Annotated in this window: 83 protein-coding genes, 2 tRNA genes and 1 pseudogene (2 of these 86 only partly in view); 47 read left to right on the top strand and 39 right to left on the bottom strand. The window is 70.6% G+C overall.

The features are described 5' to 3' along the window. The 15 genes from QQM67_RS17165 to QQM67_RS17095 form a co-directional block, all read left to right on the top strand. On the top strand, positions 1 to 1,872 hold the 3' portion of the coding sequence (locus tag QQM67_RS17165; RefSeq protein ID WP_314174763.1) for a CHAT domain-containing protein. It extends 999 nt beyond the left edge of the window; 1,872 of the gene's 2,871 nt are visible here — the last part of the coding sequence; the start codon falls outside the window, past its left edge; the stop codon is at positions 1,870 to 1,872. Beyond that, positions 1,856 to 2,731 carry a TIR domain-containing protein gene (locus QQM67_RS17160; protein WP_314174762.1) on the top strand — a complete coding sequence of 292 codons (876 nt, stop codon included), beginning with the start codon at positions 1,856 to 1,858 and terminating at the stop codon, positions 2,729 to 2,731. The genes QQM67_RS17165 and QQM67_RS17160 overlap by 17 nt, the downstream gene beginning before the upstream one ends. A 342-nt stretch (positions 2,732 to 3,073) precedes the next feature. Continuing rightward, positions 3,074 to 3,820: a Crp/Fnr family transcriptional regulator gene (locus QQM67_RS17155; protein WP_314174761.1), complete on the top strand. Its 747-nt coding sequence runs from the start codon at positions 3,074 to 3,076 to the stop codon at positions 3,818 to 3,820. Between the two features lie 76 nt (positions 3,821 to 3,896). Further along, the gene (locus tag QQM67_RS17150) at positions 3,897 to 4,700 is read left to right on the top strand and encodes a hypothetical protein (protein ID WP_314174760.1); all 804 of its coding nucleotides are present in this window, start codon (positions 3,897 to 3,899) and stop codon (positions 4,698 to 4,700) included. Position 4,701: 1 nt separating this feature from the next. Then, the gene (locus tag QQM67_RS17145; protein ID WP_314174759.1) at positions 4,702 to 6,996 is read left to right on the top strand and encodes a hypothetical protein; all 2,295 of its coding nucleotides are present in this window, start codon (positions 4,702 to 4,704) and stop codon (positions 6,994 to 6,996) included. Further along, complete coding sequence (locus QQM67_RS17140; RefSeq protein WP_314174758.1) at positions 6,993 to 8,318, top strand: hypothetical protein; 1,326 nt, start codon at positions 6,993 to 6,995, stop codon at positions 8,316 to 8,318. Before QQM67_RS17145 ends, QQM67_RS17140 begins: the two co-directional genes overlap by 4 nt. Positions 8,319 to 8,324: 6 nt before the next feature. After that, the gene (locus QQM67_RS17135) at positions 8,325 to 8,927 is read left to right on the top strand and encodes a Pycsar system effector family protein (protein ID WP_314174757.1); all 603 of its coding nucleotides are present in this window, start codon (positions 8,325 to 8,327) and stop codon (positions 8,925 to 8,927) included. A 107-nt stretch (positions 8,928 to 9,034) separates the two neighbouring features. Further along, positions 9,035 to 11,467, top strand: a complete 2,433-nt coding sequence (locus tag QQM67_RS17130) for a vWA domain-containing protein (protein ID WP_314174756.1) — start codon at positions 9,035 to 9,037, stop codon at positions 11,465 to 11,467. A 51-nt stretch (positions 11,468 to 11,518) separates the two neighbouring features. Next, on the top strand, positions 11,519 to 14,878 hold the full coding sequence (locus QQM67_RS17125; RefSeq protein WP_314174755.1) for a tubulin-like doman-containing protein: 3,360 nt from the start codon (positions 11,519 to 11,521) through the stop codon (positions 14,876 to 14,878). Then, positions 14,875 to 17,532: a hypothetical protein gene (locus tag QQM67_RS17120; protein WP_314174754.1), complete on the top strand. Its 2,658-nt coding sequence runs from the start codon at positions 14,875 to 14,877 to the stop codon at positions 17,530 to 17,532. Before QQM67_RS17125 ends, QQM67_RS17120 begins: the two co-directional genes overlap by 4 nt. Beyond that, complete coding sequence (locus QQM67_RS17115) at positions 17,529 to 18,557, top strand: protein kinase family protein (protein WP_314174753.1); 1,029 nt, start codon at positions 17,529 to 17,531, stop codon at positions 18,555 to 18,557. Before QQM67_RS17120 ends, QQM67_RS17115 begins: the two co-directional genes overlap by 4 nt. Continuing rightward, positions 18,554 to 19,651, top strand: coding sequence for a hypothetical protein (locus tag QQM67_RS17110; protein WP_314174752.1), 1,098 nt, complete (start codon positions 18,554 to 18,556; stop codon positions 19,649 to 19,651). The genes QQM67_RS17115 and QQM67_RS17110 overlap by 4 nt, the downstream gene beginning before the upstream one ends. Then, positions 19,651 to 21,126, top strand: coding sequence for a hypothetical protein (locus QQM67_RS17105; RefSeq protein ID WP_314174751.1), 1,476 nt, complete (start codon positions 19,651 to 19,653; stop codon positions 21,124 to 21,126). The genes QQM67_RS17110 and QQM67_RS17105 overlap by 1 nt, the downstream gene beginning before the upstream one ends. Positions 21,127 to 21,425: 299 nt before the next feature. Beyond that, positions 21,426 to 23,963, top strand: coding sequence for a hypothetical protein (locus QQM67_RS17100; protein ID WP_314174750.1), 2,538 nt, complete (start codon positions 21,426 to 21,428; stop codon positions 23,961 to 23,963). A 407-nt stretch (positions 23,964 to 24,370) separates the two neighbouring features. After that, positions 24,371 to 24,799 (top strand): (deoxy)nucleoside triphosphate pyrophosphohydrolase, encoded by a 429-nt coding sequence (locus QQM67_RS17095; protein WP_314174749.1) that lies wholly within the window; start codon positions 24,371 to 24,373, stop codon positions 24,797 to 24,799. Positions 24,800 to 24,912: 113 nt separating this feature from the next. Here the strand turns inward: QQM67_RS17095 and QQM67_RS17090 are convergent, their stop codons facing one another. From QQM67_RS17090 to QQM67_RS17060, 7 genes are all read right to left on the bottom strand, one after another. Continuing rightward, positions 24,913 to 28,053, bottom strand: a complete 3,141-nt coding sequence (locus QQM67_RS17090; protein WP_314174748.1) for a DUF3427 domain-containing protein — start codon at positions 28,051 to 28,053, stop codon at positions 24,913 to 24,915. A gap of 363 nt (positions 28,054 to 28,416) precedes the next feature. Beyond that, positions 28,417 to 30,990: a glucosidase family protein gene (locus QQM67_RS17085; RefSeq protein ID WP_314174747.1), complete on the bottom strand. Its 2,574-nt coding sequence runs from the start codon at positions 30,988 to 30,990 to the stop codon at positions 28,417 to 28,419. Positions 30,991 to 31,981: 991 nt separating this feature from the next. Continuing rightward, the gene (locus tag QQM67_RS17080; RefSeq protein ID WP_314174746.1) at positions 31,982 to 33,127 is read right to left on the bottom strand and encodes a DNA-methyltransferase; all 1,146 of its coding nucleotides are present in this window, start codon (positions 33,125 to 33,127) and stop codon (positions 31,982 to 31,984) included. Positions 33,128 to 33,595: 468 nt separating this feature from the next. Further along, entirely contained in the window at positions 33,596 to 35,362 is a 1,767-nt protein-coding gene (locus QQM67_RS17075; RefSeq protein ID WP_314174745.1) for a hypothetical protein, read from the bottom strand. Positions 35,363 to 35,742: 380 nt separating this feature from the next. After that, positions 35,743 to 37,623, bottom strand: coding sequence for an AAA family ATPase (locus QQM67_RS17070; protein WP_314174744.1), 1,881 nt, complete (start codon positions 37,621 to 37,623; stop codon positions 35,743 to 35,745). Positions 37,624 to 37,948: 325 nt separating this feature from the next. After that, positions 37,949 to 38,980 carry an IS4 family transposase gene (locus tag QQM67_RS17065; RefSeq protein WP_314174743.1) on the bottom strand — a complete coding sequence of 344 codons (1,032 nt, stop codon included), beginning with the start codon at positions 38,978 to 38,980 and terminating at the stop codon, positions 37,949 to 37,951. Positions 38,981 to 39,037: 57 nt separating this feature from the next. Next, positions 39,038 to 39,331, bottom strand: a complete 294-nt coding sequence (locus QQM67_RS17060; protein WP_314174742.1) for a transposase domain-containing protein — start codon at positions 39,329 to 39,331, stop codon at positions 39,038 to 39,040. Between the two features lie 511 nt (positions 39,332 to 39,842). Between QQM67_RS17060 and QQM67_RS17055 the strand changes: the two genes are divergently transcribed. Both QQM67_RS17055 and QQM67_RS17050 read left to right on the top strand, forming a co-directional pair. Continuing rightward, positions 39,843 to 41,237 carry a GTP pyrophosphokinase gene (locus QQM67_RS17055; RefSeq protein WP_314174741.1) on the top strand — a complete coding sequence of 465 codons (1,395 nt, stop codon included), beginning with the start codon at positions 39,843 to 39,845 and terminating at the stop codon, positions 41,235 to 41,237. Positions 41,238 to 41,493: 256 nt separating this feature from the next. Next, positions 41,494 to 41,781: pseudogene (locus QQM67_RS17050) on the top strand (tyrosine-type recombinase/integrase); the annotation flags it as partial. 72 nt (positions 41,782 to 41,853) lie between these two features. Here QQM67_RS17050 and QQM67_RS17045 read toward each other — a convergent pair. The 8 genes from QQM67_RS17045 to QQM67_RS17010 all read right to left on the bottom strand — a co-directional run bounded on the left by QQM67_RS17045 (position 41,854) and on the right by QQM67_RS17010 (position 48,743). Next, positions 41,854 to 41,929: transfer RNA gene (locus QQM67_RS17045), tRNA-Arg, on the bottom strand. A gap of 257 nt (positions 41,930 to 42,186) precedes the next feature. After that, the gene (locus QQM67_RS17040; protein ID WP_314174740.1) at positions 42,187 to 43,104 is read right to left on the bottom strand and encodes a cobalamin-binding protein; all 918 of its coding nucleotides are present in this window, start codon (positions 43,102 to 43,104) and stop codon (positions 42,187 to 42,189) included. A gap of 119 nt (positions 43,105 to 43,223) precedes the next feature. Then, positions 43,224 to 43,625: an aconitase X swivel domain-containing protein gene (locus QQM67_RS17035; protein ID WP_314174739.1), complete on the bottom strand. Its 402-nt coding sequence runs from the start codon at positions 43,623 to 43,625 to the stop codon at positions 43,224 to 43,226. A 34-nt stretch (positions 43,626 to 43,659) separates the two neighbouring features. Then, the gene (locus tag QQM67_RS17030) at positions 43,660 to 44,931 is read right to left on the bottom strand and encodes an aconitase X catalytic domain-containing protein (protein WP_314174738.1); all 1,272 of its coding nucleotides are present in this window, start codon (positions 44,929 to 44,931) and stop codon (positions 43,660 to 43,662) included. Between the two features lie 161 nt (positions 44,932 to 45,092). After that, positions 45,093 to 45,995 carry a universal stress protein gene (locus QQM67_RS17025; protein ID WP_314174737.1) on the bottom strand — a complete coding sequence of 301 codons (903 nt, stop codon included), beginning with the start codon at positions 45,993 to 45,995 and terminating at the stop codon, positions 45,093 to 45,095. 55 nt (positions 45,996 to 46,050) lie between these two features. Continuing rightward, positions 46,051 to 46,347, bottom strand: coding sequence for a DUF1876 domain-containing protein (locus QQM67_RS17020; protein ID WP_314174736.1), 297 nt, complete (start codon positions 46,345 to 46,347; stop codon positions 46,051 to 46,053). A 37-nt stretch (positions 46,348 to 46,384) separates the two neighbouring features. Beyond that, positions 46,385 to 47,728 carry a nicotinate phosphoribosyltransferase gene (locus QQM67_RS17015; RefSeq protein WP_314174735.1) on the bottom strand — a complete coding sequence of 448 codons (1,344 nt, stop codon included), beginning with the start codon at positions 47,726 to 47,728 and terminating at the stop codon, positions 46,385 to 46,387. Positions 47,729 to 47,786: 58 nt separating this feature from the next. Beyond that, positions 47,787 to 48,743, bottom strand: a complete 957-nt coding sequence (locus tag QQM67_RS17010; protein ID WP_314174734.1) for a universal stress protein — start codon at positions 48,741 to 48,743, stop codon at positions 47,787 to 47,789. Between the two features lie 407 nt (positions 48,744 to 49,150). Here QQM67_RS17010 and QQM67_RS17005 point away from each other — a divergent pair, with 407 nt between their 5' ends. Then, a complete protein-coding gene (locus tag QQM67_RS17005) occupies positions 49,151 to 50,251 on the top strand; it encodes an alcohol dehydrogenase catalytic domain-containing protein (RefSeq protein WP_314174733.1) in 1,101 nt (366 codons plus the stop codon). A gap of 75 nt (positions 50,252 to 50,326) precedes the next feature. On the opposite strand, the gene QQM67_RS17000 is transcribed toward QQM67_RS17005, so the two are convergent. After that, positions 50,327 to 50,791, bottom strand: a complete 465-nt coding sequence (locus QQM67_RS17000) for a cyclic nucleotide-binding domain-containing protein (RefSeq protein ID WP_314174732.1) — start codon at positions 50,789 to 50,791, stop codon at positions 50,327 to 50,329. A gap of 59 nt (positions 50,792 to 50,850) precedes the next feature. Then, a complete protein-coding gene (gene ctaD, locus QQM67_RS16995; RefSeq protein ID WP_314174731.1) occupies positions 50,851 to 52,518 on the bottom strand; it encodes an aa3-type cytochrome oxidase subunit I in 1,668 nt (555 codons plus the stop codon). A gap of 350 nt (positions 52,519 to 52,868) precedes the next feature. On the opposite strand from ctaD, the gene QQM67_RS16990 reads away from it, so the two are divergent. After that, positions 52,869 to 54,107, top strand: a complete 1,239-nt coding sequence (locus QQM67_RS16990) for an FUSC family protein (RefSeq protein ID WP_314174730.1) — start codon at positions 52,869 to 52,871, stop codon at positions 54,105 to 54,107. Positions 54,108 to 54,241: 134 nt separating this feature from the next. Then, on the top strand, positions 54,242 to 54,673 hold the full coding sequence (locus tag QQM67_RS16985) for a DUF2267 domain-containing protein (protein ID WP_314174729.1): 432 nt from the start codon (positions 54,242 to 54,244) through the stop codon (positions 54,671 to 54,673). A gap of 56 nt (positions 54,674 to 54,729) precedes the next feature. On the opposite strand, the gene QQM67_RS16980 is transcribed toward QQM67_RS16985, so the two are convergent. Continuing rightward, on the bottom strand, positions 54,730 to 55,434 hold the full coding sequence (locus tag QQM67_RS16980; protein WP_314174728.1) for a CBS domain-containing protein: 705 nt from the start codon (positions 55,432 to 55,434) through the stop codon (positions 54,730 to 54,732). 244 nt (positions 55,435 to 55,678) lie between these two features. Between QQM67_RS16980 and QQM67_RS16975 the strand changes: the two genes are divergently transcribed. Continuing rightward, a complete protein-coding gene (locus QQM67_RS16975) occupies positions 55,679 to 57,427 on the top strand; it encodes a sensor histidine kinase (RefSeq protein WP_314174727.1) in 1,749 nt (582 codons plus the stop codon). Between the two features lie 880 nt (positions 57,428 to 58,307). Here the strand turns inward: QQM67_RS16975 and QQM67_RS16970 are convergent. After that, positions 58,308 to 59,015, bottom strand: a complete 708-nt coding sequence (locus QQM67_RS16970; RefSeq protein ID WP_314174726.1) for a response regulator transcription factor — start codon at positions 59,013 to 59,015, stop codon at positions 58,308 to 58,310. 202 nt (positions 59,016 to 59,217) lie between these two features. Here QQM67_RS16970 and QQM67_RS16965 point away from each other — a divergent pair, with 202 nt between their 5' ends. After that, positions 59,218 to 59,784, top strand: coding sequence for an Rv1733c family protein (locus tag QQM67_RS16965; protein WP_314174725.1), 567 nt, complete (start codon positions 59,218 to 59,220; stop codon positions 59,782 to 59,784). Between the two features lie 57 nt (positions 59,785 to 59,841). Here QQM67_RS16965 and QQM67_RS16960 read toward each other — a convergent pair whose 3' ends face one another. Then, entirely contained in the window at positions 59,842 to 60,840 is a 999-nt protein-coding gene (locus QQM67_RS16960) for an Acg family FMN-binding oxidoreductase (protein ID WP_314174724.1), read from the bottom strand. A gap of 344 nt (positions 60,841 to 61,184) precedes the next feature. After that, complete coding sequence (locus QQM67_RS16955; RefSeq protein ID WP_314174723.1) at positions 61,185 to 63,014, bottom strand: glycoside hydrolase family 3 protein; 1,830 nt, start codon at positions 63,012 to 63,014, stop codon at positions 61,185 to 61,187. 481 nt (positions 63,015 to 63,495) lie between these two features. On the opposite strand from QQM67_RS16955, the gene QQM67_RS16950 reads away from it, so the two are divergent. The 6 genes from QQM67_RS16950 (at position 63,496) to QQM67_RS16925 (ending at position 72,116) form a co-directional block, all read left to right on the top strand. Continuing rightward, entirely contained in the window at positions 63,496 to 64,200 is a 705-nt protein-coding gene (locus QQM67_RS16950) for a TetR/AcrR family transcriptional regulator (protein ID WP_314175121.1), read from the top strand. 286 nt (positions 64,201 to 64,486) lie between these two features. Beyond that, a complete protein-coding gene (locus tag QQM67_RS16945; protein WP_314174722.1) occupies positions 64,487 to 66,151 on the top strand; it encodes an MFS transporter in 1,665 nt (554 codons plus the stop codon). A 625-nt stretch (positions 66,152 to 66,776) separates the two neighbouring features. After that, a complete protein-coding gene (locus QQM67_RS16940) occupies positions 66,777 to 67,793 on the top strand; it encodes a sigma-70 family RNA polymerase sigma factor (RefSeq protein WP_314174721.1) in 1,017 nt (338 codons plus the stop codon). A 419-nt stretch (positions 67,794 to 68,212) separates the two neighbouring features. Beyond that, positions 68,213 to 68,974, top strand: a complete 762-nt coding sequence (locus tag QQM67_RS16935) for a DeoR/GlpR family DNA-binding transcription regulator (protein ID WP_314174720.1) — start codon at positions 68,213 to 68,215, stop codon at positions 68,972 to 68,974. After that, positions 68,971 to 70,035, top strand: a complete 1,065-nt coding sequence (pfkB, locus tag QQM67_RS16930) for a 1-phosphofructokinase (RefSeq protein ID WP_314174719.1) — start codon at positions 68,971 to 68,973, stop codon at positions 70,033 to 70,035. The genes QQM67_RS16935 and pfkB overlap by 4 nt, the downstream gene beginning before the upstream one ends. After that, positions 70,032 to 72,116: a PTS fructose transporter subunit IIABC gene (locus tag QQM67_RS16925; protein WP_314174718.1), complete on the top strand. Its 2,085-nt coding sequence runs from the start codon at positions 70,032 to 70,034 to the stop codon at positions 72,114 to 72,116. The genes pfkB and QQM67_RS16925 overlap by 4 nt, the downstream gene beginning before the upstream one ends. Positions 72,117 to 72,178: 62 nt before the next feature. Here the strand turns inward: QQM67_RS16925 and QQM67_RS16920 are convergent, their stop codons facing one another. Then, positions 72,179 to 73,252, bottom strand: a complete 1,074-nt coding sequence (locus QQM67_RS16920; RefSeq protein ID WP_314174717.1) for a P1 family peptidase — start codon at positions 73,250 to 73,252, stop codon at positions 72,179 to 72,181. 44 nt (positions 73,253 to 73,296) lie between these two features. Here QQM67_RS16920 and QQM67_RS16915 point away from each other — a divergent pair, with 44 nt between their 5' ends. Then, complete coding sequence (locus QQM67_RS16915; protein ID WP_314174716.1) at positions 73,297 to 73,497, top strand: hypothetical protein; 201 nt, start codon at positions 73,297 to 73,299, stop codon at positions 73,495 to 73,497. A gap of 7 nt (positions 73,498 to 73,504) precedes the next feature. On the opposite strand, the gene mscL is transcribed toward QQM67_RS16915, so the two are convergent. The 6 genes from mscL to QQM67_RS16885 form a co-directional block, all read right to left on the bottom strand. Next, positions 73,505 to 74,065: a large conductance mechanosensitive channel protein MscL gene (gene mscL / locus QQM67_RS16910; RefSeq protein WP_314175120.1), complete on the bottom strand. Its 561-nt coding sequence runs from the start codon at positions 74,063 to 74,065 to the stop codon at positions 73,505 to 73,507. Between the two features lie 81 nt (positions 74,066 to 74,146). Beyond that, complete coding sequence (locus QQM67_RS16905; protein WP_314174715.1) at positions 74,147 to 74,623, bottom strand: hypothetical protein; 477 nt, start codon at positions 74,621 to 74,623, stop codon at positions 74,147 to 74,149. A gap of 469 nt (positions 74,624 to 75,092) precedes the next feature. Next, positions 75,093 to 75,938, bottom strand: coding sequence for an S-methyl-5'-thioadenosine phosphorylase (locus QQM67_RS16900; RefSeq protein WP_314174714.1), 846 nt, complete (start codon positions 75,936 to 75,938; stop codon positions 75,093 to 75,095). Positions 75,939 to 76,037: 99 nt separating this feature from the next. Further along, a complete protein-coding gene (locus QQM67_RS16895) occupies positions 76,038 to 76,448 on the bottom strand; it encodes an FmdB family zinc ribbon protein (RefSeq protein WP_314174713.1) in 411 nt (136 codons plus the stop codon). 66 nt (positions 76,449 to 76,514) lie between these two features. Beyond that, the gene (locus tag QQM67_RS16890) at positions 76,515 to 77,888 is read right to left on the bottom strand and encodes an MFS transporter (RefSeq protein ID WP_314174712.1); all 1,374 of its coding nucleotides are present in this window, start codon (positions 77,886 to 77,888) and stop codon (positions 76,515 to 76,517) included. A gap of 200 nt (positions 77,889 to 78,088) precedes the next feature. After that, positions 78,089 to 79,615 carry a potassium/proton antiporter gene (locus tag QQM67_RS16885; protein WP_314175118.1) on the bottom strand — a complete coding sequence of 509 codons (1,527 nt, stop codon included), beginning with the start codon at positions 79,613 to 79,615 and terminating at the stop codon, positions 78,089 to 78,091. A 214-nt stretch (positions 79,616 to 79,829) separates the two neighbouring features. Between QQM67_RS16885 and QQM67_RS16880 the strand changes: the two genes are divergently transcribed. Beyond that, the gene (locus tag QQM67_RS16880) at positions 79,830 to 82,529 is read left to right on the top strand and encodes a penicillin acylase family protein (protein WP_314174711.1); all 2,700 of its coding nucleotides are present in this window, start codon (positions 79,830 to 79,832) and stop codon (positions 82,527 to 82,529) included. A gap of 60 nt (positions 82,530 to 82,589) precedes the next feature. Here QQM67_RS16880 and QQM67_RS16875 read toward each other — a convergent pair whose 3' ends face one another. Next, positions 82,590 to 83,204 carry a 5-formyltetrahydrofolate cyclo-ligase gene (locus tag QQM67_RS16875; RefSeq protein WP_314174710.1) on the bottom strand — a complete coding sequence of 205 codons (615 nt, stop codon included), beginning with the start codon at positions 83,202 to 83,204 and terminating at the stop codon, positions 82,590 to 82,592. A 103-nt stretch (positions 83,205 to 83,307) separates the two neighbouring features. Between QQM67_RS16875 and galU the strand changes: the two genes are divergently transcribed. From galU to QQM67_RS16805, 14 genes are all read left to right on the top strand, one after another. Beyond that, complete coding sequence (gene galU / locus QQM67_RS16870; protein ID WP_314174709.1) at positions 83,308 to 84,210, top strand: UTP--glucose-1-phosphate uridylyltransferase GalU; 903 nt, start codon at positions 83,308 to 83,310, stop codon at positions 84,208 to 84,210. Between the two features lie 3 nt (positions 84,211 to 84,213). Next, positions 84,214 to 85,521 carry a molybdotransferase-like divisome protein Glp gene (gene glp / locus QQM67_RS16865; RefSeq protein ID WP_314174708.1) on the top strand — a complete coding sequence of 436 codons (1,308 nt, stop codon included), beginning with the start codon at positions 84,214 to 84,216 and terminating at the stop codon, positions 85,519 to 85,521. A gap of 128 nt (positions 85,522 to 85,649) precedes the next feature. Then, positions 85,650 to 86,207 (top strand): cyclic pyranopterin monophosphate synthase MoaC, encoded by a 558-nt coding sequence (gene moaC, locus QQM67_RS16860; protein ID WP_314174707.1) that lies wholly within the window; start codon positions 85,650 to 85,652, stop codon positions 86,205 to 86,207. Continuing rightward, positions 86,204 to 86,713 carry a MogA/MoaB family molybdenum cofactor biosynthesis protein gene (locus QQM67_RS16855; protein WP_314174706.1) on the top strand — a complete coding sequence of 170 codons (510 nt, stop codon included), beginning with the start codon at positions 86,204 to 86,206 and terminating at the stop codon, positions 86,711 to 86,713. The genes moaC and QQM67_RS16855 overlap by 4 nt, the downstream gene beginning before the upstream one ends. A gap of 16 nt (positions 86,714 to 86,729) precedes the next feature. Next, positions 86,730 to 87,353: a GNAT family N-acetyltransferase gene (locus tag QQM67_RS16850; RefSeq protein ID WP_314175117.1), complete on the top strand. Its 624-nt coding sequence runs from the start codon at positions 86,730 to 86,732 to the stop codon at positions 87,351 to 87,353. A 176-nt stretch (positions 87,354 to 87,529) separates the two neighbouring features. Next, positions 87,530 to 88,822 carry a divisome protein SepX/GlpR gene (gene sepX, locus QQM67_RS16845; protein WP_314174705.1) on the top strand — a complete coding sequence of 431 codons (1,293 nt, stop codon included), beginning with the start codon at positions 87,530 to 87,532 and terminating at the stop codon, positions 88,820 to 88,822. Positions 88,823 to 88,946: 124 nt separating this feature from the next. Continuing rightward, positions 88,947 to 89,020, top strand: a tRNA-Ala gene (locus QQM67_RS16840). Between the two features lie 279 nt (positions 89,021 to 89,299). Further along, positions 89,300 to 91,465 (top strand): WD40 repeat domain-containing serine/threonine protein kinase, encoded by a 2,166-nt coding sequence (locus tag QQM67_RS16835; RefSeq protein WP_399066939.1) that lies wholly within the window; start codon positions 89,300 to 89,302, stop codon positions 91,463 to 91,465. Between the two features lie 178 nt (positions 91,466 to 91,643). Next, positions 91,644 to 93,176: an FG-GAP repeat protein gene (locus QQM67_RS16830; RefSeq protein WP_314174703.1), complete on the top strand. Its 1,533-nt coding sequence runs from the start codon at positions 91,644 to 91,646 to the stop codon at positions 93,174 to 93,176. 255 nt (positions 93,177 to 93,431) lie between these two features. Next, a complete protein-coding gene (locus tag QQM67_RS16825; RefSeq protein ID WP_314174702.1) occupies positions 93,432 to 94,490 on the top strand; it encodes a LacI family DNA-binding transcriptional regulator in 1,059 nt (352 codons plus the stop codon). Between the two features lie 148 nt (positions 94,491 to 94,638). Next, positions 94,639 to 95,595, top strand: a complete 957-nt coding sequence (locus QQM67_RS16820; RefSeq protein WP_314174701.1) for an ABC transporter substrate-binding protein — start codon at positions 94,639 to 94,641, stop codon at positions 95,593 to 95,595. A gap of 88 nt (positions 95,596 to 95,683) precedes the next feature. Beyond that, entirely contained in the window at positions 95,684 to 97,210 is a 1,527-nt protein-coding gene (locus QQM67_RS16815; protein WP_314174700.1) for a sugar ABC transporter ATP-binding protein, read from the top strand. Continuing rightward, positions 97,207 to 98,283, top strand: a complete 1,077-nt coding sequence (locus QQM67_RS16810) for an ABC transporter permease subunit (RefSeq protein ID WP_314174699.1) — start codon at positions 97,207 to 97,209, stop codon at positions 98,281 to 98,283. Before QQM67_RS16815 ends, QQM67_RS16810 begins: the two co-directional genes overlap by 4 nt. 47 nt (positions 98,284 to 98,330) lie before the next feature. Further along, positions 98,331 to 99,686 carry a hypothetical protein gene (locus QQM67_RS16805; RefSeq protein ID WP_314174698.1) on the top strand — a complete coding sequence of 452 codons (1,356 nt, stop codon included), beginning with the start codon at positions 98,331 to 98,333 and terminating at the stop codon, positions 99,684 to 99,686. Between the two features lie 25 nt (positions 99,687 to 99,711). On the opposite strand, the gene QQM67_RS16800 is transcribed toward QQM67_RS16805, so the two are convergent. From QQM67_RS16800 to QQM67_RS16755, 10 genes are all read right to left on the bottom strand, one after another. Beyond that, entirely contained in the window at positions 99,712 to 100,590 is an 879-nt protein-coding gene (locus QQM67_RS16800; protein WP_314174697.1) for a GNAT family N-acetyltransferase, read from the bottom strand. Positions 100,591 to 100,658: 68 nt separating this feature from the next. Beyond that, a complete protein-coding gene (locus tag QQM67_RS16795) occupies positions 100,659 to 101,705 on the bottom strand; it encodes a LacI family DNA-binding transcriptional regulator (RefSeq protein ID WP_314174696.1) in 1,047 nt (348 codons plus the stop codon). A gap of 41 nt (positions 101,706 to 101,746) precedes the next feature. After that, positions 101,747 to 102,598, bottom strand: a complete 852-nt coding sequence (locus tag QQM67_RS16790; RefSeq protein WP_314174695.1) for an ROK family protein — start codon at positions 102,596 to 102,598, stop codon at positions 101,747 to 101,749. Beyond that, the gene (locus QQM67_RS16785; RefSeq protein WP_314174694.1) at positions 102,595 to 104,313 is read right to left on the bottom strand and encodes a hypothetical protein; all 1,719 of its coding nucleotides are present in this window, start codon (positions 104,311 to 104,313) and stop codon (positions 102,595 to 102,597) included. The genes QQM67_RS16790 and QQM67_RS16785 overlap by 4 nt, the downstream gene beginning before the upstream one ends. 48 nt (positions 104,314 to 104,361) lie before the next feature. Continuing rightward, positions 104,362 to 107,562, bottom strand: a complete 3,201-nt coding sequence (locus tag QQM67_RS16780; RefSeq protein WP_314174692.1) for a glycoside hydrolase family 38 N-terminal domain-containing protein — start codon at positions 107,560 to 107,562, stop codon at positions 104,362 to 104,364. A 13-nt stretch (positions 107,563 to 107,575) separates the two neighbouring features. Then, complete coding sequence (locus QQM67_RS16775) at positions 107,576 to 108,388, bottom strand: carbohydrate ABC transporter permease (protein ID WP_314174691.1); 813 nt, start codon at positions 108,386 to 108,388, stop codon at positions 107,576 to 107,578. Between the two features lie 13 nt (positions 108,389 to 108,401). Next, on the bottom strand, positions 108,402 to 109,364 hold the full coding sequence (locus QQM67_RS16770; RefSeq protein WP_314174690.1) for a carbohydrate ABC transporter permease: 963 nt from the start codon (positions 109,362 to 109,364) through the stop codon (positions 108,402 to 108,404). Next, the gene (locus QQM67_RS16765; protein WP_314174689.1) at positions 109,361 to 110,674 is read right to left on the bottom strand and encodes an ABC transporter substrate-binding protein; all 1,314 of its coding nucleotides are present in this window, start codon (positions 110,672 to 110,674) and stop codon (positions 109,361 to 109,363) included. Before QQM67_RS16765 ends, QQM67_RS16770 begins: the two co-directional genes overlap by 4 nt. Before the next feature lie 400 nt (positions 110,675 to 111,074). Further along, a complete protein-coding gene (locus QQM67_RS16760; RefSeq protein ID WP_314174688.1) occupies positions 111,075 to 111,818 on the bottom strand; it encodes a GAF and ANTAR domain-containing protein in 744 nt (247 codons plus the stop codon). A gap of 37 nt (positions 111,819 to 111,855) precedes the next feature. Continuing rightward, positions 111,856 to 112,650, bottom strand: a complete 795-nt coding sequence (locus QQM67_RS16755; protein WP_314174687.1) for a GAF and ANTAR domain-containing protein — start codon at positions 112,648 to 112,650, stop codon at positions 111,856 to 111,858. A gap of 403 nt (positions 112,651 to 113,053) precedes the next feature. Here QQM67_RS16755 and QQM67_RS16750 point away from each other — a divergent pair, with 403 nt between their 5' ends. The 3 genes from QQM67_RS16750 to QQM67_RS16740 form a co-directional block, all read left to right on the top strand. After that, entirely contained in the window at positions 113,054 to 113,818 is a 765-nt protein-coding gene (locus tag QQM67_RS16750) for a GAF and ANTAR domain-containing protein (RefSeq protein ID WP_314174686.1), read from the top strand. Between the two features lie 37 nt (positions 113,819 to 113,855). Next, positions 113,856 to 114,599 (top strand): GAF domain-containing protein, encoded by a 744-nt coding sequence (locus tag QQM67_RS16745; RefSeq protein ID WP_314174685.1) that lies wholly within the window; start codon positions 113,856 to 113,858, stop codon positions 114,597 to 114,599. Positions 114,600 to 114,672: 73 nt separating this feature from the next. Next, a protein-coding gene (locus QQM67_RS16740) for an FkbM family methyltransferase (RefSeq protein ID WP_314174684.1) crosses the window boundary here: on the top strand, positions 114,673 to 115,343 show its 5' portion. It continues 223 nt past the right edge of the window; only the first 671 of its 894 coding nucleotides appear in the window; it begins with the start codon at positions 114,673 to 114,675; its stop codon lies off the right edge, out of view.

Raw genomic sequence — 115,343 nt, 5'->3', positions numbered from 1 at the left:
TCCGAGCACGAGTGCGCGGTGTGGCATCTGGCCGCCGGAGAGCTGGAGTTGAAGCTCGCACAGGCGGACCGGGACGGCCCGGACGGCCCGGACGACCGGGACGGCCGGGGAGGCGAGGCCGCCGGGGTCAGGGACGCGATGGTCCATCTGGAGCTGGCGATCGACCGGGCGGAGCGGTGTTCGCGCATCGAAGTCCGCGTCCAGGCACTGAGGTTGCTCGGCCGCGCGTACTACCACCGCAGCTCCAGGCCGGCGGACGGCTCCACGTCGGAGGCCCGGTCCACCTCGGCGGACGGCTCGCTGTCGGGCGGCAACTCCACCTCGGCCGACGGTTCCACGCCGGACGGCGACCTCTCGCGGGCGCGCGAGTGCTGGAACGAGGCGCGCCGCCTGGAAGAGGGGATCACCGCGCTCCAGGAGACCGACAAGGTGCGCCGGGAGATGTCGCTCACCATCGCCGACACCACCGACGAGTGGATCGCCTCCGCGGTCGCGGCGGGCCGGCACCTCTCCGGAGCGAACGCGACGGCGGCGCTGCTCGTGGCGATGGAGGCCGCGCGCGGGGCGTCGATCCTGGCGGAGATCCTTCCCGGTGCCTCCGGCTCCGTCCGTGCCCTGCCGCGGCCGGGCGACCACGACGGCGCCCGCGCATGGGCGGGGGAGATCGCGCTGCGGCTGCCGCACTCCCGGACGGGCTCCCAGGCGGTCTGGCTGATGCATGCGGGGACGGACCACATCCACCATGCGGTGCTCTCCTGGGACGAGTGCTTCCGGGTGAGCGTGCCCTGCCGGAGGGACCTGCTGAAGAAGGCGATCGACGAGTTCGCGGGCTGCTGGAGCAGCGAGGAGATCCTGGAACTGAGCCTGGAGAACGACGACTTCGGCCAGAGCCTCGACACCGTCGCCCGGCTCATGGGCGTGGCGCAGGTGCTGGGCAGGCTGCCGGAACACGTACGGCGGATCGCCGTCGTCGCGGGCGGGATGCTCGCGGAGGTGCCGCTGGGCGCCGTCGCGACCGAGGGCGGCGAGCCGCTGGGCATCCGGTACGCGCTCTCCGACCTGCCGTGCCTGTCGGCGCTGGCGCCGCTTCGCCGACGCGGCCACCGCACAAGGGGGTTCAGCCGCTTGGTGGTCAGCCCGCGTCCGGAGGGCACGGCCCGTCCCGCCCGGGTGTCCCCGTGGGAGAAGGTCGTCGACGAGGCCCGCCCGCCCGAGGCGGCGAGCAAGGCCGTCCGCCGCCCGCGCCGCCGGCTGATGCTGCTCGACCGGCACGCGACCCCGGAGGCCCTGGGCGCCGCTCTCTCCCGGCGCCGTCATCGCCTCGTCCGCATCTACTCGCACGGCAAGCACCACCACACCGACTCCGGCCGCTCGAAGCTTCAACTCGCCCCCGAGGGGCCCGACGGGGCCGTACTGACGGACGAGTTGCAGCAGATGGATCTGCGCCGCTGCGGCACGCTGGTGCTCGGCGCCTGCGAGTCGGGCATGGCGCAGCTCGTCGGGGGCGACGAGCGCACCGGCTTCGTACGGGCCGCGTTCGTCGCGGGCGCGGCCTCCGCCGTCGCGGCCCGCTGGGTGGCGCCCGCGCACGTCGCCGCCGAGTTGCTCGACCGCTTCGAGTCGTACGCGCGCCACCAGCCGCGCGACGTCGCGCTCCAACTCGCCCAGCGTGACGTCTACTCGGGCGCGGCCGGCGAGGGCGTGCTCGGAACCCGTGGGCAGGACCCGCGCCGCACGCACTTCGCGAACTGGGCCTGCTGGACCCTCTACGGGGACTCCGGGTTCCAGACCAGGGCGGATCCCGTCACCCGTCGACTGCGCAGCGCGCTGCGCGAGTTCACCACCAGGAGGCGCCATGCAGGGCCACGTTGAAGGGAGGAGCCCGCGGGTCTTCCTGTGCTTCGCCGCGGCCGACCACGCCGAGGCCGAACGGCTGGGCCGCGACCTGCGGGCCCGCGGCGTCGGCACCGTCGACCACGGCTACCAGATCGGGCCGGGCGCCAACATCGTGCTCGCCGCCGACCGGGCCATGACGGAGTCGGACTACTTCGTGCTCCTGTGGTCCGAGGCCGCCCGGGACCAGCCGTGGATCGACGAGCAGTGGTCCGCCGCGTTCGTGCGCGACATGCGCGAGAAGCACCGCCGGTTCTTCTTCGTCGTACGGCTCGACGAGACGCCGCTGAGGTCGACGATCCTGGCGGCCCGCCCGCATGTGGACGCGTGCCGCGACTGGGACGCCGCGGTCGCCGAACTGGTCGCCACCTGGGCATACGAGGGGGCCCTCGAACACCCGGCACTGCCCGCGCCGAACCCCCCGCTGCGCGCACCGGAGCTGACGGTCTATGTCCGCAACACGTCTTTGAACGTCTACCTCAAGCTGGAGCACGTCCCGGCGGACGCGACGGGCGGGCAGCTCCAGGACGAGATCCGCGCCGAGCTCCAACTGCCCCCCGAAGTCTCGAAGTTCGGCGGCAAGGTCGGGCTGCGCTTCTCGTACCGCTTCCTGTACGGCGGCGAGCCGCTGCCGGAGGACAAGCCGCTCGCCTCGCTCGGACTGGGCCACCGCAGCTGGGTGGAGCTGGAGGTCGGGATCGAGCCGTTCGGGCCGGACGGCGGCTCCGCGTCGGGCACGTTCCTCAGCGACGACGAGCCGGGAGAGCTGAACCCGGCGCTGCTGCGAATGCTCGTGGACTCGGCGTTCGCGCACCTCAGGCCCGGGAATCTTCCGTGAATGCAGAATTCCGGCCAAGCGGCCGGTTAGTTGTCAGAGTCGTTCGGCGGCCTTTTTATAGGGGGAGTCAGTAATTCCTTGATCGAAGAGCCGGCACCCGCCGTTCGTGAATGAATGGTGTTCGCCGCGCAGAAGCCGTGTCCGCGGTGCTTTCCGTGTGATAGCGGAACTCTGTTTCCGCTGCTCGTGTCCGGATTGGACCCGGGTTTCGATCGTTTTGCGGGAAGGCGGTAGTTCGGTTTATTGTCTTCGCCTCGCCCAGGCGTCACCGCAGTTGGAGGGGGTGCGATGACCCATGATCAATTTTCCCGGAGGGACCCGTAGGCGCGGAATTAATTACCGATGAGTTTGTTCGGGCAGGGGCGGACTTTCCTTGCCGCGCTCCCGTCGCAAGATCGCAGGGCATTGTTTTCCAGGGGTACGCCACACGCATATGCGCCCGGTGAGACAGTGGTGCGGGAGGGGGAGTCCACGACATTTGTGGTGCTCATTCTCTCCGGCTGGTCGGTGGTATCCGTGGAGACCGAAAGAGGCACGCGGCTCATTCTCGCCCTGCGCGGAGCGGGCGAAGTGGTCGGCGATCTGGCGGCCGTGGACCAGCGTCCGCGCAGCGCCACGGTGACGGCGCTCGGGCGGCTGGAGACGGTCGTGGTCCCCGGCCGGCAGTTCCGCGGCTTCCTGGCCTCCCGCCCGGCGGCCACCTCGCTGATCATGCGGCAGCTCAGCTCCCGGCTGCGCAGCGCCGACGTCGAGCGCCGCTCGCTCGCCTCCGGGACGGTGTTGCAGCGGCTGGCCGCCCGGCTGCTCGAACTCGCGGAACGCACGGGGCGGCAGGACGGCGAGGGCATCGCCCTGAACCTGCCGCTGCCGCAGCACGAACTCGCCGCTGCGGTCGGCGCGACCCGGGAGGCGGTCGCCAAGGCCCTGCGGCTGCTGCGGGAGGAGGAGGTCGTGCGGACGGGCAACCGGCGGCTGGTGGTCACCAACGTCCAGCTGCTCCGGCTGCTGGCCGCTGGCCAGTCCCAGCCGCAGCAGCCGCCGAGGAGGCCCGGGCCCGGGGATTCAGGCGAATCCCCGCCGGATGTGTAAACGGCTACAGCCAGGGGGGTTGACACGCGGTCACGCTTCATCCGTCCAGGGCGAGAAGCAGTACGGAGGGGGACGAGTGAGCAGTCCGGAAGCCGTGAACCGGCTGGTGGTCTTCGCGGACACCTGCGGTTCCGGGCAGATGAACATCGCCGCCAAGCGCCGGACGCGCGAGGGGATGTACGAGGCGTTCGCGAAGGCGTTCGCCTCGGTCGGCGTGAACGAGGGCGAGATGCACCAGGAGGACCGGGGCGACGGCATCCTCGCCGCCCTCGACCCCGGCGTGCCGTCCTCGCTGATGGTCGGCAGATGGCTCAGCACGCTGTACGAGAGCCTGCGCGAGCACAACACCGTCAGCGCCACGCGGCTGCGCATGCGCGTCGCGATGCACATGGGACCTGTGGTCGACGACGGCAAGGGGCTCGTCGGCAGGGCGGTGGACGTCACGTGCCGGCTGTGCGACAGCGAGGAGGCGAAGGCGACCATCGCCCGGGCCGACGGCTCCGACCTGCTGCATGTCGTCTCGGACTGGCTGTACGCCAACGTCGTCGCGGAGGGCGGCCGTTACATCGAGCCGGACCACTACCGGCAGGTGCGCGTCGAGAACAAGGAGGCCGACGAGCTGGCCTGGTTCCGCGTACCGGGGCTGCCCGGGCCCCCGATGACCGTCCCGCCGCCGGCGCGCCGTGCGGGGGGCGGTGTGCCGGCGGCGGGACCTGGACCGCTGGAGCCGGCGGCACAGCACGGGCCGGGGCACCAAGTCCCAGGCACCAAGAACCAGTTCAACGTCGCGGGCGACAGCCTGTACTTCGAAGGCGGCCGGTTCGAGAACTTCACCGGCATCCGCAAGGACCGCCCGCAGACCGGCGGTTCGGAGGCCTGACGTGAGCGAGCCGAACGAGGGGGCGGGGGCGTCCCCGGAGGAACCGCAGCCCGAGGAGCGCGCGGACGACGGCGCCGGGGCAGGGGGCGCCGGCGCCGAACAGCCGCAGGAACGCGACCCGTTTGAGGAGGCGGGACGGGGCCCACTCGGCGGCGCGGGCGGCACCGGCGGCTCCCGGGCCGCCCGGGACGCGCGCCGGAACTGGGCGGGCGCCGAGCGGATCTACGAGATCCGGGGCGACAGCCAGTACTACGAGGGCAACGTCTTCCTCAACCAGCAGTTCCTCGGCGGCGGCGCCGCTGTCGTCGACGGGCCCGTGCCGGCGGAGGAGCTGCGCCGCCTCCGCCAGGTCTATCTGGAGGCTCCGGGATACGGGCGGATGAAGAGGCTGCTGCGCAGCCGCCGGCTGCTGGTCCTGAGCGGCGAGCCGGGCAGCGGGCGCACCGCGACCGCGCTGGCCCTGCTGGACGAGGTGGCGGGGGACGAGCGCGTCGTCCGGCTCGATCCGCAGGAGACCGAGCTGCGGACGGTGCCCAGGGAGTCCATCAAGCCGGGCCACGGGCACGTCCTCGAACTGGTCCGTACGGACGGCCAGTTGAGCGACGACCAGGAGATGCCCACCGAGCTCCACCTCGACCGCCTCAGCGCCCTGCTCACCGGGGCCGATGCCTACGGCGTGGTCATCGTGGCGAGCGGCGACCTCTCCGACCGTCTGCTGCGCGGCCGTTACGGCATGCGCTGCACGCCGCCGGACACGGACGACGTGCTGGACGGGCATCTGCGCGCCCTGCTCAAGGACGCCGACGCCGCCGAAGTCTCCGGGGCCGCCGGGGCCCCAGAAGACGGAGCCCTCGCGCGAGCGTGCGAGCTCGCGCGCAGCGCCCTTGTCCGGGACGCCCTCGCGCTGGAGGAGCTGCGCCCCGCCGAGGCCGCTCGGCTCGCCGGGCACCTCGCCGACCGGCAGCGCGGCCAACTCACCGACGCCCAGCTCCTCGACGCCTGCGCCCGGTTCGTCCCCGCCCAGGCCCGCGAGTGGTTCGCGGGGGCCGACGCCCCCGGCGCCGTGCCGGCCGCGCTGCCCGCTCTGGGCACGGCCGCGTTCCGGATGGCGGTGGCGGTCTTCAACGGCTCCGCCTACAGCCTCACCGCCGAGGCCGCCGAGCAGCTCGCGTGGGAGTTCTCCCTCACCCTCGACCCCGAACGCGCCCCGGGCAGGCGGCTGTTCGGCACGCACGCGGCCAACCGTCCCGCCGCGGCCCGCTCCGTCCTCTACGACGACGAGCTGGACCTCGGCACCGATCAGGTGCCCGTACGAGCGATCCGCTTCCAGGGCACGGGACTTGCCACCGCCGTCCTGCACGAGGTGTGGCACGGCTACCACAACGCCCGAGGCCCCGTCTCGCGCTGGCTGCGCGCGCTGTGCGACGACCCGCGCCCGCAGGTGTGGGTCCGCGCGTCGCTCGCCGCCGGGGTGCTCTGCGCGTGGGACTGGATTCACGGATACGACGAACTCGTCGCCCCCATGGCGGGAGCCGACTCCCCGTTGCAGCAGATGGCCGCGGCCACCGCGCTCGCCCAGGCGTCCAGGGAGCCGTCCGTACGGCCCGTCGTGAAGAGCCTGTTGAGCGAGTGGGCCGACCAGCGGACGGGCAGGGGTGAGCATCTGCGTACGACGGCGATCCTCACGCACGGCTACGGGCTGGCCGCCGGATCGGTCTCCGCCTCGCTCGACGAACTGGGGAAGCTGGCGCGCCGGGGCGGCACGGCCGTCCTGCCCGATGTGTCGCACAGCGTGCTGAGGCTGCTGGCCGGTGCCGGCCCCGGCACCGTCGTGGGGCGGCTCGGCGACTGGCTGCGCGACGGGCGCCGCGAGTACCGCGACCTGGTGCTGCTGACCGTCGTGGGCGCGCTGCGCACGAAGACCACGTTCCTGTGGGGGCTGGAGGACGCACCCGAGCTGGAGGCGCACGGCTCGTGGCCCTGTGCGGCCACGCTGGCCGCGACCCGCCCGCAGCAGTCGCAGCGCATCGCCGACCTGGTGCGGCACGCCCTGACCTCGGCGCGCTCCGGAAGCGCGGCGCTGGCGGGGATGGAGAGCTGGATGCGCCAAGCGGCAGGTGACGAGGAGCAGTTGAGAGCCCTGTGCGACTTCCTGCCGCGGCTCGTGGACGACGTCCTGGACGCGGACCGGCTGCGGCACCTGCTGAAGCGGCTGGTGGAGGACGTGGACGAGCCGCTGGACAAGGGGGCGGCGCGGCGGATGTGGGACGCGGTGGAGAGCGAGATGGAGCAGTGAACGGGCAGTACGCAGACGAGGGTCGGGGCGCTCAGCCCCGTGGGGATCTCCCCGGGCCCGCCGGGGCCGAGGGTGGGGGTCTCCCCAGGCCCGTCGGGGCCGAGGGTGGGGGCGTCCACGGCGTCCAGGGGTACGGCGGGCCGGGCCCCGTCCGCGGGCCGCTGCTGCGGCAGTGCCCGCTGCCCTACCGGCGGCACGGCAGCGGGCATGTCGCCGCGGTCCAGATGTACGACAACGGCGGGCACACCGTGCTGTGGCCCGACCGTCCCCGCGAGGACGTGAACAGGCCGTGGCTGCGTCAGCCGGTGCGGGTGTTCGAGGTGGCTCTCGGGCGGCATGTGGCCAGGTTCGGGCTGCCGCTGCCGGCCGCGGGCGACGCGGAGTTCTTCCAGGCCGAGGCCGCCGTGCACTGGCAGGTCGAGGACCCGGTGCTGGTCGTGCGCCACCAGGTATGGGACGTCGCCGAGCTGGTCCACGACGACCTCGTCGACCAACTCCGGTACGTCTCCCGGCGGTTCCGGCTCAACGAGGCCCAGCTGGCCGACGAGGCAGTACGGGCGGAGCTCGACTCGGAGCGTTTCGGGCTGGGTTCGGACCTGGGGCTGCGCACCAAGGTGCACGCCCGCATCGATCTGAGCGAGCGGGTGGTCGAGCGCGTCCGGGAGGGGACGGGCCTGGACCACGAACTGGACCTCACCGAGCGGCAGCACCGGATCGACCGCCGCAAGCAGCAGCACCGGGGAGAGCTCGTCCAGGCGCGCGCCCGTGAGCTTCAGGCCGCCATGGCGGACGGGGACGACGCCAAGATCGCCCACTTCATGGCCCTGGAACCCGGCAGTGAGCTGGACATCGCGCGGCTCTTCGCGCGGGAGAGCCAGCAGTACAAGGCGGACAGGCTGGCGTTCCTCACCAAGATGCTCGACACGGGTGTCGTGGAGCGGCACCAGGTCAGCGAGCTCACGTCCGAGGCGCTGAAGGCTCTCAAGGAGCAGTCCGGCCGCGTCCTCGGCGAGTCGGTGGGCAGAGCGCTGCCCCAAGAGACCGACTACCGGCGGGAGTTGGACGCCGGATCTCTGCCGCGCCGCCGCCGTCCCTTCTGGGAGACGGGCGGGGACGACGACACCGGCCGGGACGACGACACCGGCCCGGAGCTCGAAGAGGCCCCCGGCGAGGGGGACTCGGCCGGGCCTTCGGGCGTCCATGAGCCCAGCAGTGTCGAGTCCGCAGAGGAGCGCGCCGAACGGACCCGCGGCGCCGACGACTTGGCCGCGCCGCGACGTCGCGGCCGTGCCAGCGACCGGTTCGACGACTGGGGGGACTGAGGACCGATGAGCGATCCCGAGCAGTGGCCCGGCACGTCGCCCGCCACCGGGTCGGCGACCGGGCCCGGCGCCACGGCACCGGCCGCGCCCACCTCGTCGGCCACCAGGCCGGCTCCCGATTCCGCCCGGGCCGATTCCGACGTCCGCTACGTCGCCGAGCGGCTGCTGGCCGCCGTACGCGAGGACCTGGGCCGTGCCGATTCCAAGGCCGCGATCCTGCTCTCGGGAGCCATGGCCCTGGTCGCGGTGCTGTTCTCCGCGCGGCGCGGGCCCGTCGCGGACGCCGGAGCGGGGTCGGGCGTCCAGGTCGCCCTGATGCTCGTCGCGGGGCTGCTGTGGGCGGGCGGCGTGGTGGCGCTCGTGGCCGTGCTCATGCCGCGTACGCGCGTCGCCGCGGACCTCACGTTCATCCGCGAGGTGACGTCGGGTGTCTCTGCGACGGAGCTGATGCCGAGGCTCACCGAGTCCGGCGAGGACGTCGTCCGCTGGACGCTCGACCAGTCGTGCGCGCTGGGTGCGGTGCTGGCGCGGAAGTACAGGTGGCTGCGCGTGGGGATCTGCTGTCTGGCTCTCGGTGCGATTTCCGCTCTCTTCAGCGAGATGTGGTGAAAGGCGATGTCTTTTCCGGTTGATCACCGGCCAAGTTGTGGATGCAGAACGGGTGTTGAGCGCACGACGGCGTGCGGCTCGCTCCCGAAGCGAATGGGAGGAAGTCCGTGATTCAGCAGACGACCGGGCGCGGGGCGGAAGTCCGTGCCGCCCGGCGTACGGCCCGGCGGGCGGCGGCGACAGCCGTACTGCTCGTGGGCGCTCTCCTGACACCGCTGTTCGCCGGCGCGGGGGCCGTTGCCGAGGAGCGGGCGGGAGCACGCGCGGGAGCGGCGGCCGGGGAGAGCGGCGACAAGGGGCCCGACCCGATCGACTTCGCAGTGGTCGTCGACCAGTCGAAGAGCCTCAGCAAGAAGGACCTCCAGCGCGAGGTGGAGGCCGCGGCGCTCATCAGCCAGGGGGAGATCTCCGACCGGTCCCGCGCCATGGTGATGGGCTTCGGCAGCGCCGAGAAGGAAGGGCAGTCGGCCGTCGACGAGGTGTGCGAGCTGACCGTCGCCGACGCCCCGGGACGGCAGGAACTCAGCGACTGCGTACAGGAGCTGGCCCGCTCAAGCCATAAGAAGACCGGTCCCGGGACCGACTTCCCCGCCGCCCTGTCGCAGGCCAGGGACCGCCTCACCGAGGACTCCGAGCCGGGCAGGCCCAAGGTGGTCTTCCTCCTCACCGACGGCAAGCTCGACGTGCGCGACAGCTCCGGCTACGGCAAGGAGGACGACCCCGCCGCCCGCCAGAAGAACGGCGAGAAGGCCCTCAAGGGCGAGTTCGAGAAGGCCCGCAAGGAGCAGATCCAGCTGTGGCCCCTCGGCTTCGGCGCCGTCGACAAGGGCGCCCTCGGCGAGATGGCCGCCGGCGGCTACCGCGGAGCCTGCGCCGAACTGCCCGGCGCCAAGCCCCGGATGCGCGTCGTCGAGGAGTCGGCACAGCTGGAGAAGGCGTTGCAGGAGACCTTCGCGGACGCCCGCTGCGCGCGCGTCGAGGAGGGCACGAAGGGCAAACCGCCCACCGATCTGCACGTCACCATCCCGCCGATCGCCACCGACGGCTCGATCACCGTCACCAAGCGCGATCCGGAGGTGCGGGCCACGTACTACGACCCGAAGGGCAACGAAGTCCCCCGGAACGGAAGGAAGTTCGGCTCCAGCTTCGAGTTGAGCGGCGAGGAGGGGCCCGTCGAGGCGCTTCGGGTGAAGGACCCGGAGCCGGGCAAGTGGAAGGTCCACCTGGACGCGCCGGAGGACCACCGCGAGCAGACGGCCTCCGTCAGCGCCATCTGGCAGGGCAGGCTGCGCTCTCTGGTCACGCTCGACCCGACCTCGCCGAAGCCGGGCGAGAAGGCCGAGATCGAGGCCAGGCTCCAGACCAGGGACGACGTGGTCGTCGACGACAGCGACCAGCTCGGCGGCGTCCACGCCACGGCCACGCTGAAGGGCGACGGCTTCGACCCGGTGAAGGTGCCGCTGCGCGACGACGGCGAGGGCGGGGACGAGGAGCGCGGCGACGCGCACTTCTCCGGCAGCGTCGAGATCCCCGGCTCCGCCACCGGCGCCCTGAGCCTCACCAGTGAGATGGCCGCGCCCGGCGTCACCGGCGACAAGCGCCCTTACCACACCGTGATCACCGCGGGCTCCGCCCCGATGACGGCCCACGCCTCGGTCGACGGCCATTCCGTCCACCCCGGCGGCAAGGTCGAGGGCACGCTCAACGCCCGTAACGACAGCGGCAGTACGCACACGCTGCGGCTCCGCCTCGCCGACAGGCGGGGCGATTCGGTGAGCGTCAGGCCCTCCGGGGTGCGGGTCCCGGCCGGGAAGACCAGGACCGTCCACTACCGGCTCGCGTTCGACGGGCACACGCCGATCGGCGAGGCGGGCGGACGGATCGAGGTCGTCGACACGACGGACGGGGGCCGCGTGGTCGACGAGACCCCGCTGGCGGTCTCGGTCACGGCGCCGCCCTCGTGGTGGGACATATGGTGGTGGGCCGTCGTCGGGGGAGCGGCGCTGGCGCTGTTCGCCGCCGTGGTCGCCAAGCTGCGCATCGCCGCGGGCCGCAGGACCCGCGATGTGGCCGGTCTGACGCTGGAGTTGCTCAGGAACGGACTGGTCGAGAGCACCCAGAAGACCCGGCGCGGCTCCGCCTTCGAGTTCACCGTCGACACCGGCGGCCCCCGGCCCCGGCTGAGCGCGAGCAGGAGCGGCGCGTCCGGCGCGTACCGGCTGACCCGTGACCGCAGCGGCGCGGTGGTGATCCGGCCCCCGAGGGGCAAGCAGCATGCGCGCACCGGCAATGCGCTGAAGCTCGGGGACGGTCTCGAACTCGTCCTCAAGGGCGGCAAGTTGAGCGGCGGCGCGGCAGCAGGCAGCGCCGAGCGCCCTCGCCGTACGAACCCGTTCGCCTGGCTCAAGTTCCCGTCGCCCAAGGCCGGTTCGGGGGAGCCCGGCCGACGCGGCGAGGAGCCGGACGGCACGCAGCGCGCCGGACGGCGCGAATCCACCCCGCCGGCGCCTGGCAGGAACCGCCTCCCCGACCACTTCTGACCCGTTGAAGCGTGGCCGCCGCACACACGGCGGCCGGAAGCGAGAAATGTCATGAAGATCTACCAGCCCATGCTGTTCGTGGGCCTCGGCGGCACCGGCGCCCGCGTCGGCGCCGAGCTGGAGCGCGGACTGCGCCGCGAGTTGTGCGGCCCGGACGGCACCGCCCTGTCGGGCAGTTCCGGCCGTGCGCCGTTCCAGCTGCCCGAGTGCCTCCAGTTCGTGTACGCCGATTTCAGCGAGGCGCAGCTGGCCCAGCTCCCGCACATGAGCGCCAAGGGCACGGAGCAGGCGGCGTACCGCCAGACCTCCCGCGCCATACACGACCTGCTGCCCGCCGGGTTCGACGCCTCGCCCGAGGTCACGCGCATGCTGCGCATCAACATGCATGAGGAGACCGCGAGTTGGCTGCCCCCGATGGCCGGCCAGCCCCGCGTCGCTCCGCTCAACACGGGCGCCGGGCAGCTGCCCACCGTCGGCCGGGCCTCGCTGTTCGCGACGCTCCAGCAGGGTCTGGAGCCGGTGCGGCGGCAGCTGCGGGAGGCGATCGGCGCCATCGCCGCCTGCGCGGGCGATCTGCGCGAAGTCGGCGGGGGCCGCATCCGCGGCTGCGACGTGTTCGTGGCGTTCTCCGTGGCGGGCGGCACGGGCGCCGGGATCTACTACGACTTCCTCCACCTCATCGGCGAGGAGTTCCGTCAGTCCAAGGTGCCCGGCGTCAAGATCTACCCGCTCGTCGTGATGCCTTCCGCCTTCCCGCCCGAGCAGGGCGGCGGACGCGAGGCCGAACTCAACGCCTCCCGCGCCCTGGTGGACCTCTCCCGGCTCGTCGACGACCAGAACGTGCCCCGCGCGTCCGACGACGGCGAGGAGGAGAGCGGCCGCCTCGGCGTGCGCTACCCGCACCACGGCCGGATCACGCTGCGCCCCGCGACGGTGCAGACCGGGTTCCTCTTCAGCAGGACCGCGGGCATCCGCCCCGAGGACCTGCGCCGGTCGATCACGTCCCTGGTGATGTCGCTGATCGGCACCGAACTCGGCGACGACAGCGGCAACGGACGGGGCGAAGACTTCCAGTCCTTCGCCGAGGGCTTCGTCAACAAGGCCGTCGAGCGCTCCACCCCGGCCCGCAACGGCATCGGCTTCCGCGGCATGTCCACGAGCCTGGCCGCCTCCCTCACCGTCCCCGTCGACGACCTCGCCGAGATCGTCTCCGGGCGGCTGCTGGCCGCGGCGGTCGGCGGGATGACCGAGGCGGCCCGCAAGCAGAGCGAGTACGGCACCGAGCAGGTGCACGAGATGTTCGTCAACGCCGCCATCGGGCCGCTGTGGACGCGCGAGCCGCAGGAGGTGCCGCTCCCGGACCCGGTGCCCAAGGGCGTCAGGGACATCACCCAGAAGCTCCGCGACCGCCTCCAGGACATGGACGAGGCGCTCACCGAGCGCGACCGCGACCTGGGCCGCGAAGTCCCGCGCATGGTCGACGACTTCAACCCCGCCGCGGCCGTACGGAAACTCCTCGGCACCATCGACCCGTTCCGCGTCGAGAAGCTGCTGACGGGGCTGCCCGGCCACCCCGAACGGGTCGCCGAAGCCGGCTTTACCGGGATGCTGGAGAACCGCCGCAACGAGCCCGAACGCCCCGAGGGCGTCGACCTGGCGGCGCCCCAGGTGCCGGCCGTCAAGCGGCCCATGGCGGGCATGGCCCCGGCCCGCTGGGGCGACCCCGAGGTGCAGAACGCCCTCGACGAGCAGGACGCCTGGTACGCGTGGCGCACCCGGCGGCTGTGGCACCGCCACTGGAAGGACCTGGAGCAGCGCTGGCGCCCGGCCCTCCAGCGGACCGTCAAGGACGTCTCGGAGCTCGTACGGGCGCTCCGCGCGCACGCCGACGAGGAGGGCAAGTTCTTCGCGGAGAAGAAGCAGGAGCTCTACCGCGAGGACCGCAAGGGCGTCTCGTACCTCCTGCCCCCGCAGAACTCCCTGCGCCTCTTCTACGACGCCGTCTTCGAGCGGCTGCTCCAGCACATGGCCCTGCCCGAGGGCATGCACGAGGCGGGGCTGCTGGCCCGCATGGTCGAACCCGAGGACTGGCACCGGGCGCTGGCCGCGCTGCGGAACTCCAAGGTCGCCGCGGTGAAGGTGATCAAGCAGGTCGTCGAGCGGAGGGTGAAGCAACTCTTCGTGGAGGCAGGCGTGTTGAACGAGCGTCCGCTGCTGCCCTCGCTCGCGGAGCTGCTGCGCGCCGCGGCGGGCGACGAGGACGCCGCGTCGGCCGTCGACGCGGAGTGGCTGGAGCAGTTCCGCTCCCAGCTGGCCGGGCTGCTGCCCGTCGGCTTCGTCCCGGACGGCAACGGCCCGCTGAAGGTCCTCATCGTCCATCCGCAGACCGAGGCCGCGACGAGCGCAGAGCGCTACCTCAAGCAGCAGCTGGCGCTGCCGCACGACAACGGCATGACGGTGGAGTGCCGTCCCGTCTCGACGGACTCGATCAACGTGGTGCTGTTCCGCAGCGGCATGAGCCTCACCGACGTCTCCGAGGTGCGGAAGGTGCTCCGGCTGTGGGCGAAGTCCCGTGACTCCGGCGGCTCCGAGGACTTCCTGGACTGGCGGCAGCGGCTCGGCCACAGCGACGACTGGCTCGCCAGCACAGAGGAGGACCGGCAGCGGATCCTGCACCGGCTGCTGTGCGTGCTGTGGAACGGGCGGGTGCAGATCAAGGGCGACTCCCGGTCGCCCAGGGCGATCCGCATCCGGCTTCAGCCCGGCGACGACGCCGCCACGATGACGCTGCGCCTGGAGTCCTACGACGACGGCGTGTCCAGCTGGGCAGGGCTGCTGCGCGCGTACGAGGAGTGGGCGCTGCTCGAAGAGGGGCGGGTCGTCGACGACTTCGCCTACCAGCTGATGCAGGCGCAGCCGCGGGGCCTGACGGGGGCGCCGGTGCCGCCGGCCGAGCTGTACCGGGTCCTGGTGCACGAAGTCGCCCCGCAGCAGCGGAAGTTGATCAAGCGCCTGCGGGAGCAGCACGGCGCGGACGCCGATGTGTGGCTCGCACCGATGCGGCGCTTCTGGGAGGAGACCCTGCCGGGCGCCCTGGAGCTGCCCTTCCCCGGAGTGAAGGCCCCGATCCGGCGCAATCTGCGGGTCCTCGAGGCCCGCAAGCAGCAGAACCCGGGGCCGTACGACGAGGACACCCCGGAGGAGGACGAGTGGACCACCCCCGGGGAGGTGCCCGAGCCCAGGCCGCCGGAGCCGGAGCCCCGGCGGGAGCCCGCGCCGGCCCTGCCGGACGAGGTCAAGCCCCGTGGCGGCGAGGGCCGTTGGGACTCCTGGGACGACGGCTGGGGCGGCGGCGAGGGGAACGAGCGGCGGGACCGGTGGGACAACGACGACGAGGGGGACTGGAAGTGACCGTGCTCCGTGTCGACCTGCGGCCGGCCGCGGCGGAAGGCGGCGAGGGGAAGGAGCGGGAAGTCGACGAGATCGTCGACGACGCCGTCAACCGGGCACAGGCCTGCGAGAAGCCGCGCTTCCTCATCGTCGACCACGCCTGCGACCTCGTGGCCCACCAGCTGCTCTACGAGGAGCTGCTGGGCTACGGCTCCGTGCCCACGATCTGCCTCGCCGTCGGGGGGCCGGGGGCGAACGGCGGGGCGGGCGAGGGAAGTTCGGCCTCCCCGCAGCTGGCGCGTCCGCTGACCCTGAAGCCCCCGTCCGCGGGAGTGCTGTGGGCGCCCGACCCCGAGTACGGCACGGGCCCCGGCGGCGCCCAGGCCGGGGAGGCGGACCAGGAGCGCCAGTGGCGGACCGTACGGCCGCTCTGCCGACTCCTCGAAGAACCCCATGTGTTCGATGCCGTGCTGCACGCGCTCGGCGAGATCCGCGACGGTGTCGCCGTCGCCGCCCCGCACGTCCTGGAGCACGATCTGACGGACTCCGCCCGCGCCCGGGTGTGGCGGCAGGCCCTGGAGGGCCTGTGCGGCCGGGAGATCCTCACCGCGCTGCCGCCGTCCGGCACCGGCGAGGACCGGGTGCCGCACGAACTCGCCCCGCTCGTCGGCGAGGAGGTGCCCAAGGCCCTCGGCGACCGCGTGTGGTGCATGCCCCGCGGCGAGGCCGACGAGGGGCGCCGCGGCTGCGAGGCGGCGCTGCGCGAGGCGCAGGACGTCTGCCAGCAGGTGCGTTCCCCGTTCGCGTGGCTGCGTACGGAGACCTCCCGGCGGTCCGGACTGCCCGACAGGCTCGCCGAGTTGGCGGACGCGCTCACCGCGTACCGGAAGACCGCCGAGGAGTGTCTGCGGGAGGGCGACGGCGTGCGGCTCTCGCCCGAGCAGCGCTCCCGGCTCGCCCGCCGCGGCATCGACCTGCCCGACATCCCGGAGGCCTCGCGCGAGCACGTCGTCCCTGGGCTGCGGGACTACACGGAGAAGCTCATCGACCGTCCGCTGCCGCTGCGTTCGGTCGCGGCACGGCTCGCCGCGCTCTCCGACCGCTCGGCGCCGGCGGGCAGCGCGGCCCGGCTCGGGCAGCTCAACGAGGCCTGCCCGCAGGACTGTCCGGCCCGGCTGCGCCGCCCGGCGCAGTTCGACGTGGTGGCGCCGGGGTTCTGGGCGAACGTCCTCCCGGGCTTCGTCATCGCCTTCCTCGCCGGGCTGTGGCCCGGGGCGGGCTGGGCCGCGGGCGCGGGGATGCTGGCTGGGCTGGCCGCCACGGGGATCGCGGTCCTGATGCAGATCCGCCGCCCCAACTGCACCGCCGACGGGCGGCTTGACGGCGGCGGGCAGTCCAACGCCGCCGTGCACGCCGTCACCGGGATCGTCGGCGCCGCCGTGGGCGTCGGGGCCGGGCAGAAGCTGATGCTGCCCGTGTGGGCGGCGGCCACCGCGCTGGGCCTTGCGGTGGTCGTACTGGTACTGCACGCGATGTGGCAGTGGACCCACTCCGTGGACGCGTGGTGGGAGCGGATGCGCCCCGAGGACGCCGCTCCGATGTGGGCGGACATCGAGACCGTGCTCAGCGAGGCCGCCGTCCACGACTGGATGCTCGCCGAGGCGCGGCTGCACTGCGCGGACGGAGCGCGAGCAGTGTCGGTGCTGCTGCGGAAGTTCGCGACGGAGATGGAGGAGTACGGCGCCGACTCGCCTGCGGTGGCGGCGAGTTCGGAGGACCCGGACCTGTTCGCCGCCGTGCCGGCCGCCGCTGACTCGCCCGCTCCGGCGGGGGAGCCGACGAAGGACGACGGGACGGACGGCGAGTGGGAGCCCTGGGACTGGGACAGCTGGGCCGACGACGCGGAGCCCGCCTCCGGGCCGGAGCCGGCGCCCGTGCCAGTCCAGCGGGAGTCCGGGGACGTCCCCGAGGCCGGCGAGGCGGAGCCGTCCGCCGCGCCCCTCCCCGAGGCGGCGCCCCCTGAGGAACCGCCCCGTCCCCTCGAACTCCGCTGGCTGACCCGCGAGTCGGGCGATGCCGGCCGGGCCCTGGTCGACACCCTCATCCGTGACCTCGCCGACGGAGTGGTCGGGGTGCTCGCGGGCTGCTGGGGCGTGCTGGAGAGCGACCCGAACGCTGTCGGCCGCTTCCGCGTCGCGGGCCGCGTCGCGGAACTCCTCGACGAGGAGCGCGCCTGCCTCGCCCGCGACGGCGCCGCCGCCGCGCCTCCGTACGCCCGTCCCCGCGAGGACCGGACCCGCCCCGGCACCGCGGAGCTGTTCGGCATCGCCACCGACCGCGTGTCCCGCGTCCTCGCCGACGGCGAGGCGAAGCCGCCCCAGCCGCTGTGCTCGCCGTTCCGCAAGCGGATGCTCTCGAAGGACCCGGGCGCCGCCCGCATGGTGCGCTTCGCGCCCGAGTCGGCCCGCCGCGGCGCCGCCGCCCGGGACCCGCTCGGCGACGGCGGCTGGGACACCTCGGGCGACGACATCGTCTGGACGCTGACCGGCCGCTTCGCGGGGGTGCTGCGCATGGTGCCGCTCAGCGACGGCGCGGTGCGCACCGTCCGGTCGTACGGCGGACCGAGCGCCGAAGTGGCCCAGGCACAACCGGAGTTGCGAGGTCCGAGCGCATGACCGGATCAGAGCACGGAGCACAACACGACACCGAGGAGCTGGAGTTCTTCTCCGCCGCCGGTGAACTCACCTGCCTCCCCGCCCGTTACGAGCCGGAGCTGCACATCCCGGCCCGCGGTCCCCTGACCCTGCGGCACGCGGTCGTGGGCGAGGACCGGCCGGTGATCCAGTACCGGCTGCCGCTCTCCGCGCGCAAGGACCAGCGCGCCCGCGAGGCCCTGGAGCGCGAGGCCGGCGCCGCCCTCTCCATCGAGCGGGAGTACGGAGCCGAGCGCTACCGCGCGCTCTTCACCCGCTTCGCCGGGCACAACCTCGACGCGGCAGAGCCCTTCGTGCTCTACGCCGCCACCTCGGCTCCCGGTGCCGAACCTCTCTCCCGCTTCGCGGGCCGCCTCAGCGTGGAGCAACTGCGCGCCGTGATGGCGCAGTTGACCCTGGTGACCCGGCTGCTGGAACACGTGGGCTTCGTACACCGTGCCCTCACCCCGCAGACCGTCTGGTGGGACGGGAAGAAGGTACGCGTCGCCGAGCCCTACGCCGCCATCCCGGCCGGGGTGCCGCGCGAGCCGTACGGGCAGGCGCCCTGGTCGTCGCCCGAGCAGCGCTCGGGGACGGGCGCGGCCGACCCCCGGGACGACCTGTGGAGCGTCGCGCAGCTGACGTACTTCCTTGTCGCGGGCCGCCCCGCCGAGGGCACGGGCCCGCCGCCCGACCTCGACTCCTACCGCCAGCTCGCCGCCTTCCGCGACAGCGGCGTCTTCGCGCCCCGTGCCGACCAACGCCCCGACGCCGCCCAGGTGTTGCGGCTGCTCAACCGCCCCGACCCGCTGGCGGGCGCCTCCGGGGCGGCGGACCCGCTGGACGTGTACCGCGACGAGTTCGAGCGGCTTCTCGCCGCCAAACGCGCCGACTTGGCGGAGGACCCCGCCGAACAGGGCGCCGGCAAGGGGGAGACCCTGCTCGTCACCCCCAACGGCTGGTCCATCCTGCGCGGCCTCGCCGCCCGGAAGGGAGGCGACCGGTGACCACAGACCAGCCCGGCAGCAGCCGTCCGACGGTCATCTGCCCGTACTGCCTCGACCCGCTCTCGTACGACGAGACCCGGTTGCACACCCGCAACGACCAGCAGGAGTACGAACCACTCGACCTGTCCCGCGAGTACAACCCCGTCCGCCGCGCCGACGCGCTGAACAGCGCGTTCCAGCGCTGCCCGCACGACGGGCACATGGACCCGCACTACCTTCCCGTCCCGTATCTGACGAGCGGACCGCCGCTGACCGTCGCCATGGTCGGCAGCTCGTCCACCGGCAAGACGCACCTCCTCGGCTCGATGATCGGCGAGGTCGAGCGCGGCGGACTGGAGCCGTACGGGCTCAACTACCGCCCCCTGAACCCGGACTGGCACAGCCGCTTCGTCCGCGAACGCGTCCAGCCACTGCACGACGGGCAGGTGCTGGCGCGTACGACGATGGCGAAGAAGTTCGCCTTCTTCGCGGACGGACTGCTGGTGTCGGGGCATGGCGTGACCCGTCCGGTGATGTTCTTCGACCTCGCCGGTGAGGACCTCGTCGAGTACGGCGAAGTCACCCGCTTCCTCGCGGGCGTGAGCGCCCTGATCTTCGTCGTCGACCCGCTGCGCGCCCTCGGCATCCCGTACCTCGACCACGAGCGCAAGAAGGCCGAGGTGCCCGAACGCGCCCTCGGCGACGAGTCGTTCGCGGCCGTCCTCGCCCGCATGCCGCGCTCCGCGCGCGACGAGCGCTACGTCGACGTGCCCGCGGCGGTCGCCGTCAACAAGAGCGACCTGGTCCGCTTCGAGCCCCCCGTCGACCGCTGGCTGCGGCAGCCGCTCCCCGCGGAGCTCACCGACGGCGACCTGCGTGCCGAGAGCCGCGACCTCTACGCCTTCGTCCGCCGCCACGGCAGCAAGGCATGGCTCCGCCCCTTCGCCGAATGCGCCCGCTGCACGGGCCACTTCGTCTCCGCGACCGGCGGCCGCCAGATGGAGAACGTCTTCCCCAACGGCGTCACACCCCGGCGGGTCCTGGCGCCGCTCCTTTCGATCTTCGCGATGTCCGGACTCCTCCCGGACGACAACCTGAACGAGGCGGGACTTTGATGACGTCAGGTCAGACATGGGCGGACCAGCTGGTCTTCCGCTGGGACGCGGACAACCGCTCGGGCAACACCGGCTTCGGCCTGGTCGCGTGGTCGAACGACCCCGAGCGGGCGGAGAAGGTGTTCCGCGGGGTGGCCCGGAAGCTCCAGGTCTCGGGCGACGAGGTCGCTCCCGGCCTGGTACGCATCGTCGACAGGACCGGGGAGAGCGTCCTGCTGGTCCGCCGGGTCCTCGGCCACGACCCCGGCGGCCGTCCGGGCACCGTGTGCCACGCGCTGCTCGGCTCGAACGCGTCCCTCGGCGTGGAGACGTGTATCGGGCTGCACCGCTGGTCGTGGGAGGGGAGCGACCTCCCGCTCAACGAGGTCCGGGGCCGCCTGGATCCGGTGCCCGCCAAGGCCCTGCTCCAGGCCTCCATGCCGCAGTGCGAGGACCTCTCCCGCTTCCTGCCGCAGGTGGCAGAAGAGCTGAGCGCGGCCACCGCCGAGGTGCTGCGCCACCCCGGCAGCCGCTACACCTTCCTGGACCGTACGGGCGGGGAGTTCCCCTTCCTCATCCTCTGGGGACTCCGCGGAATCCTCGGCGAGCTGCGCGCGACGCACCCCCTCGGCTGGTCCTTCGCCAGCCACGACACCGACGACTCCGAGAAGTTCCGCTTCGTCTTCGTCCCCCGCTGGCCCGCCTCGGCCGCCCACGACGAGCGCCGCGTACGGACCGACCTTCAACAGCCCCGCGACGACCGGGCGTTGATGCTCGCCACCGAGCTGGTGAACCACCATCTGGAGTGGTCGGGCCGCGGGGGAGAAGGGCTCCGCCGGGTGCCGGCGACCCTGGCCGAAGCCGCCGGAGAACTGGGACGGCTGGAATCGGGCGACGCCCTGCTGGCCGCCGCCGAGCGCGCCGTGAAGCACCTCGGCCCGGCGGTGCGCCCGCCCGGCCCCGGACCGCGCTACCGACGGGACGACGACCTGGACGTGCCCTCCATCTGGAGGGGCGAGACGGCCCCCGTCCCGGATTCCGGCCCCGCGGCGCCGCCGCCGGACTTCCGACGGGCGAGCAGGGAGGAGGAGTTGCTGTACGCGCTGCGCGACGACCTGCCCTACGAGGAGATCACCCACGTCCTGGACGAGATCCGGCACGGCTTCGACGACTGGCCGTCCGCGCTGCGGGAGGAGCTGGCGCGCATAGCGCTCGAGAAGAACCTCTTCCGCGACCGCCATCCGGACCCAGGCGGACAGCCGCACGCCGCACGCCGGACGCCGGACCCCGCACGGCTCGACCGTTCCGCCCCGGAGAGGGACGCCCGCGCGCGCCGCCCCGCCGTGGACCACGGCCCGGTCACCCGCACCGTCATGCCGGATGCCCGCCGTGCATCCCCGGGGCCGGAGGGCGGCCAGCGCACATCGATGATCACCGTCGCGGCTGGTGTCGGCATCATCGTCGTCCTGCTGTTGACGATCGTGATGCTCTGGTAGCCCTCAAGGGATGATCCGTCCATTTCGGAAATCCAAGAGTGAATGCGCCCCAATGACTCGGATGCGCACGGGAATTGCCGGACGGCGGGCCCGCCGCGACCGTTTGCCTTTTCGGATCAAGGCGTTTCTTAGCGCGTAGCGAGAAATATGCGAGGGCGTTGAACCGAGCATGCCAACATGGCGTGGTCGTGAGCGCCATGGATTTTCGAGACAGCAAGGCAGCTTGCCGTGCCGGGCGGCGGCTTCGCGGATCATCGATTCCCTCTGCGTGAGGGCTGGGCAGACGAGGAAAAAAGCATATGGGAAAGGGAAAGCACAGACGCGTCAAGTCGCGTGAGGCCACCGGGGCCAAGGTCGTGGGCCAGGCCGTCGTCGGGCTGGTTTCCAGCGTCGCCGTGGCCGGCGCGGCGAGCACCGCCTTTGCGGACCCCACCGCGAAGCGCCAGGCGTCCGACACCCAGTACTCGCGTGCCGACGCCTCCTACGCGGACTGCGATTCGTCGCAGGTCGCGCCGGACTCCGCTTCCCATGGAGTGACCGATCAGACCGGCCGGAGCGGTGGCTCGGCGCGGTCGACCCAGCAGAACTGCGGCGAAGCCGACATGTCCACGGCGCAGTTGATCGACCAGTTGCGCCCCGACCGCGACAACAGCACGGATGAGCGCAGGGCGGCCGCCGAGGAACTCGGCAACCGCGGAACGTTCGTCTCCGATCAGAGGACCAACAGGCTCTTCTTCGAGCCCATGACGGCGGACTCCGACCGGATGGACCAAGCACGCCGGATGACGCTGCGTCAGCTCACCGACCTGCTCACTTCGAACCGCGCTGTCAGCCAGGCCGAGCGTACGGCTGCCTTCCTGGGACTCCAGGCCCGCGGATTCAGCATCTTCGACCCGAAGACCGAGCAGCTGCGCTTCAACCCCCGGGATCTGGTGGACGGATCATCGGGCGACCGGTCTCCCGACCGGTCCACGCCCGGGGATTCCCCACGTCCCGTGAGCGAGGCTCCGGCCTCGCACCAGTCCGGCGTACAGGCCGCTTCGGCCTCGAACCGGGTCGAGGTGAAGCCGCTCTCGGCGCTGAACCAGGCCGAGGTGAAGGAGGCCCCGGCCCCGGCCTCGAACGAGGCCGAGGTGAAGGCGGCTCCGGCTCCAGCCTCGAACGACGCCGACGTACAGGCCGTTTCGGCCTCGAATCGGGTCGAGGTGAAGCCGCTCTCGGCGTTGAACCAGGCCGAAGTGAAGGAGGCCCCGGCCCCGGCCCCGGCCCCGAACCAGGCCGGCGCACAGGCGGCCCCGGGCCCGAACCAGGTTGCCGCGAAGCAACCACTGGCCTCGAACCAGGTTGCCGCGAAGGAGGCCCCGGCTCCGAAGGCAGGGGCGGCACCGCAGCAGTCCGAGGGGCTGATCGGCGGCCGGATCGAGTTCCCCACCGGCCCCAACTCGTTCGGCTTCATTCAGGCGGGAGCCAACTCGAAGACGATCTCGATTTCCGGCGGCGGCGGTGTCGGGGTCGGCTCCAACAGGTCGTTCGTCGGCGAGTTCCCGGCTCCCCCGACCGGCATCAATCTCCGTGGCGATGTCTCGGTTCAGTCTCCGGTCGCCAGCGTGAAGGGAGAGGCGAAGGTCAACTTCAACCCCGTGACCCGAGAATTCTCCGGCGGAGGTTCCGGAGAGATTCAGGCGACCGGCACGAACGGAATCGGGCTTTCGGACAAGGTGTCCCTGGACGTCAAACCCGACGGCCAAATCAACATCACGACGTCCCAGGGCCAGCAGGTCGATCTCGGCGGCCGCAAGCTGTCCGTCGACGCCTCGCAACCCTCCACCGACGGAACTCAGTCCGCGCCCTCCTTCAAGCTCGGCCTCTCGGGCGGACCGGCGGGCACCAGCAACCAGGGCTTCAAGGTGGAGGGCCGGATCGAGGCCGACGCCACGGCCAACATCCCCCTGGACGGCCAACAGCAGCCCCCAGCCGCCCAGCCTCCGACCGAGCAGGCTCCGGCGGAACAGGCTCCGGGTGCTGAGGCTCCGGCTGAGCAGGCTCCGGCGGAACAGGCTCCGGCCGAGCAGGCTCCGGCGGATCAGGCTCCGGCTCCGGGCGCGGGTGAGCAGGCTCCGGCGGATCAGGCTCCGGGTGCGGAGGCACCGGCGGATCAGGCTCCGGCTCCGGGCGCGGGTGAGCAGGCTCCGACGGAACAGGCTCCGGGTGCGGAGGCACCGGCTGAGCAGGCCCCGGCTCCAGGTGCGGAGGCCCCGGCTCCGGGCGCGGGTGAGCAGGCTCCGGCGGAACAGGCTCCGGCCGAGCAGGCTCCGGGTGGGCAGGCTCGCGGTGTTGAGGCTCCGGGTACTGAGGCTCCGGCCGAGCAGGCTCCCGCTGAGCAAGCTCCGGGCGCGACTGATGGTTCTGGTGACCTCGGTTCCGGTGACACCGGCGGTGACTTCGGCTCTGACGAGGGCGACTTCGGTTCCGATGATGCCGGGGGCGACTTCGGTTCGGACGATGGCGCAGGCGACTTCGGCTCCGGCGATGCCGGTTCGGGTTTCGGCTCTGGTGACATCGGCGGTGACTTCGACGGAGGCTCGGACTTCAGCTCCGGCGATGCTGGTTCGGATTTCGGCTCTGGCGACACGGGCGGTGACTTCAGCGGCGGCTCGGACTTCGGCTCCGGCGGGGGCGACCTCGGCGGAGGCTCGGACCTTGGTTCCAGCGGGGGTGACTTCGGCGGCGGAGGCGACCTCGGCGGAGGCTCGGACTTCGGCGGCGGAGGTGACTTCGGCGGCGGCGGAGACTTCGGCGGTGGAAGTGACTTCGGCGGCGGTGGCGGCGGGTTCTGACGAGGGACGAGGGACCGAGCGAGCAGGCTCGGTCCGTCCCGTAGAACCACGGACGTGACACGCGCCCCCTAGAGCAGCAGAACGGCCGGCCCAGCGGATACTCCCGCTGAGCCGGCCGTTCTCGTTCTGCGCAAGCAGGATTCGCCCCGCAACACCCGCCCCGGCTCCCCCCGTTCGCACCCTTCCCGCCCTCGCAGTCTGAAGCCGACGGCGGGCCGGCGGCCCGGTCCCTCCGCGAGCGCCTCCTGCTGGTCCTGCCGGGGCTCTCCTTCGGGCGCCTCGGCAGACGCGGACTCTGGCCTCGGCGGCCCCGAGACTTTCGGCGCTCAGGCAGACGAGCAGTTGTGTTGTGTCTGGCTCTCTTCGGGCGGCTCTATCTCCGGCTTTGTGAGAAGTAGGGTTCGACCATGACGGACGAGGTGAACTCCCCCCGTGTAGTAGTTGGCGGCGCGATCTGTGACCAGGGACGATTGCTGGCTGCCCGACGCACCGCCCCGCCTGCGCTCGCGGGCCGTTGGGAGCTGCCGGGCGGCAAGGTCGAACCTGGCGAGACGGCGGACATGGCACTCGTACGCGAGCTGCGTGAGGAACTCGGCATTGAAGTCGAGGCAGTTGAGCGGGTGCCGGGAGAGTGGGTGGTGAAGGACGGCCTCGTTCTGCACGTCTGGCAGGCTCGGTTGCTGAAGGGTGAGCCTCAACCTTTGCAAGACCACGACGAGTTGAGGTGGCTCGCTCCCGACGAAGCATTTGACGTCGACTGGCTCGACCAGGACCGGCCTGCGGTCACGGCGGTAGTGCGGTCGCTACGCGGCGAAGAGCGGCAGCGACAGACCTAACGCCCTCACTCGCGAGAGATTTGACATCCCCAGAGACGGGTCTGGAGCTGACGTGTTGCGCGAGCTCGTCCGCAGCAGCCCGAGAGCGGTGCTGCGGACGGCAATTCCCGCTACTAGTGCGTGATCGACGAGTACGTCAAAACGTCTGCTGGAAGCTCGTGCTTGAGCTTCCAGACGATGCTCATCGGCTTACTGCCCTCGTGCCGGACGTACTCTGCCGGGCCGAGCAGCGTCGAGGCGTGGGCTTTGCCGATGTCGTTGGTCTTGTAGCGGCGGACGAAGAGCAGGACTTGAGTGCCGCGCTCCTTGTGGGTTTGGTAGCGCTTGCCGACCTCTGACGTCGGCGACGTGCTGTTCTGCGAGTCCCAGTGAAAGTGGTGCGGGCCCAACGCGTAGTCGCTGTAGCGAGTTTCAGGCGAGAAGTCCTTCTCCTTCTTCTCCAGGGTCACGAAGAGCGCGTCCGCTTTGAGAGACGCGCACCACCGGGCGCCTTCCTGGAAAGTACTCGGGTAGGGGCCGTCGATGCTGCCGAGGCCCAGAGCGGCGAAGTACTCCTCGCGGCTGTACGCACAGTGAACACTCAGCGTTTCCGGGAGAGTTGGGTCTTGGACCGGCAACGTCTCGGTGTGGTCCAGGTTGTACGCCAGTACCTGCCTGAGCTCGTTCCGGAACTCCCGATGGGGTCCCAGCGTGGCGAGGCCCTCTGCGTAACTTGAAAAACCACCACCATCCGGCCACAGCGAGAAGAAGAGCATCCGCGCGAAAGCCTGGTCGCGGTTGCCCAGGTCGTCGTAGTTGGGCGCGCCGTCCTGGAGCAGCCGGGTGTACGCGTTGACGCGACGCTCGTCGTCGACGTGCAGGAATGTGAACACCCGCTTCAGCAGGGCATCTTCACTCTTTGACCCCGACTTGGGCAGCAAGTCCGCGCGACGGAGCAGTGACGTCCACGAGGAGTCGTTGCTGCGGTACAGCTCCTTAAGCTCTCGACCGCTCACCTTCAGGAAGCCCTTTAGCTGGCGCTCGCCAGCCTCGCGCACCTCCACGGCGAGCTGCTTGACGTTAACGTCGACCTGCGCGCGGATATTGTCGACGACGCGCTCCTTCGACTTTCTGTCGAGGATGATGCGGCAGCCGGCGGGCAGCTTCGGGAAGTCCGCCTTCACATGCGCGAGGAGACGCCTGCCGCCATGCCCGGTGAGGGCCTTGTAGCGCGGCGTGAAGTGGTATTCGCGCCGGTGCTGGCCGATGAAGTCAAGGACGGTCAAAACGGGTTTGGTTGGAGATCGCCGCAGGCCACGGCCGAACTGCTGGAGGAAGATCGTCGGGCTCTGGGTGGGCCGAAGCAGTAGCAAGGTGTCGACGTCGGGGATGTCCAGGCCCTCGTTGAAGAGGTCGACGGAGAAGAGAGCCTGGAGCCTCCCCGCCTTGAACTTCTCCAAGGCGTCCCGCCGTGCCTGCGTTGTGGAAGCGCCGTCGAGAGCCGCGGACTTGATGCCCCTCGCGGTGAAGTACTCGGCCATGTACTGCGCGTGCTGCACATTCACGCAGAAGCCCAGTGCCCGCATCTCCGTGTAGTTGGGAACCTTGTCGACAAGCGAATCGACGATGAGTTGGGCCCGCGAGTCATCCCCCGTGAGCAGTTCTCCGAGCTGTCGCTGGTCGTATCCGCTGCCGCGCTTCCACTCGACCGCGGTCATGTCCGTATCGTCGGCAATGCCGAAGTAGTGGAATGGACTGAGGAGTTCGTATTCCAGCGCCTCCCACAGTCGCATCTCAGCAGCGATGCGTCCGTCGAAGTAGATGTCGTGGACGTGAATCCCGTCGCTGCGCTCGGGAGTGGCCGTAAGACCGAGGAACTCCAGGTTCGGCTCAAAGTGGTCGATGAGTCGCTGGTACGAGTCTGCCGCGCTGTGGTGGAACTCGTCGATGACGATCACGTCGAAGTGATCCGCAGCGTACTTCTCCAGGGTCTGGGCCCCGAATGACTGGATGCTGGCGAAGACGTGGTCGTTGTACTCCGGTTTCTTGCCGCCCACGTACAGCTCGCCGAACTTGGGATCGCGCAGCACCTCGCGGTACTTGAACAGTGCCTGCTCGAGGATCTCTTCGCGGTGAGCGATGAACAGTAGACGAAGGGGCTTCCCTTCCTGCTGCTCACGTAGGCGTTTGTAGTCGAGGGCGGCCATCACGGTCTTGCCTGTGCCGGTCGCCGCGACGAGCAAGTTCCGGTGAAATTCGTGGACTTCACGTTCCACGGTCAGCCGGTCCAGCATGTCCCGCTGGTGCGGATACGGCTCAACTTCCTGGTTCCTGAGGCTGCTTGGGACGGGGCCTCCGCCTGGCTGCTGAGCTCGCCTCGAACGACCCAGAGCATCGTCAAGCCGCTCGCGATCGACGTCGGGGTCGTAGCTCTCGAAGGCAGCGTCTTCCCAGTAGGTGTTGAAGGTGTCGATGAACTTGTTCATCACGGCGGGAGTGGCCACAGAGGAGACCCTGACGTTCCACTCCAGCCCTTCGAGTAGGGCCGCTTGGGAAAGGTTTGAGCTGCCGACGTAAGCGGTGTTGTAGCCACTGTTGCGATGGAACATCCACGCCTTGGCGTGCAGACGCGTCGAATACGTCTCGTAGCTGATCTTGACCTGGGCGCCAAGCTCCCTGACGAAGCGGTCGACTGCGTCCGCTTGCGTGGCTCCGATGTACGTCGTCGTGATGACGCGTATCGGCACCCCCCGATCATGCGCTTCTCTCAGCGTATTGATCAGCACCCGCAGGCCCTGTGACTGGACAAACGCGCAGAGCAGATCGATGCGGTCGGCGGATGCCATCTCGGCTTCCAACTCGGGGCCGAGGCTGGGGTCTTGGCGATCGTTGGTGAGGAGGGCGGCTTCCGACAACGGCGTGCTGGGGCGCGTCTGGTAGCGGCCGGCTTCATCCGCGGGCTCGCTGAGGGCCAAGAGTCGCCGAGGGGCCTGCTGGTCGTCGAAGAGGAGACGTTCTTGAGGCTTCGGAGCTCGATCGGTGAGGTGGTTGAGGATGAGGTTGGCGGCGACCAACTGCTCAACCGACGTCAACCCTTTCAGCGCCTGCTCGACGATGGAGCCCACATGTCGGGCGACGGTGTGCGGGGCTAAGTCGGCACCTATGGGCTCCTCTATGACGTTCCAGCCGTTCTGGCGGAGCTGGTCAAGGCGCTGCCGCAGCTCTTCGGTGACAAGTTGCTCGTAGATGCCGGCGGCGGGCTTCGGGTTGTTCACGTACGGGCCTCTCGGGAGAGCGGTGTGCTTCGCAGGGCCCGGTCTAGCAGCCGCCCCTGACAAGTGGGGGGTAGATCAACGACGTCCTCACGCAAGGGGGCGTAAAGCCTCCACATCACTCGGGTCTGGGCTGAGGTGAGATTGGTTCCGTACGAGCGTGGGCCACGGTATGTGCGTGCGCCTGAAGATGACGTCGCCCTCGTGCAGTTCAGCCCGGACGCAGCGGTGAAGGCGTCGACGAGGGTCCGGCTGGAGTACCGGCACGAGCACCCCGACCGCGGACTAATCGCTGGTCGACGTACGTACACGCCGACACAGTCGCTGGCCCGACGTCAAGCGGACCTCGACCCGGAGGCGAGACGGTCAGGACAGGCGCACGACGAGGTTCGTGCGGCCGTCGGCGGAGCCCGCCGTGGCGACGACCTCCTGCCCGCGAGCCGTAGTGACGACCCGGTACGGCACCGACTTTCCATCGATGGTCGCGGAGCTGACCTTCGCTCCCCTCGGCAGCACATGCCCGACTGACAGCGCGGAGTCCAGGCCGTGCCGGGTGACGGTGGTGCTGAGAGTCTTCCCGGAGCGGGTGGCGCGGACGTCGACCGCTCCCTTCGCCAGACGGATGTTGCTGCCGGCGACACGATCCTGACCCTCCGGCACCTGCGGGATCACCGAGAGCCTGTCCCGTCCCATGTCAGGCGCAACTCCGAGCTGGTGGTGCACCACCGGCCACAGCACGCCGTAGGCGCCCCACGCCTGCAGCGCCATCGAGCGGTCGGTGAGGTGCCGGTCGATGTTCGGGATGAAGTCGGGACTCGGCGCGATCTCCGGCATCGCACCGGGCATCTCCCAGACCGACGGGTCCAGTTGGATCCGTGCGTTAGCCGTTGTGTAACGCTGCTGCTGATCCTTGCCCAGCCGCCCGTAATTGCCTTCGGCGACGGCCATGATCCCTGTGTTGAGCGAGTAGGAGGTCCGCTCGCTCTGCACCGCGGAGACCGCGCTGTCGCACGACGGGCCCTTGTTGCCGCCCTCCGCCGACGTCGGTCCCGTTCCGGTGTGGAACAGCCCGAACTCGCCGGAATAGCAATCCTGTTGGCGTCTGTCCAGTGCGGTTCCGCCGTGCTCGGCCGGCGCCAGAGGCACGGTGGGCTTGCCGGGGCGGACCATCTCCGCGTCCATGGGCGTCACACCGATCCAGTGCCGCTGGAGGATCGGGCTGTTGGACGGGTTCTCCAGCGAGTCGCCGTACTGGTCGGTGTCCCTACCGGCCCACCAGGTCTTGTCGAACTTCTTCTCCAGGTCCTGGGCGCGGCTCGTCGCCCAGGCGGCGGTCTCGGAGTCGTCCTTGCTGCGCGCCATGTCCGCGAGGTCGCGGAAGCCGCGCATCGTGTACACGGCGTTGTCCAGCTTCTCCGGCCCCATGCCCGGCCGTTCGACATTGCCGGTGCCCTCGGGCCATCCGTCCCCGTCGTCGTCGAGCGTGCGATCTATGTACTTCATGTTGCGCACGCTGAAGTCGTACAACTCGTCGCGGAAGCCGTCGTCTCCGGTCCATCTCCACACCAGGGCGACGGCACTCGGGAACTTCGCGGTCTCGTCGGTGTTCCCGGCGTCGTCGTTGGCCCCGTAGTAGACAGAGCCGTCCGGCGTCATCTCATGGATGACCTTTCCGCTGCGGTCGTTGATGACCTCGCTGACGTCCCTCAGAGACGTCAGATGTCCCTTGATGTCGTCGAACTGTCCCATGGCTACGGAGGCGAAGGCCGTGTACTCCCCGTCGGTGCCGAACAGCCAGGGATAGTCCGGCCAGCCCGCACCGAGCCAGCGGGCGGAGGGGAGGGTGCCGCTCGGTTCGGGGTACTGCTTGCCCTCGCGTGTGCTGCGCAGCCGCAAGTCCCGTGCCTCCTGGGCGGAGTCGGCGAGATTCTGCTTCGACCATTCCACGCTGCGTTGCAGGCGCTTGTCGCCGGGAAGGTCGACGGACGTGCGAGCCGATATCGCGCGGCGCTTTTGAATCTTGTTCTTGAGCAGGCCCAGCGGGTCGGCCAGCGCCTTGTCGTACTGGGCGCGCGCTTCGTCCGGGCCCTTGTCCGAGCCGGCGACGGCGAACCAGAGAGTCGTGGGGGCATCGGCGTCGAGCGTGACGCGGTACGTCATCTGCCCGCCCGTCCCCTTGCCGAACGAACTGTCGTCGCACGTGGCCGGCTTGTCGCCTTCGGCCGGGCAGACGGCCGGGTCGCTCTGCGGGCCGCGGAAGTCCGGCCCGAGCTTGTGCGCGTTGGCGGGCGTCTTGGTGCCGACGACGGCCGCGTAGTCGTGCGGCGTGGCGTTGGGGGTCGCGGGTGTTCCGGTCTCACGGAAGCTGAGTGCGTTTCCTTCGAAGCTGCCTGTGTCCGGCAGGTTGAAGTCCGACTGGCTCGGAGTGGTCCAGCCCCAGGGGTAGGCGTTCATGAGTTCCGAGTGGGCGTCGAGGTCGAGCGTCACCTCGGCGTCCTGCTCCGCGGTGAGCGTCAGCCCGACCAGACCGGCGCGCAGGCCGTCCGGTGCGAAGTCGGTACGGCTGGCGTGGACGCCGCCGGTCGGGGCGTAGTCGACCCGGTTGTAGCCCCATCCCGAGGTGAACGTGGTCGCCTTGGCCTGCTTGCCCAGCCACGCGTCGTCCAGACCGAACCACATGCCGTCGAGCAACTTGATCGGCTGGGTCCACATGCCGCCCATCTCGCCGGTGGTGTGCCACCCGGCGGCCGGATAGAGGCCGTCCTCGGTGCCCATCGAGTAGAAGCGGTCCCCGACCGCGAGCGAACGGCGGTCGGGCAGGCGCTTGGTCTCGGAGAGCTCCGACGAGCGCGGCAGCGGGTCCTGTTCTGCGGAACCGGGCTGGGCGACGGCAGCAGGGGCGAGGCCACCCGTGAGGAGAATGCCGGCGGCCGCCATCATGAGTGCGATCCGTGGTCGCATGATCACCGCCAGATTCCGCATCTATCCGCCGGTTCATCCGAAATCATCATGACACAGACGGATTTGAATGTACGTACTAGTGGGCGACGAACAGTCAACTCACACTCAGGCGCGGGCGTCAATCGTGCTGAGCGGACATTCTGTGCCCCGCATCGCCCAGATGACGACCGCGTCCCCGGCTCTCCGACCGTTCACCGCCACACACCCGGTGCCCCTGGAGCGTCCCTCCACCGGCTTCAACCTGGAGCTCCGCTTGCGCACAGATGAAGCGTGACCTGTGACTACAGCTTGATCGTCTGGGAGATATTTGGGAGACGCGGGAGGGAGCCCAGGGTGTTCTCACCCCGTATCGAGACTGCGCCCCGCATGCGAAAGACCCATGTCGGCAACTCGCTGACCTGGGCCTTTGCTGCTATTCGCGCTGGTAGTACGTGTGCCCCTGGCAGGATTCGAACCTGCGACACCCGCTTTAGGAGCTCTCTGCGGCGCTGTTGCTGCCCACCTCAGTCGCGGGTTGCTCCGCATGGCGGTTCCGCCACTGGCCTCGGCAATCTGTCGTTCGTCCGCCGTCGTTGATGTCATCCGTGGATGTCAGCAACCCCGGCGGGACGCGCACAGGGCTCCGGAAGGCGCTTGAGTACCACGAAATCCAGCAGGTCAGGGGCTGGCGACGGCTTACCGTTCTGCGTCGGTCCATGGATGGTCCATGGAGGGGGTGGCGCTAGCCTGTCGGTTCCTGCACCAAGGAGCGGTCCAGACTTGCGGTCACCGTTACTGTGCTGGATTCGTCGCCGCGGATCTGGCTCGCCACCATGAACTTGGGTTGAGCTTGCGAACCTGGCACCAGCAGATGTAACTCTGCTGCCAGTTTTCGATGTCGTGGCCTGGAAGCTGGGCGGCGGAAATAATCTGAAGTTTTTTGTGCGCCTTTCCTGGGTTCACTTACCGGGCGGTCAGTGTCACAACGCTGTTACTCCGAGGGCCTGGCCACGGGGACAGGCAGAGTCTGATCAATGGATGGGAGCGGCAAGCTCATCTCTTGAACGCTGCTGTCCCGTGCAGTACGAATTTTCTTCTCCGCTTCCTTAAGGTACGTGGGGGAGACATCCATGCCCACAAACCGACGTCCGAGCATTCGGGCTGCAACCCCGGAGTTTCCACTGCCTACGAACGGATCCAAGACAAGGTCGCCGGGCTCTGTGGTGAGTGCAATGCAGCGACCGGGAAGCGAAATGGGGAACTGCGCACCATGTCCGCCACCGCTCGATGTCGGCAGAACCCAGACATCGGAGAGCTTGTCAGGCTCATAGCGAACATTCCGGCCACCCAAACTTGGATGCAGTGTCCGATACGCCGCCTTATCAAATTTTGGAGTTCGAGTTGGCGATAGGTGGATAATATATTCCAGGGCTCGGCTAACTCGGGAATTTTGAGGTTCTGGCAGGTTGCTCTGCTTTGCCCATGTGATCACGCTCTTAACCTGATAACCGATTCGACTGGCGCGTTCAGCAATGCGTGAGGGGATCATGCACTGCTCGCCATCTTTGAGATATGAATGTCCTGCGCTGTACCGTCGAGCATCGTGATCCCCCCACTTGCGCGCGTCTTTGCCTTTCATGGCGTGGAGGGCTTCGGCGGCATTTCCGCGAATCTGCGTTCGCGTATTGTAAGAATCCATCAGATTCCACCACACGGAAGCATTCGCAGTAAGAGCCGGCTTCAGTAGCATAAGGATTTCAACAGTGTGCCGAATGAAGCCTTCCGGAGTCTGTTCGTGCCCATAAGCACAAGTTTCTCCATCGGCCCAGCTGATCAGCCTCGAATCCTCATACATTCGCAGTCCCCAGTAAGGAGTCGAGGTGACGACGCATTGGACGCTTGCTTGGCCCAGTTGGCGAACCGAGCTTGTGGCGCTTCCCTCCACAAGCGCGTGAGTCTCGACCATCATCGGCTCTGCCGAGTGATCGTCGTCTGCGAGTTTGCAAAGGTAATCAAGGACGTGCGATCGCTGGACAAAGGTCTCAGCGTAAGAGTCTTGATCAAGGAGTAGGAGGACATCCGCAACCGTGAGGTCACCCCTATGGCCAACCACCTTATGGATGAAGGTGTGGGACATGCCCACGACAGGAGCCACCCACTGGACAGGGAACGCCTCATCGCGATCAAGCCAGGCTTCTCGGCTAAGGGATGCTACTGGCGTCTGCGGTTTGATGTCAGGCAGCTGTACCTGTTGGACCGACATGGGCGCCGTGCTCACTTTCTCTCTCAAGCGGTTAGGCCTACCCTGCCAGGGGCTACTGACAGGCAACCGTACCGGGCGTCAGGTAGGCCCCAGCACAGAACGAGACTGGCCCCTCTTCGGCACGGTCGTTCGTGGCGTCACAGACCGCGTTCCCTCACTGCGAGACCCCGTGCTGCAAGCCGGCAGCCAGGTGCCTCGGCCCTCACCTAGCTACCGCAGCCATCCGCGACTGCCCATTTGGCTCGGGCCCCGGACGCTGGCTGAGGCGTTCCACACCACTACAGACCCCTGCCGTATGATCCTCTTCGGGAGCCGATCCGCGGGACGGCCCGGCTGCGGGGCCTAGGGCTTCGCCTCCGCAGTGTCATCGTCACTGTCGACAGCGGAGGGTACCAGGGCAAGTGCCTCTATGACCCGCGCCAGAATCTTGTCCTCGACTAGCACAGCCCGCCAAAGCCTGGTCCATGTCCGCTGAGTCAACCGGTCCCGGTGAGCGGCCGGGTTGCGGAAGTTTCGGCTGATTTGGCGCAGCGGCTCAACAAGGGCACGCAGGGCCTCCCTGTCGGCTCCGCTGGCATCCAAGTATGCGCGAATCGCCTGGTGCCTCGGCTGAGGTTGTTTGTCCTTCAGGCTCTCTTCGATGAGGGCGATCACCTGGCCGAACGTGGCCCGCGCGCAGGCGTCCTGTAGTTGTGGGCTGTGGGCCGTGGCAGGAGTGATCAGCCCATCATGCAGCGTGCTCTCTAGACTGGCACATATTCCGATCACGGGCCCTGAGTAATCGCTGATCGATGCATTCTCTGCGTCAGAGTCGCCCAGCAAGGAAAACCCGATGTATTCGGCTGTGGCGAGCATCGCCTGAGCTGTTCCGCCAAGAGCTTCCCAGCGCGCGTCTCCCAGTATCACGCGGACACGGTGTCGCGAGTATTTGAGGAGCTGAGCCGATACCGTGGCTGTGAAAGCCTGAAGTTCGGCTTTTTTAGCGCGATAGAAGAGTTCGCCTTCGTCTTCATTTTCCTCGCTGGCGTACCGATCCAAGGGGGGGATGTCGAGAAGGCCGAGGATGGCGGTCGCTAGCGGAGCCAGTGCCCTCTGGCTCTCATCGCGTGAGGCTGGATTGAGCCGAATTGCGTACAGTGCTCCGTTCTTTCCGGAAGTGCTTGACGGGTGGTCAGACTTGCCCTGCTCGTGGACGTAGTAGGTATAGCCACTCAGGTCTTCTGTATCGTTGGTGTGGAACAGGATCGCGCCAAGAGGACTGGTGGACAGGCTGAAGTTGTCGAGATAACCTAGGATTTTGTATAGCTCTTCGGCTGGGGGGGCACCGCGCTGACGAAGCTTTGGGTCGATCACGGCGAGGCGCTCGTATCCTTCTTTTCCTGACCGCACTGTTTTAACCACGATGTCAGGCATGCCACCCAGCGGTGTGCCGTCATCCCGCTGCCAACGTGCCCGACAGTTGGAAGAGACTCGGGGCAGCGATCGCTGGAAGTACAGTTCGAGCGTTCCTGCGTACTGGTTCCAAGTGTATGCGGGACGGTCGTCCCGCCAGCGCGGGTCGAGTTCAGGAACGGCTACCACGAGCTGCCGGGAGATTTCTACGGCGAGCAAGCGCAGGCACCACAATTCGAATAGACGAGTGTCGAACCGATCGCCGTAGAAGTCCCACTCAAGGTCACCGGAGTTGACCACGGGCTCACCGCACAGAATGCGTTCAACCCAGTTGACCAGCTCCGCGTACGGCGCGGCATTGGCAATCTCCCGGCGGCGCAGCCGTCGTTTTACGGAGGTGATCAGCTTTTGTTCGGCCCGCTGGTGGGTTATCCGTTCTGCCGCTGGGACGCACGCTGCCAGCCAAGGCAGCCGCAGTGCACGTACCAACGCCTGTCGCTCCTCCTGATAGCGGCGATACTCAGGGCCGGTTGGGGGGACTCGGGCTGATGCGAGAGCGTTGCGAAGCTCGCGCAATAGCCAATTGCCAGCGTAAGCGGCGAGAACGTTCTCGGGTGTTTGTTCTGTGCGGCGCACCGCTAGCACCGGGAAGGTCGGAGTGTCTGCAACCGCTCCTAGTCGTAGAAAGTAGCGGTTGGTATCGAGTTGTCCTGTCACTTGGCCGGTGCTCTCCTCCGACCGTAGTTCATATCGGAACGTGGCCCGTCCAGCGATGCGGTCGAGAAGAAGCCTCATGCGCCTGGCAGCGGCGAGTGCTACCCGCAGTCGTAGGGCTTCGAGTAGAGTTTTGGTTACCTCGTGCCCGTTATCGGTCTCGCTGTGGTTCGAGCGATTCCGCCGACCGAGCCCCACCTGCGGAGTCAGCGGTTGGCGACCAGTGGCGAAGTACCGGCCGACTACGGAGAGGGCCTCGGCGATCGCGGCCTTCCGCGCAGCTGCGTTTAGACTCCCGCCACGAGCGGCCGTCTCTACAAGGGTTTCCTCACTGGTGTCTCGATTGATCCAGTCGTCTCCTGTGCCAAAATGCTGGGGCGCGTTCACGCGATGTGATGGGGGTCGGCCAGGTGGCGCAAAGCCTGGGACGCGATGGTGAGATTTTCGGCCTGGAACAATGCGGCGAATGTATGCAATTCGTCGCCTAGGTCGGCCATCTGCGGCACGAAGCGGTCAGCCACGGCTTCATCGATTACCGTCATTATGTCGCCAGCTGGGTTACTTGCCCACTGGAGTAGAACTAGCTTCAGCACGTCAACGACCTGTGCTGTGCCTACTGGCCACCCCGGCCCGGAGTCGGGCTGGCGCAGCCCGTCAACTGTGCGCTGCAACTTCTTCAACCCGTCCTCACACTCCAGGGAAGCCTTATTCAGGGAGTCGATGTGCAGAGTCTGGGTATGACCGTAAGTTTCGTGCAACCAGCGATGCGCCGATGCAAGTGCATGGCGTAGTTCAGTCGTGACCGCCAGATCGGCGCTCGCGCGTTCAGTAGGAACACCGACTGTGACGAATTGGAAGCGCCGCGTCAGGCCCTGTGAGATCTGGTTGACGAACGAGGTGTCAAGGTCATTCATCGCGGCAATGATCCGAAAGCGGGCCGGAATCCACAGCTGCCGCCTGGTGGGGTCGGACTCGAACCAAAGGTCAACGGGCGTGGCTCGTAGGTGATTGGCGTCACAGGATGACAGTATGGTGAACAAGGGGCCAATCGCTTTGTCAATGTCGGCACGGTTGAATTCGTCGATAAACAGCCATGTCGCCTGGTACCCGGATAGCGACTCCTCGCCCGCTTCTCCTTCTCCCTGTACGTCCTGCCGAACGGTGTGGGCACAGTGAAGGGCCGCCTGGGTGACCGTGCCATGCGCAGCGGTGAGACCCCCGTCGGCGGATGGACGGAAACCCCCGACGACGTGGTACGGGGACCATTCACTAGTGGCAGTAGTCTGGAACAAAGCCACCTCGAAGGCTTCCGCGAGGAGCCTGGCCAACGTCGTTTTGCCGGTGCCGGGGGGCCCTTGGAGAACGAGATTGCCGACAAGAAGTGCGTTCACGCAGCGACGCACCAGACGCTCGGCATCGGGTAGCACCATGTACACCTGTTCGAGGCTGTCCAAGACCTGACGCGTGAGCGCGTCGACGTTTACGTCGCTCAGAGGGTAGTGGCATACGTCGCGCGTCCATGTGAGCCCTTCGGTTTCCCGCACATCGTCTGCCAGTTGCTGTTCTGTCTCCAGGACCGGCTCAGGCTCCTGGGGCGGCTGCAGCTGGTGGTGTTCCGGCTCGTCAGCGGGACGACTGTGGGATGGCGGGCCGAGCGTGGACTTCTCGATTAGTTCTGGGCTCCACTCGGGGTTGCCGAGGATGGGGCAACCTAGTTCACGATCCGAGGTGATTCGCGCGAACTCGTCGGCGCTCAGGCCGATCTCTTGGCTAGCCGCCTCGTGCAGCTTTGTGCGAGTCGGTTCACCTGCCCAGTCGTCAAGCCTACGAGTGAGGAAGACGGCCAGTGCGTCTCGGCCGGGAAGCTGTGCGTCACCGATCCCCTCTAGCAGGATATCGATGGCATCGTCTCGCAGGCCGTACTTAAAGTGATTCTGGTCAAAGAGGACGGTTTGTGTTCCGCTGCGGGTGCCGGTGTTCCATACAGTGGAACGCCCTGAGTCGTTAATCTTCAGCCAGCGACCCGCTGCGCCGGGTCGTATAAACGGATTGATACGACCGTGCGTCTGATCGTCGGGTAGTAGTACGAATAGATCTTCTACGGCTCGGTTGACTCCGCTGATGGTGTTCGGGTAGCCCGCAGCTTCGACGTAGCACGCAGCTAGGAAGGTAGACATCCAGTTAGAGCGGTGCTTGTTGTCTCCGGCGTGCTCAGCGAGCTGGCGCAACGATTGCTCCAGCGCCGCCTGCGAGCAACGTGGCATCTGTTCCCCCTGTCCCTGGCCGCGATGGTGCGGCGATCGGTCAGTGCGCTGAGTGGCGAAGGGCGCCTACACGGCCGTGGAGCAGCGTGATAGACGCCGCCACAGATTAGCGGGTGGCGACAGTTCCCTTTAGATAGGGTCGACTTGCCCAAGTGAGGTCGGTGGAGCAGCTTTGGGCTGGAGCTGCCTTGGTGCGAGTGGTCATGGCCCCTTACGCTGGCCCGCGGATCGGGCCGGCTTGTGGACCTGCCCGTTAGTGCCCGATGTGGGCCCCTGATCTCGAGGCTCGCGCCGAGGTGGCTGCCTAAAGCCCAAGACCGGGAAGTTAGGGGCCGGTTGGGGCTGTGACCTGCGGTGTAACGGTCAGGGTGATGGTGACGGGTGTCTTGCGGCCGACGCTGCCTGCGGTCTTGTTGTAGGCGTAGGGCGAGAGGGTGCGTTTCACGCAGCGGGGGCTGATGTGGGATCGTCTGCGCCGGTCGGTGAGGTTGCGGGGATGCAGCAGAACGGCCAGAGCCGTGACGGCAGTTCTGCCGGGGGCGGGAGCGTCGGCGGTGATCACGGTGTGGCGTGCGGTGCGCAAAGCGATGGTGAAGGAGAGCCGGTCGGGATCCAGGCCGGCGCCCTGGGCGGTATCTGTGATCGCGGTGCGGGTGACCTGGAAGACGGTCAGCAGAGCGTAGATCTCCTGCTCGACCCCCTCGACGTGGCGGGAGCGCAGGACGCGGTCCGCGCCGCGGAGGGTGACCTTGAGTCCGTAGTAGGCGGTCTCGATCTCCCAGCGCTGGTGGTAGAGCTCGGCGAGCTCGGCCGCGGGATAGCGCACGGGGTCCAGGAGTGTGGTGATCAGCCGCACTGTGCTGCACTGGCGGCGCCCATCAGCGCTGGTGGCGGTGACCTGGTAGCTGATGACGCGCACGGTCATCGACGTCAGGTGCGGCGGTGAGGTCTTGCGCTTGCGGCGCTGCCAGGCGGCCAGGCGGTCGCCGGAGCGGCGGTCGAGGATGTGGGAGATGTGGCTGCCGTCCGGTAGGGAGCGGAGGACGGGCAGGAGCCGTCCGGACTGGACGCGCCAGAGCAGGTCAGCACCGGTGGAGGCGGCTTCGCGGATGGCTTCGTATCCGTCGTATCCGCGGTCGGCCAGCAGCAGTATCCCCGGCCGCAGGACGGGCAGCAGACGGCGGGCCTGGGGCAGTTCCTTCTCGCGCATGGGCCCGAAGGCGGCTGCGATCAACGCTCTGGTGCCGCACTCGACCAGGGTGGTCAGCCGCACCTGCGGATACCCGGCGGGGCGGCTGCTGCCGCGTGCGTGCCGGCCGAAGTGCTCCACATTCGCTGCAGTGTCGGCCGCTTCCACACTCGTGCCGTCCTAGGCCACCACCCGCAGCCCACGCCAGAACACCCCGGCGTCGAATCACGGGCCCACCGGACCTCGCAGCCGCTCGAAGAGCAACGCCAAAGGGGCAACTCCCAGCCGGCGCCGGGCCTGACGCAGTGCTGATGCCGAGGGATCAGGCGCCCACCGGCCGGGCAGTCCGGCCGTCAACGCCGCCCACACACTGCGATAGCCGCAGTCGCCGAAGAGCGTCAGGGCCAGCACGAAGTAGACCACCACCCGCGCCGGCAGAAGCCGCACCCGCCTCTCCACCCGGCCCGTCGCGGCCAGCACCTCATCGACCAGGCCGGGCGGCACCCACCGGGTCAACACCCCTAACTGACCCGGCAACCACACCCCACAACCACCCCGCACCCGCGGAGCGGTGGCACACTGAACAGACAACGGAGCCCCCTTGGACTGCGACTTCGACACTCACAGTCCGGCAGGGGCTCCGTTCCTACGTCAAACGCTCCCACCAGGCCCTTGACACCCCACGCCACCCGCTAACTTCCCGGTCTTGGCCTAAAGCCGCGGAGCCGACCGCCCCAGCCACGACGTGTTCTGACCCCATGTACGGCGTGCGCTGCCACCCGGAGGAGCGGAGCGACGACGGGTGCTTGACTTCGACGTGGACCAGATCCCCCAACCCGTGCCGGGCCAGGACCCGGTGGACGGTAGAGGGCGGCATTTCCAGGATCGGTCCGATCCGTGCCCCAGCAGTAGCTAGTCAGGGCTCGTCTTCGAGTTGGATGTTCCCGAAGTCCTGGCGAGGCGGGACCCGCCTCCCATACTCTTACACTCCGTGCAATTCTTCGTGAATACCTCTCTATAAGGAGGATTGGTGAGCAAGCTGCCTTTTACGTACGAAGAATTCAGTGAATGGTTTGATGACTATTCCAAGAAATACCTTGAGCCAGCGAAAGAGTCCGCATCGCGCGCCTTGAGAGAGTACTTGGACGCGGAGCTTCCAGAAATTGAGCGAGTGCGAGTAAAGGTGTCCCCTGGGCGCGTCAAAGGGAAAGAGAGGACTTGGAAAAAACTGGAGCTAAATAAGTACAGGGACAGAGTTAAATCCCTTCAGCAGATCCCCCAAGTAATTGATGACTTGGTTGGGTTAAGGGTTACCTGCAACAATAAATCTGATGTTCAGCGAGTGATGGATCTCGTAAGGACGCTAAGGGTTTTTCAAGTTGGTCAGGAGCCTGTACTGGAGCAACAGGAAGGTTCTTTTCGGGATTATCTCGACCAGCCAAAACCGAGCGGCTACCGTGCGATTCATATCAATCTGTGCACCTCGGTGTCCACCGGATTGAAGCGGAGGGTCGTCACGTGTGAACTGCAGATTCGAACTCTCCTGCAGGATGGTTGGGGTGAATTGACACATGAGGATACTTATAAGCCCGGGAGCACCCCTCCTGTGCTCGTTGAAACACTGAGTCGTCGGATGGCCGACTTGCTGGCTGCCGTGGATGATATTGCGCAGGACCTGAGGCAGGAGCTAGACCGCCTGTCTACGAAAGACATTGAAGTTTCTCCGGAAGGTGAGCCCGTACCAGCTTCGGCGGGTGGGGGCTCAGGTGAGGTCGCATTTCAGCCTGCAATCCGTGACGCTGCATCGGAATACTTGCGTAATCGAGTGGCTCAGCTGCAAAGGCCGATGGACCTGGCAAGCCTGGCTTGGGAATTAAGCAGGAAGTTTGGCCAAGAAGTGAGTCAGGGATGGTTCGGCCTTGGGAACTTTAAGAGCTTCCTCAGGGAGTCAATTCCAAACATCAGGATGACTGATGAGCCGCCCTCATACGTTCTACCTGGTGGATATCAGGGTGCTGCAGCCACTAAAGCTTCACCACCCCCCGGGATTCCTGCGGCCGCAATGGCTCTCAGGGACATTGATCGGTCCTTCCCGCTACTTGATTCGGCGCGCCTTAACGCCGCCTATAGGCAGCTCGCAGAGGCATCGGAAAGTGTCAACTGGGCTGATGAAACAACCAATGACATTGGACGTCTCAACGAGATGACGCGTAGGGCTCGGGAATTGAACTCGGAAGACCTGGCAATTTCGCGAACGCATCTTGATTATATCGCGAAGTCGCTTCTGTTTTCCGGTAACCTGGGGCGCCCGCTTACGACGGATGAGATCAAGTCTATTTACTCGACGTGGACGGTTAAGAGGCTGCGCAGTGTCACGAGTCCGAGTAATCGGCAGGTCGCTGCGATTAGGAAATGGCTATCCTAGTCTCTAGGTCACCACCAGAAAGGGGCTGGAGCTGTATTGGTGCGAGTGATCACGGCACCGCAAGCTTCCGGAGCGCGGGGCAGTCCCTGGACCTGCCCTCCCAAAGCGCGACGTTGGGGCAATGATCTCCAAGGCACACGTCAGCGTGAGTGTGGTTGTGGCCTGGTGGATGCTGCGGGATGGAGTAGGGAATGTCTTGTCGCGCTGAGGTGCTTCTTTCGGGCTGCTCCCTCACGGGCTCGCAGGCCAAAGGGCCGTCTTCACCACCAGGAACGGGCGACCGGTCGAGCCGCGGAACGTCTACAGGTCCTTCACCCGGGTCGCCAAGGATGCGGGCCTTCGCGTCGTCCGGCTGCATGACGCTCGGCATGGGTGCGCGACGCTGCTCGTCGCTGCCGGCGTCGCTCCTCGCGTGGTGATGGAGATCCTTGGGCACTCCCAGATCAGCATCACGATGGACGTCTACACGCACGTCGTGCAGGACACCCAGCGCGAGGCGATCAGTCACATGGACCGGCTGCTGAAGCGGCGTCCAGGGTCGTGACCGACCCCTACGGTTGATGTCGGATTTGGATGTCAAAGACCCCGGACCTTGATCGGTCCGGGGTCTTTTCGCTGGTGCCCCCGGCAGGATTCGAACCTGCGACACCCGCTTTAGGAGAGCGGTGCTCTATCCCCTGAGCTACGGAGGCGGGGCTTGGTGGGCCTCGGTGAGGGTCCACCTGTGTGCCAGGGTCGCCCAGGCTGGGCGGCCCTGGACAGGTTAGCTGATGGGTCGGCGTGATGATGCACGCGATGACGCTCCGGGGGGGCGGCGGTCTGCACCCGGGGCTGGGTCGGCCTCGCGGACCTCGCCGTAGGCATCCGTAGGCATGGAACCGTCGGCGACTTCCGGCCCGGTAGGGCGCCGCCCCCGGCCATCCCCGCCCCCCAAGTCCGCCCCTCTCCCTCAGGCTTCGATGCGCCGGGCCTCGGCGTGCGTGGCCTCCTCGCCCGCCGTGACCCCGTGGAGGATCTGGGCGAGGATCTCGGTGCCTCGGACCGTGCGGGGGCCTGGGCGGTTGAAGAACGAAGGGCCGTCCACGACCCAGACCTGGCCCGCCGCGACCGCGGGCAGCTCCGCCCAGCCGGGGAGGCGCGTCAGCAACTCCCGTTCCTTCTCGGTGCGTTCAGGTGCCAGCCCGCAAGGCATGAGCAGCACGACGTCCGGGCGCGCCGACCGTACGGTCTCCCAGTCGACCGGTTCGGTGTGCTCCCCGGATTCCGCGAGCAGGGCCTCGCCGCCCGCGATCCGGATCTGTTCCGGGACCCAGTGGCCGGCGGGCCACAGAGGGTCCAGCCATTCGATCGCGGCCACCCGCGGGCGGGGCAGGCCCGAGACGGACTTGCGGACGCGCTCCAGCCGTTCCCGGAGTTCCGCTTTCCGGCGTGATCCCTCCAGCGGCACACCCAGCTCTCCGCCCACCCGCTCCACGCAGTCGAGTACGTCCGACAGCGTGCGCGGTTCCAGGCTGAGCACGGTCGGGCCGCTCTCCAGAGAGCGGACGGCGCCCGCGACCGTGCTGTAGGAGACGGCGCACACCTCGCACAACTCCTGCGTCAGCACGACGTCCGGCGCCAGTTCGGCCAGCTTCGCCGTATCGAGGTCGTAGAGGGAGGATCCGCCGTGTTCGGCGCCGCCGACCGCCTCGGAGATCTCCCTGCTGCCCATCCGGTCGGCATCGAAGCCCGCAGAGGTGACGACGGGGACGTCCCGCACGGCGTCCGGAGGCCAGTCGCATTCGTGCGTACGGCCCACCAGAGCCTGGGCCAGGCCGAGTTCGGCCACGATGTCTGTTGCGGCGGGGAGCAGCGAGACGATGCGCATCCCGGAACCGTACTGCCCTCCGCGGCGGATCTCCTGGCGGGTTCCGGTTACGTCTTCGTCCAGGTGAAGGCGGTGTTATGCACTGGGCGGAGAGGTTGTGCAGACGGCCGGCGGCGACGCTAGAGCCGCCGGCCGTGGAGGCTGAGGCCGCCGTCCGAGATCTCGAGGGGGTCTCCTGTGTGCACCGCGGCCAGGGCCGGGTGATCACGCACCAGGACGGGCAGCGGCCGCTCGTACAACTCCTCGACCACGAGCGACGCGGCGGTGACCCCGGCGTCGGGGTGGGCGAGGACGACCGCGACCGGCCCGACTCCCGCCCGGACCGCCTCCGCCAGAACGCTGGGGCTGGAGGTGGAGCCGCGGAGCGCGGCCGTGACGAGCACCGTGCCGGCGACGGACCGGCCGTGCTGCGGATGGTGCACGTCGACGATGCGGCCCGTCCCGGGGTCCAGGCCGCCCCAGAAACTGAGGGGTTCGTCCAGCACGAGCGCCGGGCCCCGCACGCTCCGGCTTTCAGGCATCGGCCCACAGCTCTCAGGCGTCGGCCCACAACTCTCAGGCATCGGCCCACAGCCTCTCGTCACGCCGGACGCGTCCGGCCACCGCCGATTCGACGCATTCGCGCATGCTGCCGAACGCGACGGTGATGCCCAGGTTTCCGGGGCCGTAGTACGCCCACTTCGCAGACGAGGTCATGACCGACCCCGTGTCCGCGGAGAGGACGCCGGGAAAGTACGTGCAGGTGTCCTCGACGATCCGGATGCCGGGCCGGTCGAGCGCCGACAGCAGCCCCGTCTCCCGCAGTTGCCCGTGGACGTGGCGGCTGGTCGAGAGGTAGAGCGGCACTTCGGGAGCGCGCCCGTCCAGGAGAGCGATGATCGAGGTGAACTCCGCGAGGGAGAGATGCGGGGTGCCCAGGCACACGGCACCGGGGCGGTCCGGCGTGCTTCCGGAGGTCAGCGAGTCGCGCCCCGCGCGGATGCGTACCGGACCGATCGTGACCGTGCCCTCGGGCTCCGCCCCCTGGAACGCCGCCTCCATGGAAGGGGCTTCGGGCGTGACACCCACGACGTGGAAGAGGCCGACGCCGCCCGAAGCGGAGGCCGCCGCCCCGAGCGCCTTGAGCCGGTCCTCGGTGACCGCGGCCGGATCGAGACCCGCCACGACGGGCACCGCGTTGCCGCACTCCTGGCCGATCACGTGGCCGAGCACGGCGTAGAAGACGTCCTCGTCGAGCAGGCGCCTGCCGATCTCCGCGTCCACGCGGACGAGGACCTGGCCGCGCCGGTTCTCCGGGCAGTGGAGGCCGGTGTACGGGACGCGTCCGGTCAGCGCCGCCGCCACGTCCAGGAAGTCGCCGTAGCGGTTGGTGCGCGCGCCGAGTACGGAGTTGGCGAAGGCGACGGCGTTCGACTCGCCCCAGGCGACCTGCTCTGCGAAGGCGGGCCGGTGACCCGCCTGATAGGGAGTGCACGTCCAGGTGGGACGTGCGCCCATCTTCCGGTAGAGGCCCATGAGTTCGCGCGCTTCGGACGCCGAGGGGCCCGAGTGGTCCCGTGCCGGGCTGTGCACGAGGTCGACCGCGCCGGTGTTCAAGGTGGTCGGAATGCGCACCTCGGCACCCAGGGAGACCAGACGGCGGGCGTAGTCCACGCCGACGGTGCCGGTGTAGAAGCAGCCGACGAGGTGCGCGGACGCCACGCTGATCAGCCGCGGCGCCGCCGTCGCCTCGGCCGCGCCGATCAGCAGCCGCATCGCGAACCGCGCGGCCTGGCCGCTCGTCCCGTCGAGCATCGCGCGGTCGTGCGCCGAGAGTTCGAGTCGCATCGGGCCTCCTACCGCGTACGGGGCTCCGGCCGCCGGTGAACCGGAGACCCGGGGCTCATTCCGGCTCGTCCTCGCCGCTGCCGCGTGCCGCGTGGTGCAGCTCGACGCAGCATTTCAGAGAGCCTGACCGAGCAGGCGGCCGAGGCGACGCCCGCCCGCACTCACTCGTGCGGGATCACCGCCACCGGCCGGGGCGAGTGGTGGAGCAGGGCGTGGGCGACCGGGCCGATGCGGGTGGGGAACGGGTGGCCGCGGGTGCGGCGGCCCACCGTCAACAGGGCGGCGTCGGTGCTGACTTGGAGGAGGTACGGGGCAGCGGCCCCGCCCTCGGCGCGGATCTCGGTGTCCACCTCGGGGAAGCGCTCCCGCCACGGTTCCAGCAGCCGCGCGAGCGACTGCTTCGCGCGGAGCTCCGCCTGCACGGTCGCGCGGGGCTCGGGGAGCGCCGAGGGACAGGAGTAGAGGGAGTGAGGGCTCCAGGCGTGGGCCACCCGGAGGTTCCTGCCGTGAGCGGACGCCGTACGGAACGCGAAGTCGAGCACCTCGTCGGAACCGCGACTCAGGTCGACCCCGGCGACGACCGGCCCCGTCTCGGCGGCGGCGCCCGCCGGCATCCGCCCTCGTACGGCGACCACGGGCAGCCGCGCGTGGGCGATCACCGACAGCCCCACCGAGCCCAGAACGAAGCCTTCGGCCCTGCCCAGCCCGCATGAGCCGAGCACCAGTAGACCGGCCTCTTCGGCGACGGTGAGCAGCGCCTTCGCCGGTGCCTCGCACACGGCGTCCTCGGTGACGTCCAGGGACGGGTAGAGGCGGGCGGCCAGCCGGTGAGCCGCGTGCAGTTGATCGTGCGACCACGTGTTCCGGTCGCCGGAGCGCGCCGGTTCCTGCGCGCACACGATCCACAACGGCACATCGCGCGCGACGGCCTCCGCTCCGGCCCACTCCACCGCGGCCAGACTCTCCGCGGAACCGTCCGCTCCGACGGCGACCGGCCGCCCCGCCCCATGACGCCCCTCGTCACGGCGCCGGTCGGCGGGCGGCCGGTCGGCCCGTCGGCTCATGGTTCACCCCTCACCTCTCCCATTTCCATGCCATACCGGTGTCACAGCGTCCGCGTCACCAGGTCACGTCGGGCCAGCCGAAGTCGGCACGCGCCTTGGCCGGCAGCGGCCCGGCCCCCACGCCTTGCAGGTCGCGGTCGGCGGCCCGCATCATCTGGCGGCCCAGTTCGGCCATGGCGCGGCTGGCGGCGAGTTCGTCGCCGATCTCCGGGATGTCGACGTCCTCCGGGTTGCAGCGGGCGACCCCTCTGCCGGAGAGCGTCGTATCGCCGGTGTCGAGCACGGCTCGCGCGGTCGTGGTGCCTTCGTCCTCGTACAGGAAGATCCGTACGTTCCATTCGCGTGTGTTCATCGTGCCGACCTCCTCGGTGTCGGCCCGCGGGCGGGGCTCAGACCCGCTCCGGGGCGAGGATTTCCCTTTCGATGCGGCGCCGGACCTGGGCGGTCAGCGCCTTGGACTCGTCGGAGAAGACGGGGCGCGGCGGCAGCGGCCCCGTGATCCGCCGTGCCTCCGGCGGCAGTTGGGCGACGTCGGCGGCGAAGCGCTGCTGCGCCTCCCGCAGCGGCGGCGCCTCGCTGACGCGCCGTCCGCCGCGCATCACGGGACGCATCAGGGGCCGTACGTCGGCCGGGGGCTGCTCGTGCCGGAGCGCGATCACGTCCTGGCAGGCGTGGCCGCGGAAGATCTGCTTCGCATCGGGCGCGGTGTTCTTCCTCGACGAGAGCTTCATGACGGGGCGTCCGTCGTACGCCACGAGCTTGTAGGCGGAGTCCAGATACGGCGCGTCCGCGGCGACGCCGACCCGCGTGCCCACTGCGTAGACGTCGATCGGTGCGCCTTCCTGCACGAGCCGGTCCACGGCGTACTCGTCGAGCCCGCCGCTCGCCACGATCAGCACGCCTGTCAGCCCGGCCTCGTCCAGGATGCGCCGTGCCCGCACCGCCTGGTCGCCGAGGTCGCCGCTGTCCAGCCGGATCGCCGAACCGGCGCTCGCGCCGAGGGACTTGAACACCCGTGCCGCGGTGCGCACGCCCGTGTCCGTGTCGTAGGTGTCGACGAGAAGGGTCACGGGGCGGTCCGGGTGGGCGCGCGTGAAGGCGCGGAAGGCGTCCTCCTCCGAGCGGAACGCCTCCACGTACGAGTGCGCCATCGTGCCGATCGCGGTCAGCCCGAGAGAGGCCGCCGCGTCCACGTTGCTGGTGCCGGCGAAGCCGACGAGGGCGCCGAGGCGTGCCGCCTCGTAGGCCGCTTCGAGACCGTGCGTCCTGCGCATCGAGAAGTCCATGACGGGACGGCCTCCCGCGGCGAGCACGCACCTCGCCGCCTTCGAGGCGACCGCCGTCTGGTGGCTGAGCAGGTTGACCAGGTACGTCTCGACGAGCTGGGCCACGGGCAGCGGCGCCGTGACCTCCAGCAGGGGTTCGTTCGCGAAGACGAGGGTGCCTTCGGGGACGGCGCGCACATCGCCCTTGAAGGTCATGCCGAGCAGCGGCACCAGTTCGCGGGTGGGGCGGCCGAGCGCCGTGCCGAAGGAGTCCAGGTCGCCGGGGCCGATGCGGAAGCCGGAGAGGTAGTCGAGGGCCGGTTCGAGCCCGGCGGCCACCAGGAAGCCGCGTTCGGGCGGGAGGTCGCGCACGAAGAGGCTGAAGGTCGCGGGTTCCGTCATCCCTTCGCGTACGTAGGACATGGCCATCGTCAGCTCGTACAGGTCCGTCTTCTTCGCCTCGGACATCTGCGAGCACCTCCTGGAGGCGGGCCGTGCGGCGGGGCTGCCGCCGCGCGGCCCCGTGTCAGTCGTGCGGCACGATCGCGACCGGTGTATGTGCGTGGTGCATGACGGCGTGGGCGACGGTGCCCACGTGCGTGCCCAGCCGCGAGCGCCGGTTGCGGCGGCCGACGATCAGCAGCGACGCCTGCGCCGCCGCCTCCACCAGCAGCCGTGAGGGCTGCCCGATGACGGCGTCGGCCTGCACCTTCACGCCGGGCTGTTCGTCCTGCCGGGGGCGGAGCGCTGCGGCGAGCGCCTGGTTCTGGGCGGCGAGCAGCTCGTTGGTCATCGCGGGCGGTACGGGCAGCGGCCGCATACCGTACGTCGGGGGGAGGTCCCAGGCGTGCAGGACGCGCAGCTGCGCCGCGTGGCGCGCGGCGGTGTCGAAGGCGAAGGCGATGAGCTCGTCGCAGGGGCGGCCCAGGTCGAGGCCGAGCACGACGTCGCCGCCGGGCGTCTCGGACTCCGGGTAGGGGCCGGACCCGGCGCCGGAAGGGGAGCCGGACACGGATTCGGACAGGGCCCGGCCTTGCAGATGGCCGACGCTCTCGCCCTTCGCCTCGGGCCTGGCGCGTACGAGGACCACCGGGCACGCGGTGTGCGCGACGGTGGGCAGCGCGGTCGAGCCGACGATGAAGCCGAGCACGGTGCCGAGGCCGCGTGAGCCGAGCACGAGCAGATCGGTCTCGGCGGAGGCGTCCGCGAGCACATGGGCGGGGCGGCCGGCGACCATGTCGACGTTGACGGCCAGGTCGGGCATGTTGCGGTTGAGATCGTCGAGGGCCTCGTTCGTGATCGTCTGTGCCCATTCACGTTCGACCTCGTCGTCGGCGATGGGCGAGTACGGGTAGGCCCCGGTCTCCCGGACCTGGATGATCTCCAGCGTGACGCCTCGCAGCAGGGCCTCGCGCGCCGCCCAGTCGACGGCGGCCAGGCTCTCGCGCGTACCGTCCAGACCCACGGTGACGGACTGGAACATGAGTCTCCCTCCTGCGGCCCGGGGCCCACTCCCCGGACCGAGGCCCGCATCACGCATCTCTCAGTTGAAGAGTCCTGCGCCGCCGCGGCACAGCCGAGGGGTCGGGCGGCCCGAGGAGGGGGCCGAAGGTCCCGGCGGAAGGTGCTCGCGGACGCGTGCGCTCGCCCGGACCGGGCCGCTCGGACGCGCTCCCTGGGCCGGGCGGCCCATGCGGGTGCGGGAACCCGCGGGCCAGGCTGGGAGCAGGGTCTCCTGGCTGTGCCGGGACTCGCCGGAACCGACGGGAGCCCGCGGAAGACTCACGGGACCCGCGGATCCGGTCCCCCGCCGACAGGAGACCCGCCGCAACAGACGCCCCCGCAGGAGACCCCGGCGCGGGAGAGCGGGACACGGGAGGAGCGTGACCGATGAAGGCGCTGGTCTTTCACGAGCCCGGCAGGGCCGCCTGGGAGGGCGTGGCCGACCCGGACATCCAGGACTCCCAGGACGTCGTCGTACGGGTGGAGACCACCACCGTCTGCGGCACCGATCTGCACATCCTCTCCGGCGACGTCGAGATCGAGCCGGGCACGGTCCTCGGGCACGAGGCCGTCGGCGAGGTGGTCGAGGCCGGTCGCGACGTGCGGACGGTGCGCCCCGGCGACCGCGTCCTGATCTCGTGCATCACCGCCTGCGGCCGCTGCCGCTACTGCCGCGAGGGCTCGTACGGGCAGTGCCGGGGCGGCGGCGGATGGATCCTCGGGCACAGCATCGACGGCACGCAGGCCGAGTACGTGCGCGTGCCCTTCGCCGACCACTCGCTGCATCTGCTGCCGGGCGGCATCGACAGCCAGGACGCGGTGCTCTTCGCCGACATCTACCCCACCGGCTACGAGGTGGGCGTGCTCAACGGGCAGGTGCGGCCCGGCGACACGGTCGTCGTGGTGGGGGCGGGGCCCGTGGGGCTGGCGGCGATCGCCACGTCACGGCTGTACTCGCCGGACAGGGTCGTCGCCGTCGATCTGGAGCGCGGGCGGCTGGAGGCGGCGGGCCGCTTCGGCGCGGACGCGTGGGCGCTCGCCTCCGACAAGCCGGAACAGCTCGTCGAGGACCTCACGGACGGTCTCGGCGCGGACGTGACGATCGAGGCGGTCGGCGCCCCGGAGACCTTCGAGATGTGCACGCGCATGGTGCGGCCCGGCGGCCACGTCGCCAACGTCGGCGTGCACGGCAAGCCGGTGGCGCTGCACCTTGAGGACCTGTGGATCAGGGACCTGACGATACGGATGGGTCTGGTCGACACCTCCTCGACGCCGATGCTGCTGAGCATGCTCGCCGCGGGCAGACTGCCGACGTCCTCGCTGGTCACGCACGTCTTCGAGCTCGGGGCGATCGAGGAGGCGTACGAGGTGTTCGCAAGCGCCGCCGAGACGGGCGCGCTGAAGATCGCGCTCAAGGGCGAGCAGATCTACAGGGCGGACAGCTCTTCGCTGGTGACGACGGCGGGCACCGGGGTGCCGCTGCGCTGACAGCGGGCACGGTTGCTGCGCGGTTGCTGGGTTCCTTGGTTCCTGAGCGGTTGCTGGGTTCGGCGGTACCCGGACTCAGGCCCTCGGCCCGCTGCCCTGCGGCCCGTACAGATCCAGCAGCCGGGTGCGGGACGCGTGGAGCCGACGGGCGACGATCCCGGCGACCTGGTGATAGAGGGCCCGTCCGAGGTCGGCGTCCTCCTCGCACAGCGCGCGTACGTCCTTCGCGTCGAACTCCAGCGCCTGCACGGGCACCAACACGGAGGCCCCCAGGTGCCATACGTACGGCGGGAAGAGCCATGACCAGCCGAGCAGATCCTCCGAGCCGAGGGTCTCGACGGTCGCGGCGTGCCGTCCCGGGACATGGATGTCGAGGGCGACCGAGCCGCTGCGGATGATCCAGAACCTGTCCGCCTGGCTCCCCTCCTCGAAGATGCGCGTGCCGCCGGAGAACCGCACCGGCCGGGCCAGCCGCATAAGGCGCTCGCGCCCCTCGGGCGGGAGCGCCCTGAACAGCCGCGGATGTGCGGTGGTCGCCATGGAGTTCACGATGTGGCGGTGCCGCGGGGGCCGCAACTCGGCCCCGGCGCACGGGCCGCTCAGCCCTCCTCCAGCTTCGCCTCGGCGTCCTCGGGGTGGTGCAGGTCGAAGGCCGGGGACTCGGAGCGGATGCGCGGCAGCGCGTCGAAGTTGTGCCGTGGCGGCGGGCAGGACGTGGCCCACTCCAGGGAACGTCCGTATCCCCAGGGGTCGGCCTCCTCGACCTTCGGTGCGGAGACCGCCGTCCGCCACACGTTGTAGAGGAACGGCAGCGTGGAGAGCCCGAGGACGAAGGCGCCGATCGTCGAGACCGTGTTCAGGGCGGTGAAGCCGTCGGCGGCGAGATAGTCCGCGTATCGCCGCGGCATCCCCTCGGCGCCGAGCCAGTGGTGGACGAGGAAGGTGGTGTGGAAGCCGGTGAAGAGCGTCCAGAAGTGGATCTTGCCGAGGGTCTCGTCGAGCATCCGGCCGGTGAACTTGGGCCACCAGAAGTAGAAGCCGGCGAACATCGCGAAGACGACGGTCCCGAAGACGACGTAGTGGAAGTGGGCCACGACGAAATAGCTGTCGGTGACGTGGAAGTCCATCGGCGGCGACGCGAGCAGCACGCCCGTCAGACCGCCGAAGAGGAACGTGACGAGGAAGCCGACGCTCCACAGCATCGGCGTCTCGAACGACAGCGAGCCCCGCCACATCGTGCCGACCCAGTTGAAGAACTTCACGCCCGTCGGCACCGCGATCAGGAACGACATGAAGGAGAAGAACGGCAGCAGCACGGCCCCCGTCGCGAACATGTGGTGCGCCCAGACCGTCACCGAGAGCCCGGTGATGGCGATGGTCGCGCCGACGAGACCGACGTACCCGAATGTGGGCTTGCGGCTGAAGACGGGGAAGATCTCGGTCACGATCCCGAAGAACGGCAGCGCGATGATGTAGACCTCGGGATGGCCGAAGAACCAGAACAGGTGCTGCCACAGGACGGCGCCGCCGTTCGCGGTGTCGTAGATGTGCGCGCCGAACTTCCGGTCGGCCTCCAGCGCGAAGAGCGAGGCGGCGAGCACGGGGAAGGCGACCAGCACCAGCACGCTCGTCAGCAGGATGTTCCAGCTGAAGATCGGCATCCGGAACATCGTCATGCCAGGCGCGCGCATGCAGATGATCGTGGTGATGAAGTTGACCGCGCCGAGGATCGTGCCGAAGCCGGAGAGCGCGAGCCCCATCACCCACAGGTCCCCGCCGAGGCCCGGGGAGTGCTCCGAGTTGGACAGCGGCGTGTACGCGAACCACCCGAAGTCGGCGGCCCCGTTGGGCGTGAGGAAGCCGATGATCGAGATGAGGCCGCCGAAGAGGTAGAGCCAGTACGACAGCATGTTCAGCCGGGGGAAGGCCACGTCCGGCGAGCCGATCTGGAGCGGCATGATCGCGTTGGCGAAGCCCGCGAAGAGCGGGGTCGCGAAGAAGAGCATCATGATCGTGCCGTGCATGGTGAACGCCTGGTTGTACTGCTCCGCCGAGAGCAACTGGAGCCCGGGGCGGGCCAGTTCGGCCCTCATCCCGAGCGCCAGCAGGCCGCCGATGAGGAAGAAGACGAAGCCGCTCGCCATGTAGAGAGCGCCGATCTTCTTGTGGTCCGTCGTGGAGAGCCAGACGACGGCCACCGAACCCGGTCGGCGGCGGGTCCGCTTCTGCCCAGCGTCCCGCGGCGGCGGTTCGGTCACTACGGGCATGGCGCGGCCCTTTCGGTCACTGCCGCCGTCCGTCCGGCGGGAGTACGGGAGTACGGGAGTCGGGGGCGGGACTCGGTGGGGCCCGCGCGGCCTGTGCCGTGGCGGGGCCGCGCCGGTCGCAGGACGTTCGTACCGTCCGCAGCGCACGAAAGGTGCATTTCACCCTTACGTGGGCCGTGTGCGGAGGGCGGTGCGAGAGCGGTGCGAGGTCGGTCACAACGAGGTCCGAACAGGCCGCCGCGGGTACGCGGGAACGGCCCGGCGCCGACCGCCGGCGCCGCCCCGCGAGGGAAGCGAAGGAACCCGAAGGGGCACGAGACGAAGGGGAACGAGACGAAGGGGGGCACCCGGTGGCCGAGGCATCGGCACCGCCGCGGCCGGCCCGTGCGGCGCCCAGGCGCGGCACGGGCCGCCTGACGCAGTGGCTGCACAGAGCCAGGAGCCCGGACGGCCATGAGCGCCAGACGCTGACGCTCATCGGCAAGAGCACGCTCGTGGCGAGCATTTCGTGGTTCATCGCGTACGTGGTGATGCACGCTCAGACCCCCGCGTTCGCGCCCTTCTCGGCGGTGCTGATCGTGCAGATCACGGCGTACCAGTCGCTGCTCCAGGCGCTGCGCTACGTCGGCGCGGTGTCGGTGGGCGTGTCCCTCCAGGGGTTCTTCGGCGCCCTGGCCGGCCCGAACCTGGTGAGCTTCGTCCTCGTGGCCCTGGTCGCGGTGACGATCGGGCGGTGGCGGCGGCTCGGGGCGCAGGGCCCGCAGGTGGCGACGGCCGCGTTCTTCGCCTTCTCGACGTACGCGGCGGCCGCGAGCCAGAGCCAGGGGCTGAGGGAGCTGGGGCAGATCGTCCTGCTCGTCCTCATCGGGTGCGGCGTGGGCATCGTCGTGAACGTGCTGGTGCTGCCGCCGATGCGCTATCGCAGCGCCGAGTACGGCATCCGCGCCCTGGGCCGGAGCCTGTGCGACCTGGCCGTCGACATCAGCGAGGCGCTGCGCGCGGGCGAGTGGGGCAAGGCGCGCACCGAGGACTGGCGGTACCGGGCGAATCGGCTCGGGCCGATGGCCGCCCAGGCGCAGTCGTCCGTCCGTACGGCCTGGGAGAGCACCTTCTACCATCCGCGGAGGCTGCTGCGGCGGCACCGCGACGGCACCTCGTTCACCGCCTACCAGCAGCTCATCGACGCGCTGGAGCGGGTCACGTACCAGATGGCGTCGATGACGCGCAGCCTCGACCAGTGGCACGAGGCGGGTGACGATCCGGGGCACCGCGAATTCCTGTCGCGCTACGGCGACTTCCTGGCGCGCTGCGCCGAGATCGCCGCGATCTACGCCCGCATCGACGAGGACAGGCTCCACGAGCAGGTGCGGGAGCTGCGCGCGGCGGGCGAGAGGGCGTACGAGGCGCGCGAGCTGCTCGCCGAGGCGGCCGGTGACGGATGGTCGCTGTCGCTGAGCGATCCGGCCCGTCCGTTCGGGGTCCTTCTGGTGGAGGCCGTACGGCTGCTGGACGAGGTCGAGCACACCTGCGGCGTCCTGAGCCGGTCGGTGAACCAGGCTCCGGACGGGGCCGCCGCCCGTACGCCGTGACGTCTCGGGCCCGGCGTGTGTCGGGAGCGGGCCGCGCGGTCACCCGGCAAGGGCAGCAAGAACAGCACCGTACGACTGCGACGCAAGGACGAGCGTACGAATCGGCCGCGGAGCCGGAGGGGTGGCGGGAAGCCATGCGCTACGAGGAGTTCACCGGACAGGTGCAGGCGCGCGCCGACCTCGGGAGCAGGCAGGCGGCGGAGCAGGCACTGCGCGCGACGCTGGAGACCATCGCGGAGCGGGTGCCCGACGGAGTCGCCGACCATCTGGCCGCCCAGCTCCCGCACGAGGCGGCGGAATCGCTGCGCCGGGTCGTCGCCGTGCACGAGACCTCACCTCACGAGCGCGCCGAGGGGCGGGTGAGCGGAGAGCGCTTCGACCTGCCGGTCTTCGCGGGCCGCGTGGCCTGGCGCGCCGAGACGACGGAGGACGAGGCGCTGCGGCGCGCGAGCGCGGTCCTGGAGGTGCTGGACGCGGCGGTGGCGCCGGAACTGATGCGCAAGCTGGAGGACGTCCTTCCGCGGGACATCCGCGACGTGCTGCCCTCGGGCCGCGCGAGCAGCTGAAGGCGGCAGCGCCCGCCGGGACCCCTGTAGGACCAGACCCCAGCAGGACCAGGCCGTCAGCGCAGCCCCGCACGGGGCGCCGCGTCCGGCGGCGCGTCCGTCAGATACGCGAGATGGTTGCGGACCTCGACGACGCCGTCCACGCCCCTGGTAAGGCGGTCCACGACAGGCAGCAGCGATCTGTGCTCGACGATGCCCTGGAGGGTCACGCGGCCCTCGGCCACGGTGACCGTCACCTGCCTCGGGCCGATGCCGAGAGTGCGGTCGAGGACGTCTCCGGCGATCTCCTGGCGTACGGCCCGGTCGGGACGTACGAAGGACCGCACCAGGTCGGTCCGGCCGAGGAAGCCGACGAGCCGGTCCGCGCCGTCCACCACGGGGAGCCGCTTGACGCGGCGGCGCTCCATCGTGCGGGCCGCCTGCGCGAGGCTCCAGCCGGGGCGGGCGGTGACCGCGGGGCTCGTCATCACGTCGTCCGCCGTCGTCACGCCGGACAGCCGCCGACCGGGGCCCGCCGGGGCGGAGCGCGCGGCGGAGTACGCGGAGTACGGGCCGGCCTCACCGGACGTACGGACGCGGCGCGAGCCCTCGCCCAGGTCCTTCCGTGAGACGACGCCGACGGGGCACTCGCCGTCGTCGACGACGGGCACCGCGGTGATGGAGTGCTCGTCCAGGAGCCGGGTCACGTCACCGGCCGTGGTGCCGCGGTGCACGCGTATGCCCGGCGCGGTCATCAGCTCTCCGACGGTGCGGTGCGGCATCGTCCCCACCTCCACGTCCCCCCACGTCTCCCCGCGTCTCCCCAGGCTTCAGTGTCGGCTCGGGGGCGGTGCGCGGGGGAGGGGCGGAGGAGCCCCGATGTGCCGCCGGCCGTCCCGTACGGGCGGGACGTCCGGCCGCCCGGGGCCGTACGTTCCGGTGCCGTTCGGCCCACTCAGCGGCTACTGTTTGGACCAGAGGAACCGGACGTAAGGGTCACATCCTCCCAATTCACGCGGAGGGTCGATGAGCGGCAGCGGCTCTGTGCATCACATGGACGGCGAGCATCCGGGCCACCTGCCCCGGATGCAACTCGACGACCTGCTCGAAGAGTTGCAGGTGCGGATCGACGCGGTCCGCGGCACGCGGGACCGCATCCACAACCTGCTCGACGCCGTGCTCTCCGTGGGCCGGGAACTGGAGCTCTCCCAGGTGCTGCAACGCATCGCCGAGTCGGCCGTCCTGCTCGTCGACGCCGAGTACGGGGCACTGGGCGTGATCGGCGAGGACGGAACGCTCTCCCAGTTCATCCCCGTCGGCGTGCCCGAGCAGCAGGCCGAGGCCATCGGGCCCCTGCCGACGGGCCGCGGACTGCTCGGCGAACTGATCCGCAACCCCGTACCGCTGCGGCTGCCGGAACTCGGGCGGCATCCGTCCTCGCAGGGCTTTCCCCCGAACCATCCGCCGATGCACTCGTTCCTCGGGGTGCCGATCCGGGTGCGGGACGAGGTGTTCGGCAACCTCTATCTGGCCGAGAAGCGCGACGGCAAGGAGTTCGACAGCGAGGACGAGACCGTGCTGTCGACCCTGGCCGCGGCGGCGGGCGTCGCCATCGAGAACGCGAGGCTGTACGAGGAGGCGCAGTACCGGCAGCGCTGGATGGAGGCGAACGCCGAGGTCACGCGGGCGCTGCTGTCCGGGATCGGGGAACGGCGCGTGCTCGGGCTGATCGTCGAGTTGGCGCGCACGATCCTCTCCGCCGACCTGGGAGTGCTTGCTCTGCCGGAGGAGGGCGGCGAGGCCCTGGCCGTGGCCGTCGCGGTGGGAACCGACGCCGAGCACCACCGGTCGCTGCGGCTGCCTCGCGAGGGCACCTTCGTCGGCGCCGCCATGGACGCCGGCGAGGTCACCACGAGCGCCGACGTCGAGCACGACCCGCGGATCACGGCGGGGCCCCCGCGCTGGTCGGGGCTCGGTCCCGCCGTCGCGGTGCCCATGATCGCCGAGGACGTGCCGAAGGGGGTGCTGCTCCTTGCCCGCTCGAAGCCCCGCCAGCCCTTCGCCGAGCCGCAGATCGCGCCGCTGAGCGCCTTCGCGGGGCAGGCCGCCGTCGCGATGGAGCTTGCCGAGCGGCGGCGCGACGCCGAGCAGATCACGCTGCTCGAAGAGCGCGACCGCATCGCCCGCGACCTGCACGACCTGGCGATCCAGCGGCTCTTCGCGACGGGCATGACGTTGCAGAGCGCCATCCGCTTCGTGGACCACCCCAAGGCGAGCGAGCGGCTGCTGAGAGCCGTGGACGACCTCGACGCCACCATCAAGATCATCCGCTCGACGATCTTCGGGCTGCGCGCACACGACAGCGAATCGGGCGGCGACGGGCTGCGCGGCCGCGTCACGGAGGCCGTCCAGGACGTCGCGTCCGCCCTGGGCTTCACGCCGGTGCTGCGCATGGAAGGACTGCTCGACACCGACGTCCCCGGCGAGACCGCGGACGAGGCGGTGGCGGTCGTACGGGAGGCGCTGTCGAACGTCGCCCGTCACGCCGGAGCGAGCAGCGTCGAGGTCTCGGCGGAGACGACGGGCGAGGCGCTGACGCTCAGCGTCGTGGACGACGGCGTCGGGATACCACAGGACGCCCGCCACAGCGGCCTCCACAACCTCTCCGAGCGGGCGGAGCGGCTCGGCGGCGCGATGCGCCTGGCCACACCGCCCGGCGGCGGCACGAGGCTGACCTGGCACGTCCCGCTGGACGGCGCGGTGACGCAGGGCTGAAACGAGACAGGGCGACACCGGCTCGTACGGCGCCGACGCGACCGCCGCCGACGCGTACGGCCTGCGCCCGCGGCTGTGCGTACGCGGTGACGTGCCACCGCGCGTGTCCACGGCGTCCCGCCGGGATACGGCGCGCTACCGGCCGGGGGCCGGATGCGCCGCCGCGTTCCGCTGAGCGTACGCGGTGACGGAGGGCTGAGGCGGTGCCGGACCGTGCGGCGTGCGCCCGCGGCGTGTCACCGCGTGTTCCGCGGTGTCCCGCCGGGGTACGGCGGGCTACCGGCCGGGGGCCGGATGCGCCGCCGCGTGCCGCTGTCCGCCCGGGCACTGCCCAGACCCGTGCGGTGCCGCAAGCGGTACGGCCGGGCCATCGGCGCCCGGCCGCGGTCCGGCTCAGGGGCTCGGAGCGCGGGGTTCGGCGCCTGGGCCCGGCTTCCCCGGCCCGGCGTCCGGGGTTCGGAGCTTGGGGGTTCTACGTCCGGGGTGCGGTCCAGACCCTGCGCCCGGCCATGTGCCGGGCTTCGGCTCGGGTCGTGTGTCCGGCTGTCCGCCGGGGCACTGCCCGGACCGTGTGTTGGCTGTCCGCCCTGGCATCGTCCGGACTGTGCGTCCGGCCGTGCGGGGCTTCGGTTCGGCTCTGTGTCCGGCTGTTCGCCCAGGCATTGTCCGAAACCGTGTGTCCGGCTGTCCGCCCGGGCACTGCCCGGACCCCGCGCCCGGCTGTGCGCCGGGCCTCGGGCCCGGGTCGTCCCGCTGTCCCGCCCCTGCCCAGGCATAGCCCTGGGCCTGCGTCCCCGGCGTGCGCCCCGCCCGGACCGGGCCGGGCGTCGTGCGCCGTTCCAGGCCACCCGCCGCCGGCCGGCGGCGCTCGGCGCCGGCGTCAGTGGCGGCGGTGTCTCTCCTTCTCCTGCGCGTGCGCCTGCGTCGCGAGCACGGCCGCCTGTACGCGCCGCTCCACGCCCAGCTTCGCCAGCAGCCGCGAGATGTGGTTCTTCACCGTCTTCTCCGACAGGAACAGACGGTCGCCGATCTCGTGGTTCGTCATCCCCTCCCCGATGAGGTCCAGGATGTCCCGCTCACGCGGGGACAGCCCGGCGAACGCGTCGCCCTGCTGCTCCTCCCCCTCGTGGTCCTCCGGACCGCGCAGGCTGCCCATGAGCCGGGCCGTGGTCGCCGGGTCGAGCATCGACTGGCCCGCCGCGACCGTACGTACGGCCGAGACCAGGTCCGAGCCCTTGATCTGCTTGAGCACGTAGCCCGCGGCGCCCGCCATGATCGCGTCCAGCAGGGCGTCGTCGTCGTCGAACGACGTCAGCATCAGGCACGCGAGCTCCGGCAGGCGTGAGCGCAGCTCCCGGCAGACGGTCACGCCGTCGCCGTCGGGCAGCCGCACGTCCAGGACGGCCACGTGCGGACGGAGCGCGGGCCCGCGGGCGAGGGCCTGCTCGGCGGTGGCGGCCTCGCCGACGACGTCGATGTCGGCTTCGGCCTCCAGCAGGTCGTGCACGCCGCGCCGTACGACCTCGTGGTCGTCCAGCAGCAGGACGCGGATGGGGTTCTGCTCGGAGTACGTCCGCACTTCGCTCATGTCGCACTGCTTCCCCTCGTAACCGCTGCTGTCGGCATCGTCGCCCCGTCGCGCGCCGCCCGAACAGGGCCGAACGGCCCCGACCCGGCAGCGGAGGGGGCCATCCGTACCAGCATCGCTGGACCTTTCGGCCCCCTTAGCGGGACGCCCGCAGATCACCTCGCACCCGTGGCTGGTTTGCCGCCGTGAGGGGAGTCGGCACATGAGGACGAGGAGATGGCTGTGGCGCTGGCGGACGAATCCGCTCAAGCGCCGCTCCGACCGTGCCGAGGCGTGGACGGGCGTCGCAGCCGGAGTGATCATGGCCGTGAGCGCCCCGCTCACCGGGGCGATGGCCTCCGACACGGTCGCCGCCAATCTGAGCGACCAGCCGGGCCTCCACCGCACGTCCGCCGTGCTGCGCGAGGACGCGCCCACGACGGACGGGATCACGACCGTCTCCGACGACCCGACCGTGCTCACCGAGGTCAGCTGGAAGACTCCCGACGGCCGCACCCACGTAGGCCGTGCGCCGGTGGCGACCGGAACCCGCGAGGGCACACACGTCCCGCTGTGGCTGGACCGGCAGGGCGCTCCGCACCAGCCGCCCCCCGACGCGACCGAGGTCACCGTGGAGAGCGGGGCCGCCGGCGGTGCGGTGGCCGTGGCGACCTGCTTCCTCGTGGGGAGCGGATGCTGGGCGGTACGGCGCCGCCTCGACGTCCTGCGAGCCAGGCAGTGGGAGTACGAGTGGTCCGAGGTCGGGCCGCGATGGAGCCGACGGGACTGACGAGGGCAGGGCCCCTCCGCCCCCGTCGGCCGGCACGGCCAGGGCCGCAGGGACCCGTCAGGGAACGATCTCCAGCACGTCCTGGACGGGACGGCGCGGCGTCGCCGGCCGCAGCGGTCCGTATCCCAGCCGCACCACCATCTGCACCGGTCCCGCTCCCCACACCGGATCGCGCAGCAGCCACCGCAGCTCGGGGCGCTCCAGCGCCTGCGCGGCGAACGAGGTGGCCAGTCCCTCCCGTGTGGCCGCCAGCAGCATCCGCTCCATGGCCTGGCCCGCCGCCAGCCAGTCGTCCGGGTGGTCGTGCTCGGTGCAGAGCAGCCCCAGATGAGGAACGTGCTCGAACTCGGCCGTGCCCTGGTCGGACACCCCCCTGCCGCGGCCGAAGTCGCGCACCGGCGCCCGGCCGTCGCCCTTGCGGGGGCCGAAGCTGTACTCGGGGACGCCGTCCCCCTCAGAGACCGCGTCCGAGAGCTGCACGCCCGTACGCACCCACCGCTGCTCGTCCGGGTCGCCCTCGTGCTCCGACCTCAGCTCGGCCTCCTCGATGACGTCGAGGACGAGGGACAGATGCCAGCCGGAGAGGAACGCCAGCCGCGCGCCCTCGGCGCGTACCTGCTCGATCAGCGTGCCGGCCAGCGCGGTCGGTATCGGGCGCTCCGCGAACGGGTAGCGGCTCGTGCGCCGCTCGGCGATCGCCGGGTAGAGCAGGGACAGATCGCCGTCGACGGTCTCCGCCGCATCCCCCAGCGACACGGCGGCAAGGGTCTGCCAGTCGTCCGGATCGGGCAGCTCCCTCACGACGGGACGGAACCCGGCGTGCTGCGCGGCCACCCGCAGATTGAACAGCGCCGCCCCGCAGCCGAGGTGCAGCGCCCGCAGCTCGGGGTCCGCGTGCGGCATGGCCCGCCCGGGGTCCGCGCGCAGCGTGATCACGTCGCCGCCGCGGCTGTAGCGGAAGCGCCATGGCTGCGCGTTGTGCATGGACGGTGCCATGGAGGCATCGCGGACAAGCTCCTCGACCACCTCGGCGCGGGCGAATGAGGTGGAAGGCATGAGAACTCCCTTGTGGTTCCGGTCGGTTGTCGGTCCTCGGCGGCTCGCGTGCGCGCGCCGCCGGCCACGGGCTCCGGGCAACGGCCGGGATCCCGGCTCCGGATGGCATGGCGCCTCTCACCCGCCAGCCTCCTGCCGCCGCCGCACGGCGCCGAGGGCCCGGGAGGTCCCGATGAGGGGCCGAACGTCCCCATGCCGCGGGCGTGCCCGGATCGCGGTGTCCCGGCGGACGTCGTCGGGCGTCGCCGTCCGCACGCGGCTCGGCGCCCCGTCCGCGGTGGGAGGGGGCGCCGAGCCAGGGTTCTCGTCGGAGCAGCGGCTACGGTGGCGCCGCCCGGGAACCGTCAGTAGCCGAGTCCGTGCCCGAACTCGTAGAGCGTGCCGTCCGCCTCGTCGAGAGCGGGGATGCTCACCGGGAGTTTTCCGCCCGGCGCGACGTCGCCGTACAGGGCGCGCACGACGGACGCGAGCGACGGCTTCCCGTACGAGAACGTGGCGAGGTAGGCGGGCACGTCCGGGAAGCGGCGGATGTCGTACGCGTTGCGCACCGCGACCGCCACGACCGGCTTGCCGGTCTTCACCAGGGCCTTGACCAGGTCGGCCTGTGCCGCGCCCTTGTCCTTGACCGAAGCCGCGGCGTTCGTCAGGACGACGGTCACGTCGTGGTCCCGCGCCGCGGTGGCGGCGTCCTCGATCTGCGTGCTGCCGGGAGCCGCACCGGTCGCCAGAGGGGTGGCCGTCTGCCCGGAGCGCTTGCCGACCGCACCGGCGACGGCGGCGACCTGGCCGGTGTCCCAGCCGGTGACGAGGACGGTACGGCGATCGCCGGAGAGCGGCAGCGTGCGGCCCTCGTTGCGCACCAGCGTGACCGTACGGTCGGTGATGCGCGCGGCGTCCTCGGTGTGGCGGCGGCTGCCGACGACCCGCGCGGCCCGGTCCTCGTCGACGTACGGACGCGGGAACAGGCCGTTGCGCAGCTTGTGTTCGAGGATGCGCAGCACCGACGCGTCGAGCCGGTCCTCGGAGACCTCGCCTCCCTCGACCGCCTTGAGGACGGCGGCGTGCGCCGTGTCCGCCTTGGGCGCGAGCACGAGCTGGTCGCAGCCGGCCTTGAGCGCCCGTACGGGAGCGACGTCCGGCGGGAAGTCCTCGGTCGCACCGCCCATGTCGAGGGCGTCCGTGACGATGAGGCCGTCGAAGCCCAGCTCCTCGCGGAGCAGCCCTGTCACGATGGGCTTCGACATCGTCGCGGGGACCTCGCTGGAGTCCAGGGACGGCACGACGATGTGGGCGGTCATGATCGTGTCGACGCCGCGTGCGATGGCCGCCCGGAACGGCGGCAGGTCGATCTTGTCCAGCTGCTCGCGCGTGTGCTTGATGACGGGAAGGCCCGTGTGGCTGTCCACGTCGGTGTCGCCGTGACCGGGGAAGTGCTTTGCGGCGCTTGCCACTTCGCCGCGGTGGTAGCCGCGTACGGACTCGGAGACGAGCTCCGAGCACAGGGCGGGATCGGAGCCGAAGGAGCGGACGCCGATGATCGGGTTGTCCGGGTTGACGTTGACGTCGGCGACGGGCGCGTAGTTCTGGTTGATGCCCATCGCGGCCAGCTCCGTCCCGATGATCTCGGACGAGCGGCGGACGTCGTCGCGCGAACGGGCCGCGGCCAGCGCCATGTTGCCCGGCAGCTGCGTGGCGGGCTCCAGCATGCGGTAGACGACGCTGCCGCCCTCCTGGTCGATGGAGACCAGGAGCGGGATGCGGGCGCCGGTGCGCAGGGACGCGCGCTGGAGGCCGTTGGAGAGGCCCGCGATCTGGCGCGGGTCCTTGAGGTTGTCGGGACCGCGGCGCGCGTCGAAGTAGATGACGCCGCCGGGGCGGTACTTGGCGACGACCTCCGCCGGAGTCGAAACCCCGTACAGCTCCTTGTTCTTGTCGTGCGCGGCGTCCGCCGACTTCCCGTAGACCTCGACGACGAAGAGCTGGCCGATCTTCTCCTTGAGCGACATGCGGCGGAGCAGGGCGCGGGCGGCGCGCCTGGTGTCGCCCGCGTCGGCGGCGTGTGCCGCGCCGGCCGGGAGGCCGAGGGCCGCCACGACGCCGGCCGCTCCGGCGGCTCCGGCTCCGGCGAGGATCCGTCTGCGGGTGGTGGACTGCGGTGGCGGCGTCTGCTGCATCGAGTGCTCCTCACACAGGGCCACATGGAGCCGGTCATACGGGCATACGGGAGCGCACATCGTTGCAGCGGGGCGGGGGGAGGAGAAGACGCCGCGCTGATGTTCATGGGTCCAGTCCACTGGCGGAGGGGCGGTCGCCGGGGCGCCGTCGGGGCGGCGCTGGGGGCGGCGTGACGGGCGGGGCCCGGGTGGCGGTCGGCCCGTGAGACCGGCTGGCCCGTGCCCGATGCGGACCACGCTTCCGGCCTGCACCTGCACACGCCCGGCCGTATGTGCCCCTTCCGTGACGTCGCGCCTCCTCGCGTCACTGTGACGCGGAGCACAGGAAGCCGCGAAATAAGCGGCACCCGGTCCCGGTTGAACCCAGGTGTTCCCACGAAACGGGGACTCGCTCCCCGGATCCTCCGGGGGCGGCGGCCACCGGGCCGGAACCAGAACCGGGAACTGGGGAGGAGCCATGGGCAGCGCCACTTGTGGGGCCATGGATGCGGCCTCCCGGTCGAAGGCAGTGGGAGGCTCCGGCGCCGCGACGGCCGTGGCGGCGGCTCCGAGGGCCCGCGCGGACGCCGTGCGGAACAGGGAGCGGCTCGTCTCGGCCGCGCGCGAGGCGTTCGTCGTCCATGGGGCGGACGCGCCGCTCGACGACATCGCGCGGCGCGCTGGCGTCGGGAACGCCACCCTCTACCGGCACTTCGCGGACCGGAACGCGCTCGTGCACGGCGTCGTCCTCGCCGTCACCGAGCGCATCGCGGACCGCGCGCAGGCCGCCCTCGACGAGTCCGCGGAGGGCGGCGGTAGCGGGCAGGCGGATGCCTTCGAGGCGCTGCGCCACTTCGTCTTCGCCGCCGTCGAGGAGCGCATCGGCGCACTGTGCCCTCTGCTCTCGGACCGGCTCGACCGGAACGATCCCCGTCTCCTCGCCGCCAGGCAACGGCTGGAGGGGCTCGTACGGGAGCTCGTCCAACGGGCCAAGGAGGCGGGCCGGTTGCGCCCCGACATCGAGGTCGGGGACCTGCTCGTCGCCATCAGCCAGCTCACCAGGCCGCTGCCGGGCACCGGTTGCGCCGAGATCGCCCGCTTCGTCGAACGCCATGTGCAGCTCTACCTCGACGGGCTTCAGGCCCCGGCAAGGTCCGAACTGCCAGGCCACGCCGCCACGTTGGAGGACCTCCGTACGCCTGCCTGACAGGCGGCTTCCACAGGGGTGCGAGGCGGCGACGGCCGTCGTGCACCTCCTTACGGGGAAATATCGCGCCTTTCTCTGATCAGTTCGGCGCGACCGTCCGGGGCTCGGCTCCGTTGCGTCCGTCATCTGCTGCCGGTCATCCGCTGACAGTCGTCCGTCATCTGTCATCTGTCAGTTGTCGCTCGTCACCTGTCACTCATCGCCCGTCACCCGTCACCCGTCACCCGTCACTCATCACCCGTCACCCATCCACTCGTTCATTCAGCACCGTGAGGCAGGCACACCCATGCCGGAAACAGTCCGAACCACCACCGCGACCGCCGGGACCGCCGTCCCCGGTCGCCCCGATCCGAGACGCTGGACCGCCCTGGGGTTCATAGCCCTCGCCCAGTTGATGGTCGTGCTCGACGCGACCATCGTGAACATCGCGCTGCCCTCCGCCCAGGCGGACCTCCACATCTCCGACGGCAACCGGCAGTGGGTCGTCACGGCGTACGCCCTCGCCTTCGGCGGTCTGCTGCTCTTCGGCGGCCGGATTGCCGACCTCTGGGGGCGCAAGCGGACCTTCGTCACGGGCCTGACCGGCTTCGCCGTCGCGTCCGCCCTCGGCGGCGCGGCACCGAGCGAGGCCGTGCTGCTGGGCTCCCGCGCACTTCAGGGCGCCTTCGGGGCGCTGCTCGCGCCGGCCGCGCTGTCCCTGCTCGCGGTGATGTTCACCGAGGGCAAGGAGCGCGCGAAGGCGTTCGGCATCTACGGCGCCATCGCGGGCGGCGGAGGCGCCATCGGGCTGATACTCGGCGGCGTCCTCACCGAATACCTGGACTGGCGCTGGACGTTCTTCGTCAACATCCCCTTCGCCGTGCTCGCCGCCGCGGGAGCCGTGCTGGTGATACGGGAGCCCGCCGGTACCCGTAACCGCTCGCCGCTGGACGTCCCCGGCGTCGTCCTCTCCACGCTGGGCCTGGTCTCTCTCGTCTACGGCTTCACGCGCGCGGAGTCGCACGGCTGGAGCGAGGGCGGCACGCTGGCCATGTTCGTCGCGACCGTGCTGCTGCTCGGCGCGTTCGCCGCCGTCGAGGCGAGGTCGAAGGCGCCGCTGCTGCCGCTGCGCGTGGTCACCGACCGGAACAGGGGAGGGGTCTACCTCTCGCTCGGCCTCGCCGTCATCGCGATGTTCGGGCTGTTCCTCTTCCTCACGTACTACCTGCAAGTGGTGAAGGGATACTCCCCGGTCAGGACCGGCATCGCGTTCCTCCCCATGATCGCGGGCATGATCACCGGCTCCACGCAGATCGGCGCACGGCTGATGACGCGGGTGCGGCCGAGGCTGCTGATGGGGCCCGGCTTCGTCGTCGCGGCCGGCGGCATGCTGCTGCTCACGCGGCTGGAGGTCGACAGCTCGTACGCGACCCTGATCCTGCCCGCGCAACTCCTGCTGGGGCTGGGCATGGGCACCGCGTTCATGACGGCGATGTCGCTCGCGACGACCGGTGTGGAGGCACGGGACGCGGGTGTCGCCTCGGCCATGGTCAACACCTCGCAGCAGGTGGGAGGCGCCATCGGCACGGCTTTGCTGAACACCGTGGCAGCCAGCGCCACCACCGCGTACATCGGCGAACGGGTCGCGGGGGCGACGAGCGAATCGGCTCGCAAGCTGCTCACGGCGCAGGGCATGGTGCACGGCTACACCACGGCGATCTGGTGGGCGGTCGGCATCCTGCTGACCTCGGCGGCCATCGCGTACACGCTCGTGACGGCGCGCGGCCAGGGCGGCAGCGGCGGATCGGGGACTGCCCCGGCTGCGGCGGGCGCCGGCTCCGAGGGAAGCGGCTCTGACGGGGCCGGCTCCGAGGGCGCCGGCTCTGACGGCGGTGCCTCGGGGGAGGGCGGTACCGGGAGCGGCTCCGAGGACGGTGACGGCACGGAGCGCGCACCCGCGCTGCTGCGCTGAGCCCATGCCCGTACGGCGGGCGGCGGTGGACGCGTGGATCCCGGCCGGGGCCGGGCGGACGGCAGAGCGCCGCTCCGCCCGGCCCCGGCGTCTCCGCGTATCGGGGGCGGGGGGCGACGGTCGGCGACCCCGGCGGGGCCGCGATTGCCGAGATTGGCCGGATGCGGTCCCACCGGTTCCGGGTTCCGCTCCCGGCGGCGCGATGGCCCCGTCCCGCAGCCGTCAAACGTCCCGCGGGCCGCCTTTTTCCGTACGATCCGGGGCCACGTGCAACCAATGGCCCCTTCTGGTCGTCTCTACTGGGGAGGGCAGTAAGTCACGCCGCTGTTCAGCAGGCGTGATCATCAGTGCCGAAGACGGTGGACGGCGTGCCACGCGGGTCGCAGAGGTCGCGCGGAGCCCGCGGATCTCTCCCCCGGCGCCTGCTCCAGCAGTATCCCTGGGCCCCTCAACATCGGGCCGCTCGCTGCGGGCGGACAGGGTACTGCATGATCAGGAAAATGACGCGGTGGTTGGGAATTAAGTCCGGTTTCCGCTCGTTGTTTCCTACGGATGGGGGCACCCGGCAAGTGCCCGATCCAAGCCACCGACCAGTTTGATTGAGTCCACTCGCAAGGGAGCACGCATGGCAACCCGTGCCGTCGCCCGTCGTCAGGCCACCACGACCGGTGCCACTGACACGGCAAGCAGTGTTCGCGCCGCAGGCAGCGAAGTCGCGGACCGCGACCTGGTCGGCATGTATCTCGACGAGATCGCGCGTACACCGCTGCTCGACGCGGCGAAGGAAGTAGAGCTGTCCCTCGCCATCGAGGCCGGGGTCTACGCACGGCGAATACTGAACAAGGACGAGGAGCCGCTGAGCGCCGACTCGGCGAGCGCGACCGCCACCCGCGAGGAGCTGGAGGCGATCGTCGCCGAGGGCGAGCGTGCCAAGGACGTCTTCATCCGCTCCAACCTCCGTCTCGTCGTGGCCGTGGCGCGGCGCTATCCGCGCAGCGGGCTGCCCCTGCTGGACCTGATCCAGGAGGGCAATGCCGGCCTGGTCCGCGCAGTCGAGAAGTTCGACTACCGCAAGGGCTTCAAGTTCTCCACGTACGCGACGTGGTGGATCCGTCAGGCCATCACGCGCTCCATCGCCGACCAGTCCCGGACGATCCGGCTGCCCGTCCATCTCGTGGAGGAGCTGGGGCGCATCCGGCGCGTCCAGCGGGAGTTCAACAGGGAACACGGGCGCGAGCCGGAGCCCGAGGAGGTCGCGGCCGAGCTGAGCTCCACGCCGGAGCGCGTCATCGACGTACTGGACTGGGCGCGTGACCCGGTCAGCCTGAACATGTCCGTCGACGAAGAGGGCGAGACGCAGTTCGGCGACCTGCTGGAGGACACCTCCGCGGCCTCGCCCGAGCAGTCCGTGCTGACGCTGCTGCGCCGCGAGGAGCTGGACGGGCTCATCGGCCGTCTCGACTCCCGCACCGCGTCCATCATCAAGGCGCGTTACGGCATGGTCGACGGGCGGGAGCGCACCCTCACGGAGGTCGGCAAGCAGCACGGCCTGACGCGTGAGCGCATCCGGCAGATCGAGAAGCACGCCCTGCTGGAGCTGAAGAAGCTCGCCTCGGACACCGGCTTCGACGCCGCCGCCTGACGGACGAGCAGAAAATGGAACGGCGACCGCCCAGCCCGCCCCGACCGCCGAGAGCCCGACGGCGCGACGAGCCCAACTTCACACACAGCAGCGGCATTTGACGGCCGCTCCGAGACCGAGTCCCGGTGCCCTCCCCCGAGCGCCGGGACTCTTCTCTGTCCGGGAAAGGCTCCGGGTCTCACCAGGTCCATCGCCCTGTCCGGTCCCTGTGCATGTCCCTGTGCATGTCTCTGCCCCTCTGCCCTGTCCGGTTCCGCGTCGGTCTGTGTCCGGGTGTCTGTGTCGGCGTCTGTGTCCGGTATCGGTGTCCGGGTGTCTGTGTTCAGATGCCCGGATGTGTTTACTTCTCGCTTCCATGGGCCTAGTGTCCGCGTGAAAGTCACACGTTCGGGCATGAACGGACCTGGAGTCGCAGCACGATGTACGCACCGGAGCGCCAGCAGGAGATCCTCCGCCTCGCACAGCAGCGGGGCCGCGTGGAGGTGCTCTCGCTCGCGCAGGAGTTCCAGGTCACGGCGGAGACGGTCAGGCGCGATCTGAAGGCGCTCGACCGGGCCGGTGTGCTGCGGCGTGTGCACGGCGGCGCGATCCCCGCGGGCCGCCTCGACTTCGAGCCCGATCTCCACGAGCGCGAGGCCTCGGCCCCCGACGAGAAGGAGCGCATCGCGCGCGCCGCCCTCGACGAGCTTCCGGCCGACGGTAGCGTCCTCCTCGACGCCGGATCCACCACGGGCCGTCTCGCCGCGTCCGTCCCCGTGGACGCGGCGTTCACCGTCGTCACCCACGCTCTGCCGCTGGCCGCACGGCTGGCCGACCATCCCGGGATCGATCTGCACCTCGTGGGCGGCCGTGTGCGGCACCGCACCCGCGCCGCGGTCGACGCGTGGGCGCTGCGCGCCTACGGAGAGATCAACGCCGATCTCCTCTTCCTCGCCACCAACGGCTTCTCCCTCGAAGGCGGGCTCACCACTCCCGACCTCGCCGAGGCCGCCGTCAAGCGCGCAGTGACGGCAGCGGCCCGCAGGGTCGTGCTGCTCGCCGACTCCACCAAGTTCGGGCAGGAGCACTTCGCCCGGTTCGGCGGCCTCGAGGACGTCGACCTGCTCATCACCGACACCGGGCTCGACGCCGACGACGCCCGCGCGATCGAGCGCAAGGGCCCGGAGGTGAGGCGGGTATGAGCGACGGCACCGCAGCCTCCGCCGCAGCCGGGACCGGGCCGGAAGCCGGGCCCGAAGCCGCGCCCGGAAGCCGTCCCTCCGGCACCGTCGTGACCGTCACGCCCAACCCCAGCCTGGACCGTACGTACGAGATCGCCGGGCTGTCCCGCGGAGCCGTCCTGCGCGCGGGCACCGACCGTGTCGACCCCGGCGGAAAGGGCGTCAACGTCTCGCGTGCCCTGGCCGCGGCGGGACGGAGCACCGTCGCGGTGCTGCCGCTCGGCGGGCCCGAAGGCGCGCTCCTCGCCCAGCTGTTGAGCCGGAGGGGCATCGAGGTGGCGGGTGTGCCCGTACACGAGTCGACCCGTGTCAACATCTCCCTCGCCGAGCCCGACGGCAGCCTCACCAAGATCAACGCGGCCGGTCCCGAGATCACCGCGGACGAGGCCGAGGCCCTTCTGGAGGCGGTCGGCGACCGCGCTGCCGGTGCGGGCGCCGCCTGGATCGTGTGCAGCGGCAGCCTTCCGCGCGGTCTGCCGCCCGCGTGGTACGCCGGGCTCGTGGCCCGCGCACGCGAACAGGGCATACGCATCGCCGTGGACGCCTCCGGGCCCGCACTCTCCGCCGCCCTGCGCGAGCGGCCGGACCTGGTCAAGCCCAACGCCGTCGAGCTCGCCGAGGCCGTCGGCCGCCCCCTCGCCACCGTGAGCGACGCCGTGAAGGCCGCGGAGGACCTGCTGAACGCGGGCGCCGGCGCGGTCCTCGCCAGCCTCGGCGCCACCGGCCAACTGCTGGTCGACGGCGCCGGAATGTGCTTCGGCAGCACCCCGGCCGTCTCCGTACGCAGCGATGTCGGCGCGGGCGACGCCTCGCTCGCCGGCTTCCTCGCCGCCGGCGGCGCCGGCCCCCGGGCGCTGACCGCCGCCGTCGCGCACGGCCTCGCCGCGGTGCAGCTGCCCGGCAGCGAGATGCCGCACCCCGCGGATCTGCGCCCCGACGACGTCACCGTGACGACCGAACCGCCCCTGGACCACCCCCTGGGCCGTCCCCTGCCCGACAGCGCCGATGGAGCCGTGCCATGAGCCAGCTGATCAACGCGGACCTGGTCGACCTCGATCTGACCGCGAACACCAAGGAAGAAGCAGCACGTTCGCTCGCCGAGCGGATGGTCGCGGAAGGCCGCGTCACCGATCTCGAAGGGTTCCTGGCGGACGTGGCCGCGCGGGAGACCCAGATGCCGACGGGCCTCGAAGGCGGCATCGGGATTCCCCACTGCCGCAGCGCACACGTCACCGAACCCACGCTGGCCTTCGGCCGCCCCGTCACGCCCGTCGACTTCGGTGCGACGGACGGACCGGCAGACCTGATCTTTCTGATCGCGGCGCCCGACGGGGCCGACAGCGATCACCTCGGCATACTCTCCTCCCTCGCGCGGCACTTGGCGGACGCGGACTTCACCGAAGCCCTGCGCACGGTGGCCGATCCCGAGCGCGCCGCGGCCCTCATACGCGGTGACGAGGCCGCCGAGGACGCGGCGGACGAAGCCACGGACGGATCTGCGGACGGAGCCGCAGCCGGATCTCCCGGCGGAGCCGGTGAGCCTGATCCCGCCGGGCCGCAGGCACCGGAGGAGGGCAGCGGCGAGGGCGGCCGTCCCTTCCGTATCGTCGCCGTCACCTCCTGCCCCACCGGGATCGCGCACACGTACATGGCCGCCGAGTCCCTGGAGCGGGCCGGGCAGGAGGCCGGGGCCGAAGTCTCCGTCGAGACACAGGGGTCCGCCGGGTTCGACCGCCTCGACCCCGCCGTCATCGCCGCCGCGGACGGCGTGATCTTCGCGCACGACGTGGAGGTCCGCGAGAAGGAGCGCTTCGCGGGCAAGCCCACCGTCGACGCCGGTGTGAAGGCCGCGATCAACCGCCCCGGCGAACTCGTCGCCGAGGTACAGGGCAAGGCCGAACGCGGCGAGGTCTCCGGAACCGCCCGCCCCGGCGCGCCCGTGGACACCGCGGGGGAGCCCGGGGACGGTTACGGCACCCGCCTTCGCAAGTGGCTGATGACCGGCGTGAGTTACATGGTCCCGTTCGTCGCCGCGGGCGGTCTCCTCATCGCGGTCTCGTTCGCGATCGGCGGCTACGAGATCGCCGACGCCAAGTCCGTCGCCGACCACTTCGCCTGGACGGAACTCCACAGCTGGGCAGCGCTGTTCAACCAGATCGGCCAGCTCGCCTTCGGCTTCCTGGTACCGGTGCTCGCCGGATACATCGCCTACGGCATGGCCGACCGGCCGGGGCTCGTGCCCGGCTTCGTCGGGGGTGCCGTCGCCGTCGAGATCGGAGCCGGTTTCCTGGGCGGCCTGGTGGCGGGCCTGCTCGCGGGCGCCGTCGTAACCGCCGTCCGGCGCGTGGCCGTTCCGCCCGTGCTGCGGGGCATCATGCCCGTGGTCGTCATACCGCTGCTCTCCTCGGCGGTTGTCGGCGCGCTGATGTTCGTGCTCATCGGCAAGCCGGTCGCCACCGCGCAGAAGGCCATGACGGACTGGCTCGGGGGCCTCACCGGCACCAACGCCGTCCTGCTGGGCCTGCTCATCGGGCTCATGATGTGCTTCGACCTGGGCGGCCCGGTCAACAAGGTCGCCTACACCTTCGCCACCGGAGGCATCGCCACGTCCGACCCCGGCCACGGCAGCCTGACCGTGATGGCCACCGCCATGGCCGCGGGAATGGTCCCGCCCCTGGGCATGGCCCTCGCGACGGTCGTGCGCGGCAGGCTGTTCACGACGGCGGAGCGCGAGAACGGCAAGGCGGCCTGGGTGCTCGGCGCCTCGTTCATCACCGAGGGCGCCATCCCCTTCGCGGCCGCCGACCCGCTGCGCGTGATCCCTTCGTCCATGGCGGGCGGTGCCGTCACCGGCGCGCTGACGATGGCGTTCGGAAGCACGCTGCGCGCACCGCACGGCGGCGTCTTCGTCGTGCCGCTCATCGGCTCCCCGTTCCAGTACCTGATCGCGATCGCCGCCGGTACGGCGGTCACCACCGGGCTCGTCGTGCTCCTCAAGGGGGCCCGCGTGCGCAGGAGCCGGAGGCCGGACGGATCGGACGGTACGCACGAGCAGCCGGCGGCACCGAGCGAGCAGCCCTCCGGCGCCACCGTGCCCGCCTGAGCGGAACCAGTTCGCAGGCCGCCAGCCCGGTCCAACGTGCCCTGACCGCAGGTGTGTTGGCGCTACGTGCGCCGGCTCTCGCTGCCCTGACGCCCGTACAGATCCCGGTAGGAGGGGAAGACGCCGCCCGGACCGTCCACGCCGTCGGCGGCGAGCACCGCCTTGACCACCGACCGCGTCAGCACGTCCGCGGCGGCGGCCAGCAGATCGTTCAACTCCCCGCCCGCAAGGGGACGTTCGCAGGTCGCCATGGTGAAGACGGTATCGCCGTCGTGCATGAGGTGTACGGGCCGCACCGCGCGGGCCAGCCCGTCGTGGGCCGTGCCCGCCGCCTTCTGGGCCTGGGCGCGGGTGAGTTCGGCATCGGTCGCGACCACCGCCAGCGTGGTGTTGAGCGGAGGGCGCAGCACTCCGGCCGAACGCCTGCCCGTCTCCTCCCGCGCCTCCGCAAGCCGTCGCTGTGCTTCGGTGTGCGTACGCTCGTCCGGCGCGGCGGGAAGGCCGCCCCACATCTCCCCGTAGAGGACGCCCGTCGCCGGGTCCACCGCCGAACCGGCCGCATTGACAGCGGAGATCGCCCCGACGGTGACGCCCGAGGCGAGCGTGGTGCTCGCCGTGCCGATCCCGCCCTTGATTCCGCCCACCACGGCACCCGTCCCCGCACCGGCGTTGCCCTGCGGGACAGGCGCCCCCGGCTCCGACGCGGCGGCGGCCTCGACGGCCTCCCGCCCCAGCGCCGCATCCGGGCGGGCCTGCCAGAGTCCGCCACGGCCCAGGTCGAACAGGACGGCCGCCGGGACGACGGGCACGACCTGCGCCGGGTCCGGCCCCACGGGGACGCCACGGCCCTGCTCCTCCAGCCAACTCATCACGCCCGCCGCGGAGTCGAGCCCGAAGGCGCTGCCACCCGTGAGCACCACGGCGTGGATGCGTTCCACGACGTTCCGCGGATCCAGCGCGTCCGTCTCCCTGGTGCCCGGGGCGCCGCCACGGGAGTCGACACCGGCGACGGCGCCCCCTTCCGGAGCCAGCACCACCGTCGTGCCCGTCAGCCAGCCGGGGCTGTCGCCCTGCGCCCGCTGGGCGTGCCCGACCCGCACGCCGGGGACGTCCGTCACACCGTCCTGAGTAGTCATGCGGCATAGATACCAGGCGTACGGGGACGCCGTACGCTTCATGCATGACCACCGGCTCGCACCAGCCCGACGACCCCGCCGACCGGCTCCAGTTCGACGATCCGCTCAGCGCCCGCTCCGCGGACGACACCGACAGCGGCTGGGGCGACGGCGGCACGGGCGCCGGTTCACGCGGCGGGCAGTACGGAGACGCCGCCGCGGACCTGGCCCGCTTCCTGGAGGAGAAGCCGCCGCACCACCTGTGAGGCCCGGCTACTGCTTCTCGGTGCTCACCCCGGGCTGCCCTCCGCCTGGGCCTTGGCGGCCCGGAAGGTGCCCCCCGCGCTGCTGTCCCACCGAGCCCGCCGGGCCGTCGTCCTCCGAGCCCGCGCGCTGTGCGGCGAGCAGGTCGCGGATCTCCGTCAGCAGATCGATCTCCGTCGCCTCCTCGGGCTCCTCGGGCGTCTCGTTCCGCGCTGCCAGCCGTTCCTTGTACCTGTTCATCGGAAGGATCATGAGGAAGTAGACGACGGCGGCCGTGATCAGGAAGGTCAGCGTGGCGCTGAGCACCGGGCCCCAGTTGATCGGGACGCCCTGCGTCACTTCGCCCGTCGCCTTGTTGATCTCGCAGGGGGATTTCAGACAGGACCTGTACTTCTCCAGGTCCTTCGTCCCTATCGCGCCCACGAGCGGATTGATCAGGCCCTTGACGACGGAATCCACGATCTTGCTGAATGCCGTGCCGACGACGACGGCGACGGCCAGCTCGACCACGTTGCCGCGCATCAGGAATTCCCTGAATCCCGCCAGCAGGCCCTTCTTCTCGCTCTCCACTGCTGCCACGCTCTTCGACCTGTCTCTTTCCGAGTGCTTCGAGGTACGGCCGGCGGCGCACGGCCGGCGCGGCACGTGTGCTCAGCACAGCGTCACCGCCAGCCTGCCTGAGGCTCCCGCGCCGGCGAGCGCGGTGGCCGTCCTGCGCGGCACTCTGAGCACGACGAGCGCTCCACCGTCCGCTTCGCCGACCGGGTCAGTCTCCACCGACCTGGGCACACGATCCACCCGCGCGCTCCTGGCCACCACCCTGGCCCGTTCCGTACCGCCCTGGCCGGCGATCACATCGACCCGGTCTCCCGGGTGCAGCAGCCGCACCGCCGCGGCGTCCGCGATCCGCACCGGGGCCAGCACCGCCGAGGCGGACCCCTCTCCGCCCGCGGGACGGCCAAGTGCCCGCGGAGCGGCGGCAGTCGGGCCCGAAGGCGACCCACGGCCCGCCTCGGCATGCGCGGAACCGCCGCGGTCGCCACGGGGGATCTGGGCCGCGAGCGCGGCCGACGCCGCCGCGGCGACCGCGAGCCCCGCGGCCGTGAAGCGTCGCCTCGCGTGCACCATCCGGCGCAGACGGTGCCCGCCCCGCGGCCCCGGACGCACCGGTGTGAGATCCGGCACCGCGCAGGGACCCGGAACGTGGCCATGCCCCCAGCGGTGCCCGTGGGACCGCGCATCGCGGCGCCCGCCCACCCCTCCGGGATCACCGCCACCGCTGCCGCCCGGTGGTTCGAAGTCCCGGTGCATCACGATCACCACCTGCCGTCAGAGCATCGGAGAACTCGCCTTCCGCTGCCAGACTGCTGCCTTCGGCGATGCTCGGACGAAACCCGCCGAAATCTGTGGATAACCAGGCAGTTGTGGATAAATCAGGGCCCTGAACCGGGACCCCTCGCGGCCAGCAACGAGCCACGAGCCACGACTCGCGAGCCACGAATCGCGAGCCGACGAGCCGACGAGCCGACGAGCCGACGAGAGGGCGCGAGGGCGCCCAAGCCCCCGGCCCCGTACCCCCGCCCCCCGTACTCGCTGCCTACTGCTCCAGCGCGCCCGGCAGTTCGATGCCCGGGTCCATCCCGCCCAGCGCCTGCCCGCACCCGCAGTCGCGCTTCTTCGGCAGCTTGGCGACCGCGTCGAAGAGCACCCTGCGCAGCCGCCCCACGTTCTCCCCGAACACGCGAAGCACTTCCTCGTGCGAGACTCCCTCGCCGGTCTCCGCGCCGGCGTCCAGATCCGTGACGAGCGTCAACGAGGAGTAGCAGAGCCCCAGTTCACGGGCGAGCACGGCCTCGGGGTGGCCCGTCATGCCCACCACGGACCAGCCCTGCGCCGCATGCCACCGGGACTCGGCACGCGTGGAGAAGCGGGGCCCCTCGACCACGCAGAGCGTGCCGCCGTCCACCGCGTCCCAGCCGTGCTCGCGCGCGGCGGCCAGCGAGGCCTGCCGCCCGGCCTCGCAGTACGGGTCGGCGAAGGTCAGATGGATGACGTGCGGCACGGACCCGTCGGGCAGCGGCTCGCCGTCGAAGTAGGTCTGCGCACGCGACTTCGTACGGTCCACGAGCTGGTCCGGCACGAGCAGCGTGCCCGGCCCGTACTCCTGGCGAAGACCCCCCACCGCACACGGACCCAGCACCTGCCGCGCTCCGACGGAACTCAACGCCCACATGTTTGCGCGGTAGTTGATGCGGTGCGGCGGCAGATGGTGCTTGCGGCCGTGCCGCGGCAGAAAGGCGACGCGGCGCCCCGACAGCTCACCGATGAAGAGCGAGTCGCTCGGTTCGCCGTACGGGGTGTCGACCGTGACCTCTGTCACGTCGTCGAGGAAGGAGTAGAAACCCGAGCCGCCGATGACGCCGATCTCTGCCTGTTCACTCATACGGGTCACCCTACGGGCAGGCGGCGAACCGTCGCTGCCGGACCGTACGGTCGCCCGGCGCGACCCGCCCGGCGGGCCCGTCAGGCGTCGGCGCGGCCCTCAGGCGGCCGAAGAGCCCGCCTTGCTCGCGCTCTTGGAGCCGTTGCCCGAGGACGAGCCGGAGGAGCCCGAAGAGCCGGACGAGGAACCGCTCTTCGCGGAGTCCGAGGACGACGAGCCGGACCCGGAGTCCGAAGAGGAGGACGACGAGGACGAGTCCGAGGAGGACGACGAGTCGCCGTTGCCCTTGGACGAGTCGGACGACCCGGAGGACGACTTGCCCGCCCCCGAAGAGCTGCGGCTGTCGTTCCGGTAGAAGCCGGAGCCCTTGAAGACGATGCCGACGGCCGAGAACACCTTCTTCAGGCGGCCCGCACAGCTGGGGCACTCGGTCAGTGAGTCGTCGGTAAACTTCTGCACCACCTCAAGGCCATCGCCGCACTCGGTGCACTGGTACTGGTACGTCGGCACGTTCTCCTCCTGGCACTCTTACTCGGTGAGTGCTAACGACGCTCCATAGTGCAGTATTCCCGCGCCTCAGTCCACCGGGACAGGTGGACGGTGACCCACCGCACCCCCGGACGACCCATCACCCGTGCCGACGGCCAGCCTCCGCCGGAAGACGACGAGCGCGGCCAGAGCCAGCCCCGTACCGGCCAGCGGTGCGAGGAAGCCCGCGCCCGCGCCGGCCGCGTCCGCGAGCTGACCCGCGACCATCGACCCCGAGGCCTGCCCCAGCGCCACGGCGCCGGTCAGCCAGGTGAACGCCTCCGTGCGGAACGCCGCCGGAACCAGCAGCTCCGCCAGCGTGAAGCCCGTGATCATGGACGGGGCGACCCACAGCCCGAGCAGCAGCCCGAGCCCGCCCAGCAGGGGCAGCAGCGGCGCCAGTTGGGCCGTCACCGCCAGCGTGAGGGCGGCCAGCACGAGCACCGGGTAGGCGGTCAGCAGCCGTACGTCCGCGCTCCGCCGCCAGCGCACCGTCCCCACGACGAGAGCGGCAGAGGTGTTGCCCGCCGCGAAGACGCCGTACAGCACCCCGTTGAGCTCGGGCGCCTCCGCGGCCTGGGTGAACGCGGCGACCGAGACCTGCATCCCCCCGAAGACCGTGCCGATGCCGAGCAGTACGACGATGAGGACGCGCATGCCCCGGACACCGAGCGCCGACCCCGCGCGCCTGCCGCTCCCCTCGCCCCGTCTGCCCTTGCCGCGGCCGCTCGTCCCGCCTCCGCCCCCCGTCCGCACCTCGGGCTGGGTGCCGCGCTGCGCGGCGAAGAGCAGGCCGCTGCACAGCATCAGCGCGACCTCCGCGACCAGTCCGGCCGCGGGGTGCACCCCCGTGCACAGCGCCGTCGCCAATACGGGACCCACGATGAAGCTGAACTCGTCCGTCACCGACTCGAAGGCCGCGGCAGTCGTCATGAGCGACGAGCCGCCCGAGCCCCCCGCATCGTTCGTGCCCGCAGTACGCTCCGCACCCCCCAGCCGCGCCGACCAGCGCGCCCGCACCATCGGGCTGATCTGCGGAATGGTCGCCCCCGCCGGCACCGCGGCCGCGAAGAGGGCCCACACCGGTGCCCCGCGCAGCGCCAGGGCGATCAGCAGCGAGACCGACAGCGCGTGCAGCAGTACGAGCGGAACCAGCACCGCCCCCTGCCCGAACCGGTCGGTGAGCCTGCCGCCCTGCGGCGCGAGCAGCGCCATGGAGACACCCGAGACGGCGGTCACGATCCCGGCCGCTGCGTACGAGCCGGTGGTGTGCTCGACGAGCAGGACCGTTCCGACGCCGAGCATGGCGATGGGCTGCCGGGCCAGGAAGCCCGGTATCAGAAAGCGCCACGCGCCGGGTGTGCGCAACAGTGCGCGGTATCCGGCACGGCGGTCGCCGGTCGCTGTGGCCGGGGTTGCCACGGCCGAGCCTCTCTGCCGCCTGGTAGCGCGCTGCGGGCGCCGAAGGCCGTCCTCTCGCGCGGCCATGACGGCCACGCCGGCCCTGCATCAGGCGGGAACGGTGAATTCCCTTACCGACAGGAGGATAACGGCCACCCCGCACGCCCCGGATCCCCGCGAACAGGCCTCTGGCGAGCGGGCTCATCGGCTCGCTTGCGGGCTCACTTCTGCGGCCGGGGCCCCCGGCCCGCGCGCTGCGACTCCCGCAGCCATCCCGCGAGCTTGCCGCCCCGGCCGACCTCCAGGAGGCGGTCCTCCGTGGCGTCCCGCACCGGGTCGGTCGCCACGACCAGCAGTTCGTCGCCGTGCCGCAGCATCGTCGTCGGCAGCGGTACGAAGCTGCTGCCGTCCCGCACGACCAGGGTGACGGCCGCGCCCGGCGGCAGCCGCAGCTCGGTGATCTCCACGCCGTGCATCTTCGAGTGGGCCGGGATCGCCACCGACAGCAGATGGCCCCGCAGCCGTTCCAGCGGCGCGGATTCGATGTCCAGATCCGTCGGTTCCTCGCTGTCGCTCAGGTTCAGCTTGCGCGCGACCCAGGGCAGCGTCGGCCCCTGCACCAGCGTAAAGATGATCACGAGCATGAAGACGATGTTGAAGATGTTCTCGCTGCCCTCGACTTCGGCGACCCGTGGGATCGTCGACAGCACGATCGGTACCGCCCCGCGCAGCCCGGCCCAGGAGAGCAGTGCCTGGTCCCGCCAGCGCTGGTCGAAGGGGAGCATGCTGCACAGCACCGACAACGGCCGCGCCACGATGGTCAGTACGAGCCCGACGCCGATGGCCGGCCAGAAGTCGTCGACGAGGTCGTGCGGAGTGACCAACAGGCCCAGCAGCACGAAGAGTCCGATCTGCGCGATCCACGCGAGCCCGTCGGCGAAGCCCCGTACCGCGGGCCGGTGCGGCAGCTTCGCGTTGCCGAGGATCAGCGCCGTGACGTAGACGGCGAGGAACCCGGAGCCGTGCAGCAGCGCACCGCTCGCGTACGACAGAACGCACAGCGCCATAACGGCGATCGGGTAGAGACCGGACGCCGGAAGCGCCACCCGCCCCAGGCTCAGCGCCCCCAGCTTGCCCACGAGGAGACCGACCACGAGCCCGATGGCGAGCTCCAGAAGGATCTCCGCGATGAGCACCTCCCAGTGGTCCGGCGGGAAGTGGTGCGAGGAGAAGGCCACGACGAGGATGACGACCGGTGCGTCGTTGAAGCCCGACTCCGCCTCCAGTACGCCCGCGAGCCGCTTCGGCAGCGGCACCTTGCGCAGTACGGAGAAGACGGCCGCGGCGTCGGTGGAGGAGACCACGGCGCCCATGAGCAGCGAGGTCTGCCAGGCGAGACCGATGAGGAAGTGGGCGGCGCAGGCGGTGATCAGCACGCTCACCCCCACACCGACCGTGGAGAGAACGGCGGCGGCCGGCACCGAGGGCCGGATCTCACGCCACTTGGTGCTCAGACCGCCCTCGGTGAGGATCACCACCAGGGCCGCGTAGCCGAGCGTGCGGGTCAGTTCGGCGTTGTCGAACTCCACGCCGAGCCCGTCCTGCCCGAGCGCGATGCCGATCCCGAGATAGACGAGCAGGCTGGGGAGCCCGCTGCGCGAGGAGAGCCTTACCGCCGCGACCGCGAACAGCAGGACGAGCGTGCTGAGAAGGAGCAGTTGGTTGAGGCGGTCGACACTCAGGGGCAGATCCTCTCTCTCGATCGAACCTCGAAGTCCCGTTCAGGTCCGCCAGTTCGTTCATGTGGCTAACAATTTACCATCGCTTGAATGTCGGCGGCCTTCGGGCGATGACTCCCTGTGTAGCGCTGCTCCGGCTCGGCCTATGGTTGGTCCGGCGTGGCTCCGTTCGCTCCGTTCCGGTCCTCACGCCCAAGGTCCACCCTGCCCTCGAAGGACAGCGATGCCCGCCAAGAAGACCTCGCGACGCGCCCGTCTGATCGTGATCGCAGTCGTGCTGCTGCTCGTGGCCGGTGTCGGAGGCGGCACGTTCTGGACGGTCAGCACGGTCCGCGACTCCTTCCCGCAGACCACCGGCTCGCTGAAGCTCAAGGGCCTGGACGACCCCGTCACCGTCCAGCGCGACCGCGAGGGCATTCCGCAGGTGTACGCGGACAGTTCGGCCGACCTGTTCACCGCGCAGGGATACGTCCAGGCACAGGACCGCTTCTGGGAGATGGACGTACGGCGGCACACGACGTCCGGCCGGCTGTCGGAGATGTTCGGCCCCGGCCAGGTGAAGACCGACGCCTTCCTGCGGACGCTCGGCTGGCGCCGCGTCGCCGAGCGTGAGTACGCAGGGCTCTCCAAGGAGACCAAGGCCAACCTCAGGTCGTACACGGCGGGCGTCAACGCCTACCTCAAGGACCACAAGGACTCCGCTGCTTCCCTCGAGTACGCGGCTCTCGACCTCTCCACCGACTACAAGCCCGAGAAGTGGGATCCGGTCGACTCGGTGGCCTGGCTCAAGGCGATGGCGTGGGACCTGCGCGCCAACATGTCCTCCGAGATCGACCGCGCGCTCATGGCCGGCCGGCTCTCCGGCGATCAGATCGCCGACCTGTACCCGGACTACCCGGCCGAGCGGAACAAGCCCATCACCGGCGGCTCGGTGGGCGCCGGCAAGAACTTCGAGCCGAAGGGCGACTCCGCCGCCTCGCCCACCTCGGGCGCCGGTGCGCAGCAGGCCGTGCGCAACGCCGGCTCGGAGCTGAGTTCCGTCGCCACGCGCCTCGACAAGATCCCGGCGATGCTCGGCGCGAACAACAGCGGCATCGGCTCCAACTCCTGGGTGGTCTCCGGGAAGTACACGACGACGGGCAAGCCGCTGCTGGCCAACGACCCGCATCTCGCGCCCCAGCTGCCGTCCATCTGGTATCAGATGGGGCTGCACTGCCGTACGGTCACCAAGTCCTGCCCGTACGACGTCTCCGGATTCACCTTCGCCGGGCTGCCCGGCGTCGTCATCGGCCACAACCAGGACGTCTCCTGGGGCATGACGAACCTCGGCGCCGACGTGACGGACCTGTATCTGGAGAAGTTCAAGGACGGCGGATACGTGTACGACGGCAGGCGACGCCCGTACCGGATCCGCGAGGAGACCATCAAGGTCGCCGGCGGGAAGAGCCGCAAGATAACCGTGCGCGAGACCAACAACGGCCCCGTCATCTCCGACCGCGACCGCGAACTGCGCAATGTGGGCGAGGAGTCGCCCGTGGACAACGCCGCGCCCGACCGCGGCGACGGTTACGGGGTCTCGCTGCGCTGGACGGCGCTGAGCCCCAGCAAGACCATGGACGCCGTCTTCAAACTGGACCGCGCGTCCGACTTCAAGGAATTCCGCGCCGCCGCCCGCGACTTCGCGGTGCCCTCGCAGAACCTGATCTACGCCGACACCAAGGGCAACATCGGCTACCAGGCGCCCGGCGCCATCCCGGTGCGCGGCAAGGGCGACGGACGCTATCCCGTCCCCGGCTGGGACCCGCGCTACCGCTGGAAGGGATACGTGCCCCAGAAGGCGCTGCCCTGGGAGTACAACCCGCGCCGCGGATACATAGTCACCGCCAACCAGGCCGTCGTGGACGAGAAGAAGTACCCGTATCTGCTCACCGAGGACTGGGAGTACGGCACCCGCAGCCAGCGCATCAACGATCTGATCAGCTCGAAGATCGCGGACGGCGGCAAGATCTCCATGGGCGACATGCAGACCATGCAGATGGACAACAGCAGCGAGATCGCCAAGCTGCTCGTGCCGTACCTGCTGAAGATCAACATAGAGGACGGCTACGTACGCGAGGCCCAGCAGCTGCTCGAAGGCTGGGACTACACGCAGGAGCGCGACTCCGCGCCCGCCGCGTACTTCAACGCCGTCTGGCGGAACCTGCTGGTGCTCGCCTTCGGCAACAAGCTGCCCAAGGAGCTGCGGGTCAAGGGCGACTGCATCAACGTGCGGCCCTCCGACGAGTCCGGCCCCGTCGACGACCTCGACGGCGACACCCGCCTGGTGCGCGAGTGCGGCATGCGCGACGCGGCCTCGGCGCAGCCCGACGGCGGCGACCGGTGGTTCGAGGTCGTGCGCAAGCTCATAAAGGACGAGGACAGCGACTGGTGGAGGACGCCGGGCAACAACGGCCGCGCCGGCGACAACAACCGTGACGACCTCCTCAAGCACGCGATGAAGAGCGCCCGCTGGGAGCTGACGTCCAAGCTCGGCAAGGACATAGATTCCTGGAGCTGGGGCCGGCTGCACCACCTGATGCTGCGGAACCAGACCATCGGCACCGAGGGCCCGGGCTTCATGCAGTTCCTCCTCAACCGCGGTCCCTGGGACCTCGGCGGCGGCAAGGACGCCGTCAACGCCACCGGGTGGAACGCGGCGGGGGGTTACGACGTGATCTGGGTGCCGTCGATGCGGATGGTCGTCAACCTCGACGACTTCGACAAGTCCCGCTGGATCAACCTCACCGGCGCCTCCGGGCACGCCTACAACCCGCACTACGTCGACCAGATGGACAAGTGGTCCGAAGGGGCCCTGCTGCCCTGGGCGTTCAGCCAGCGGGCGGTTGAGAAGGGCACCGAGGAGAAGATGGCGCTGACGCCGTAGAGCCCTCCGAGCCGCGGCCGGGTCCGGGCCGATGTACGCCCGGGGCGAGCCCGCCGCGGCTCACGCGTGGTGCGGCGGCGGCGGCGGCGTGAATCGGTGCACGGCCGAGGGCGTCACCGCCGCGGCCACCGGCAGGTCGTGCGGCTCCGCCGGGACGCTGCCGACGACTTCGGCGTCGTACAGCAGCACGGCGAGCGCCGGGCGCGCACCCGCCGCCCCGATCCGTGCCAGCACCCGGTCGTACGAGCCGCCGCCGCGCCCCAGCCGGATCCCGTCCCCGTCCACGGCGAGGCCCGGCAGCAGTACCGCGTCCGCCTCCGTGACGGCGTCCGGGCCCAGCCGTGGTCCGCCGGGCTCCAGCAGGCCCCGCCGCGCTCGCACGAGCCCGGCCGTCCCCTCGTACACGGCCCAGTCCAGGTCGTTGTCGGGCAGCAGAACCGGCAGCAGCACCCGTACGCCCTGAGCGCGCAGCGCCTCCAGCAGAGGGCCGGTGCCCGGCTCCCGCCCCACCGACACATACGCCGCGACGGTGCGCGCCTCGGTCAGCTCCGGGAGCTCCAGCGCGCGCTCGGCCAGCACCGTGGCCGTCGCCTCCGCGTCGCGCGCCGTCAACCGGGCCCTCACCGCGAGGATGCTCTCCCGCAACGCACGCTTACTACCGTCGATTTCGCCCACTGGCGTTCCCTGTTCCTTCCGCCTCGGCCGCCGTTGCTCACACCGTCACATATGCGGTCGAAGCCATACTTACGGCTCAAAGCCACCGGTTATCGTGCGGGGCATGAGTACTTACAGAGGACAGATCACCAAGGCTGTCATCCCGGCAGCAGGGTTGGGCACCCGCTTCCTGCCCGCCACCAAGGCGACCCCCAAGGAGATGCTTCCGGTCGTCGACAAGCCGGCGATCCAGTATGTGGTCGAGGAGGCGGTCGCGGCCGGGCTCCCGGACGTGCTGATGGTCACCGGCCGCAACAAGCGCCCTCTTGAAGATCACTTCGACCGCAATTACGAACTCGAACAGGTCCTGCGCGACAAGGGCGATGAGACGAAGCTCAGCAGGGTCGAGGAGTCCAGCGTCCTCGCCACCATGCACTACGTCCGCCAGGGCGATCCCCGCGGCCTGGGCCACGCCGTCCTGTGCGCCGCGCCGCACGTGGGCGAGCAGCCCTTCGCCGTCCTCCTGGGCGACGACCTGATCGACCCGCGCGACCCGCTGCTGGCCACGATGCTGCGGGTGCGCGAGGAGCACGGCGGCAGCGTCATCGCGCTCATGGAGGTCCCGCGGGAGAACATCCATCTCTACGGTTGCGCGGCGGCCGCCCCCACCGGCGAGACGGACGTCGTACGCGTCTCCGACCTGGTGGAGAAGCCGTCGCCCGCCGAGGCCCCGTCCAATCTCGCGATCATCGGGCGCTACGTGCTCGATCCCGCCGTCTTCGAGGTGCTGCGCAAGACCGAGCCGGGCCGCGGCGGCGAGATCCAGCTCACCGACGCCTTGCAGACCCTCGCGGCCGAACCCTCCCTGGGCGGGCCGGTGCACGGCGTCGTCTTCCGCGGGCGCCGCTACGACACCGGTGACCGAAGCGACTATCTGCGCGCCATTGTCAGGCTGGCATGCGAACGTGAGGACCTGGGCCCGGAGTTCCGGGAATGGTTGCGCGGCTTCGTCACCGAGGAGATGTAAGGCTTGAGCGAGACCTGGTCGGTCGAGGAGCACCTGGACGACATCCTCAGCAGCATCCGTCCCCTTGAGCCCATCGAGCTGCAACTGCTCGACGCCCAGGGGTGCGTGCTCGTCGAGGACGTCACGGTGCCCGCTGCCCTGCCGCCGTTCGACAACAGCTCGATGGACGGATACGCGGTGCGCACCGCCGATGTCGAGGGCGCCACCGAGGAGTTCCCCGCGGTGCTGACCGTCATAGGGGACGTCGCGGCGGGCGAGCGCGACCTGCCCGTGGTCGAGCGCGGCAGCGCCGCCCGCATCATGACGGGCGCGGCGCTGCCGCCGGGAGCCGAGGCCGTCGTCCCGGTGGAGTGGACGGACGGCGGGCTCGGCGGCGGCCCGGTCGAGACGATGAGCGCCCGCAGCCTCGACCCGAGGGGCGCGGCGGGCGAGGTCCGCGTCCACCGCCCCGTCGAGCAGGGCCAGCATGTGCGTCCGCGCGGCAGCGACGTACGGGCGGGCGCGGTCGCCCTCAGCGCCGGTACGGTCCTCGGCCCGCCCCAGGTGGGTCTCCTCGCGGCGATCGGCCGTGGCACGGTCACCGTGCGCCCGCGCCCCCGCGTGGTCGTCGTCTCCACCGGCAGCGAACTCGTCCAGCCCGGCGAGCAGTTGGGCGCCGGCCAGATCTACGACTCCAACAGCTTCGTGCTGACGGCCGCCGCTCGCGACGCCGGCGCGATCTCCTACCGCGTGGGCGCCGTCGCCGACGACGCGGACACCCTGCGTTCGACGATCGAGGATCAGCTCATCCGGGCGGACATCGTCGTCACCAGCGGCGGCGTCAGCGTCGGCGCGTACGACGTGGTGAAGGAGGTGCTCTCGCGGATCGACGGCGACGAGAGCAGCGTCGAGTTCCGGCGGCTGGCGATGCAGCCGGGCAAGCCGCAGGGCTTCGGCCTGATCGGCCCCGACCGCACGCCCGTCCTCGCCCTTCCGGGCAACCCGGTCAGCTCGTACGTCTCCTTCGAGCTCTTCGTGCGTCCCGCGGTGCGGGCGCTGATGGGCCGCGCGGCGGTGCGCCGCGAGACCGTGCGCGCAAGGCTGGAGAGCGAGGAGGCGCTGACCTCGCCGGACGGCAAACGCCAGTTCCTGCGCGGTAGTTACCTTCCGCCGGCGGCCGGTGAGGCGGCGGGCGTGGTGCGTCCCGTCGGAGGTGCCGGATCGCACCTGGTCGCGGCGCTGGCACAGGCGAACGCGCTGATCGACGTCCCGGAGAAGACCACGCGGGTCACCCCCGGCGAGGAAGTGTCCGTGGTGCCGCTCGACCCCTAGGCAGGCCCTAGGCAGGCCCTGGGCAGGCCCTGGGCAGGCCCTGGGCAGGCCCTGGGGCCGCCGGGGCGGGGCCGGCGCGCCGCGGGCCCGGTACCGTATCCGGTCACAGGGACGGTTTCGGGAGCACGATGAGCAGCGCAGAACAGCAGCACCTCACCCACATCGACGAGGGTGGGGCGGCCCGCATGGTCGACGTCTCCGCGAAGGACGTCACCGCGCGCACCGCCCGCGCGGCCGGCAGAGTGCTGGTCTCCCCCCGCGTCGTCGAGCTGCTGCGGGGGGAGGGCGGCGAGGGCCTGCCCAAGGGCGACGCCCTGGCAACGGCCCGTATCGCGGGCATCATGGGCGCCAAGCGGACGCCGGAGCTCGTCCCGCTGTGCCATCCGCTCGCGCTGTCCGGCGTCACCGTGGATCTCTCGGTCACGGACGAGGCCGTCGAGATCAGCGCGCAGGTGAGGACCACGGACCGCACGGGCGTCGAGATGGAGGCGCTGACGGCGGTCACGGTCGCGGCCCTGACGGTGGTCGACATGGTGAAGGCCGTGGACAAGTCGGCGGTCGTCACCGACGTCCGCGTCGAGGAGAAGAGCGGCGGCCGCTCCGGTAACTGGACGCGCTCCGGGGGTACTTCGTCCCGTACCGGCGATGTGTCCGGCACGTCCGGCGAGGAGGAGTCCGGAGTATGAGCCCTGCCCTGCACCCCTACCGCGCCCTCGCCGTCACGGCGTCCAACCGCGCGGCCGAGGGAGTCTACGAGGACAAGGGCGGCCCGTTGATCGTCGAGGGCCTGTCCGCGCTGGGCTTCGACGTGGACGGCCCCAGCGTCGTACATGACGGCGAACCGGTCGCGGACGTGCTCGGCGCGGCGGTCGCGGCCCGCTACGACGTCGTCGTCACCACCGGCGGCACCGGCATCTCGCCCACCGACCGCACTCCTGAAATGACGCGCCGCGTCCTCGACTTCGAGATCCCGGGCATCGCCGAGGCGATCCGTGCCGAGGGCGCGGGGAAGGTGCCGGCGGCGGCCCTCTCGCGGGGGATCGCGGGCGTGGCGAACAGCACCCTGATCGTGAACCTTCCCGGTTCGTCGGGCGGGGTGCGCGACGGACTCGCCGTACTGGGACGGCTGTTGGTGCACGCCGTCGACCAGATGCGCGGCGGTGACCACCCAAGAGGGGACCTCGCCACGTGACCAGAGGGGACCTCAACTGAACGCGTCCTGGCCGATCGTGCTGACGGACGGTGCGACCACCCTCCGTCCCATAAAGCTGCGCGACCAGCGTGCCTGGCGCGAAGTCAACCAGCGCAACCGCGAGTGGCTGCGCCCGTGGGAGGCCACCATCCCGCCGGCCCCGCCCGGGATCACGCCGCCGAGCCGCCCCTCGTACCGGCAGATGGTCAGGCATCTGCGCGCCGAGGCCCACGCCGGCCGGATGCTGCCGTTCGTCGTGGAGCATCAGGACCGTCTGGCGGGCCAGTTGACGGTCGCGGGCATCACGTGGGGCTCGATGTGCTCGGGCCACATCGGGTACTGGATCGACCGGGCGGTCGCCGGCCGCGGTGTGATGCCGACGGCTGTCGCGCTCGCAACGGACCACTGTTTCCGTACGGTCGGACTGCACCGCATCGAGATCTGCATCCGTCCCGAGAACACGCCGAGCCGGCGCGTGGTGGAGAAACTCGGCTTCCGTGAAGAGGGGTTGAGGCCGCGGTATCTGCATATCGACGGTGCGTGGCGCGACCATCTCGTTTTCGCCCTGACCGCCGAAGAAGTGCCGGAAGGGCTGCTCACACGCTGGCACCGCACCGCTCCCGGCGCCTCCCGTAAATAAAATAGACGTTCGATATTGGGATGTCCCCGTTGAACGGGCCGTCCCCGCCCCGGAATTGGGCGCTGACGGGGATTCGGCGTCAACGCCGGTGAAAAACATGGAGAGATCGGCCGGATCATGCGACACACCGCCGTATTTGGCAGATGGCTGCGGCTGAACCCCTCTACCGTGTGAGGGTGAACAGCAGTGGCCTCATTTACGCAGTCATCGTCGGGGCCTGGGCTGCCTACTTGGTGCCGATGTGGCTCCGCAGGCAGGACGAGCTGAACGAATCCCGTCCGACGGAACGCTTCAGCACCGCCATCCGTCTGCTGTCCGGCAAGGCGGCGATGGAACGGCGCTACGCGAAGGAGGCGGAGCGCCGCGACGGTGAAGACCCGGACGAGCAAGGCGATTCACCGGCTTCCGACATCGGCCGCCCCGCCGACCGCGACGCGCACGGCGGCGTCCCGGAGAGCGCGGCCGCCGTCGAAGGAGCCGACGAGTCGGTCGACGTACGGGCGTTCGCCGATCCCAAGACCATTGTGGGCGGGGACGGTACGGGCGACGCCACCGAGGTGTTCGGCACATCCGCCGCGGACCCCGCCGACGGCGGGACGGGCTCCGGCACCGGCTCGGCCGAACGCGACAAGGCCGAGCGCGACAGAGCGGAGCGCGACAAGGTCCGGCAGAAGAGCAAGCGGGCCAAGGTGCTCGCGCGCCGCCGCCGCACCACGATGGTGCTCTTCCTCGCCTTCACCGCGGGCACGATCGTCGCCGCCGTGGGCGGGCTCGGATTCCTGTGGGCTCCGGCCGCGCCCGGGCTGCTGCTGAGCGCGTACATCGTGCACCTGCGGGTGCAGGAACGCCGCCGCTTCGCCGCCACCATGGACAAGCGCCGCACGGAGGGCGCAGCGGAGGAGCGGCACGCACCGCAGGCGCACGACGCTGCCGACGTCGCAGCAGCGGGCGGCGCGGAGACGGAGGCACACCACGGCGCCTCCGGGCCCGCCGCCGGGCACGCCGCGGCTCCGGAGTCCGCCGCCCCCGCGCACAGGGAGCAGCCCGGCGCGGCCGACCGGCGCGCACTCGTCGAGCAGACCGATCACGCGGAGTGGGTCGACCAGCAGCGGCACGGCGACCGCGAGCCCGCCGAGGGCTGGGACCCGGTGCCGGTGCCGCTGCCGACGTACGTCAGCGCTCCGGTCGCTCCGCGCAGCACACGGGGCGTCGACCTGGAGGCCCCCGGCACCTGGAGCTCGGCCCGCTCCAGCAGCGCGAGCGGCGAGCCGGCTGAGCCCCCGGCCGGTTCGGGCTCGGGCTCGGCCTCGGAGTCCGGCTCTGGCTCGGGTTCCGGTTCCGGCCGAGGCTCCGGCAAGGAGCAGGGCGAGGAGCCCTCCGCCGGGGCCCGTCGCGGGCGGGGCCGGCGCCGGACGCCGCTCTTCGACCAGTACGAGGACGACGACCGCCCCCGCGCCGCCAACGAGTGACCCGGACCGGGCAGGCCCGGCGGCCTCCACACACACCGCCGAGCCCGCCCCGCACCGCGATGACCAGCACCGGAACCGATTACCGCCCGGCCCGGCGGGGATGCTAAGGTTTCACCCGTTGCAAGGGCCTGTGGCGCAGTCCGGTAGCGCATCTCGTTCGCAACGAGAGGGTCAGGGGTTCAAATCCCCTCAGGTCCACCGCAGGTCAAAGCCCCCGTCGGAGAAGTCCAGCGGGGGCTTTGTCGTGCCGTACAGCAGCGAAGGGTCTCCTTTGCCCGCTGTCTTCTCCCCTGCGTCTCGGGGGAGTTCTGTTACGGGGCGGCGGGTTCGTTTACGCTGTCGCTCGCTCGGACGGTGAGCGGTCCCCACCGGGGGCCCGGGGCGGGGAAAGACTCGTGACCGATTCCTGGACCACCGCTGTGTCGGGCAGTTGACGATGCGTTGTGGGTGGTGGACCCGACAAGGGGGAGAGTCGGCATGTCTCAACCGGGCTCTGGCCGGCCAGAGGCCCCGCCGGTGAGTGGGGGACACGAGGCGGGGTGGCCGACGACTCCGCCGGCACATCGGGCACTTGGGACCGGTGATCCTTCCGAGGTGGGTCCGTACCGGCTGGAGGGAGTGCTGGGCGCGGGCGGGATGGGCCGCGTCTATCTGGGACGTACGCCGGCCGGAAGCGCGGTGGCGGTCAAGGTCGTGCACCGCGAGTACGCGGGAGATGTGTCCTTCCGCAAGCGGTTCGAGCAGGAGGTGGCCGCGGCCCGGCGGGTCCAGGGCCTGTACACGGTGCCGGTGGTCGACGCGGATCTGCGGGCCGACGAGCCGTGGCTGGCCACGGCCTACGTTCCCGGGCCGTCGTTGCAGCACGCGGTCGCCGAGGCCGGGCCGTTGCCGGTCGATGCGGCGGTGCGGCTCGTCGCCACGGTGGCCGAGGCCTTGCAGTCCATCCACGCGGCCGACGTGATCCACCGCGACCTCAAGCCGTCCAACATCATCCTCACCGGCGACGGGCCCAAGGTCATCGACTTCGGCATCGCCCGTGCCGCGGACGTCACGTCGGTGACCGGCACCGGGATGCGTACGGGAACGCCCGCCTACATGGCGCCGGAGTACATCACGGGGCAGGACGTCACCGAAGCCGGCGACGTGTTCGCCCTCGGAGTCATCGCCCACTTCGCCGCCACGGGACGGCTCGCCTTCGGCGGCGGCAGCGCGCACAGCGTGACCTACCGGATCCTGGAGCAGGAGCCCGACCTCGACGGCTGCCCCGAGCCCCTTCGGGCCGTCGCCGCCCGCTGCCTGGTGAAGGACCCGCAGCAGCGGCCCACGCCCGCCGAGGTCATCGAGCAGTGCCGCCCGGCCGCCGCTCCGGGCATCGCCGACGCCGACACACGCACCGCGCCGGCGGCGCCGGCCGCGGCACCGGCGGCACCCGCCGCGCCTGCCGGGCCCGGCTTGCACGACGCCGCGACCTCTCCGGCAGGGTCTCCGGCAGGATCGCCTCCCGCGCTGCCGACCATGCGCGACCCCGTGCGGGTTGCCGCCCCCGGACCTCCCGCGACCTCCCCGGACCCGGATACGGGACCCGCTTCGCGGCTGCCCGTGCTGCTCGGCGGAGCCGGGACCGTGGTCGTCATCGTCGTCGCGGTCCTGCTCGCCGCCTACCTCCCGTCCTCGACCGACCGCGGCCCCGGCATTCCGTATCCCTCGTTCAAGCCCACCGATTCGCTCACCGCCACGGGGTCGTCGGGCTCGTTCACGGACGTGGCGTTCAGCCCGGACGGCAAGCTGCTGGCCGGCAGTGACCTCGACGGCAGCGTGCAGCTGTGGGATGCCGGAAGCCGCAAGCCGAGCGCCACTCTCAGCCCCGACGGATCCCCGACAGACGTGTCGACCGTCGCCAGCCTCGCGTTCAGCCCCGACGGGAAGCTCCTCGCCACAGGGGGCGACGACAAGGTGGAACTGTGGGACGTGGCCGAGCGCCGGCGGATTCGCTCCCTCCACGAATCCGGTCTGGTCAACAGCGTGGCGTTCAGTCCGGACGGCAAGACGCTCGCCTCCGGCAACGAGCTCGGCGACGTGACGCTGTGGGACACCGGCAGCAAGAAGGACAAGGAACTCGCCGTCCTCGACGGCGAGACGGACGTCGTCAACGCGGTGGCCTTCAGCGCGGACGGCAAGACGCTCGCCACCGCGGGCAGCAACTCCCAAGGCAACCCGGACGGCACGGCGGTCCTCTGGGACCTGCACAGCCGCAAGGCGCGCGCCACGCTCCGCCCCGGCGGATCTCTCTCGACCGTGGCGTTCAGTCCGGACGGCAAGACACTCGCCACCACCGGCATCGCGGAAGAGGTGAGGCTGTGGAACGTGGCAAGCGGCCACCAGAAAGCCTCACTTGACGACTCCTACGCCGGATCGTCGGGCTACGACATGTCGTTCAGTCCGGACGGCAAGACACTCGCCACCCCCGCCTACAACGGAGTGTGGCTGTGGAACGTGGCCGGCCGCGAACCACGTGCCCGCCTGTCGAGCAAGACGGACACGAAGAAGACGAACGGCGCGGAAGAAGTGGCCTTCAGCCCGAACGGCCGGCTCATCGCGGCCACCGGCCACGAGCGCCCCGTGCAGGTGTGGGAGAACCCTTAGGACCTGTGCTTCCAGCTGGCGGGGGCCGCCCGTAGCGGCGACGGCCCCGACCGGCTTCCCGGGTTCTCAACTCGCCGACGTGCGGCGGGCGATGCGGATTCCGCAGTGCTGCAACCAGTCGCGGCTGCCGTCGTGTCATCGCCAGCGGATGTGACCTTGTGACCGAAGGAAGCAACGCATGACCCGCATACGGAAACGCTCGGGCGCCCCGACCGAGCGGCGTCCGCGTACCCGCAAGGAGCGAGTCCTCCGTGCCGCGGCGCTGCCGGCAGCCGCCCTGCTGCTGATGGCCGGCGGTCTGACCGCCTGGTCGCCCGACTCGCAGGAGGCGCGGCCGGCCGCGGAAAAGCCGCCGCAAAAGGAGGACTTCAACGGCGACGGCTACGCGGACCTGGTGGCCGGTGCACCGGGGGGCACCGTCGCCGGCAAGGAGGACGCCGGCTACGTGGCGGTGACGTACGGCTCGGCCAAGGGGCTCGACCCCTCCCACAAGAAGGTGGTGAGCCGTTCGACGAGCGGCGTGCCCGGACCGGCCGCCGCCAAGCAGGAGTTCGGCACCTCGTTCAGCAAGGGGGACCTGGACGGCGACGGCTACGGCGACCTCGTCGTCGGCTCCACGGACGACGGCTCGGCGGACAGCGTCATCCTGTGGGGCTCGTCCAAGGGCCTCTCGGGCGGCACGGCGATCCCCTCGTACGGGGTGACGCCGCAGATCGGCTACTTCGACGGCGACAGCAAGGCCGACCTGGCCCTGCTCGGGTACCCCGACCCCGATCTCATCGGGGACCCACCGGCGGCGCAGCCCGCGGCCCTGTGGAAGGGACCCGTCTCGCGCAAGGGCACTCCCGCCAAGCGACTCGACTTCCTGGACGAGTCCGAGTGGGACGGAGGCATCCTCGACTTCCTGGACGAGTCCAAGGCGGGCGAAGAAGACACCGACGGGCCCAAGTCGATCAGCGGGCCGTCCATGACCCGCGCCGTCGGCGACGTCAACGGCGACAACCGGCAGGACATCGCGCTCTGGCTCTACTACGGCGACGGCGTATACGACAACGACGTTCTGCTCGGCGGTGATTCGGGCTTCACGCTGACCAAGGGGCCCTGGGGTGACGACTCGAGCGATATGGACCTGGGCGACGTGGACGGCGACGGCTACGACGACCTCGTGATGAACACGGGCGACGACATGGAGGACGAGATCACGGTCGCCTTCGGCACACGGAACGGCCTCTCCGGCAGCCGCCGTCAGACCGTCGATCAGAGCCTCGACGGGTTCCCGACCCGGCATGAGGAAGGCGACATGGGCGGCTCGTGCGTCTCGGTCGCGGACGTCACCGGCGACGGCCGGGCGGAGGTCGCGCTCGGCATCAGCGGGAAGGACGTCGACGATGCGCCCTCGGGTGCGCTCGTCCTGCTCCACGGCTCCAAGTCGGGCGTCACCGGCACCGGCAGCCAGGCGGTGGACCAGAGCGTGTCCGGAGTCGCCGAGAAGGGCCAGGAGTTCGGGACATCCTGCGCCCTCCTCGACGTCGACGGCGACGGGCACCGCGATCTCAACGTCTCCGCGACCGAGGAGGACGTGGCCACCGGCGCCGTGTGGTCGCTGCACGGCACCGGCAGGGGTCTGACGACGAAGGGCGCGACGGCCTTCGGGCCGGACGACCTCGGCGCCCCCGCCAGGAAGGCGTTCTTCGGCACCCTGGTGCGCTGAACCGGGGCCTCGCCGGACGGGACTCGAACACGTCAACAGGCAGCCGGGCGGGCGGACTTCGCTCCGGTTCGGCCGCGGCGCCCTGCCGCGGCGTGCCGCCGGCCGCGTCCGACCGGTGAGTCCCGTCCCGCGGGGGCCCGTGCGCAAGCTATTGACGTGAGGGAAGGCGCGGCATAACGTCCCGCCTAATCGTTTAGCAAACCCCGCCCGGCGTACGTACGACGAAGATCCTAATCGTTTAGGAGAGGAGGTCCCGTGGCCGCCAAGAAGCCCACGTTGCGGGATGTCAGCCAGGCCACAGGGCTGTCCATCTACACCGTCTCGCGCGCGCTGAGCGATCGCGACGGGGTGTCCCGCAGCAGCAGGGAACTGGTGCTGAAGGCCGCGCGGGAGCTGGGGTATGTGCCGAACCGGGCGGCGCAGGAGTTGCGCCGGAACACGCGCAGTTCGGTCGGCGTGATCACCGCGAGCACGTCCAACCACTACTACCTGGATCTGATGGACGGGATCCAGCGCACCCTGCGGTCGTCCCATCGGACCGCGATCGTCGCCGACGTCGCCGCCGAGGGCGTCTACACCCGGGAGGTCGAGGAGACGCTGGTGCGCGACCTGATCCAGTCGCGGACCGCGGGTGTCATCGCGACGCTCACGCTGAGCAAGAAGAGCCTCCGGCTGTTCGAGGACTGGGACATCCCCGTCGTGTTCGTCGACTCGCTGCCGCCGGAGGGCGCGGACACGGTGCCGAGCCTGAGCACGGACAACTTCGGGGCCAGCATGAAGGTCGGGGCTCACCTGGCCGAACACGGTTACGGCGACTGGCTGTTCGTGGCCTATCCCGCGCTCTGGTCGTCGCGCGCGGAGCGCGAGCGCGGGCTGCGTGAAGCGGCGTCCGCCCACGGCGCCAGGCTGGAGGTGCTGGAGTGCGAGAACGACGCCGCTTCGGCCTTCACCGCGCTGAGCCGCTGTCTGGACGAGCCGGGGCGCTCACTGCCCCGCGTCGTCATCGCGGGCAACAACCCGCTGTTGCACGCGAGTCTGCAAGTCCTCCGGGCACGGGACGTGACGGTGCCGGAGGACGTCGCAGTCGTCGCCTTCGACGAGTTCGCCTGGGCGCCGCTGCTCGACCCTCCGCTGACCGTCCTCAACGAGGACAGCGAATCCATCGGCGTACGCGCCGCCCAGATCCTCACTCGCATCATCGACGAGCAGGTGAAGGCGGAGGCGCTGGGCGACCAGCCCACGCCCGTCTATCTGCCGGCCGACCGCCAGGTCATGACGGCCGACCTCATCATCCGGAAGTCCTGCGGCTGCTGAGCACGCCGTGACCCCGTAGCCCGCGAATGTCCCCGCCTCGCCCGATGCACGGCTGCTGGACATGCCGTCCGCCGAGGCCGATTCGATCACGACCGTCGCAGCCCTGAGCAATGTGCGGGGGCGAGCACATCCGAAGGAGTCGCATGCCATGAAGTCGATCACCAGCAGGGGGCTGGCCCTTGCCACCGCAGCCCTCGCCACCGTGAGCCTGGCCGCTTGCACGTCGGGCGACAGCGAGGCGTCGGAGAAGCCCGAGAAGATCGAGAAGATCGGTCTGATGGTCCAGGACATGTCGAATCCGTTCTTCTCCGCCATGGACAAGGGCGCCAAGCGGGCGGCGTCCAAGATCGGTGCCAGCAACAGCACCCAGGACGCCCAGCTCGACCTCGACAACCAGAACAAGCAGATAGAAACGTTCATTCAGCAGGGCGTGGACCTGATCGTCATCAGCGCCGTCGACGGCAAGGGCATCCAGCCGGCGATCGAACGCGCACAGCGCAGCGGCATCATCGTCGTCGCGGTGGACACCCCCGCGAAGGGAGCCGACGCCGTCGTCATGACGGACGCCGTGCAGGCCGGCGAGAAGTCGTGCGAGTACCTCTTCGAGCAACTCGGCGGCAAGGGCAGCATCTTGATCGTCGACGGCACGCCCATCCAGACGATCCGCGACCGCATCACCGGATGCGAGCGTGCCATGAAGAAGCACCCGGGCATCAAGGTCGCCGGGCACCAGTCCTCCAAGAACGACCGGTCCTCGGGTCTCGCCGTGACCACGGACATGCTCACCGCCGCACCGAAGGTTCAGGGCATCTTCGGCATGAACGATCCCTCCGCCCTGGGCGCCGTCCAGGCCGTCACACAGGCGAACAAGACCGACCAGGTGCAGGTCACGGGCGTGGACGGGAGCCCGGAAGGCGTGGACGAGCTGAAGCGCAAGGGGTCGCCCTTCGTCGGCACCGCCACCCAGAACCCCGGTGAGATGGTCCGGCGTGCAGTGCAGGTCGCCCAGGGCATCGTCGACGGCAAGCCGCCGAAGCAGAAGACGATCCTCATCCCGAGCAAGCTCGTGACCCGGGACAACGTCGAGCAGTACAAGGGCTGGTGAGCCTCACGGCTCCCGCGCAGCAGGCATCGCGGCAGGGGTTCCGGCAGCCGCCGGAACCCGGCCCGCCTGACCGCTGGAAGGCACACTCATGATCACTTCTGCTTCCCCGCCGCTGCTCCGGCTGGAAGGCGTGGCGAAGAGCTTCGGCCCCACTCAGGCCCTCGGCGGGGTGGACTTCGACCTCCACGGCGGCGAAGTGCACGCGCTGATGGGCGAGAACGGCGCGGGCAAGTCCACCCTGATGAAGATCCTCGCGGGCAACGTGCACCGGGACACCGGACGGATCCTGCTGGACGGCCGGGAGATCGACATCCGCTCGCCCGGCGACGCCGTCGCGCACGGCATCGCGATCATCCATCAGGAGCTCAACACCGTCCCCACCATGAGCGTGGCGGAGAACCTGGAGCTCGGACGCGAACCGATCACCAGGTTCGGTGCGCTCGACCGGCGGGCGATGCTCGACTCGGCCCGGGCGAAGCTGGCCCGCATCGGCGCCGACGTCGATCCGCGCCGCGAGCTGGGCGAACTGAGCGTCGGCATGCGGCAGATGGTCGAGATCGCCCGTGCGGTGAGCGAGAACGCCCGGATCCTGGTGCTCGACGAGCCGACCGCCGCGCTGTCGCACGCCGAGGCGCTGCGCCTGTACGACCTCATCGGCGAGATGCGGGACGCGGGCACCGGCCTGGTCTACATCAGCCACCGCATGGAGGAGGTCTGGCGGCTCGCCGACCGGATCACCGTCTTCCGCGACGGGATGCTGGTCGGTACGAGGGAGAAGAGCCGGGTCGGCCCGCCGGACGTCGTACGGATGATGGTCGGCCGCCCCCTGGACGACCTCTACCACCACCAGGCACGCAGTCCGGGCGAGACCGTGCTCGACGTCCGCGGGTTGCGGGGAGCCGACGGGACGGGACCGGTCAGCTTCCAGGTGCGAGCCGGTGAAGTCGTGTGCCTGGCAGGGCTGGTGGGCGCCGGCCGTACGGAGGTCGCCCGGCTGATCTTCGGCGCGGACAGGCGCACCGGCGGAACGGTCACCGTCCGCGGCCGGCGGGCCACCGCCGACAGCCCCGGCCGGGCGATGGCGGCCGGAATCGCCATGGTCCCCGAGGACCGCAAGGACCAGGCGCTCTTCCTCGACCACTCGGTGCACGACAACATCGCCGTCAGTTCGCTCGGAGGGCACGTCAGCGCCGGTGTGCTCAAGCGCGACCGGATCCGGGGTGCCGTCGAGGCGCAGATGGCCCGGCTGCGGCTGCGCTCCAGCGCGCTGCGCCTGCCGGCGAGGGCTCTGTCCGGCGGCAATCAGCAGAAGGCCGTTCTCGCCCGCTGGCTCATGCGCGAGTGCGAGGTGCTGATCCTCGACGAGCCCACCCGCGGCGTCGACATCGGCGCCAAGAGCGAGATCTACGAGGTGGTCGACGAACTTGCCGCCGCCGGCAAGGCGATCCTCGTCATCTCCTCCGACCTGCCCGAGGCGATCGGCATCAGCGACCGCATCCTCGTCATGCGTGCCGGGCGCCTCGTACACGAACTCCCCTCTCGCCGCGCCACGGAGGAAGACGTGATGTTCCACGCCACCGGAACCGCCGCGCACGCACATGGAGACGACCGATGACGGACCAGACCCTCGGCCAGCGGGACGACCGCACACCGGCCGGCGACGCCGCCCCGAAGAGCGAGCAGGCGGCCGACGCGGGCTTCGACTTCGCCTACTGGTGGGACCGCGTGGGCATCCTCGTCGTCCTCGTCGTTCTCACCGCCTTGATGGCGGCCATCGCGCCGAACTTCGCGACCGCCGACAACCTTCTCAACGTCGCCCGCTCGATCTCCATCAACGCGATCCTGGCCGCGGGCATCACCTTCGTGATCCTCACCGCCGGCATCGATCTCTCCGTCGGTTCGACGGTGGCCGTCGCCGGAGTCGTCGCGGTGCTCGCGGCGACCTCCGGGGCGCCCTCGCCCGTCGCCGTCGTCGTGGGGGTACTGGTCGGCGCCGTCGCGGGACTGATCAACGGCCTGCTGACGGCGTACCTCTCCCTGGCGGCGTTCATCGTCACGCTCGGGGCGATGACGTATCTGCGGGGCCTGGGCTACACCATGACCGGGGGCCAGCCGATCGTCTCCAACACGCTGAACTTCCGGGACGTCGGCAACGGTTACATGGCGGGGATACCCGTGCCCGTCGTCATCATGGGAGTCGTCTATCTCGTCGCCTGGTTCGTCCTCGAGCGAACGCGCTACGGCAAGCACATCTACGCCGTCGGCGGCAACGCCGAAGCGGCTCGCCTCGCCGGAATCGACGTGCGCCGCGTCATCACCTCGGTCTACGCCATCGCCGGTGCCTGCGCCGGACTCGCCGGCGTCATCTTCGCCGCCCGCGTGGTCTCGGCCCAGCCCACGGCCGGCACCGGTTACGAGCTGGACGCCATCGCGGCGGCGGTCCTGGGCGGCACCAGTCTCATGGGCGGACGCGGACGGATCCTCGGCACGCTGATCGGGTCCGTCATCCTCGGCGTGCTGAGCACCGGGCTGATCCTCATGGACGTCCCGTTCTTCACCCAGCTCCTGGTCAAGGGCGTCGTCATCATCCTCGCCGTCGCCATCGACAGCCTGAAGAGGCGCCCCGTACGGCTGCGGCGCCGGCGCATCCCTGCCGCGGCCACCGCGCACGACCGGCCCGAGAGCTGACCCGGCCCTGTCTCCTGTCCCCCTCCCACGCAACGAGAGGAGCGACAGTGGCCCTGCCCACCGTCGTCATCACCGACCCCCTGCCCGGTCGCCGGGTCGCCGAGCCCGTGCGGTTCACCGTCGACGCCGCGCTGGACGGCGACCTGTGGATCGCCCGCACCGACGCGGGAGAGCACGTGCACTGCCAGCGGCTGGCCCATGGTGCCGCGCGGGGGCGCACGACCTTCGCCGCCGTCGTCTCCTTCGAGGAGCGGGCCGAACTCACCCTGATCGGACCGGCGTCCGGCACCGTCGAGGGCATCCGCAGGCGCGAGCCCCGCGAGGCCGACGCGTTCGTCCGCCTGGACACCGGCTACTTCGACCTGGAGATGTGCACCGGGACGGCCCGGGGAACCGGCGACTCGAAATGGGGACTCCGCCACTTCAGCGCCACGGCGGAAGGCGTGGACCTCCTCCCGTCCGGCAACAACGCCATCGGAGGCTTCTATGGTCCGTTCTTCACCCCGGAGAACGGGCTCGTCAACCCGCCGGAACACACGACCGTCGACATCGAGGCCGTCGAAGAGGGGCCGGTCCTGCACCACTACCGGATGCACGGCACCGTCCCCGACGGACTCCTCGAAGAGCTGCGCGGGAAGCGCTTCTCCGTCGACTGGATCTTCACCCACGGCACGCCGTACTTCACCCGCACCTACCGCGTCGACGACTTCCAGACCGTGATCAACGGGCGCTCCGTCACCGACAAGATCACGGTGGGCGACGAGTTCGAAAGCGGCGTCGGCGACATCGTCTTCACCCGCTTCGAGGCCTACGACGGGACGCGGTACCGCGCCGGCGACCCGTACGCCCAAGAGCTCAAGTCCACCGTCTCCAGCCTGCTGGAGTCCGAGACAGATCGCAGCGAGAAGTTCCGGACCTTCAAGGCGCTGCTCACCGACGGTCTCGACTCGGCCCACTGGGACCTGTACTGGCGGCTGTTGAGCACGTGGGAGGGGGCGCTGCCGGACATCGACCTCGCGGAGCACCTTCGCCGCGTGATGAAGTCGTCGCACATACGGGCCGACCTCGGCGACCGCCCGTGGATCTTCGCGCGCGGGGGCGTCGAGGTCTCCGCGGTGCCGGACGAGACGATCTTCGCCGGAGCCTCGGACAAGACCGTCGAGTACCACCCCGGTCGCGGACAGGCGATGATCTGGCAGACCTCGCGGCCTTCCGGTGCCTTCCAGATCGTCCAGCGGCGGCAGTCGGGCTGGGTCAACTGGGGAACCAACGGGGAGAACGAGTGCCCCGAACTCCCCGTCGGCGCCCGCATCAAGACCGCTTACGGGCCGTTCATCGACGAGTGGACGGCGGTGGCGGACGGGTTGGAGAGCCCGCCACGGGTGACGGTGGAGCGGGGGTGAGAGCCCCTGCCGGGCGGCGGGGTTCTCAGTCCGCCTCCGGTGCGGCACTTGAGAAGTCATACGTCGCCCAGTCGCTGACCGGGACGTAGCCGATGCGCCGGTAGACGGCGTTGCTGGTGGGGTTGGCGGGGTCCGCGAAGAGCACGACGTCCGTCGCGCCCGCGGCCAGCGCGGCCCTGCTCACCTCGGCCGTCACGGCGCCGGCGTAGCCGCGGCCCCGGAGGCGGGCCGGGGTGTAGACGGGGTCCACCCGGACCATGCCGCCGGTCATCGACGTCGAGCCCGCCATGGAGACGGGCGTGCCGTCCGGGGTCTCCCAGAAGGTGAAGTGCTTGTCGGCGAAGCGCGAGGCGCCCCACGACGCGGCGTCCACGGCGGGGACTTCGCCGACGGACTCGGTGAACTCCCCGCACCAGCTCACGAGTTGTTCATGCTGCTGCTCGCCGGCGCGGCGGCCCCGGCCCTCCGGGAGCGGGTCCGGCGGGGTGAGCGTGCCCAGACGGTACAGACGGATCCGCTTGCCGAATTCCGGAGTCGCGCCCGTGTGCCGCTGCCATGCCCCGGCGAATGCGGTGGCGGTGCCGTGGTCCGCGCTGACGTAGGGAAGGGAGTGCCCGAGGGCGGCCAGCCGGGCGGCGAGGGCGTCGGCCTCCTCGGCGGAGAGCGGGGTGATGCTCAGGCCGCGGGACGGCATGCGGTGGAAGACGGCGCGGATCTGGCCCCCCGACTCCAGCCGTCCGAGGAGGGTGGCTTCGGCCCCGTATGGCTCCGCCCCGCGCGTGCGGAGCTTCGCGGCCACCGTCAGGTGCACGGTGTGCGGGGCGGGCCGTGAGCGCAGGAAGTCTCCGGCCCGGAGAAGGAAGTCGTCGGCGTCTTCGGTGACATGCCAGGCGTCCGGTCGCATGCCTCATGGTTTCGCGGGGCGCGGGCGTGCGCACGTGGTTCTTCCGCAGGCGGATTCCGCCACCCTGCTCAAAGCGCCTGCTTGCCCGCCGGGTTGTACGTGATGAGCGAGGTCGGGACCGTGATCCGGCGGGGCGGTCTCGGCTCGCCGGACGGCGGCTGGTCGGCGGGCCGTATGCGGGAGACGAGCAACTCCGCGGAGCGGCGGCCGAGTTGGTCGGTGTCGTAGGCGACGACGGTGAGGGGAAGCCCCAGGGCGTCGGCGAGTTCGAAGTCGTCGAATCCGGTGAGGGCGGTGGAGCGGCCCGCGGCGCGGATGGCGTGGTAGGCGCCGATGGTGTTGCGGTTGTTGGAGCAGAACAGGGCGGTGGGCGGATCGGGCAGCGAGAGGAGTTCCTGCGCGGCCAGGGTCGCCTCGCCGGTGGTCTTCTGCCCCTGCCGTACGTAGCGCTCGTCGACGGGAAGCCCCGCGGCGTCGAGGGCGTCGGTGAAGCCCTTGAGGCGCTGGGTGCCGGTGTAGACGGTCGTGGGCGAGCCGACGAAGCCGATCGTGCGGTGGCCCTGGGCGAGCAGATCCTCGGTGGCGCTGCGCGCACCGCCGAAGTCGTCCACGAGGACGCAGTCGGCCTCGAACCCCTCGGGCGGGCGGCTCGCGAGGACGACGGGCACCCCGCCCTCCGCCGCCGCGGCCAGATGGCGCTGGTCGCCGGAGGCGGGAACCGCGACGATGCCGTCGACGCGACGCGCGACGAGGTCGGCCACGAGTTCGCGCTCGCTGACCGGGTCCTGCTTGGTGTTGGCGATGACGGTCTTCAGCCCGTGCGGCGCGAGCACCGAGTCGACGCCCAGCGCGAGCTGCGAGTAGAAGGGGTTGGCGAGGTTGGTGACGAGGAGACCGACGAGGCCCGTGCCCTTGCCGAGGCGGAGACTGCGGGCCAAGTGGTTGGGCATGTAGCCGAGTTCGTCGGCGGCCGCCCGTACGCGCTCGCGGGTCGCCTGGGTCGCGCGCGGGTCGCCGCGCAGCACACGTGAGGCCGTCATGGAGCTGACGCCCGCCTGCTCGGCGACGTCGCGCAGCGTCGGCTTACCGCCCTTCGCCGCTCTCCCGTCCGCCATGCCGGCCGTGCCCCCTCTCACCTCGGCCTCTCATCTCGGCCTCACCTCGCCGCCGCCGCGAAGGCCGCTCCGACGAGCGCGGCGTCCCCGGTGAGGCGGCTCGTCCTCACCGTGACCGGAGTATCTCCCAGTCCGGCGCGGAGCGCCGGGCCGATCAGGTCCCATGAGCCTGTCATGGAACCGCCGACGACGAGCACCGAGGCACCGAAGGAGGCCAAGTACGGTGCCAGCACGCCGCCCAGGGCGGTGAACGCCTCGTCGAGGACGGTACGGGCCCGCTCGTCGCCGGTGCGTGCGCGTGAGGCGATGGCGGCCACGTCGAGCCGTCCGTCGCCGTACCGTTCGCGGATCGCGCGGCGGGAGACGGTCTCCTCCAGCGGCCGTCCGTCCAACTGGAGCAGATCGGCGCGGCCTTGGGGCGGCACGCCGGGTCCGCCGGTCTGCGGGGAGCCGTCCGCGAGAAAGGCCGATCCGACGCCCGTGCCGAGCGTGATTCCGGCGCAGCGCTCGTGGCCCCGCGCCGCGCCCGCGTGCCATTCCCCGAGCAGGAAGGCGTGGGCGTCGTTGAGGAAGACCAGGTCGGCGGGCCGGCGGGGAAGTCCGTTCAGCAGCGCCGCCCGTACGTCGACGCCGCGCAGGCTGTCGAACTTGCCGACGCCCTCGAAGAGTCCGATGCCGCGGGCGTAGTCGAACGGACCGGGCACGGCCACGCCCCATACGGCGCCGGGCGGCGCGGGAAGACCGGCGGCGCAGGAGACGACGCTGCCCAGGATGTCCTCCGCGCTGCCCTGCGCCTCGATCCGCCTGCTGACGCGCGCGGTGACCTCGGCGCCGCCGGGGTCGGCCATCGCCGCCGTCACATGGGTGCCGCCGATCTCCAGGACGGCTCTCACGGCGCGTCCTCCGGGCGTACGAGGGCCTTGACGACCTTGGCCGGTCCGCCGCCCGCCGGGTGCAGCCGGTAGGGGCCGACCGCCGCGGGCACGGTCAGGGTCTCCGCGTGGGCGAGCCGGTGCCGGTGGCCGGACGAGGTCTCCACGGTCACTCCCTCGCCCTCGACGACGTTCAGCACGTGGAAGCGGCCCTCGGTGTCGTCCTCGGCCGCCGTGCTGCCGTCGAGTATCACGCGCCGCACCTCGTAGAACATCTCCTCCAGCGCGCCGAGCACCTCCTCGCGCCAGCCGTCGCCGGCACGCAGGGTGCGCGGCCGCGGCACCAGGTCGCGGACGACGTCCTCGCCTCGGCGCCGCGTGTCGAGGTTGGCCAGGCCGTGCTCGTAGGGGAGCGGACGGGGGTTGCCGTCGGCGTCCGGACGCAGCCAGTCGTAGAAGCGGAGGCTGTAGAGGTACGGGGTGGCGCTGATCTCCAGTACGAGGTTGCCGGAGCCGCTCGCATGCGGCGTGCCCGCGGGGATCATGAACAGCCGCCCCTGCTCGGCCGGGAAGGTCAGCACGTGGTCCTCCGGACTCATCGGCGTGCCCTCGGAGACGGCGTCCTCGATCTGCTTGCGGAACAGCGCGACGTCGGCGTCCTGCCGCAGGCCGAGGAAGACGCGGGTGCGAGGGCTGCCGACGGTCATGTAGTACGTCTCGTGCTGCGTGTAGTGCCAGCCGAAGCGCTCCCGCATGTACCGCTCCTGGGGGTGGCAGTGCAGCGAGAGGTCGCCGCCGCCGACGGTGTCCAGATAGTCGAAGCGGATGGGGAACGACGTGCCGTACCGCGCGTGCACGTCGCCGCCGAGCATCTCCAACGGATGCAGAACGCACAGCAGTTGGAACGGGATCTCGGCCTGTGCCCTCGGCCCGTCGCCGATGAGGACGCCGGACTCGGGGGCGATCAGCTCGTAGCCCAGGGCGGTGTTGCGTGCGCCGGGATTGAAGCCGAGCGTTCGCTGGGCCCAATGCCCTCCCCAGGGCGTGGAGTTGAAGTACGGCCGGGTGCGCACGGGCAGCCGGGCCATCGACGCCAGGGTCGCGCGCAGCCCGTCCCCGTCGAGGAACACGGGGTGTTCGGGCTCCTGCACGTCGAGCCAGGCGTCGACGCGCGGCGCCAGGGCGTCCCGGTGCCGGTCGAGCATGGGCCAGTCGACGTAGAACAGCCGGCGCAACTCGCCGCGCGCGCCCGGCAGTCCGAGGTTGGAGCCGGTGCCCGCCGCGACGGCGGCCTCCGCGTGGCGCTTGGGCACGTCCGCGTACCACAGCACGTCGTGGTCGGCCACGGCGGCGCCCGGCCCGCAGACGAGCAGCACGCCCTCCGGCGGTGCGGCCGGGTCCGGGACGGCGCCGAACAGGTCCCGGAGCGGGTTGTCCGCGAGCTTGCAGTAGTACGGGTCGGCGTCGTCCTCGGGCCGCACGGTGCGCCGCGCCACGACCTCCGCCGGTGCGTAGTGCCCGCGCACGTCGAGCACCCGTACCGCGGTGCCGTGGGCGGAGAGGTGCTCCGCCAGCCGGTGCCGAAGCGTCTCCCAGTCCGCCGCGGGCGGCCCGTCCACCGCCACGACCGCCGGTTCGCGCGGCAGTCCGGCGGCCAGTTCCGCGGATACGGCCCGCCACCCGGCGGCGAGGCGGGCCTGCGGCGCGGGGGCGTATCGCGGGTCGAGCCGGTACACACGTTCTCCTTCGGGGACGGAAACAGGGGTCGGCGCGGGGCGCCGGCGTCACGGACGTTCGAGGAGCACCGCCGCCGTGCTCAGTGGCGGGATGTCCACGCGGGTTCCGCCGCCGGTCAGGGGGAGCGGGCTCACGGGGCGGCCGAGGTAGTCGGCGCTGTGGGCGGCCGTCGCGGGGAAGAGCGCCCGCACCGGGCACGTCAGCGACTCCTCCGCGAAGGACTGCAACCGCAGCAGTACGGCGTCGCCGGGGCCGGGAGTGGTCGCGCCGACGAGGCGCACGCGCGGGTCGCCGAGTTCGGCGAAGGCGAGCGAGTCCCGCAGCGGGGCTCCAGCGTCCGCGCCGTCCGCGTCCGCGGAGCCACCGTCCGCGGAGCCGCCCCGTGCCCGCACCGCGTGCAGCGGGCGGCTGCCCGATGCCGCCGTGCGCGGGCCGATCCCCGTCGCCGTCTGACCGGAACCGCACGCGACGCTGTAGCGGAAGCCGAAGTCGAAGCCCTGCTCGCTGGGGAAGTTGGTGTCCCACAGGTTGTTGTGGATCCACGAGAAGACCGTGGCGGGCTCGTCGTGCTCCAGCGTGCGCGGGAACGGCGCGTACGGCAGGGCGATGTTGCCGAACTGCACCAGCGGCGCGTCCTGCGTGGCCCACGCGACGGTGAAGTCGTCCTCGGCGAGCGTGATCCAGCGGCGCACGGCCCGCATGTGGAGAGCCGAGCCGGGCACGACGGGAAGGCCGCTGCCGGTGACGCCGCCGGACGCCTCCATCCGTACCTCGGGATCGTCGAAGGCGAAGGGGAACGCGAAGTAGGCGCTCTCCTTGCCGAGCGTGGCGTCCTTGTCGACGCGGTTGTCGATGTCGAGCCTCGCGATGCCGCGCGGCAGCGTCAGCGTCGTGCGCACCCGGCGCGCACCGCCGGGCCGCGTCTCGTACGTGACGGACTCCGCGGTGGCCGTGGACGTGCGGGCGATCAGCGCCGCGGGCGGCGCCACCACGCGTGCGCCCAGGTGCTCCAGCCGGTCGGAGGCCGTGGTGCGGCTGGAGTTGTGGTTGAAGCCGCCCGCGGTGGTGTAGCTGTCGTGGACGTAGCCGTTGAACCCGACGATCGCGTCCGCGCGCACCAGCTCCCGCCCGGTCGCCTTGTCGACGACGGACGAGACGCAGGCGCGGGCCAGGTCGACCCGCACCGCGAGGTGCTCGTTCTCCAGCAGCGCAGGGTCAGCGTGGGCCAGTGCCCGCGCCGCGCTCTCGCCCGGGTCGTGCTTCTCGGGACCGCCGGTCGGATTCCACGGGGGAGCCACACGCGGACTCCCGGTCTCCTCCGACGCCGCGAGGATGTCCAGGCGCACCGACCCCGCCGGCGGCACGTCGTCCACGCGCACGCGCAAGAAGCGTCCAGCGTCCCGGTGTTCGGGGTTGGCCTGGGCCCGCTCCTCGTGGTCGAGGCGGCCGCCCGTCCGGGCGTCGTGCACCTCCACGGACGTGCCGAGGCCGACGCTGCTCTCCGGCAGGAAGATCTCCGCGACCTCCGTACGGGGCCACGAGCAGGTGTTGACCACGTGGTACGAGGCCGCCGCACCCTCCGCGGCGGCCAGCCGCTGCCCGAGTCGCGCCGTCGCGCGGTCCAGCAGCGTCCGGGAGTCGTCGTGGGCGCGCAGCGCCTGCCCGTACTTCCAGTGCCACTGCTGCTCGCCGGAGTGCATGTGCTCGTGGCCGTGCGTCCACGGGTCGGCCGCGCCCCAGGTGTGCTCGTCGAAGAGGGAGACCGCCTCGTAGACGCCGGCCGCTCCGGCGGTCTCCTCGACTGCCCCGTCCGCGCCGAGGATTCCGGCGAACGTGCCGATGGTCTGGGCGTCGGCGGCGGTGGACTGGGCGGTGCGGGCCATCGACAGGGGATGGGCGCCGGAGCCGACGCCGTCGACCCACCAGTCCGTCCAGTCGCCCTCGAAGGTGCGGATCTGATCGCCGAGGCGGGCCTCGGCGTCGGTGAAGAAGTCCTCGTTGCGCGAGAGCCGCAGCTGCGGGTAGGCCCACGTCTCGTTCCAGCGCCGGACGGTGTCGGCGATGATGCGGCGCGGCGGCGCGTTGTCCCCGAACTTGCCCTGTACGCGCAGGTGGAGGACGTCCCACGGGTAGGGCTCGCGCTCGGTCCTCTCCTGGTCCATGCTCCAGCCGAAGACGCCGCCCGGATACGGATAGGGGCGCGTCGCCAGCGCCGTCAGATAGGCGGGCAGCAGATCGTCGACGCGACCGTAGTCGGTGTCGAAGCCGAGCAGCGGGCCTTCCATGTACGCGAGTCCGTGCGGGGTGTCCGTCACCCACACCAGCAGGCTGTTTCCGCTGGGGGCCGCCCAGCGGAAGAGCCGGGGCAGCTTGTCGCCGCCCACGAGGTGCGGCACGGAGCGGCCCGCCCAATTGTGGGCCACCGACAGGTACTTCACGCCCGCCGAGGCGAGCGCGTCGACGAGTCCCACGACCGAGCCCGGCACGTCCGTCTGCATGGCCGAGGTGAGCGTCAGACCGTGCTCGTCGCTCACCTGCCGCGCGGTGCGCAGCAGTTCGTGGAGTTCGTCGGTGGAGCAGGTCTCGGTGTGCAGGTTGAAGGGCATCGCCGTCAGCTCGATGCGTCCCTGCCGTACCCGGCGTACGAACTCTGCCACCTGCTCCGCGGGCCGGGCCGCGGCCCACTGCTGGAAGGACCACAGCGACTCCACGCACCAGCGGAACTGCGAGTCGGCGGGCCACTCGTCGGTCGCCCGCGTCAGCTCCAGGCACGAGTCCAGGTAGGACAGATGCTCGGCCAGCACCCGGCCCTGCGGATCGGTGTATCCGATGTCCAGGTGCGAGTGGTGCACCAGATGGACGGTCCACCGGCGCTGCGGCGTCAGCGTCACCGCGACGCTCTCGCCGTCACGGCCGGGCACCGAGACGGTGACCTGCTGCGCGGAGCCGACGGCCGGCACCAGCAGCCGCACCGAACCCGCGGGCCCGGGCCGGCGTTCGACGGGCAGCGCCGCGCCCGATCCGGTGCGCACCGCCAACTCCCGTGGCACGGCGGCTCCTTCGGCCGCCTCGACGCGCAGCGACTGGAGCAGTCCGCCGCCGGAGGCGCGGCGCAGCAGCGGCTCCTGGACCAGCCGCACCCGGCTGTCCGCCAGCCGGCCCTCCGCCGAGACCACGGACTCGCGTAGGCTGTCGTGGATCCTCTCGTGGTCCCAGTCGTTCGTCCGTACGAGGGCACGGGTCGTCATGCGGCACTCGCTTTCATCGTGCGATGGCGGTGACTCCGCGGAGGAAGAGACCGCGGAAGAGAAGGAAGACGAGCAGGGTGGGCACCGAGACGATCAGCGCCCCGGCGAGGATCACGGGCGGACCGGAGGAGCCGTACGCGGAGTTGAGCGTCGTCAGAGCCGCCATCACCGGCTGCACCTCGGGGCTGCGGCTGAGCGTGATGCCGAGCAGCAGGTCGTTCCAGACGGCGGTGAACTGGAAGATGAACGCCGCTCCCAGACCGGAGCTCATCAGCGGCACGTGGATGCGCCAGAAGATCCGGCGGAAGGACGCGCCGTCCAGCATCGCCGCCTCGGTGACCTCCGGCGGCATGGTCGTCATCTGGTTGCGGATGAGGAAGAAGGCGAACGGCACCGCCCACGCCGCGTACACGAGCATCAGCCCGAGCCGCGTGTCGTAGAGGTTGGCGTCCGCGTACAGCCCGAACAGCGGCGCGAGGAACATCTGCAACGGGAAGAGCGTCCCGGAGTAGATCAGCCAGAACCAGAACGCGGGCCTGGGAACCGGCAGTACGACGACGGCGAAGGCCGCCATCGCGGCGACCAGCACGGCCACCGCCCCGCACACCACCGAGTACAGCAGCGAGACGAGGAAGCTCGGCCCGATGCCGGCCTCGCTCCACGCGATGTGCAGGTTGTCGAATATGGCGAAGCCCTGCGGAACCCAGTCCGGCGTGCCGGTGTAACCGCCCGCGGCGGTCAGGGAGTTGACGATCAGCAGATAGAGCGGGATCAGCCAGAGCAGCACGCATCCGGCGACGAAGATGTTGCGCAGCGCACGTCCCATGGTCCGTGCCTCCTCAGTCCCGGTCGCCGCCGGGCATCTGGCGGCGCAGATACAGCCAGGACGCGGCGACGACGATGACGGACAGAACCAGGGCCACGGCCGAGCCGTAGCCGACGTGGAAGAGCCGGAAGGCCTCGCGGTACATCGTCAGCGCCAGCGTCTCGGAGGACCGCGACGGGCCGCCCTGCGTGAGCACCCAGATCAGGTCGAACGCCTTCAGGGAGTTGACGATGGCCATGCCGACGACCACCACCGTCATGGCCCGCAGCTGCGGCAGCGTGATGTGCCGGAACATGCTCCAGCCGCTCACGCCGTCCAGGTGCGCGGCCTCGACGATGTCGCGCGGGATGGCCCGCAGCCCGATGGTGAAGAGCACCACGTTGATGCCCGTCGCCTGCCAGGTGCCGGCGATGATCAGCGACACGGTGTTCTGCGGCCACTCCAGTAGCCACGGCTGCGCCAGCGAGCCCAGACCGACCGCGCCGAGCACCTGGTTGACGGCGCCGTCCGAGGTCAGCATGAACTTCCACAGCACGGCCGTCGACGCCCCGGATATCGCGTACGGCAGGACGATCACCAGCTGCGCCAGATTCCCCAGCCGCATCCGGTGCGTGGCGACCGCGATCAGCAGCCCGACCGCCACGGGAAGCAGCAGCGTCCCCGCGACCCACATCACGGTGTTGATCAGCGAGCGGCCCAGGATCGGGTCCTCCGCCAGCCGGACGTAGTTGTCGAGCCCGACGAACTCGCTGGTGAAGCCGTTGTCCTCGAAGAGGCTGCCGTAGACGCTGCGGAAGAACGGATAGACCAGCAGGATTCCCACGAAGGCCAGCGCGGGGGCGGCCCACACCAGCGACCCGGCGGGGCTGCCCAGCCTGCGCCGCCCCGGCGCCGTGCCGGAGGCCTGCCCGGGTGTCCGTGTGGGAATGCGCCGCCTGACCCGCAGCGTCCCGGCAGTGCTCAGCGTCTCGCTCATACCTTCTCCGCCTCCCTCCACACCTGCCACGCCTCGTCCGCGCGTTCCTGCATCGTGCTGAGCACCTTCCGGTAGGAGGACGGGTCGAGCAGGAAGCCCGCCAGATCGTCGACCGTCGACTCCACCAGCTCCGGCGGGCCCTGCTCCCAGAAGCGGTTGAGCATCCACAGCCGCTTCTGGCGCGCGGTGCGGGCGATGCCCTCGACCATCGGATTGGCCGGTTTCACAAGGGGGTTGGGGCAGCCGTCCTGAAGGGTGTGCGAGAACGCCTCGGACACCCGCGGGTGCAGCCACTGGCCCGCCGCCTTGACGGCCTCCTCGCGGTCCGGCCCCTTGCTCGTGCACACCAGCGCGCTCGATTCGAAGACCATGCTGGGCCGGGCACGCTCGTCGGCCATGGGCAGTACGAACGCGTCCACGTCGCCGCCCGGCTTGCCGCCCGCGGCTTGCAGGCTGGGCGTGAGGAAGGTGCCGCCGGGCATCATCCCGACCTTGCCGTGCACCACGCCGGCGGCCGCGTCCTCATGGCTCATGTCCATGGGCGTGAACCAGTCCTTGTCGAAGAACGAGACGATGGTGCGCATCGCCCGCACCGCGCGCGGGTCGGTGTAGCTCCCGCGCCCGTTCATCAAGTCCTGGTAGAAGCGCGGGTCTTGGCGGACCAGGACCTCCATGAACCAGATGAAGGCCGGCCAGCGGCCGTCGGTCGTGGCGTGCAGCGGCGTGATCCCGGCGCTCTTGAGGCGCTTGCAGGCCGCGAGGAAGTCGTCCCAGGTACGGGGGGCTTCGAGGCCGTGCTCGGCGAAGACCTTCGTGTTGTAGAAGAAGACCCAGTAGGCCAGGTTCATCGGCAGGGCCCACACGCGGTCCTTGTACGTGAAGGCGCTGCGCAGCTCCGGATAGACCCAGCCGCGCGCGGCGGCCCTCTTCCACTGGCCGGTCATCTCGATGATCCCGCCGGTGCGCGCCAGATCCTGAAGCCGGTACCCCGACCAGTACTTGAGCATGTCCGGCGTCTTGCTCGTACGCAGCGAGGACTTGACGATCTGCTCGAACGACTCGAGCGACGGTACGACCAGCGGGACGAGTTCGATGCCCGCGAGCGACTTCATCTGGCGGCCCGCGGCGGCGATCGGCTTGTCCCACGCGGCGTTGTCGCCGTGGAGTGCGACCTCGCCGGGAGGCTGGCCCGCGGCGGTTCCGCAGGCGGAGGTGAGAGCGGCGGCCCCGGCTGCCGCGAGGAGACCTCGGCGGTTCAGAGTGCCCCTCGGGGTGGCGCCCGGGGTCGTGCTGTGACGGCGTCCGTGCATGGGACTGGCCCCTCACGTGCGGGTGTTATCGTTAACATGTTGCGCGGAAGCCAACTCCTGCCGCCTCCGGATGTCAATGGGCGCGACAGCATCTGTCTGCTCGCCGGTCTCTCCAGCCGGTTGTTCGGCGGTCCCCGCGCTTGCTGCGAGTTCGGAAGCCGGGCTCCCCGACTCCCTTTGTGCGCAGGCCCGTTGCGCGCAGACCCGTCAGACGTCCGCCGCGGGGCGGGCCGGGTCCGTGGAGTCGCGGATCACCAGGCGGCACGGGAGGCGCCGCACGCGGCGCCCGCGTCGCTCATGGCATCCGGGCCGCTGTCGCCCCGGATGCGGACCCGGCTCCTCTTCCGTACGGGCGCGGCCGTGCTGCTCTGCCTCGCCGTGCGCCGTCTCGGGGCCCGGTTCACTGCGCCTGGCTGTCCAGGCTGCCCACGATCGCGGAAGGGGCGAGCTCGTGGTTGACGAGGGCGCGGACGGTGTCGATCAGCTTGACGTGATGTCCCTCCGCGTACGCGCGCAGCATGTGCGCCGCGTCGGCGAAGGTGACGCCGCCGTGTTCGACGATCATCCCCTTCGCGATCTCCAGGTTGCTCTTCGCCGCGATGACGCTCTGGAGCCGCGTGAGGATCTCGCCCGGCCGGGCCGGCTCCGCCGACCACTGCATGAGGGCGAGCATCGTGGCGTCGGACAGGTCCTGCGCGAGGCACTGGTCCTCCGGGGACAGCGCGCCCCGTTCGGTACGGAACAGGTTGACCGCGCCCACGACGTGCTCGTGCAGCCGCAGCGGCACCGTGTGCATCGCGGAGAAGCCCGCGTCGATCGCGGCCGGCACGACCAGCGGCCAGCGCGCCCGCTCGGCGGAGAGGTTCGGAACGCTGAGCCGGCGACGCTGGTAGTAGGAGTCCACACAGGGGCCGGAGCCGTGCTGGAGCTGCAACACCTCGAGGAACGCGGCCTCTTCGCTGGAGGCGGCCGCCGTCCGCAGTCCGCCGCGGGCGTCACGCATCATCACGCCGGCCGCCGCGACGTCCAGCAGCGCGGTGCAGTGGTCGACGAGACGCTGGAAGAGCGATAGGGGGTCGAAGTCCTCGGCGAGTGTGTCCGCCAATGTGACGAAGGCTCTGCTGACCTTTCGCTCACGGCTCACGCGGGCGCCTCCTGTCGGCATGAGAATCGGCCACTGACTAGTCCCCGCTGCGGGGGTCGTCCCTGCGGTTGGTGACGTCCTTCGCCACATCGGTGATCGTCCTGTTGAGGACGAACGCGCGGGCCCGCAGCCTTGCCATCGCCTCGTCGGCACTCACGCCGAGGCGCACCATCAGCATCCCGGTGGCTTGATAGACCTCTTCGTGATTGGCCTCGGCCTGCGTCCACCAGCCTACTCCGGGCTGTGTCTCGTCCCCCTGGCCGTGATGAACGGCCGCGAGCACCATCGCGACGGCGTCGGCAGCGCGCAGACCGAGCCGGATGTCGGCCTCCCCGAGGCTGCTCGGACCCGTGTTGTACAGGTCGACGGTGCCCAGCACGCTGCCGCTCTGGCTCATGGGGAACGAGAAGGCCGAGCCGGCCCCCGCCTCCACGGCCTGGTGCGCGAAAACCGGCCACCGCCGCGCGTCCCTGCCGCCCGTCAGGTCGACCGCCGAGACCGGGGCCCTCATCTCGCTGGCATAGCGGCACGGCCCCTCGCCCAGCGTGTACTGGATCTCCGCCAGCCTCGCCGCGACCTCGTCGGTGGCGCACAGGGTCACTCGCGTACGGCCCGCGCCGTCCGCCAGCGACAGGGACCCGCCGGTCACGGGAAGAAGCCGGACACAGGCCTCGCACAGCTGCCGTGGCACGCCGAGTGCGAGCTCGCTCGGAGCCTCGGCCGTCATCTCGGCGACGAAGCCGTCCCATCGGATGTCCTGTTCGTCCGGTGGATCCAGGCGCTCATCGGGCTCGTCAGGGTCGAGGCCGCCTCGTTCGCCGCCGATGTCCACCGTTCTCACCTCCGACCGGTCTGCCGTGGTATCCCGCCACTCGCCCTCGTTTCCGATGATCCACCCACGCGTCACCGGGGGAAGCCGGCCGGATTTCCGGTGCCGGGGAGAGGGGCGCTTCGGCATCCGCCCACGGGCTGGGACGGACGGCTGCGCACCGGCCCCGTCCCGTCCAAGTCGTCAGGTACCCGCTGTTTCGGAATCACCCACACGTGTTGCGTGGTCTTGTGCCTCTGCCCTCCGCTGCGGTATGGGGAACCGGTCCTGAGGCGTACGGGAGGGCCGGTAACCTGATCCGACGCATCGCGACGCGACCGACCCGCGTGCCGGGCGACGTTCCGGGACGCGGCGTAGGGGGAGGTGGGCGGTGCAGGCGGATGACGACAGGAGCGAAGAGAAGCCCGTGGACGGACGCCGGAACGGACCGGGCGAGCCCGCCCCTGGGGACGACGCGGACTGGGAGCGGATCCCCGAGGAGCTCGCGCTCGCGGCCCGCGGAGTCGCGCCGGACTCGGTCCCGGAGCGGCTGTGTGAGGCGTGCGTACGGCTTCTGCCCGCCACCGGTGCCTCGATCTCGATGAAGAGCCAGAAGGGCATACGCGTCACCCTGTGCGCGAGCGACCGCGTCTCAGCTCACCTCGCGGAGGTCCAGGACACCTTGGGGGACGGACCGTGCATCGAGGCGGGCACCTTGGTCGCCCCCGTCTTCGCGCCGGATCTCACCGCCTCCGCGGACGCCCGTCGCTGGCCGCTCTTCGTGCCGCAGGCGCTGGAGGCGGGAGCCGAGGCGGTCTTCTCGTTTCCGCTGGCGCTGGCGGGCACCGCCGTCGGATCGCTCGACCTGTACCGGCAGCGTGCCGGTCCGCTGGGGGAGCGCGACGTACGCACGGCCCTCTACATCGCCGACGCCCTGACGCTGTCGGTGCTGGCGCTCCCCGACCGCCATCCCACCAGGGAGGACGGAGGCGTACCGTGGTTGACAGGGGCCGAAGCCAATCGCGAGGAGATCTATCAGGCGACCGGCATGCTGATGGTGCAGCTCGGCGTAAGCGCCGCCGAGGCACTCTCACGCCTTCGGGGTCGCGCCTTCTCGCAGGGCCGCACGATCACTCAGGTTGCCAAGGACGTCGTGGAACGCGTGGGTGACGGTTTCGATGGCGACGACTGAGCCCTATTCGCCCCGCCCAGGCGGGCAGGAGGCAAAGATGAACCGCGAACAGCAGGTGAGCAGGGCCTTCGTTGCGTTGTCGGACACCTTCGCCGCCGAGTTCGACCCGCTGAGCCTCTTCCAGAACCTCGTGCGCCAGTGCGTCGGTCTGCTGGATGTCACCGCGGCCGGGGTCATGCTCGACGACGGCCGCGGGCAGCTGCGGATCATGGCGATCTCCGGCGAGGAGGCGGGTGTTCTGGAGATGCTCCAGCTTCAGACCGATGCCGGGCCCTGCATGGACTGCTACCGGACCGGCAGCCCGCTCACGGTGGCCGACCTCTCTGAGGAGGCGGGGCGCTGGCCGGGTCTCGTGCCGCATGCGCTGGAGTACGGATACCGGTCGCTGCACACGGTGCCGCTCCAGCTCCAGGGGCGCGTGCTGGGAGCCGTCAACCTCTTCCGTACGGACCCGGGCACCCTCGACGTCGCCGATCAGCAGCTGGCCCAGGCGTTCGCGGACATCTCCGCGGTGGCGCTGATGCACTGGTCGGTCGAGCCGGCCAGGCCCGAGGACGTCCTCACGCGCATGCAGAGCGTGATCTCCGCCAAGGTGAGCCTGGAGGTCGCCAAGGGCATGGTCGCCCAGGCCGCGGACATATCCGTCAGCGAGGCCGGGGAGCTGCTGCGCGACCACGCCGCCGAGCGCCGCATGCGGCTGAGCGACCTCGTACACGGGCTCACGGACGGGTCGTTGTCCCTTCGCGAGGTGACGTCCGGGGAGCCCGAGCCTCATATCTAGCCGGGGTCGGGGCGTCCGGCCGCTGAGTCCCTCTGTTTGACATGGGCGGAAGCCCCGCGGATAGCCTCGCCACATGGCGACGATGTTCAGAAGGGTGCTCGGCGCACTGCCCCGGATGGGCGTGCAGGTACTCGACCTCGGCCCGGGTGCCGCGGTCGTCTCAAGGCGCGGCGGCTACACCGCCACGAAGACGAGTGCGACCGAGTGGACGGTCGGCAGCAAGGGGTCTGGCACCGCCGCGGACGGGTGGGGCCTGCACAAGACGACCTCAAGCAGACTGTGTGCCCGGCATGTCGCCGACCTTCTCGCCAACTACGAGGTGAACTGCGTCTTCGACGTCGGCGCCAACAAGGGCCAGTACGGCAGGCAGCTGCGCGACTTCGGGTACCGGGGCAGGATCGTCTCCTTCGAGCCCGTGCCGGATGCGCTGGCCAAGCTGCGCAAGGTCGCCGCGCGCGACCGGGACTGGCTGGTCTACCCGTGCGCGCTGGGCCGGAGCGAATCCGTCCAGACCATGCATCTGGGCTGGAAGACCATGAACTCCCTGCTGGAGCCGAGCGCTTACGGACAGAAGCGCTACAAGCGGTTCGCCAACTCCGCCCGCACCACGGAGGTTTCGCTGCGTCGGCTGGACGCCGTCATGGACGAGGCCATGGAGGGCGTGGCGCACCCGCGGCCGTTCCTGAAGATGGACACGCAGGGCTTCGACATGGAGGTCTTCGCGGGCGCCGGCGAGCGGATCGG

This window comes from Streptomyces winkii (assembly GCF_032248595.1).
GTDB classification, from domain to species: domain Bacteria; phylum Actinomycetota; class Actinomycetes; order Streptomycetales; family Streptomycetaceae; genus Streptomyces; species Streptomyces winkii.
The sequence above is the reverse complement of the archived record's forward strand: the minus strand, read 5'-3'. Positions and strand labels throughout refer to the sequence as shown.

Excerpts from the sequence above, each read along its gene's own strand:
- QQM67_RS17160 (WP_314174762.1), top strand. The coding sequence starts at position 1,856 with ATGCAGGGCCACGTTGAAGGGAGGAGCCCGCGGGTCTTCCTGTGCTTC.
- QQM67_RS17155 (WP_314174761.1), top strand. The coding sequence starts at position 3,074 with ATGAGTTTGTTCGGGCAGGGGCGGACTTTCCTTGCCGCGCTCCCGTCG.
- QQM67_RS17135 (WP_314174757.1), top strand. The coding sequence starts at position 8,325 with ATGAGCGATCCCGAGCAGTGGCCCGGCACGTCGCCCGCCACCGGGTCG.
- QQM67_RS17125 (WP_314174755.1), top strand. The coding sequence starts at position 11,519 with ATGAAGATCTACCAGCCCATGCTGTTCGTGGGCCTCGGCGGCACCGGC.
- QQM67_RS17115 (WP_314174753.1), top strand. The coding sequence starts at position 17,529 with ATGACCGGATCAGAGCACGGAGCACAACACGACACCGAGGAGCTGGAG.
- QQM67_RS17105 (WP_314174751.1), top strand. The coding sequence starts at position 19,651 with ATGACGTCAGGTCAGACATGGGCGGACCAGCTGGTCTTCCGCTGGGAC.
- QQM67_RS17100 (WP_314174750.1), top strand. The coding sequence starts at position 21,426 with ATGGGAAAGGGAAAGCACAGACGCGTCAAGTCGCGTGAGGCCACCGGG.
- QQM67_RS17095 (WP_314174749.1), top strand. The coding sequence starts at position 24,371 with ATGACGGACGAGGTGAACTCCCCCCGTGTAGTAGTTGGCGGCGCGATC.
- QQM67_RS17085 (WP_314174747.1), bottom strand. The coding sequence starts at position 30,990 with ATGATGGCGGCCGCCGGCATTCTCCTCACGGGTGGCCTCGCCCCTGCT.
- QQM67_RS17080 (WP_314174746.1), bottom strand. The coding sequence starts at position 33,127 with ATGTCCCACACCTTCATCCATAAGGTGGTTGGCCATAGGGGTGACCTC.
- QQM67_RS17070 (WP_314174744.1), bottom strand. The coding sequence starts at position 37,623 with ATGCCACGTTGCTCGCAGGCGGCGCTGGAGCAATCGTTGCGCCAGCTC.
- QQM67_RS17040 (WP_314174740.1), bottom strand. The coding sequence starts at position 43,104 with ATGCGCATCGTCTCGCTGCTCCCCGCCGCAACAGACATCGTGGCCGAA.
- QQM67_RS17035 (WP_314174739.1), bottom strand. The coding sequence starts at position 43,625 with ATGCCTGAAAGCCGGAGCGTGCGGGGCCCGGCGCTCGTGCTGGACGAA.
- QQM67_RS17030 (WP_314174738.1), bottom strand. The coding sequence starts at position 44,931 with ATGCGACTCGAACTCTCGGCGCACGACCGCGCGATGCTCGACGGGACG.
- QQM67_RS17025 (WP_314174737.1), bottom strand. The coding sequence starts at position 45,995 with ATGAGCCGACGGGCCGACCGGCCGCCCGCCGACCGGCGCCGTGACGAG.
- QQM67_RS17020 (WP_314174736.1), bottom strand. The coding sequence starts at position 46,347 with ATGAACACACGCGAATGGAACGTACGGATCTTCCTGTACGAGGACGAA.
- QQM67_RS17015 (WP_314174735.1), bottom strand. The coding sequence starts at position 47,728 with ATGTCCGAGGCGAAGAAGACGGACCTGTACGAGCTGACGATGGCCATG.
- QQM67_RS17010 (WP_314174734.1), bottom strand. The coding sequence starts at position 48,743 with ATGTTCCAGTCCGTCACCGTGGGTCTGGACGGTACGCGCGAGAGCCTG.
- QQM67_RS17005 (WP_314174733.1), top strand. The coding sequence starts at position 49,151 with ATGAAGGCGCTGGTCTTTCACGAGCCCGGCAGGGCCGCCTGGGAGGGC.
- QQM67_RS17000 (WP_314174732.1), bottom strand. The coding sequence starts at position 50,791 with ATGGCGACCACCGCACATCCGCGGCTGTTCAGGGCGCTCCCGCCCGAG.
- ctaD (WP_314174731.1), bottom strand. The coding sequence starts at position 52,518 with ATGCCCGTAGTGACCGAACCGCCGCCGCGGGACGCTGGGCAGAAGCGG.
- QQM67_RS16985 (WP_314174729.1), top strand. The coding sequence starts at position 54,242 with ATGCGCTACGAGGAGTTCACCGGACAGGTGCAGGCGCGCGCCGACCTC.
- QQM67_RS16980 (WP_314174728.1), bottom strand. The coding sequence starts at position 55,434 with ATGCCGCACCGCACCGTCGGAGAGCTGATGACCGCGCCGGGCATACGC.
- QQM67_RS16975 (WP_314174727.1), top strand. The coding sequence starts at position 55,679 with ATGAGCGGCAGCGGCTCTGTGCATCACATGGACGGCGAGCATCCGGGC.
- QQM67_RS16970 (WP_314174726.1), bottom strand. The coding sequence starts at position 59,015 with ATGAGCGAAGTGCGGACGTACTCCGAGCAGAACCCCATCCGCGTCCTG.
- QQM67_RS16965 (WP_314174725.1), top strand. The coding sequence starts at position 59,218 with ATGAGGACGAGGAGATGGCTGTGGCGCTGGCGGACGAATCCGCTCAAG.
- QQM67_RS16960 (WP_314174724.1), bottom strand. The coding sequence starts at position 60,840 with ATGCCTTCCACCTCATTCGCCCGCGCCGAGGTGGTCGAGGAGCTTGTC.
- QQM67_RS16955 (WP_314174723.1), bottom strand. The coding sequence starts at position 63,014 with ATGCAGCAGACGCCGCCACCGCAGTCCACCACCCGCAGACGGATCCTC.
- QQM67_RS16950 (WP_314175121.1), top strand. The coding sequence starts at position 63,496 with ATGGATGCGGCCTCCCGGTCGAAGGCAGTGGGAGGCTCCGGCGCCGCG.
- QQM67_RS16945 (WP_314174722.1), top strand. The coding sequence starts at position 64,487 with ATGCCGGAAACAGTCCGAACCACCACCGCGACCGCCGGGACCGCCGTC.
- QQM67_RS16940 (WP_314174721.1), top strand. The coding sequence starts at position 66,777 with ATGGCAACCCGTGCCGTCGCCCGTCGTCAGGCCACCACGACCGGTGCC.
- QQM67_RS16935 (WP_314174720.1), top strand. The coding sequence starts at position 68,213 with ATGTACGCACCGGAGCGCCAGCAGGAGATCCTCCGCCTCGCACAGCAG.
- pfkB (WP_314174719.1), top strand. The coding sequence starts at position 68,971 with ATGAGCGACGGCACCGCAGCCTCCGCCGCAGCCGGGACCGGGCCGGAA.
- QQM67_RS16925 (WP_314174718.1), top strand. The coding sequence starts at position 70,032 with ATGAGCCAGCTGATCAACGCGGACCTGGTCGACCTCGATCTGACCGCG.
- QQM67_RS16920 (WP_314174717.1), bottom strand. The coding sequence starts at position 73,252 with ATGACTACTCAGGACGGTGTGACGGACGTCCCCGGCGTGCGGGTCGGG.
- QQM67_RS16915 (WP_314174716.1), top strand. The coding sequence starts at position 73,297 with ATGACCACCGGCTCGCACCAGCCCGACGACCCCGCCGACCGGCTCCAG.
- QQM67_RS16905 (WP_314174715.1), bottom strand. The coding sequence starts at position 74,623 with ATGGTGCACGCGAGGCGACGCTTCACGGCCGCGGGGCTCGCGGTCGCC.
- QQM67_RS16900 (WP_314174714.1), bottom strand. The coding sequence starts at position 75,938 with ATGAGTGAACAGGCAGAGATCGGCGTCATCGGCGGCTCGGGTTTCTAC.
- QQM67_RS16880 (WP_314174711.1), top strand. The coding sequence starts at position 79,830 with ATGCCCGCCAAGAAGACCTCGCGACGCGCCCGTCTGATCGTGATCGCA.
- galU (WP_314174709.1), top strand. The coding sequence starts at position 83,308 with ATGAGTACTTACAGAGGACAGATCACCAAGGCTGTCATCCCGGCAGCA.
- moaC (WP_314174707.1), top strand. The coding sequence starts at position 85,650 with ATGAGCAGCGCAGAACAGCAGCACCTCACCCACATCGACGAGGGTGGG.
- QQM67_RS16855 (WP_314174706.1), top strand. The coding sequence starts at position 86,204 with ATGAGCCCTGCCCTGCACCCCTACCGCGCCCTCGCCGTCACGGCGTCC.
- QQM67_RS16835 (WP_399066939.1), top strand. The coding sequence starts at position 89,300 with ATGTCTCAACCGGGCTCTGGCCGGCCAGAGGCCCCGCCGGTGAGTGGG.
- QQM67_RS16830 (WP_314174703.1), top strand. The coding sequence starts at position 91,644 with ATGACCCGCATACGGAAACGCTCGGGCGCCCCGACCGAGCGGCGTCCG.
- QQM67_RS16820 (WP_314174701.1), top strand. The coding sequence starts at position 94,639 with ATGAAGTCGATCACCAGCAGGGGGCTGGCCCTTGCCACCGCAGCCCTC.
- QQM67_RS16815 (WP_314174700.1), top strand. The coding sequence starts at position 95,684 with ATGATCACTTCTGCTTCCCCGCCGCTGCTCCGGCTGGAAGGCGTGGCG.
- QQM67_RS16810 (WP_314174699.1), top strand. The coding sequence starts at position 97,207 with ATGACGGACCAGACCCTCGGCCAGCGGGACGACCGCACACCGGCCGGC.
- QQM67_RS16800 (WP_314174697.1), bottom strand. The coding sequence starts at position 100,590 with ATGCGACCGGACGCCTGGCATGTCACCGAAGACGCCGACGACTTCCTT.
- QQM67_RS16795 (WP_314174696.1), bottom strand. The coding sequence starts at position 101,705 with ATGGCGGACGGGAGAGCGGCGAAGGGCGGTAAGCCGACGCTGCGCGAC.
- QQM67_RS16780 (WP_314174692.1), bottom strand. The coding sequence starts at position 107,562 with ATGACGACCCGTGCCCTCGTACGGACGAACGACTGGGACCACGAGAGG.
- QQM67_RS16775 (WP_314174691.1), bottom strand. The coding sequence starts at position 108,388 with ATGGGACGTGCGCTGCGCAACATCTTCGTCGCCGGATGCGTGCTGCTC.
- QQM67_RS16770 (WP_314174690.1), bottom strand. The coding sequence starts at position 109,364 with ATGAGCGAGACGCTGAGCACTGCCGGGACGCTGCGGGTCAGGCGGCGC.
- QQM67_RS16765 (WP_314174689.1), bottom strand. The coding sequence starts at position 110,674 with ATGCACGGACGCCGTCACAGCACGACCCCGGGCGCCACCCCGAGGGGC.
- QQM67_RS16745 (WP_314174685.1), top strand. The coding sequence starts at position 113,856 with ATGAACCGCGAACAGCAGGTGAGCAGGGCCTTCGTTGCGTTGTCGGAC.